The sequence below is a fragment of the Oceanobacillus sojae genome, from assembly GCF_007991515.1.
In the GTDB taxonomy this organism is placed as follows: domain Bacteria; phylum Bacillota; class Bacilli; order Bacillales; family Amphibacillaceae; genus Oceanobacillus; species Oceanobacillus sojae.
The window spans coordinates 1-114,024 of the sequence record NZ_BJYM01000003.1; the positions used below are offsets into that span (position 1 = coordinate 1).

Annotated in this window: 122 protein-coding genes, 3 tRNA genes, 3 pseudogenes and 2 riboswitches (1 of these 130 only partly in view); of the genes and pseudogenes, 91 read left to right on the top strand and 37 right to left on the bottom strand. The window is 37.3% G+C overall.

Annotated features, from left to right (window positions below):
- Nucleotides 1–95 precede the first annotated feature (95 nt).
- From OSO01_RS03610 to OSO01_RS03630, 5 genes are all read left to right on the top strand, one after another.
- Nucleotides 96–171: transfer RNA gene (locus tag OSO01_RS03610), tRNA-Phe, on the top strand.
- 10 nt (nucleotides 172–181) lie between these two features.
- A tRNA-Gly gene (locus OSO01_RS03615) sits at nucleotides 182–255 on the top strand.
- Between the two features lie 10 nt (nucleotides 256–265).
- Nucleotides 266–339 (top strand) — tRNA-Ile (locus OSO01_RS03620).
- 388 nt (nucleotides 340–727) lie between these two features.
- Complete coding sequence (locus OSO01_RS03625; RefSeq protein ID WP_147208821.1) at nucleotides 728–961, top strand: hypothetical protein; 234 nt, start codon at nucleotides 728–730, stop codon at nucleotides 959–961.
- Between the two features lie 228 nt (nucleotides 962–1,189).
- Complete coding sequence (locus tag OSO01_RS03630; RefSeq protein WP_147208823.1) at nucleotides 1,190–1,780, top strand: helix-hairpin-helix domain-containing protein; 591 nt, start codon at nucleotides 1,190–1,192, stop codon at nucleotides 1,778–1,780.
- 193 nt (nucleotides 1,781–1,973) lie between these two features.
- On the opposite strand, the gene OSO01_RS03635 is transcribed toward OSO01_RS03630, so the two are convergent.
- Entirely contained in the window at nucleotides 1,974–2,909 is a 936-nt protein-coding gene (locus OSO01_RS03635; protein WP_147208824.1) for an aminoglycoside phosphotransferase family protein, read from the bottom strand.
- Nucleotides 2,906–3,793 (bottom strand): nucleoside hydrolase, encoded by an 888-nt coding sequence (locus OSO01_RS03640; RefSeq protein WP_147208826.1) that lies wholly within the window; start codon nucleotides 3,791–3,793, stop codon nucleotides 2,906–2,908. The genes OSO01_RS03635 and OSO01_RS03640 overlap by 4 nt, the downstream gene beginning before the upstream one ends.
- 632 nt (nucleotides 3,794–4,425) lie before the next feature.
- Here OSO01_RS03640 and OSO01_RS03645 point away from each other — a divergent pair.
- The 3 genes and pseudogenes from OSO01_RS03645 (at nucleotide 4,426) to OSO01_RS03655 (ending at nucleotide 6,627) form a co-directional block, all read left to right on the top strand.
- Nucleotides 4,426–5,318, top strand: a pseudogene (locus OSO01_RS03645) (Vgb family protein).
- Nucleotides 5,319–5,333: 15 nt separating this feature from the next.
- Nucleotides 5,334–5,984, top strand: coding sequence for a Vat family streptogramin A O-acetyltransferase (locus OSO01_RS03650; protein ID WP_147208828.1), 651 nt, complete (start codon nucleotides 5,334–5,336; stop codon nucleotides 5,982–5,984).
- A gap of 370 nt (nucleotides 5,985–6,354) precedes the next feature.
- Nucleotides 6,355–6,627: a CD3324 family protein gene (locus OSO01_RS03655; protein WP_147208830.1), complete on the top strand. Its 273-nt coding sequence runs from the start codon at nucleotides 6,355–6,357 to the stop codon at nucleotides 6,625–6,627.
- Between the two features lie 99 nt (nucleotides 6,628–6,726).
- Here OSO01_RS03655 and OSO01_RS03660 read toward each other — a convergent pair whose 3' ends face one another.
- Nucleotides 6,727–8,130, bottom strand: a complete 1,404-nt coding sequence (locus OSO01_RS03660) for an MFS transporter (RefSeq protein WP_147208831.1) — start codon at nucleotides 8,128–8,130, stop codon at nucleotides 6,727–6,729.
- 442 nt (nucleotides 8,131–8,572) lie between these two features.
- Here OSO01_RS03660 and OSO01_RS03670 point away from each other — a divergent pair, with 442 nt between their 5' ends.
- From OSO01_RS03670 to OSO01_RS03690, 5 genes are all read left to right on the top strand, one after another.
- On the top strand, nucleotides 8,573–9,484 hold the full coding sequence (locus tag OSO01_RS03670) for a PhzF family isomerase (RefSeq protein ID WP_147208835.1): 912 nt from the start codon (nucleotides 8,573–8,575) through the stop codon (nucleotides 9,482–9,484).
- 111 nt (nucleotides 9,485–9,595) lie between these two features.
- Nucleotides 9,596–9,964 carry a hypothetical protein gene (locus tag OSO01_RS03675; protein ID WP_147208837.1) on the top strand — a complete coding sequence of 123 codons (369 nt, stop codon included), beginning with the start codon at nucleotides 9,596–9,598 and terminating at the stop codon, nucleotides 9,962–9,964.
- Between the two features lie 254 nt (nucleotides 9,965–10,218).
- Entirely contained in the window at nucleotides 10,219–11,463 is a 1,245-nt protein-coding gene (locus OSO01_RS03680; protein ID WP_246145023.1) for an MFS transporter, read from the top strand.
- A gap of 150 nt (nucleotides 11,464–11,613) precedes the next feature.
- Nucleotides 11,614–11,856 carry a Uma2 family endonuclease gene (locus tag OSO01_RS03685; RefSeq protein ID WP_246145025.1) on the top strand — a complete coding sequence of 81 codons (243 nt, stop codon included), beginning with the start codon at nucleotides 11,614–11,616 and terminating at the stop codon, nucleotides 11,854–11,856.
- Between the two features lie 32 nt (nucleotides 11,857–11,888).
- Complete coding sequence (locus OSO01_RS03690) at nucleotides 11,889–12,326, top strand: VOC family protein (RefSeq protein WP_147208839.1); 438 nt, start codon at nucleotides 11,889–11,891, stop codon at nucleotides 12,324–12,326.
- A 165-nt stretch (nucleotides 12,327–12,491) separates the two neighbouring features.
- On the opposite strand, the gene OSO01_RS03695 is transcribed toward OSO01_RS03690, so the two are convergent.
- From OSO01_RS03695 to OSO01_RS03705, 3 genes are all read right to left on the bottom strand, one after another.
- Nucleotides 12,492–12,962: a DinB family protein gene (locus OSO01_RS03695; protein ID WP_147208841.1), complete on the bottom strand. Its 471-nt coding sequence runs from the start codon at nucleotides 12,960–12,962 to the stop codon at nucleotides 12,492–12,494.
- A gap of 96 nt (nucleotides 12,963–13,058) precedes the next feature.
- Nucleotides 13,059–13,733, bottom strand: a complete 675-nt coding sequence (locus OSO01_RS03700) for a DUF899 domain-containing protein (protein WP_147208843.1) — start codon at nucleotides 13,731–13,733, stop codon at nucleotides 13,059–13,061.
- A 363-nt stretch (nucleotides 13,734–14,096) separates the two neighbouring features.
- Nucleotides 14,097–15,824 (bottom strand): ABC transporter ATP-binding protein, encoded by a 1,728-nt coding sequence (locus tag OSO01_RS03705; RefSeq protein WP_147208845.1) that lies wholly within the window; start codon nucleotides 15,822–15,824, stop codon nucleotides 14,097–14,099.
- Nucleotides 15,825–16,132: 308 nt separating this feature from the next.
- On the opposite strand from OSO01_RS03705, the gene OSO01_RS03710 reads away from it, so the two are divergent.
- The 13 genes from OSO01_RS03710 (at nucleotide 16,133) to OSO01_RS03765 (ending at nucleotide 25,997) form a co-directional block, all read left to right on the top strand.
- Nucleotides 16,133–16,738, top strand: coding sequence for a class I SAM-dependent methyltransferase (locus OSO01_RS03710; RefSeq protein WP_147208847.1), 606 nt, complete (start codon nucleotides 16,133–16,135; stop codon nucleotides 16,736–16,738).
- A 252-nt stretch (nucleotides 16,739–16,990) separates the two neighbouring features.
- Nucleotides 16,991–17,890: an ABC transporter ATP-binding protein gene (locus OSO01_RS03715; protein WP_147208849.1), complete on the top strand. Its 900-nt coding sequence runs from the start codon at nucleotides 16,991–16,993 to the stop codon at nucleotides 17,888–17,890.
- Nucleotides 17,891–17,906: 16 nt separating this feature from the next.
- Nucleotides 17,907–18,653 carry an ABC transporter permease gene (locus tag OSO01_RS03720; protein ID WP_147208851.1) on the top strand — a complete coding sequence of 249 codons (747 nt, stop codon included), beginning with the start codon at nucleotides 17,907–17,909 and terminating at the stop codon, nucleotides 18,651–18,653.
- A 22-nt stretch (nucleotides 18,654–18,675) separates the two neighbouring features.
- Nucleotides 18,676–19,125, top strand: coding sequence for a LytTR family DNA-binding domain-containing protein (locus tag OSO01_RS03725; protein ID WP_147208853.1), 450 nt, complete (start codon nucleotides 18,676–18,678; stop codon nucleotides 19,123–19,125).
- 1 nt (nucleotide 19,126) lies between these two features.
- Nucleotides 19,127–19,537 carry a DUF3021 family protein gene (locus OSO01_RS03730; RefSeq protein WP_147208855.1) on the top strand — a complete coding sequence of 137 codons (411 nt, stop codon included), beginning with the start codon at nucleotides 19,127–19,129 and terminating at the stop codon, nucleotides 19,535–19,537.
- A gap of 135 nt (nucleotides 19,538–19,672) precedes the next feature.
- Nucleotides 19,673–19,942 (top strand): hypothetical protein, encoded by a 270-nt coding sequence (locus OSO01_RS23635; RefSeq protein ID WP_246145027.1) that lies wholly within the window; start codon nucleotides 19,673–19,675, stop codon nucleotides 19,940–19,942.
- Nucleotides 19,943–19,975: 33 nt separating this feature from the next.
- A complete protein-coding gene (locus tag OSO01_RS03735; protein WP_246145030.1) occupies nucleotides 19,976–21,466 on the top strand; it encodes a M3 family oligoendopeptidase in 1,491 nt (496 codons plus the stop codon).
- Between the two features lie 89 nt (nucleotides 21,467–21,555).
- On the top strand, nucleotides 21,556–22,035 hold the full coding sequence (locus OSO01_RS03740) for a DinB family protein (RefSeq protein ID WP_147208857.1): 480 nt from the start codon (nucleotides 21,556–21,558) through the stop codon (nucleotides 22,033–22,035).
- 73 nt (nucleotides 22,036–22,108) lie between these two features.
- The gene (locus OSO01_RS03745; protein WP_147208859.1) at nucleotides 22,109–22,570 is read left to right on the top strand and encodes a DinB family protein; all 462 of its coding nucleotides are present in this window, start codon (nucleotides 22,109–22,111) and stop codon (nucleotides 22,568–22,570) included.
- Between the two features lie 87 nt (nucleotides 22,571–22,657).
- Nucleotides 22,658–23,077 (top strand): VOC family protein, encoded by a 420-nt coding sequence (locus tag OSO01_RS03750; protein WP_147208861.1) that lies wholly within the window; start codon nucleotides 22,658–22,660, stop codon nucleotides 23,075–23,077.
- Between the two features lie 241 nt (nucleotides 23,078–23,318).
- A complete protein-coding gene (locus tag OSO01_RS03755) occupies nucleotides 23,319–24,302 on the top strand; it encodes a tRNA dihydrouridine synthase (protein ID WP_147208863.1) in 984 nt (327 codons plus the stop codon).
- A gap of 14 nt (nucleotides 24,303–24,316) precedes the next feature.
- Nucleotides 24,317–24,667, top strand: a complete 351-nt coding sequence (locus OSO01_RS03760; protein ID WP_147208865.1) for a DUF2200 domain-containing protein — start codon at nucleotides 24,317–24,319, stop codon at nucleotides 24,665–24,667.
- Nucleotides 24,668–24,854: 187 nt separating this feature from the next.
- Nucleotides 24,855–25,997 carry a 5-methyltetrahydropteroyltriglutamate--homocysteine S-methyltransferase gene (locus OSO01_RS03765; RefSeq protein WP_147208867.1) on the top strand — a complete coding sequence of 381 codons (1,143 nt, stop codon included), beginning with the start codon at nucleotides 24,855–24,857 and terminating at the stop codon, nucleotides 25,995–25,997.
- Between the two features lie 327 nt (nucleotides 25,998–26,324).
- Here OSO01_RS03765 and OSO01_RS03770 read toward each other — a convergent pair whose 3' ends face one another.
- The 5 genes from OSO01_RS03770 to OSO01_RS03790 form a co-directional block, all read right to left on the bottom strand.
- The gene (locus OSO01_RS03770) at nucleotides 26,325–27,305 is read right to left on the bottom strand and encodes an NAD-dependent epimerase/dehydratase family protein (RefSeq protein WP_147208869.1); all 981 of its coding nucleotides are present in this window, start codon (nucleotides 27,303–27,305) and stop codon (nucleotides 26,325–26,327) included.
- Nucleotides 27,306–27,504: 199 nt separating this feature from the next.
- A complete protein-coding gene (locus OSO01_RS03775; RefSeq protein ID WP_147208871.1) occupies nucleotides 27,505–28,188 on the bottom strand; it encodes a DUF4956 domain-containing protein in 684 nt (227 codons plus the stop codon).
- Nucleotide 28,189: 1 nt separating this feature from the next.
- Nucleotides 28,190–28,951 carry a polyphosphate polymerase domain-containing protein gene (locus OSO01_RS03780; protein ID WP_147208873.1) on the bottom strand — a complete coding sequence of 254 codons (762 nt, stop codon included), beginning with the start codon at nucleotides 28,949–28,951 and terminating at the stop codon, nucleotides 28,190–28,192.
- 497 nt (nucleotides 28,952–29,448) lie between these two features.
- The gene (locus OSO01_RS03785; RefSeq protein WP_147208875.1) at nucleotides 29,449–30,447 is read right to left on the bottom strand and encodes an HAAS signaling domain-containing protein; all 999 of its coding nucleotides are present in this window, start codon (nucleotides 30,445–30,447) and stop codon (nucleotides 29,449–29,451) included.
- Nucleotides 30,434–30,796, bottom strand: coding sequence for a PadR family transcriptional regulator (locus OSO01_RS03790; RefSeq protein WP_147208877.1), 363 nt, complete (start codon nucleotides 30,794–30,796; stop codon nucleotides 30,434–30,436). The genes OSO01_RS03785 and OSO01_RS03790 overlap by 14 nt, the downstream gene beginning before the upstream one ends.
- 197 nt (nucleotides 30,797–30,993) lie before the next feature.
- On the opposite strand from OSO01_RS03790, the pseudogene OSO01_RS03795 reads away from it, so the two are divergent.
- The 5 genes and pseudogenes from OSO01_RS03795 to OSO01_RS03815 all read left to right on the top strand — a co-directional run bounded on the left by OSO01_RS03795 (nucleotide 30,994) and on the right by OSO01_RS03815 (nucleotide 35,621).
- Nucleotides 30,994–31,518: pseudogene (locus OSO01_RS03795) on the top strand (GNAT family N-acetyltransferase).
- Nucleotides 31,519–31,554: 36 nt separating this feature from the next.
- Nucleotides 31,555–32,009 (top strand): annotated as a pseudogene (locus OSO01_RS03800) (GNAT family N-acetyltransferase).
- Between the two features lie 635 nt (nucleotides 32,010–32,644).
- Nucleotides 32,645–34,135 carry a C69 family dipeptidase gene (locus OSO01_RS03805; RefSeq protein WP_147208879.1) on the top strand — a complete coding sequence of 497 codons (1,491 nt, stop codon included), beginning with the start codon at nucleotides 32,645–32,647 and terminating at the stop codon, nucleotides 34,133–34,135.
- Between the two features lie 220 nt (nucleotides 34,136–34,355).
- Nucleotides 34,356–34,709: a VOC family protein gene (locus OSO01_RS03810; RefSeq protein ID WP_147208881.1), complete on the top strand. Its 354-nt coding sequence runs from the start codon at nucleotides 34,356–34,358 to the stop codon at nucleotides 34,707–34,709.
- A 33-nt stretch (nucleotides 34,710–34,742) separates the two neighbouring features.
- Complete coding sequence (locus OSO01_RS03815) at nucleotides 34,743–35,621, top strand: YxiH-YxzG fusion protein (protein ID WP_246145032.1); 879 nt, start codon at nucleotides 34,743–34,745, stop codon at nucleotides 35,619–35,621.
- A gap of 114 nt (nucleotides 35,622–35,735) precedes the next feature.
- Here OSO01_RS03815 and OSO01_RS03820 read toward each other — a convergent pair whose 3' ends face one another.
- Entirely contained in the window at nucleotides 35,736–36,422 is a 687-nt protein-coding gene (locus OSO01_RS03820) for a Dph6-related ATP pyrophosphatase (protein ID WP_147208883.1), read from the bottom strand.
- A gap of 99 nt (nucleotides 36,423–36,521) precedes the next feature.
- Nucleotides 36,522–36,977, bottom strand: a complete 456-nt coding sequence (locus tag OSO01_RS03825; RefSeq protein WP_246145033.1) for a hypothetical protein — start codon at nucleotides 36,975–36,977, stop codon at nucleotides 36,522–36,524.
- 249 nt (nucleotides 36,978–37,226) lie between these two features.
- On the opposite strand from OSO01_RS03825, the gene OSO01_RS23230 reads away from it, so the two are divergent.
- Nucleotides 37,227–37,376, top strand: a complete 150-nt coding sequence (locus OSO01_RS23230) for a hypothetical protein (RefSeq protein WP_156985918.1) — start codon at nucleotides 37,227–37,229, stop codon at nucleotides 37,374–37,376.
- A 268-nt stretch (nucleotides 37,377–37,644) separates the two neighbouring features.
- On the top strand, nucleotides 37,645–38,844 hold the full coding sequence (locus tag OSO01_RS03830; RefSeq protein WP_371863281.1) for a DUF418 domain-containing protein: 1,200 nt from the start codon (nucleotides 37,645–37,647) through the stop codon (nucleotides 38,842–38,844).
- Between the two features lie 49 nt (nucleotides 38,845–38,893).
- On the opposite strand, the gene OSO01_RS03835 is transcribed toward OSO01_RS03830, so the two are convergent.
- Nucleotides 38,894–39,640, bottom strand: coding sequence for an SDR family NAD(P)-dependent oxidoreductase (locus tag OSO01_RS03835; RefSeq protein WP_147208885.1), 747 nt, complete (start codon nucleotides 39,638–39,640; stop codon nucleotides 38,894–38,896).
- Nucleotides 39,641–39,877: 237 nt separating this feature from the next.
- Here OSO01_RS03835 and OSO01_RS03840 point away from each other — a divergent pair, with 237 nt between their 5' ends.
- Nucleotides 39,878–40,435: a TetR/AcrR family transcriptional regulator gene (locus OSO01_RS03840; protein ID WP_147208887.1), complete on the top strand. Its 558-nt coding sequence runs from the start codon at nucleotides 39,878–39,880 to the stop codon at nucleotides 40,433–40,435.
- Between the two features lie 184 nt (nucleotides 40,436–40,619).
- Here OSO01_RS03840 and OSO01_RS03845 read toward each other — a convergent pair whose 3' ends face one another.
- Nucleotides 40,620–41,288: an RluA family pseudouridine synthase gene (locus OSO01_RS03845; protein ID WP_147208889.1), complete on the bottom strand. Its 669-nt coding sequence runs from the start codon at nucleotides 41,286–41,288 to the stop codon at nucleotides 40,620–40,622.
- Between the two features lie 268 nt (nucleotides 41,289–41,556).
- Here OSO01_RS03845 and OSO01_RS03850 point away from each other — a divergent pair, with 268 nt between their 5' ends.
- Nucleotides 41,557–42,156, top strand: a complete 600-nt coding sequence (locus OSO01_RS03850; protein ID WP_147208891.1) for a class I SAM-dependent methyltransferase — start codon at nucleotides 41,557–41,559, stop codon at nucleotides 42,154–42,156.
- A gap of 40 nt (nucleotides 42,157–42,196) precedes the next feature.
- Here the strand turns inward: OSO01_RS03850 and csaA are convergent, their stop codons facing one another.
- From csaA to OSO01_RS03865, 3 genes are all read right to left on the bottom strand, one after another.
- Nucleotides 42,197–42,529 (bottom strand): chaperone CsaA, encoded by a 333-nt coding sequence (csaA, locus tag OSO01_RS03855; RefSeq protein WP_147208893.1) that lies wholly within the window; start codon nucleotides 42,527–42,529, stop codon nucleotides 42,197–42,199.
- A gap of 29 nt (nucleotides 42,530–42,558) precedes the next feature.
- Nucleotides 42,559–43,458, bottom strand: coding sequence for an EamA family transporter (locus OSO01_RS03860; RefSeq protein WP_147208895.1), 900 nt, complete (start codon nucleotides 43,456–43,458; stop codon nucleotides 42,559–42,561).
- An 88-nt stretch (nucleotides 43,459–43,546) separates the two neighbouring features.
- The gene (locus OSO01_RS03865) at nucleotides 43,547–44,239 is read right to left on the bottom strand and encodes a helix-turn-helix transcriptional regulator (protein ID WP_147208897.1); all 693 of its coding nucleotides are present in this window, start codon (nucleotides 44,237–44,239) and stop codon (nucleotides 43,547–43,549) included.
- 309 nt (nucleotides 44,240–44,548) lie between these two features.
- Here OSO01_RS03865 and OSO01_RS03870 point away from each other — a divergent pair, with 309 nt between their 5' ends.
- From OSO01_RS03870 to OSO01_RS03880, 3 genes are read left to right on the top strand one after another with little or no spacing between them, the layout of a single operon-like run.
- The gene (locus OSO01_RS03870; RefSeq protein WP_147208899.1) at nucleotides 44,549–44,986 is read left to right on the top strand and encodes a VOC family protein; all 438 of its coding nucleotides are present in this window, start codon (nucleotides 44,549–44,551) and stop codon (nucleotides 44,984–44,986) included.
- Nucleotides 44,983–45,783, top strand: coding sequence for a DNA alkylation repair protein (locus OSO01_RS03875; protein ID WP_147208901.1), 801 nt, complete (start codon nucleotides 44,983–44,985; stop codon nucleotides 45,781–45,783). The genes OSO01_RS03870 and OSO01_RS03875 overlap by 4 nt, the downstream gene beginning before the upstream one ends.
- A complete protein-coding gene (locus OSO01_RS03880; protein ID WP_147208903.1) occupies nucleotides 45,780–46,379 on the top strand; it encodes a TetR/AcrR family transcriptional regulator in 600 nt (199 codons plus the stop codon). The genes OSO01_RS03875 and OSO01_RS03880 overlap by 4 nt, the downstream gene beginning before the upstream one ends.
- 254 nt (nucleotides 46,380–46,633) lie before the next feature.
- Here the strand turns inward: OSO01_RS03880 and OSO01_RS03885 are convergent, their stop codons facing one another.
- Both OSO01_RS03885 and OSO01_RS03890 read right to left on the bottom strand, forming a co-directional pair.
- Entirely contained in the window at nucleotides 46,634–47,032 is a 399-nt protein-coding gene (locus tag OSO01_RS03885) for an anti-sigma regulatory factor (RefSeq protein WP_147208905.1), read from the bottom strand.
- Nucleotides 47,033–47,285: 253 nt separating this feature from the next.
- A complete protein-coding gene (locus OSO01_RS03890; RefSeq protein ID WP_246145034.1) occupies nucleotides 47,286–47,999 on the bottom strand; it encodes a Na-translocating system protein MpsC family protein in 714 nt (237 codons plus the stop codon).
- Between the two features lie 773 nt (nucleotides 48,000–48,772).
- Between OSO01_RS03890 and OSO01_RS03895 the strand changes: the two genes are divergently transcribed.
- From OSO01_RS03895 to OSO01_RS03905, 3 genes are all read left to right on the top strand, one after another.
- Complete coding sequence (locus OSO01_RS03895) at nucleotides 48,773–50,254, top strand: peptide MFS transporter (RefSeq protein ID WP_147208909.1); 1,482 nt, start codon at nucleotides 48,773–48,775, stop codon at nucleotides 50,252–50,254.
- 317 nt (nucleotides 50,255–50,571) lie between these two features.
- Nucleotides 50,572–51,723 carry a VanZ family protein gene (locus tag OSO01_RS03900; RefSeq protein ID WP_147208911.1) on the top strand — a complete coding sequence of 384 codons (1,152 nt, stop codon included), beginning with the start codon at nucleotides 50,572–50,574 and terminating at the stop codon, nucleotides 51,721–51,723.
- A gap of 500 nt (nucleotides 51,724–52,223) precedes the next feature.
- Nucleotides 52,224–53,507 carry a histidine--tRNA ligase gene (locus OSO01_RS03905; protein WP_147208913.1) on the top strand — a complete coding sequence of 428 codons (1,284 nt, stop codon included), beginning with the start codon at nucleotides 52,224–52,226 and terminating at the stop codon, nucleotides 53,505–53,507.
- 126 nt (nucleotides 53,508–53,633) lie between these two features.
- Here OSO01_RS03905 and OSO01_RS03910 read toward each other — a convergent pair whose 3' ends face one another.
- Nucleotides 53,634–54,410 (bottom strand): class I SAM-dependent methyltransferase, encoded by a 777-nt coding sequence (locus OSO01_RS03910; RefSeq protein ID WP_147208915.1) that lies wholly within the window; start codon nucleotides 54,408–54,410, stop codon nucleotides 53,634–53,636.
- A 145-nt stretch (nucleotides 54,411–54,555) separates the two neighbouring features.
- Here OSO01_RS03910 and OSO01_RS03915 point away from each other — a divergent pair, with 145 nt between their 5' ends.
- From OSO01_RS03915 to OSO01_RS03930, 4 genes are all read left to right on the top strand, one after another.
- Nucleotides 54,556–55,422, top strand: coding sequence for a LysR family transcriptional regulator (locus OSO01_RS03915; RefSeq protein ID WP_147208917.1), 867 nt, complete (start codon nucleotides 54,556–54,558; stop codon nucleotides 55,420–55,422).
- A 157-nt stretch (nucleotides 55,423–55,579) separates the two neighbouring features.
- Complete coding sequence (locus OSO01_RS03920) at nucleotides 55,580–55,999, top strand: SRPBCC family protein (RefSeq protein ID WP_147208919.1); 420 nt, start codon at nucleotides 55,580–55,582, stop codon at nucleotides 55,997–55,999.
- Complete coding sequence (locus OSO01_RS03925; protein ID WP_147208921.1) at nucleotides 56,000–56,332, top strand: ArsR/SmtB family transcription factor; 333 nt, start codon at nucleotides 56,000–56,002, stop codon at nucleotides 56,330–56,332.
- A gap of 142 nt (nucleotides 56,333–56,474) precedes the next feature.
- The gene (locus OSO01_RS03930) at nucleotides 56,475–56,789 is read left to right on the top strand and encodes a nuclear transport factor 2 family protein (RefSeq protein WP_147208923.1); all 315 of its coding nucleotides are present in this window, start codon (nucleotides 56,475–56,477) and stop codon (nucleotides 56,787–56,789) included.
- A 29-nt stretch (nucleotides 56,790–56,818) separates the two neighbouring features.
- Here OSO01_RS03930 and OSO01_RS03935 read toward each other — a convergent pair whose 3' ends face one another.
- Nucleotides 56,819–57,244, bottom strand: coding sequence for an SRPBCC family protein (locus OSO01_RS03935; protein WP_147208925.1), 426 nt, complete (start codon nucleotides 57,242–57,244; stop codon nucleotides 56,819–56,821).
- Nucleotides 57,245–57,452: 208 nt separating this feature from the next.
- Here OSO01_RS03935 and OSO01_RS03940 point away from each other — a divergent pair, with 208 nt between their 5' ends.
- The 7 genes from OSO01_RS03940 to OSO01_RS03970 all read left to right on the top strand — a co-directional run bounded on the left by OSO01_RS03940 (nucleotide 57,453) and on the right by OSO01_RS03970 (nucleotide 61,831).
- On the top strand, nucleotides 57,453–57,965 hold the full coding sequence (locus OSO01_RS03940) for a GNAT family N-acetyltransferase (protein WP_147208927.1): 513 nt from the start codon (nucleotides 57,453–57,455) through the stop codon (nucleotides 57,963–57,965).
- A 63-nt stretch (nucleotides 57,966–58,028) separates the two neighbouring features.
- Entirely contained in the window at nucleotides 58,029–58,562 is a 534-nt protein-coding gene (locus tag OSO01_RS03945) for a GNAT family N-acetyltransferase (protein WP_147208929.1), read from the top strand.
- 193 nt (nucleotides 58,563–58,755) lie between these two features.
- Nucleotides 58,756–59,556, top strand: a complete 801-nt coding sequence (locus OSO01_RS03950; protein WP_246145035.1) for a nucleotidyltransferase domain-containing protein — start codon at nucleotides 58,756–58,758, stop codon at nucleotides 59,554–59,556.
- Between the two features lie 116 nt (nucleotides 59,557–59,672).
- Nucleotides 59,673–59,888 carry a hypothetical protein gene (locus tag OSO01_RS03955; protein ID WP_186813546.1) on the top strand — a complete coding sequence of 72 codons (216 nt, stop codon included), beginning with the start codon at nucleotides 59,673–59,675 and terminating at the stop codon, nucleotides 59,886–59,888.
- A gap of 65 nt (nucleotides 59,889–59,953) precedes the next feature.
- A complete protein-coding gene (locus OSO01_RS03960) occupies nucleotides 59,954–60,472 on the top strand; it encodes a TetR/AcrR family transcriptional regulator (protein ID WP_147208933.1) in 519 nt (172 codons plus the stop codon).
- Nucleotides 60,473–60,577: 105 nt separating this feature from the next.
- Nucleotides 60,578–60,763: a hypothetical protein gene (locus OSO01_RS03965; protein WP_147208935.1), complete on the top strand. Its 186-nt coding sequence runs from the start codon at nucleotides 60,578–60,580 to the stop codon at nucleotides 60,761–60,763.
- 114 nt (nucleotides 60,764–60,877) lie between these two features.
- Entirely contained in the window at nucleotides 60,878–61,831 is a 954-nt protein-coding gene (locus tag OSO01_RS03970; RefSeq protein WP_147208937.1) for an SDR family oxidoreductase, read from the top strand.
- A 77-nt stretch (nucleotides 61,832–61,908) separates the two neighbouring features.
- On the opposite strand, the gene OSO01_RS03975 is transcribed toward OSO01_RS03970, so the two are convergent.
- Nucleotides 61,909–62,061 (bottom strand): small acid-soluble spore protein P, encoded by a 153-nt coding sequence (locus OSO01_RS03975; protein WP_147208939.1) that lies wholly within the window; start codon nucleotides 62,059–62,061, stop codon nucleotides 61,909–61,911.
- A gap of 25 nt (nucleotides 62,062–62,086) precedes the next feature.
- Complete coding sequence (locus tag OSO01_RS03980; RefSeq protein WP_147208941.1) at nucleotides 62,087–62,326, bottom strand: DNA alkylation repair protein; 240 nt, start codon at nucleotides 62,324–62,326, stop codon at nucleotides 62,087–62,089.
- Nucleotides 62,327–62,845: 519 nt separating this feature from the next.
- On the opposite strand from OSO01_RS03980, the gene wrbA reads away from it, so the two are divergent.
- From wrbA to OSO01_RS04040, 12 genes are all read left to right on the top strand, one after another.
- Entirely contained in the window at nucleotides 62,846–63,457 is a 612-nt protein-coding gene (gene wrbA / locus OSO01_RS03985; RefSeq protein WP_147209387.1) for an NAD(P)H:quinone oxidoreductase type IV, read from the top strand.
- 167 nt (nucleotides 63,458–63,624) lie between these two features.
- Nucleotides 63,625–65,334 carry a cation:proton antiporter family protein gene (locus OSO01_RS03990; RefSeq protein WP_147208943.1) on the top strand — a complete coding sequence of 570 codons (1,710 nt, stop codon included), beginning with the start codon at nucleotides 63,625–63,627 and terminating at the stop codon, nucleotides 65,332–65,334.
- 202 nt (nucleotides 65,335–65,536) lie between these two features.
- On the top strand, nucleotides 65,537–66,277 hold the full coding sequence (locus OSO01_RS03995; RefSeq protein ID WP_147208945.1) for a MerR family transcriptional regulator: 741 nt from the start codon (nucleotides 65,537–65,539) through the stop codon (nucleotides 66,275–66,277).
- 97 nt (nucleotides 66,278–66,374) lie between these two features.
- Nucleotides 66,375–66,470: riboswitch (TPP riboswitch) on the top strand.
- Between the two features lie 115 nt (nucleotides 66,471–66,585).
- Nucleotides 66,586–67,197, top strand: coding sequence for a thiamine phosphate synthase (locus tag OSO01_RS04000; protein ID WP_147208947.1), 612 nt, complete (start codon nucleotides 66,586–66,588; stop codon nucleotides 67,195–67,197).
- A 2-nt stretch (nucleotides 67,198–67,199) separates the two neighbouring features.
- Nucleotides 67,200–68,336 carry a glycine oxidase ThiO gene (gene thiO, locus OSO01_RS04005; RefSeq protein WP_186813547.1) on the top strand — a complete coding sequence of 379 codons (1,137 nt, stop codon included), beginning with the start codon at nucleotides 67,200–67,202 and terminating at the stop codon, nucleotides 68,334–68,336.
- Nucleotides 68,333–68,536, top strand: a complete 204-nt coding sequence (gene thiS / locus OSO01_RS04010) for a sulfur carrier protein ThiS (protein WP_147208951.1) — start codon at nucleotides 68,333–68,335, stop codon at nucleotides 68,534–68,536. Before thiO ends, thiS begins: the two co-directional genes overlap by 4 nt.
- Nucleotides 68,537–68,539: 3 nt before the next feature.
- Nucleotides 68,540–69,310, top strand: a complete 771-nt coding sequence (locus OSO01_RS04015; protein WP_147208953.1) for a thiazole synthase — start codon at nucleotides 68,540–68,542, stop codon at nucleotides 69,308–69,310.
- Nucleotides 69,300–70,322 (top strand): ThiF family adenylyltransferase, encoded by a 1,023-nt coding sequence (locus OSO01_RS04020; protein ID WP_147208955.1) that lies wholly within the window; start codon nucleotides 69,300–69,302, stop codon nucleotides 70,320–70,322. Before OSO01_RS04015 ends, OSO01_RS04020 begins: the two co-directional genes overlap by 11 nt.
- A gap of 241 nt (nucleotides 70,323–70,563) precedes the next feature.
- Complete coding sequence (locus OSO01_RS04025) at nucleotides 70,564–71,133, top strand: DUF4256 domain-containing protein (protein ID WP_147208957.1); 570 nt, start codon at nucleotides 70,564–70,566, stop codon at nucleotides 71,131–71,133.
- 271 nt (nucleotides 71,134–71,404) lie between these two features.
- Entirely contained in the window at nucleotides 71,405–71,995 is a 591-nt protein-coding gene (locus tag OSO01_RS04030; RefSeq protein ID WP_147209389.1) for an NUDIX hydrolase, read from the top strand.
- A gap of 22 nt (nucleotides 71,996–72,017) precedes the next feature.
- Nucleotides 72,018–72,476 (top strand): DUF3995 domain-containing protein, encoded by a 459-nt coding sequence (locus OSO01_RS04035; protein WP_246145036.1) that lies wholly within the window; start codon nucleotides 72,018–72,020, stop codon nucleotides 72,474–72,476.
- A gap of 78 nt (nucleotides 72,477–72,554) precedes the next feature.
- A complete protein-coding gene (locus OSO01_RS04040; protein WP_147208959.1) occupies nucleotides 72,555–72,896 on the top strand; it encodes a VOC family protein in 342 nt (113 codons plus the stop codon).
- 136 nt (nucleotides 72,897–73,032) lie between these two features.
- On the opposite strand, the gene OSO01_RS04045 is transcribed toward OSO01_RS04040, so the two are convergent.
- Together OSO01_RS04045 and OSO01_RS04050 are read right to left on the bottom strand one after the other, a co-directional pair.
- Nucleotides 73,033–74,541, bottom strand: a complete 1,509-nt coding sequence (locus OSO01_RS04045) for an alkaline phosphatase (protein WP_147208961.1) — start codon at nucleotides 74,539–74,541, stop codon at nucleotides 73,033–73,035.
- Between the two features lie 133 nt (nucleotides 74,542–74,674).
- Entirely contained in the window at nucleotides 74,675–75,229 is a 555-nt protein-coding gene (locus OSO01_RS04050; protein WP_147208963.1) for a nucleotidyltransferase family protein, read from the bottom strand.
- Nucleotides 75,230–75,384: 155 nt separating this feature from the next.
- Here OSO01_RS04050 and OSO01_RS04055 point away from each other — a divergent pair, with 155 nt between their 5' ends.
- From OSO01_RS04055 to OSO01_RS04075, 5 genes are all read left to right on the top strand, one after another.
- Nucleotides 75,385–76,035, top strand: a complete 651-nt coding sequence (locus OSO01_RS04055; protein ID WP_147208965.1) for an HAD family hydrolase — start codon at nucleotides 75,385–75,387, stop codon at nucleotides 76,033–76,035.
- Nucleotides 76,036–76,086: 51 nt separating this feature from the next.
- The gene (locus tag OSO01_RS04060; RefSeq protein ID WP_147208967.1) at nucleotides 76,087–77,031 is read left to right on the top strand and encodes a helix-turn-helix transcriptional regulator; all 945 of its coding nucleotides are present in this window, start codon (nucleotides 76,087–76,089) and stop codon (nucleotides 77,029–77,031) included.
- Between the two features lie 88 nt (nucleotides 77,032–77,119).
- Nucleotides 77,120–77,608, top strand: a complete 489-nt coding sequence (locus OSO01_RS04065) for a DinB family protein (RefSeq protein WP_147208969.1) — start codon at nucleotides 77,120–77,122, stop codon at nucleotides 77,606–77,608.
- A gap of 34 nt (nucleotides 77,609–77,642) precedes the next feature.
- A complete protein-coding gene (locus OSO01_RS04070) occupies nucleotides 77,643–78,695 on the top strand; it encodes a DNA glycosylase AlkZ-like family protein (RefSeq protein ID WP_186813548.1) in 1,053 nt (350 codons plus the stop codon).
- A 21-nt stretch (nucleotides 78,696–78,716) separates the two neighbouring features.
- On the top strand, nucleotides 78,717–79,433 hold the full coding sequence (locus tag OSO01_RS04075; protein ID WP_222595714.1) for a hypothetical protein: 717 nt from the start codon (nucleotides 78,717–78,719) through the stop codon (nucleotides 79,431–79,433).
- A gap of 364 nt (nucleotides 79,434–79,797) precedes the next feature.
- On the opposite strand, the gene OSO01_RS04080 is transcribed toward OSO01_RS04075, so the two are convergent.
- Nucleotides 79,798–80,424 (bottom strand): histidine phosphatase family protein, encoded by a 627-nt coding sequence (locus OSO01_RS04080; protein ID WP_147208973.1) that lies wholly within the window; start codon nucleotides 80,422–80,424, stop codon nucleotides 79,798–79,800.
- A 152-nt stretch (nucleotides 80,425–80,576) separates the two neighbouring features.
- Between OSO01_RS04080 and OSO01_RS04085 the strand changes: the two genes are divergently transcribed.
- A complete protein-coding gene (locus tag OSO01_RS04085; RefSeq protein ID WP_147208975.1) occupies nucleotides 80,577–81,416 on the top strand; it encodes a DUF4037 domain-containing protein in 840 nt (279 codons plus the stop codon).
- Nucleotides 81,417–81,472: 56 nt separating this feature from the next.
- Nucleotides 81,473–81,904: an NUDIX hydrolase gene (locus OSO01_RS04090; protein WP_147208977.1), complete on the top strand. Its 432-nt coding sequence runs from the start codon at nucleotides 81,473–81,475 to the stop codon at nucleotides 81,902–81,904.
- A gap of 86 nt (nucleotides 81,905–81,990) precedes the next feature.
- On the opposite strand, the gene OSO01_RS04095 is transcribed toward OSO01_RS04090, so the two are convergent.
- Nucleotides 81,991–82,866: a LysR family transcriptional regulator gene (locus tag OSO01_RS04095; protein WP_246145037.1), complete on the bottom strand. Its 876-nt coding sequence runs from the start codon at nucleotides 82,864–82,866 to the stop codon at nucleotides 81,991–81,993.
- A gap of 106 nt (nucleotides 82,867–82,972) precedes the next feature.
- On the opposite strand from OSO01_RS04095, the gene aroA reads away from it, so the two are divergent.
- On the top strand, nucleotides 82,973–84,316 hold the full coding sequence (gene aroA / locus OSO01_RS04100; RefSeq protein WP_147208979.1) for a 3-phosphoshikimate 1-carboxyvinyltransferase: 1,344 nt from the start codon (nucleotides 82,973–82,975) through the stop codon (nucleotides 84,314–84,316).
- A gap of 56 nt (nucleotides 84,317–84,372) precedes the next feature.
- Nucleotides 84,373–84,912 carry a helicase gene (locus OSO01_RS04105; RefSeq protein ID WP_246145038.1) on the top strand — a complete coding sequence of 180 codons (540 nt, stop codon included), beginning with the start codon at nucleotides 84,373–84,375 and terminating at the stop codon, nucleotides 84,910–84,912.
- A 66-nt stretch (nucleotides 84,913–84,978) separates the two neighbouring features.
- Here OSO01_RS04105 and OSO01_RS04110 read toward each other — a convergent pair whose 3' ends face one another.
- Entirely contained in the window at nucleotides 84,979–86,514 is a 1,536-nt protein-coding gene (locus OSO01_RS04110) for a BCCT family transporter (protein ID WP_147208981.1), read from the bottom strand.
- A 650-nt stretch (nucleotides 86,515–87,164) separates the two neighbouring features.
- Nucleotides 87,165–87,302, top strand: a riboswitch (FMN riboswitch).
- Between the two features lie 141 nt (nucleotides 87,303–87,443).
- Between OSO01_RS04110 and ribD the strand changes: the two genes are divergently transcribed.
- The 7 genes from ribD to OSO01_RS04145 all read left to right on the top strand — a co-directional run bounded on the left by ribD (nucleotide 87,444) and on the right by OSO01_RS04145 (nucleotide 93,442).
- On the top strand, nucleotides 87,444–88,571 hold the full coding sequence (gene ribD, locus OSO01_RS04115) for a bifunctional diaminohydroxyphosphoribosylaminopyrimidine deaminase/5-amino-6-(5-phosphoribosylamino)uracil reductase RibD (protein ID WP_147208983.1): 1,128 nt from the start codon (nucleotides 87,444–87,446) through the stop codon (nucleotides 88,569–88,571).
- Nucleotides 88,504–89,130 carry a riboflavin synthase gene (locus tag OSO01_RS04120; RefSeq protein WP_147208985.1) on the top strand — a complete coding sequence of 209 codons (627 nt, stop codon included), beginning with the start codon at nucleotides 88,504–88,506 and terminating at the stop codon, nucleotides 89,128–89,130. Before ribD ends, OSO01_RS04120 begins: the two co-directional genes overlap by 68 nt.
- Nucleotides 89,131–89,140: 10 nt before the next feature.
- Nucleotides 89,141–90,340, top strand: coding sequence for a GTP cyclohydrolase II (ribA, locus tag OSO01_RS04125; RefSeq protein WP_147208987.1), 1,200 nt, complete (start codon nucleotides 89,141–89,143; stop codon nucleotides 90,338–90,340).
- A 2-nt stretch (nucleotides 90,341–90,342) separates the two neighbouring features.
- Nucleotides 90,343–90,810, top strand: coding sequence for a 6,7-dimethyl-8-ribityllumazine synthase (gene ribH / locus OSO01_RS04130; protein ID WP_147208989.1), 468 nt, complete (start codon nucleotides 90,343–90,345; stop codon nucleotides 90,808–90,810).
- A 180-nt stretch (nucleotides 90,811–90,990) separates the two neighbouring features.
- Complete coding sequence (locus tag OSO01_RS04135; protein WP_147208991.1) at nucleotides 90,991–91,428, top strand: MarR family winged helix-turn-helix transcriptional regulator; 438 nt, start codon at nucleotides 90,991–90,993, stop codon at nucleotides 91,426–91,428.
- A gap of 60 nt (nucleotides 91,429–91,488) precedes the next feature.
- The gene (locus OSO01_RS04140) at nucleotides 91,489–92,427 is read left to right on the top strand and encodes a ring-cleaving dioxygenase (protein ID WP_147208993.1); all 939 of its coding nucleotides are present in this window, start codon (nucleotides 91,489–91,491) and stop codon (nucleotides 92,425–92,427) included.
- Nucleotides 92,428–92,464: 37 nt separating this feature from the next.
- Nucleotides 92,465–93,442: a ring-cleaving dioxygenase gene (locus OSO01_RS04145; RefSeq protein ID WP_147208994.1), complete on the top strand. Its 978-nt coding sequence runs from the start codon at nucleotides 92,465–92,467 to the stop codon at nucleotides 93,440–93,442.
- Nucleotides 93,443–93,521: 79 nt separating this feature from the next.
- Here the strand turns inward: OSO01_RS04145 and OSO01_RS04150 are convergent, their stop codons facing one another.
- Nucleotides 93,522–94,205 carry a YjjG family noncanonical pyrimidine nucleotidase gene (locus OSO01_RS04150; protein ID WP_147208996.1) on the bottom strand — a complete coding sequence of 228 codons (684 nt, stop codon included), beginning with the start codon at nucleotides 94,203–94,205 and terminating at the stop codon, nucleotides 93,522–93,524.
- Between the two features lie 198 nt (nucleotides 94,206–94,403).
- On the opposite strand from OSO01_RS04150, the gene OSO01_RS23235 reads away from it, so the two are divergent.
- Complete coding sequence (locus tag OSO01_RS23235) at nucleotides 94,404–94,559, top strand: glycine zipper domain-containing protein (protein WP_186813571.1); 156 nt, start codon at nucleotides 94,404–94,406, stop codon at nucleotides 94,557–94,559.
- 31 nt (nucleotides 94,560–94,590) lie between these two features.
- The gene (gene ytxJ / locus OSO01_RS04155; RefSeq protein ID WP_147208998.1) at nucleotides 94,591–94,935 is read left to right on the top strand and encodes a bacillithiol system redox-active protein YtxJ; all 345 of its coding nucleotides are present in this window, start codon (nucleotides 94,591–94,593) and stop codon (nucleotides 94,933–94,935) included.
- Nucleotides 94,936–95,054: 119 nt separating this feature from the next.
- Here the strand turns inward: ytxJ and OSO01_RS04160 are convergent, their stop codons facing one another.
- The gene (locus OSO01_RS04160; RefSeq protein ID WP_147209000.1) at nucleotides 95,055–96,098 is read right to left on the bottom strand and encodes a beta-carotene 15,15'-monooxygenase; all 1,044 of its coding nucleotides are present in this window, start codon (nucleotides 96,096–96,098) and stop codon (nucleotides 95,055–95,057) included.
- 634 nt (nucleotides 96,099–96,732) lie between these two features.
- Here OSO01_RS04160 and OSO01_RS04165 point away from each other — a divergent pair.
- Both OSO01_RS04165 and OSO01_RS04170 read left to right on the top strand, forming a co-directional pair.
- Nucleotides 96,733–97,899, top strand: coding sequence for an alanine dehydrogenase (locus OSO01_RS04165; RefSeq protein WP_147209002.1), 1,167 nt, complete (start codon nucleotides 96,733–96,735; stop codon nucleotides 97,897–97,899).
- Nucleotides 97,900–97,924: 25 nt separating this feature from the next.
- Nucleotides 97,925–99,307: a sodium/glutamate symporter gene (locus OSO01_RS04170; protein WP_147209004.1), complete on the top strand. Its 1,383-nt coding sequence runs from the start codon at nucleotides 97,925–97,927 to the stop codon at nucleotides 99,305–99,307.
- 251 nt (nucleotides 99,308–99,558) lie between these two features.
- Here OSO01_RS04170 and OSO01_RS04175 read toward each other — a convergent pair whose 3' ends face one another.
- From OSO01_RS04175 to OSO01_RS04190, 4 genes are all read right to left on the bottom strand, one after another.
- A complete protein-coding gene (locus OSO01_RS04175) occupies nucleotides 99,559–100,905 on the bottom strand; it encodes a tetratricopeptide repeat protein (RefSeq protein ID WP_147209006.1) in 1,347 nt (448 codons plus the stop codon).
- 356 nt (nucleotides 100,906–101,261) lie between these two features.
- Nucleotides 101,262–101,720 carry a hypothetical protein gene (locus OSO01_RS04180; RefSeq protein WP_147209008.1) on the bottom strand — a complete coding sequence of 153 codons (459 nt, stop codon included), beginning with the start codon at nucleotides 101,718–101,720 and terminating at the stop codon, nucleotides 101,262–101,264.
- Between the two features lie 82 nt (nucleotides 101,721–101,802).
- On the bottom strand, nucleotides 101,803–103,407 hold the full coding sequence (locus OSO01_RS04185) for an alpha-glucoside-specific PTS transporter subunit IIBC (protein WP_147209010.1): 1,605 nt from the start codon (nucleotides 103,405–103,407) through the stop codon (nucleotides 101,803–101,805).
- A 206-nt stretch (nucleotides 103,408–103,613) separates the two neighbouring features.
- A complete protein-coding gene (locus OSO01_RS04190; protein ID WP_147209012.1) occupies nucleotides 103,614–104,948 on the bottom strand; it encodes a 6-phospho-alpha-glucosidase in 1,335 nt (444 codons plus the stop codon).
- A 274-nt stretch (nucleotides 104,949–105,222) separates the two neighbouring features.
- Here OSO01_RS04190 and OSO01_RS04195 point away from each other — a divergent pair, with 274 nt between their 5' ends.
- From OSO01_RS04195 to OSO01_RS04205, 3 genes are all read left to right on the top strand, one after another.
- Nucleotides 105,223–105,996 (top strand): MurR/RpiR family transcriptional regulator, encoded by a 774-nt coding sequence (locus OSO01_RS04195; protein ID WP_186813549.1) that lies wholly within the window; start codon nucleotides 105,223–105,225, stop codon nucleotides 105,994–105,996.
- A gap of 207 nt (nucleotides 105,997–106,203) precedes the next feature.
- Nucleotides 106,204–108,405, top strand: a complete 2,202-nt coding sequence (locus tag OSO01_RS04200) for a Z1 domain-containing protein (protein WP_147209016.1) — start codon at nucleotides 106,204–106,206, stop codon at nucleotides 108,403–108,405.
- Entirely contained in the window at nucleotides 108,402–108,929 is a 528-nt protein-coding gene (locus OSO01_RS04205; protein ID WP_246145040.1) for a tetratricopeptide repeat protein, read from the top strand. The genes OSO01_RS04200 and OSO01_RS04205 overlap by 4 nt, the downstream gene beginning before the upstream one ends.
- An 80-nt stretch (nucleotides 108,930–109,009) precedes the next feature.
- Here the strand turns inward: OSO01_RS04205 and OSO01_RS04210 are convergent, their stop codons facing one another.
- Nucleotides 109,010–109,810 (bottom strand): YwqG family protein, encoded by an 801-nt coding sequence (locus OSO01_RS04210; RefSeq protein WP_147209018.1) that lies wholly within the window; start codon nucleotides 109,808–109,810, stop codon nucleotides 109,010–109,012.
- A 159-nt stretch (nucleotides 109,811–109,969) separates the two neighbouring features.
- Between OSO01_RS04210 and OSO01_RS04215 the strand changes: the two genes are divergently transcribed.
- On the top strand, nucleotides 109,970–110,680 hold the full coding sequence (locus tag OSO01_RS04215) for a class I SAM-dependent methyltransferase (protein ID WP_147209020.1): 711 nt from the start codon (nucleotides 109,970–109,972) through the stop codon (nucleotides 110,678–110,680).
- Nucleotides 110,681–110,725: 45 nt separating this feature from the next.
- Here OSO01_RS04215 and OSO01_RS04220 read toward each other — a convergent pair whose 3' ends face one another.
- Nucleotides 110,726–111,391 (bottom strand): Crp/Fnr family transcriptional regulator, encoded by a 666-nt coding sequence (locus tag OSO01_RS04220; protein WP_147209022.1) that lies wholly within the window; start codon nucleotides 111,389–111,391, stop codon nucleotides 110,726–110,728.
- A 74-nt stretch (nucleotides 111,392–111,465) separates the two neighbouring features.
- On the opposite strand from OSO01_RS04220, the gene OSO01_RS04225 reads away from it, so the two are divergent.
- The 3 genes from OSO01_RS04225 to OSO01_RS04235 form a co-directional block, all read left to right on the top strand.
- On the top strand, nucleotides 111,466–112,218 hold the full coding sequence (locus OSO01_RS04225) for an HAD-IIB family hydrolase (protein WP_147209023.1): 753 nt from the start codon (nucleotides 111,466–111,468) through the stop codon (nucleotides 112,216–112,218).
- 26 nt (nucleotides 112,219–112,244) lie between these two features.
- Nucleotides 112,245–113,360 carry an aminotransferase class V-fold PLP-dependent enzyme gene (locus OSO01_RS04230; RefSeq protein ID WP_246145042.1) on the top strand — a complete coding sequence of 372 codons (1,116 nt, stop codon included), beginning with the start codon at nucleotides 112,245–112,247 and terminating at the stop codon, nucleotides 113,358–113,360.
- A 154-nt stretch (nucleotides 113,361–113,514) separates the two neighbouring features.
- Nucleotides 113,515–114,024, top strand: partial view of a CueP family metal-binding protein gene (locus OSO01_RS04235; protein ID WP_147209025.1) — the 5' portion only. The gene runs 33 nt beyond the window's last position; only the first 510 of its 543 coding nucleotides appear in the window; it begins with the start codon at nucleotides 113,515–113,517; its stop codon lies beyond the right edge, outside the window.

A 114,024-nucleotide genomic window follows, 5' to 3' on the forward strand; every position in this document is an offset into this window, starting at 1 on the left:
TATACCATCTTGGATCAACTGATAGAACCGCTGACTTGTAATTGGAGAGTCACAGGTTTGAATCCCTTTAATTCTTCCATACATAATAGTTAATTGGCTTGGTAGCTCAGTCGGTAGAGCAGAGGACTGAAAATCCTTGTGTCGGCGGTTCGATTCCGTCCCGAGCCACCATCTTAAATATGCGGGTGTAGTTTAGTGGTAAAACCTCAGCCTTCCAAGCTGATGATGAGGGTTCGATTCCCTTCACCCGCTCCATTATTAAAGTGGGCCTGTAGCTCAGCTGGTTAGAGCGCACGCCTGATAAGCGTGAGGTCGGTGGTTCGAGTCCACTCAGGCCCATTACTTATACATATATTTATGATGCAAATCTCATACATTCGTATGTTAATATAAGAACTATCATGATGACCTTAACTCATGCCCAACAGCCTTCTAAGCTGCGGGCCAATGATTTAAACCCTCTCTATGAGGTCTTTTTTTAGGAAAAATACTCGATGACTGGAAGCTACTCCCGTAAAGAAGACAAGTTGTGAGAGAGTTTTTTTCGCATACATATTTATAACTTCCCCTCTTTGTTTGCTCCATTTTTCTCTTCAAAATCCTTTTTGCCGTATATAGCACATTCAATCAAAATTTATTTCAAAATAAAATTAGCCCTCAGCTTCAAACTAAATTATGAGGATGCTATAATTGGTTTTTCAAACTATCTTTAAAGGGAGAAATATACATGCAATTATACGACAAACCAATGAGAGCGTATTTACATAATGATTTAGCAGCCTTTGAATCAGAGGAAAATGACAAACATCTTATTTATTTTTTTGAAAAGGGTTACGTAACAGTTCTTGGTGAGTTTGATTCTGATAAGCATGCTGGAGGAAAAGCCTGTATTATTTTTAATCAGGATGATGTGATATCTGTTGGAAAAGGAATGCTGCGTTTTATTGATGTTAAGAGTTAATGAAAATAATAATAGAGCTAATGTTGAAAAATGAGCTTATTTGTGCTGTTAAAACTGCATTGCAGCTAGATGGGATGATCAAGTAGCCATTAGAAGAAACATCTTTTAGTTCGGCATTCAAAAATGTGACAGATAAGTTTATCGTGCCCCTTTCAATAGTAACGGAAGACCAAAATAAATGTTAAACTGGAATAATATATTTATTTCCCGGAAGGAGTTTAGTTACCCATGAGTAGTCCACTTCCTAAAATCGGTAAGCCTGCAATGAATGCCCTTCATCATATAAATATTAAAACACTTGAAGATGCTGCTAGGCTTGATGAAACAACACTGCTTAAAATTCATGGTGTCGGACCAAAAGCAGTCAGCATATTAAGGGATACACTAACAGAAAAAGGATTAAAGTTTGCGGAGAGTAATCAGCTCTCATTCACTCCTGACTTTGCAGTTCTTGGTGATTTAAAATGTGACAATGCCCCCAAAAGAAGAATTATTCGTGATTTTATTATAGGGCGTGCCGCCGGCAAGGAAGAAATATTAAAAGATGTCTTAACGGAGGACGTTATATGGTGTGTGATTAATAGGGAGGAGATTCATGGATTTCTGAACTTTTCTCAAAAAGTATCTGAAACAGATTACCCTGTCAGCAGCGTGGAAATAGCTATGAATCTTACCCATGGTAAAGAAGGAGCTTCACATACAACCATGACGTTAAATGATGGCAGACAGATTTATATTGCAGATTTTTTTGGGTTTGCCAGCAATAAAAAAGACGCTAAGATTAAAATGATTACAACTTATTTTGCGGGCCAATATTAATTCGGTTTCATGATCGACAATGCTTTTTGGATTAATTTGTGTGGAAGTCAAGAAAACCGGTGTTTCGTATAAAAATCCGGTTTTCTTGACTATTAAAAAGTTATTTGTATCGTTTAATTGACAAAGAGCATCTAAAGTTTTTTAAGATAGACTCTTGCCCTAATTTGTAATAGTAATCTAAAAGAATAAACAGCTACCTTTTATCTGACCAAGCCTCTGCAACTGCTAACAAATCTTTACCGGATTTATTGTCAATTGCCAGCAATAATAATCCAGTGGAGACACACTGAAGGAAGCCCCATTCCCAAATGGCTTGTTTGTCCACACCTGTTAGCATACTCAAATGGGCACACCGTTCCATACCTTTTTCTACAGGATGGTGCTTGTATTCTTCAGTCCATTCTCTCATCAAAACACCTAAATCATAAGCTTTTTCGTAGATTATGCCATCTGGATCAATCAATTTAAACTGGTTTTCTTTGGATGTATCTTGTAAAATATTCGTGTTATGGGCATCCCCGTGAACGAGTACATGATTTTTCGGATTCTCTTCCTTATGTCTTGAGTGGAGAAAACGATAGGCAAATGCAATCGTCCCCTCTGAGCATGGGTAATTTAACGATTTCCAGGTGCTTTCAATAAACCCGCTAAACCAAGAAAAAACCTCTTTGTTGCTTTGCAATGTGGAATGCTGGAAAGGAACAGTCCATGTTTTTTGTAAGGTTGAGCAAATAATGTTAATCTGCTCAAGAACTGGTTTGCCAGTCTCTTTTAAAGGTTTCCCGAGGCGTCCTAATAAAGAAGCCTTTTTATCGTAATCATAGGCAAATAATTTTACATATCCATTGCCGTTTGCCAGCTCTAAAGCTTTTATCGCATTAGAAAAATCAACTTGCCCGACACTATCAGGCATTTCCATTTTTATTACATACTCGTTTCCTTGCCCGTTTACTGCATTTGCTACAAAAGCAGTTGAACCGCCAAATAAGGTTTGTCCAACTTTAATTTTCCATTGGTTTTCAAGTTCTAAAATAACATCGTTCAGTTTCTCCAGCCATTTTTTCCCGGCTTCACCATTGGCAGTGGCTCTGCTGATTACAAGTGGTGGAATTTCTCTTTCATACTTCATATAACTTTATTTAATGTAGATAATAAGATGTGGTAGAAAGCTTCTTTATCTACCGTTCTTGCAATGTCTACATTTCCATTTTTATTTGTTGTAAAGAATGTGGAACCCATCGATGATTCCTCATTTGTTTCAACGGCGACAAAGCCTTTTTCAAATTGGCATATTTCCGGGTGGAAAATGGAAACGGCCACTAAAGGATCATGTAACGTTAATTGATTGGAGCTTTCTAACCAGGCATTCCCAAAGTCGAGAACTGCTTTGGTTAAACTTGAATTTGTGTGAAACAATTCATTTGCCCGTGCTGCTTCAATAGTAAGCCTCCCCGTAACCTCAAGTGGAATAGCTTTATGGGCTTTTACGTTGGAAGCAAACACGATTTTTGATGCCAGTGGATCTGCCCAGGAGTTCCAATTATACCAAGGCTCAGGCAATGGTTCTTTTGCAAAATATCCATTCATCACATATAGACCTTTTAATAGACCGGGAGCGTCCGGATAGTCACGAAATAGAGCAGCAATATTCGTCATATTGCCAATACCGATTAGAGTAATGTCATGTGGATGGTCTTTAATCTGTTGATACATGAACGCTGGAGCATCCGCTTTTTTATAGGTATTATGCTTCCAATTAGATAATGCCGAAGCACCGTCCGGCGTTGGATATACCGGTACAGGTTGCAGTGTTGTATCCAGGCCTGCAACAATTGAGATTTCCCGGCCAGCTGCTTTGCAGATCGCATCAGCAACAGCGGCTCTTTTTTCTGGTTCACCGCATACGGTTGTAATCCCCATTAAACTGCATTGAGGTTCATTTAATAAGTATGCCAGGCACACTGCATCGTCAATATCGCCGCCAATATCTGTATCAAGTAATATTTTTTTCATAATAAATACCTCCTGTAATAATAGAAATTCTTAATACAAGAGTTCTTTGCAAATCCCCATGCTGCACCTCCTTTTTCATGATTGTATCATACGTAACAAATGATGTTTAGAGCCAGTGAGGTTAATTTTAGGCATTCTTTGGGATACAAAATTCATAAACGTTCAGTTGGTGGAGGTATTTTTATATGAAAACTTATATTATTTGCTAACAGATGTAATAATAGCTTGATTTTTATAAACCACTATGTTTAAACTTAAAGCAGATAAACGTTGAAAGGGTGAAAAGAGTACATGATTTATTAATCCTATTTATAAGAAAAACATTCGTTATAGGTCACGAAACGTTTTCTGGATAGGATAAGTCTGTGCTTTTTTACTCCAATAATACGAAACAGAAAAATATTGGTACATCATCCTCCTATTCAGAAACCTGACATTTATAACATTGCATTTTCCGAATAGGATTCATCATGTACTTCATAATAATCAAAAGGTATTTTCTTTTTGTTATTTATGATTACCTCCTGTTCAGAATATGAATTGGGGGTTTTTAATATGTCTATCTCTATAATAGCTGGATAATACGTTTAAGAAGCTCGTTAAAAAATCTAATGGTTAAATGGAGGAATAGGATGAAAATGAATATAACAGAATTTACAATCGCTAAAGCTGATTCCGGTCCTTATGGTATTGCTGCAGCAAAAGACGGAAATATTTGGTTTACCCAATATAAAGCAAACCAAATAAGCTGCATCAATAAGAATGGGGAAATAAAAGAGTATGAAGTACCCACTCCAAACGCAAAGCTGATGTGCTTAACTGTCTCATCCAGCGGTGATATCTGGTTTACAGAAAATGCTGCCAATAAAATAGGGAAACTGACAACAGCAGGTAATTTTACAGAATACTTATTGCCGTATCCTGATTCAGAACCGTATGGAATAGCAGAGGGACTAAATGGTGATATATGGTTTACGCAAATGAAGGGAGCCCGTATAGGAAAGCTGAACGCTGATGGTATGATTCATGAATATGATTTGCCCAATAAGGAATCCTATCCTGCTTTCATTACTTTGGGTTCAGACAACGCACTTTGGTTCACTGAAAATTAAAATAATGTCATTGGAAGGATTACAGATGCAGGGGAGCTAACAGAGTATCCTATACCAACAGCATCATCAGGCCCGTTCGGTATTACTACTGGTTCAGATGATGCTGTCTGGTTTGTCGAAATCATTGGAAATAAAATAGGGCGAATCACGACAGATGGGAAAATTACAGAATTTGATATACCAGCTTCAAATGCACGTCCGCATACGATTGCTCCAGGAACAAATAATGATATATGGTTTACGGAGTGGGGACAAATAAAATTGGTCAGATTTCGCTTACAAATGGAAAGATAAATGAATATGACATTCCAACATCAACCTCAGAACCTCATGGCATCACATGCAATGAAGATGGAGAGATATGGTTTGCGTTAGAGTGTAATAAAATAGGCTGTATTAGAAAAAATTCATAAAAAGGGCGTGAATATATGACAGAAATAATAAAAGGGCCGGATCCAAATCAAATATATCCGATAGCTGGAAATAAAAATGTTCAGTTTATCAAACCATTGCTGACAAAAAAGAATATCGAAGCTGGTGAATACACGTATTATGAAAGTAAGAATGGAGAGTCTTTTGAAGATCAAGTTTTATATCTTTATGAATTAATAGGGGATAGATTGATTATCGGAAAGTTTTCTTCGATAGGGCCTGGAGTTACTTTTATCATGAATGGAGCGAATCATCGCATGGATGGTTCTACTTACCCTTTTAATATATTCGGAAATGGCTGGGAAAAGCATACACCCTCGCTGGATATGCTGCCTCTAAAGGGAGATACAATTATTGGTAATGATGTCTGGATCGGTATGGATGCTATGATTATGCCTGGTGTAACCATAGGGGATGGAGCGATTATTGGAGCCGGCTCAATCGTAGCAAAAGATGTTGAACCATATACCATTGTGGGAGGAAATTCTGCTAATCAAATCAAAAAAAGATTTTCTGAATCTAAAATAAAAGAGTTGTTACAGATAAGGTGGTGGGATTTAGATATTCAGGTTATTAACAATCATATGGATGCTATTCTTGGTTTAGATATGGAAGTGCTTAGGAAGGTTTCTAAGGGCGGTTATTAAATAAATTTATGTTCATTTTATAATTCCGAAAGATGTATATGATTTACAGGAGAGATCAACCCTCTAACGGCTTTGGAAACAATTCTGTTTTCAATACCATGTTAAAAGTATCTAAAGCGGTTTTTTAAAGTTAAACAATTATATATGGTAAGTGAAAAAAGGAGGTGATTCCAGTGAATTCGAGAGTTCCAATGATTGGGATGGTACTTGTTAAACTCCAAGCAAAGTCTATATTATGAACAATAGCGGTGCTTTGTGTGGAGTAAAATAATAACCGCTCTTTTTCATTCTAACGGGCCTGATAGGAACAGTTTATAGTATAGACTTTGCTGCCTTAAAATTAATTACATTTTTAAGGGGCGGAGTTAGAATGAAATATATAAAAGCTGATTATGTTTTCCCGGAAGAGTTACTTAAAGAAATACAGAAATATGTACAAGGCGAGTTAATTTATATTCCGAAACTGCCGGAGAAAAGAAAAAAATGGGGAGAAAAAACAGGGGCCAGAGAATATCTGGATCAAAGAAACGCTGAAATTAGCAGGAAATTCAGTGCTGGAATATCTATTGATAAACTCTCAGAAACTTTTTGTCTTTCCTATGATAGTATTAAAAAAATTGTTTACTCAAAAAATACAAAATAACAAAGGGCTTGAGGAGAAAATCATCCTCAGGTCTTTTTTGTGCATACTTGATTATAAATTATTTTATATATAGATGAAGTATAAAAGCTGTTATACAGTTCACCCCTCGCCCTTATTAGTATGGGAGCCAGTTATTTTATCATTGCATTTGAATGATCTTTCCTCCATTTTATGTGCCCAGACTAAGTACAGATAAGCTATAGACGAGGATAACATTGTCAACAGCAGGAAATACAAGATAGCTATTTTAGATTCGAAAAAATGTAACATGATAGAAACAATCATAATCCCGATAATACTGCCCATTTGACGAAGTAGATTAACCAAAGAAGAAATTTCATTGTGGTACATTTTGCTCGTCGTCAAAAATGCTGTATTCATTAGTACCGGTGCTATTGCCCCGGAGAAACCTAAAAGAATGAAACTAATTAAAATGAAACTGGGCACACCCGAAATTCCAAAATAAATGCACAATATGGAACTGCCGCAAATAATTGCAAATAAACACAGCTGTTGTGTAAATGTTTGCCCAATCCTGTTAACTAATATTAGTGATAAAAATGAGGATATCAACATGGCTGATACGGTTAAGGGCAGAAATTTAATACCTGTCTCCAGTGAAGATAGATATAGGTTATCTTGGAAATAAATAGACAGAAAATACATTATCCCATATATCGAAAAATTGTATGTGAATCCATTTAATAAACTGGAAATGTTTAGCCTTGAAAACATTTGTCGTTGTATAACATGCGTAAGGTTTTGTTGAAACTTCCTGCTATAAATACTTCCCAAAATCAGCAGCAAAAGAATTCCTGCTATCAATAAAAACGGGGTCTCATACATTCTTTTGTATTCATGAGTAATATATACAAATGTCAACATCAACAGAACAATCATTATCTGTTCCTTCATAAATAGCGATGTTTGTTCCTTTTTTACGTCTTTGATAGCTATAGATGCGGTTAAAATAACGATCAAAGAAAAAGGAATATTGATTAAAAAGACACTCTGCCATCCCCACAGCTCATTTAAAAATCCGCCGACCATTGGTGAAAATGCGAATGCCATACCTGAAGTACCTGACCATACGCCAAAAGCAATAGCTCGTTTTTTAGGCTCTGTTACGGTAGATGATAAAAGCTTTGTTGCGATAGGTGCGAACAAAGCAGCACCAATTCCTTGAATAATACGAGCAATGACTAGCTCTACATAGACATCTGATAAACCACATAATATGGAGCCAATCATAAAAATAGTAATTCCAAAAATAAATGCATTTTTTGCACCTATTCGCTTACTGATTCTGGCGAATAATAATATCAACGAAGCGAATGCCAGAACATAGCTATTGATGATCCATGATGTTTGGGAGATTGTTAAATCCATTTCTCTTCGTAATTCAGGAATAAGAATGTTTACAATGTTTGTATCCAAGATAATTAAAAAAGTGCCAATACAAATACTTACTAAACTAATCAGCTTTTGCTGTGAATATTTCATAGAAATCAACTCATTTCAAATATATTTGAAATGTCAAAAGAAAAAGATTATAATAAAGCTATGAATAATATTAAAGTAACAGACGTCTTTAAAGTACTTCAGGATCCAATACGTGTTCGAATAATTGAGATGTTGCGATTTGATCAGGAAAGGAGAGTTTTTTTACCGGATACACTCGAATCAAAAGATGGGTTTTGTCCAGAGGATATATTGAATATTTTACAAGCAGAGGAGGTCCAAATTTCAAATACTAAATTGTCTTATCATCTCAAAGAACTGAGAAAAAATGAAATAATTTTTTTAGCCAAGGAGGGAAAAAGGAATTTTTATCTTTTTAACCAAAATGGGTTAAGACCAATTCTAAATTGGATGAATCTTATCCATAAATAAATGTAAAATCAAAGTAATTAAATAATGATTTATCGCCTTATAGGAGGTTATTGTGAAAAGATATCAAATTTATCAAGTAGATGTTTTTACGCAAGAAAAGTTTCAGGGAAACCCTGCTGGAGTAGTTCTGGACGCAGAAGGTTTAGATGTTAATCAAATGCAAAATATCGCCCGGGAAATTAATTGTTCGGAGACGGCTTTTATTTTTCCTCCAGAATCATCTAATCATGATTTTAGGGTACGGTATTTTACGCCAACTACCGAAGTTCCTGTTTGTGGACATGCCACCATAGCTGCTCTCTATGTATGGGCGCATCACAATAATATGACTGATTTTTCAAGAATCAAAATTAAAACGGAAGCCGGAATATTACCTATAGAGATTACAGAAAAAAATAATGATTATCAAATCGTTATAACGCAAGAGAAAATTGAATTTGGACCGATCATTAAAGGAACTGATAAAGAACGACTGCTTTCTGCCTTTGATCTTACACCGGATGCACTTCATAATCAGTGTCCGATTCAAATCGTTTCGACTGGACACTCGAAAGTACTGATTGGTATTAAATCAAGAGATAAGCTTAATCAATTATCTCCTAATATGAATTTGCTTGTTAAGCTTAGTAAACATATCCAGTGTAATGGATACTTTGTTTTTACACTTGATTCAAAAGATACCAATATATTAACTTACGGAAGAATGTTTGCACCGGCTATCGGAATAAATGAAGATCCTGTTACCGGAAATGCCCATGGTCCTGCGGGTGCTTATCTAGTTCAACATCAGTTGATGCCATTAAAAGGGAGAATGTTTCATTTCTCAGGAGTACAAGGTGAAGCAATAAAACGTACAGGGATAGTGGATGTTACCGTTCATTGTAATAATCAAAAACCGGTACAAGTTCAAATTGGAGGTTATGCAGTTATCGTTTTTCAAGCAGAAATCACGATTGGAAATTAGTTCTGCAGCCAATTCATATGCACAATATATTATTGTGTAGAGGAGCAATCCAAAAGAAGTGGAGAGAACCAGCAAATGGTATAGTAAAGAAAAATAACGGAGGTATCCTGTATGAAAATGACAAAAGGAGAATTTGGTGGTGGAAATAACATAGCTTTAAAAATTCCTAAATTTAAATACAACGAGACAGTGCATTTTTATAAGGAGGTAATAAAACTGCCGTACTTGGGTTTCATGTCGGATTCACATGCCTTTCAGTTAGGCGAAGCTACATTGTGGCTGGATTGTATGGATAATTATTCTCAACAGGATGTATGGCTAGAGCTTCAGACAGACGATGTTAAGCACGCAGCAGAGTACTTACAGGAGAATCATGTTGATAGAAGAGATGAAGTGGAATTATACGAGAAATCAGATGGTTATTGGATTTCGGATCCTTGTGGAACAATCCTTAGAGTCAATTTACGAAAACAGAATTAAAATAATCCAGGTATGTAAGTTTATGCGGCCGCAATTGAGCTGATTGAATCGGGTGTTATAAGCTTAATTTTTTGATTTTTATAATAAAATTGCACTGTTTTGCCTCTTTGGTTATGATTTTACCTAAAGGGGGATGAAAAAATATCTAAAATTGATATGTTGGTTAAAGAAGGAAGAGCATCTGGAAGTAAGGTAGACGGTTATTTATGGCCGAGAATTCAAAATGTTTCCCAGCTTGAAAGGAGAAGCCTCTTATGATGAAACTCAGAGAACATAAAAGCTTTGTTCGTTTTTGGGTAGCTTCGGCCAGTTCGACCTTTGGTATGTTTATTTTGACTCTGGCTCTTCAGGTATTGGTAGTGGTTAATATGGGAGGAAGCGCTGTAGATGTTGGCTGGGTATCAGCATCCAGGTGGATTCCTTATATACTACTTGGATTACTGGCAGGGGTTTTGATTGACCGTTTCCATCGAAAGACTGTGCTGGTAGTCACTAATATTGGGCGTGGCATGCTGCTGGTTATGATTTGCCTGCTGGCAGTCACGGAGGTAATCAATATTGGCTGGTTAATGATCATGCTGATTCTATTTGGTGTCATGTCGCTATTTAATGATGCTGCGTACCAGTCCTTTGTGCCACAATTAGTTCCTCGTCCCTTGCTAATACGGGCTAATGCACGGCTGGAGCAAGTTTCAGCTGTTGCCGAAACGAGCGGGCCAGCAATTGCCGGTGGACTCGTCTCTTGGATTGGTGCTCCGTTTACTATTCTAGTAAACGCTGTTTCGTATTTATTTTCAGGAGTTCTAATGGCAACAATAAAGCATAAGCCTTTAGAAAAGTCTGCAACGGATGGCCGAATTGGCAAACAAATTAAAGAAGGTCTGCAATGGATGTACCGGCACCAATACCTTCGAACGCTTGCTTTAAATACGCATGCTTGGTTCTTATTTCATAGCATGATGATTACCATATTCGTGACATTTATTTTAATCGAACTGGGTTTTAAGGAATCCCTTCTTGGATTTTTACTTGCAGCAGGAGGAGTTGGTGCTGTAATTGGTACCTCCTTATCCAATCGAGCTGGCATGCGCTTCGGTGTTGGAAAGTCTATGGCTTTTTCCCGGATTCTTTATGGGCCGGCAGTGATTCTGATGGTACTTTCCCCGGCAGCGAATGACTCTGATACGCAGATTATTGCACTTATATTTGTGATCTTAGGTCAGCTTTTTTATGGTTTTGCTATGGGAATTGAAGGACCGCTTGAAATGGGATATCGCCAATCTGTTACTCCTTTGCACTTACAAGGCCGTATGAATGCCACTTTAAGATCGATCAATCGTAGTATGGTGGTAATTGGTGCACCATTAGGTGGTGCAATTGCTGACGGGATAGGTTTTCGACAGGCTTTGTGGATTTCGATTGTTGGACTTATATTATGTGGGCTATGGTTCGCGCTATCATCAATGCGGAAAGCTCAGTTTAAAGAAGATGATGAGTAATATTTTCGATTTATGATATGATATTTGTAAAGTATTCGTGGAAAGGAATGATTATAATGCCCATTCCAAATAAAAAAAATATTCGTATGCTGATTATCTGACCTGGGATGAAGGGGGAAGACTTGAATTAATTGATGGCGATATTTCAATATGTCACCTGCCCATTCACGCAGGCGTCAGCAGGTTCTCAGAGAGCTATCTACTGCTTTTTTTGTTTTCTTAAGAGAAAAGGAATGTGAAGTATTTTTTGCTCCTTTTGATGTGCGGTTATTAGTGGATAATAAGCAAGAAAATGATATAAATAATGTTGTTCAACCTGATTTATCTATTGTATGTGATCAAGAAAAACTGGATGACAAGAGGTGTAACGGATCACCAGATATTTTTATGTGATAAGCTTTAGAGAAAAAATAGGAGGAAAATATATGAAGGTTCAACGAATAGATCATATAGGTATCATTGTAAATGATCTTCCTGCTGCTAAAGCCTTTTTTCTTGAGCTTGGACTTAGAGAGCTTGGGGAGGCGGAAGTGGAAGGAGAATGGGTGGAACAGATTATTGGGCTTCCTGATGTGAAAGAAACGGTAGCTATGTTAGAGGCACCCGGTGGGGAAGCAAAGATAGAACTGGTTAAATTCCATTCACCATTAGACGAAAATGATGTTCAGCATCCACTGCCAAATACACTGGGACTCAGGCATATTGCTTTTGCTGTTGAGAATATAGAAGCTATTGTTGCCAAATTGGAAAAGGCAGGCGCAGAGATCTTTGGTGAGATACAAAACTATGAAAATGTTTATAAATTATGCTACATTCGCGGGCCGGAGGGAATTATATTAGAATTGGCGGAGAAAATTGGATAAAATAATGAAAGATAGTAGAACAACAGGTGACCAGCTGAGCAGGATATATTTCTGGAAATAAGGAAAAGCCTTTTTCACGAATATATCCTGCTTCTTTTTAGGAGTAAAGTGAATGAATTTTCATAGTTGCAAAATCCACAAATATGGATTTCTACCTTCATTAGGTTAGCTTTTAAATGCCTGAAATTCTATCACACGTTTCATTTCTTCTATTTTTCCGATATGAACGGCCTCATGAACATTTATAAAACCAGCTAACTCTCCAAAGGTTTCCAGTCCAAAGAAAGGTTTTTCAATTCTTTCCTGTAATTGTCCGGGAGGAATTTGTTTGAGACGCTGTAATTGATCCTTCAGCTGAGCAATCAGTGTATTTACATCCGGTATATCTCCATTCCAATCAGCGGGCTTTGTACCTGTTTCAAATAATGCAACATAATTGTCAGGAAGGTTGTTCGTTTTTTCGGGAAAGTCAAATATTAATTGTTCACAGGCCGTTAAAACATGACCTATATGCCAATGGATATTATTATTAAAAATATCTGGCTGTATATTGGCTATTTCTTGAGGAATGGATTCTGCAACCTTAATAAACCAGCCTCTGGTCATTTCAAATTGTTTAAAAACTAATTCAGTCATATGATTATCTCCTCTTTAAAAAATATCGACCTTATCGCAATCTTCCCGAAGATATCAGGTAATAAAAATCATATAATCCATTTTGGAGTATGCCTATTAATTATCATATTTATGATGAAGGCGCCACCACTGATATGGCTTTGTTTTCGGCCATCCATCCGGTGAGTTTTCCCAGGTTTCCTGGCGTCCAAAAGGTGTCAGATCCAGGAATGTCCAGTTACTGCCGAGCGTCTCGATACCGCGCCAGGATGTAAAGTAGGTTTGGTAAATACTGCTGCCGGCACGAAGGAAAACACTCAGACCGAAGCCTGATCCAGCACCGCTATCTGTGTTAAAATCCTTATGACCAAACGTGGAGTACCATGGAATTGTCCACTCCATTTGCTTCTTTACCTGGCCAATTTCAGCATATGGTGCGCGAGATATAAGCGCGAAGGAAGTGTCACGGGCATGCAGGTGGGCAAGGTGGCCAATATTGTCTACAAACATCGAGCATCCAGAACAGGGTGCTTCATCTCCTGGTTCCAACATAAAGTGATAGGTGAGAAGCTGACGACGTCCTGCAAATAGATCTAATAAACGGATTGTACCGTTCGGACCTTCAAGCATGTATTCTTTCTCCAAAGGGACCATTGGCAGCCTGCGGCGTTCTGCAGCCAACACATCTCGAGCACGAGTGGCTTCCTTTTCTTTTTTTAGCAATTTCTTGCGTGCAGTATGCCATTCATCACGGGAGACAATCTCGGGCAATGCTGTGTTCTTTTCTGGCATGACGAATCTCTCCTTTCATAAGTAAATGATATGTTGCTTTGTATAGATATGGACTGTTTTGATGCTTCTTCTTTATCTTAGCATTCTTCGTTTTTATATAATTCTTCTCAATTGCTATGTTCCTGCTTGTTTTGGATCAAATCATTGTTATTCAGTGCGGTGACTGCTAAGACGATGTCCCATTTAATTTTTTCCACATACATAATGAATGGAAGATGGAATGCGTTTGCCAAAAAAATTCTAAAACAAAAAAATCGCTATTAATTTCCTGTTAATAGCGATTTTTTTATTTCAAAATAAGTTATATTCATAAAACTTACTAAAAAACACATGTAGCATTTTTTCTGACCATTTAAAAAAATATTAATCTGTACTGGATGTTTCCAAATACATCCTCCTGTAATATCCATGGTTTTTCATCAATTGTTCATGCGTGCCAATTTCCTCAATCCCTTTATTAGAAAAAACGTATATCCTATCCGCATTTCTAATCGTTGAAAGGCGATGAGCAATGACAATCGTCGTGCGGTTCTCAGACAATCGTTCTAATGAATTTTGTACGATTCTCTCACTCCTATTATCCAATGAACTCGTAGCCTCATCAAAGATGACTATTTTTGGGTTCTTTAAAAAGACTCTAGCAATACTAAGTCTTTGCTTTTGCCCACCGGATAATTTAGCTCCTTTTTCACCAATTAATGTTTGATAGCCATGGGGCAGCTGCATTATAAAATCATGTGCATTGGCTTGTTTTGCTGCCTCTATAACACTTTTCTCATCTGCATTTGGTTTCCCGTATTTTATATTATCTATTATTGTACCGGAATACATATAAACATCTTGCTGAACGATACCAACCTGCTTCCTTAATGCAGTTAATTCCAAATCTTTGATATCCATACCATCTATTTGTATCTGCCCATATTGTATATCATAAAATCTTGGTATTAACGAGGCTATCGTCGATTTCCCTATTCCGGACGGTCCAACGAAAGCAATGTACTCACCCGCATTGATTTTGAGATTTAAATGATTAATTATATTTTTCTCGTTATAACGGAAGGTAACATTTTTAAATTCTATATTGCCACGTATATTGTCTAATTGTTGTGGTTTCGCTGAGTTTTTAATAGCTGGATCGATTTTTAAAATCTCATAAAATCGATTAAAACCGGATATTCCTTCTCTATATTGAACAGTCAGCTTAACAAACACTTGAATTGGTGTTGTGATATAAGTTATATATAAAATAAACGTTAATAAGTCAGTAATTGTAATGTCGTCCTGTAAAATTAATAAGGAACCGGTTACGATTATGATGATCGGAAGTGCTTGTGTGAGCGAATTTATTGATTCACTATAAAATGCTTCATTTTTGTGAACCAGCTTTTTAATTTCAATAAGCTGTTTATTATAATCTTTATACTGTTCCAATTCACTTTTTTCATTTGTGAATGCCTTTGTAACCTTGCTTCCGTTTAATGAATTCTCCAGAAAACCGCTAATTTCTCCTGTCATTTCTTTGTCAGACTTATAAACATGGAAAAGCTTTCTTTGGAAATACCATGTGATGCCCAAAAAAATGGGGACGAAGAGAAGCAGTACGAGTGTCAGCTTCATACTTATAAAGGAAAGTATGATAATAGCCCCGAAAAATCTTAATATATACATTAACAAATCTTCCGGACCATGATGATATAATTCGGATAAATTATATAAGTCATGCGTTAATCTGGATAATAAATTACCTGTACTGTTAGTATCAAAAAACGAATGTGGCTGCCGGTGTATATGGTGAAACAGTTCCTCACTCATATCCTTTTCCATTCTGTTCCCCATAACATGCCCATAATAATCAACAAAAATATGAGCAAGAAATTGGATCAGGATTAGCGCAATCATGGATGCCCCTAACAAATAGATAAAAGATACATTTTCCTGAGAAAAGTTATTTATCAGGTTATCCGTCATATATTTTATGATTAGCGGAATCGAGAGCGTAATAATTGTGACTAATAATGATGCAAACAAAGTACCAGCAAAAATCTTCTTATATGGCCTGTAATAAGATATAAATTTTTTAATTTTCATTAATGTCTCCTTAATATGTTTGGTAATGATTTACCAATAAATTAAGGATGTTTATTTTATTGGTAAATCAACATCGTAAACATTCCAAAAAAGTTCCGTATATGCGATCAATCACTGTGTTTGTTTTATTTAGCCTCATTTTATTTCCTCCCAACTCTTATTAATTGCATTTATTATAACAGGGTAAAAATAATAGTCAATTCCGTAAATTCTTATAATTATTATGACTAGGTACTGTGAAAAGGATTGAACTATCAGGTGAATTGCAATAAGTTTAACCTAATAGATAAAAAGAATCGAGGGATGATATGGATCGCAAGTCACTAATTAAAAAGTTTGACAAGCAGGCAGAAAAATATGATAAAAGACGAAAAAATGATCAATTGTACAGGTTTCGCGAACGGATTTTTCAAGAAGCAGAGGGAAAGGTTTTGGAGGTCGCTATTGGTTCGGGTCTTAATTTTCCCTTCTACAGTAGAGATATTGAATTGACTGGGGTGGACTTTAGTCACGAAATGTTGAAAAAAGCAGAGCGTGCGGCACAGGATTATCCATTTCAAACTACACTAATCCAAAAAGATGTTGAAAGACTTGATTTTAATGAGAACAGCTTTGATACAATCATATCCTCTACCAGCTTTTGCGCCTACCAACAGCCTGTCGAGGTCCTGAATCAGTTTCAAAAGTGGTGTAAGCCAGAAGGGAAAATACTTATGCTGGAGCATGGTATTAGTACAAATAAGCTCCTGGCAGGAATGCAAAAAATAGTGGATCCATTGGCATTAAGAGCTGTGGGATGTCATCAGAACAGGAATATTTCTGCTATTGTAGAAAAGTCTGATGTAAAGCTTATCAGGGAAGAACGTTACTTAGCAGGTTCCTTATATTTGATTTGGGCGAAACCAGTTAATTAATGTATGCAAAAAAATGTTCCGAAAAAGAGATATGTTGTTTTGCCCTCTGGATTGGTTTATCTAAAGGGCTTTTTACGTCAAATAATTAACATGTTATACACGCCTATTCCAGTAATCAGAACTATTCTCCAACCTCAATATATGTTATACAAAGTTTTCAGCATTTCATACATATTCCCCCGCATGTTATACCATTCCTTCCCGCAGCCTTCCCTTCCTTTGCCATAATAGAAGTGAAAGGAGATGGTGACCATGCTGACAATTAATAACGTAACAAAGCATTACGATAAAACAGAGGCTTTAAAACATGTTTCCATTACCATTCCTGGAGGAGCCTGCTATGGGCTGGTCGGCCCCAACGGTGCAGGTAAATCCACATTAATTAAAATGATTACATCTATTATTCGCGACTACAAAGGAAAAATCGAATTTAATGAAAAACGAATCACTGACAAAACAAAGCAGAAATTAGGCTATGTTCCACAGGATATTATTTTAGAAGAGGACATCTCAGCATTCAGTAATTTACAGCTGTTTGGCAGGTTATACAATTTAAAAGGAAACAGTCTGAATCAGCGGATAAAAGAAGTGCTGGCACTAATTGGCCTCAGTGAGAGGGGGAAAGATAAAGTATTTGCGTTTTCAGGAGGGATGAAGCGCAGGCTAAATATTGGGTGTGCACTGATGCATAACCCAGATCTGATTATCATGGATGAACCGACTGTCGGCATAGATCCTCAATCAAGAAAATATATTTTTAAAATGATTGAAGATCTGAAAACAGCTGGAAAGACAGTAATCTATGCCAGTCATTATATGGAAGAGGTTGAAAAGCTCTGTGATTACGTAGCATTTCTTGATCGCGGAGAAATGATTGAAAACGGCGCAATAAGTGAATTACTCCAGCAATATGCTGTTCCCTCCATTTATGTAAAAGGAAGCGGCATTCCTCAGGACAAATTAGAACAATATGGAACCGTATCGCAGGAAGATGGAGCATTTATACTTTATACAGAAAAAGCCCTGGAGGCAATGGAGCATATTATTTCCTACTGCAGGGAGAATCGTCTGGATGTAGAAAGAATGGAGCTTGTTCATCCCCGGCTGGAAGATGTTTTTTTCAGATTAACTGGAAGTAACTTGAGAGACTAAATAAGGAGGTGTTACAATGAATGCAATTATGATCGTTGAATTAAAGAAGCATTTGCAGGATAAAGGGCTTGCTTTTTGGATGCTGATTCTGCCTATTTTATTTACTGTTTTATTTATTTCTGTATTTACAACAGGTGATAATGAAGTAGTCAATCAGGAAATTATTCAGTCCATTGTGCCGGGATATATCGTGATGTTTGTATTTTTTATTATGATTTCGATGGTGCAGGTGTTTATTAAAGATAGGAATAGAGGGATGACAGCCAGGCTTGCAAGCACACCGCTCAAAAGCTATTATTATCTGCTTGGAAAATGGCTTCCATTTACTTTTATTGTGATTATTCAGATTGTTGTGTTATTTTTATTCGGAAAAGTAGTTTATGATGTTTCATTGGGGCAGCCAATCATTTTGTTGATTTTGTCCTTGTTCATTACGTTTACAGTGACAGCAATTGGGCTCGCAATGGCGCTTACTGTAAATACAGAAAATATGGGAATTGCACTCACACAAATCATTGCTCTGGGTGGAGCGATGCTGAGCGGATTATGGATGCCGCTTGAAATGATGCCGGACTTTATGCAGACAATCGCTCACTTTCTGCCTCAGTACTGGGCACACCAGTCTTTTCAGGATGCTATGGCAGGAACGACTCAGGTACCGGAGCTTCTCCAAACTTTGGTTGTATTATTTGCAATCGGGGCAGCAGCATTTATTATTGCCATCATCCGCTATCCCTATTTTCTGAAAAGAGCCGTAAAATAGCGGGAGATATGGGGGAGATGGAATGAAAATAAACATCGATATCGATGATAGCCATGAAGAGACGCGGATAACCATTCAAGCGAAGGAATGGACACAGGAGCTGCAGGAGCTCGTAAATATGATCAATAAGAAAAAACAGCAGCGTTTACCAGGTGTAAATCAGGAACAAACGGTGCTTTTGGAGCCAAAGGAAATTGATTACATTTATGCCGAGAAAAGAAAAATATATGCTGTGTCCAAGAGTTCGCATATTGAAGTGAAAATGAAGCTCTATGAAGTGGAGGAATTCCTGATTTCCTATGATTTTATGCGCTTTTCAAAGTCTGTTATCGGAAATATTCATCGTATTGAAAAATTTGAAGCCTCCTTTAACGGAAATTTATGTGTTTATTTTCAGTCCGGAAGCAAGGAATATATTACACGGAAATATGTAAATGCCATTAAAGAAAAATTAATTCAAGGAGGGCAGTAAAATGATACTCGAAGCTTTAAAGCGGTCTGTTGTTGGAATAGCTTTTGGAGGTATATTAACGTTTATTGCCCTCACTATTATGAAATTTAATGAATACGAAGCCAACGTTTCAGAAATTTGGATGCATATGGGAGCCAGTATGCTATTAGGAGTATACTTTGGTGTCTCCTCGCTTATTTTTGGAGACAGCGGCAGCAATCTCGTTAAAAAGTCCATTATTCATTTTATTCTCTCTTATAGTGTCTGGCTTATTATTGCCAGTATGGTTGGCTGGATACCTCTTAATGCACCAGTTATCTTAGGAAGCAGTCTGTCATTTAGCTTATTATATCTGCTAAACTGGTTTGGATGGTTCCTTTACTTTAAGAAAGTGGAAACAACTTTAAATAATTATCTGACAAAAAATAAATAAACAGAGTTACACTTCTTATGAAAGAACTCATCCTGAAAAAACATTTTCAGAAAGGGTTCTTTTTATTTTCTGGTGTGTTAATATAAGAATATACGTTCTGATTAGCCGGTTATTTAAATATGAGGGAGGATAAGTATGACTGAAACAAAGTATAAAAAAGTGTGGAATCTGGATAATTTGTTTCCAGGTGGAAGTGAGTCGCCATCATTTAATAACTATGTAAAACAATTAGAATTGGAAATCACTAAAATGGAAGAAAAATTAAGTCTCTTTGATAATCTCTTAGAGATAAATCAATCACTAGGAATTGAATCAGTCATAAAGAACATAGGAGATATTCAGGAAAAGTTATCTCAAGCTAATTCTTTTATAACCTGTCTTACCGCGCAAAATACAAAAGACTAGGGTGCTGTAGTACTTAGAGGGGTTACCTCTGCGATGAATGCCCGTTTTGAATCAGTTATCAAAAAATTTCAACATATTATTCTGGAAACAAATGAAGATCTGTGGATCGAAATAATAGAAACAAAAGCTTTAAATGAATATAAATTTATTCTTACAATGTGGCGGGAAAAAGCAAAGATGTTACTTTCCGAGAAGGAGGAAAGACTGGTTTCAGACCTGATGATGGATGGGTACCATGCTTGGCGGCAGTTTTACAATTCACTGATAGGAAAAATAAAGATTAACGTGCCATTCGGAGAAGAATCCAGGGAGCTATCTATCGGTCAAACCTTTAATTTACGGTCTCATCCCGACGAGGATATCCGTAAAGCAGCTCATATTGCTTTAGAGGATGCTTTGCAGGAAAAAGAAGAGCTGTTTGCACAAATATTAAATAACATAGCAGGTTTCCGGCTACAGGTGTATAAAAACAGAAAACTCCCTCATATATTAACAGAGCCTTTAATAGAAAATCGTTTGAAAGCGGAAACATTAAATGCGATGTGGTCGGCTATAAATAAATATAAAAAACCATTTACCAATTATTTAGAGGGAAAGGCAAAAATGTTCGGTGATACAAAAATGCAATCGTATAACTTTTGGGCACCGGTTGGAGAGAGTAAGCAAAGGATGAGCTATGGTGCAGCAGTGAGTTTTATTTTGGAAAGCTTCAGCCATTTTGGAAATGAATTGGGGGACTTTGCCCGGCAAGCCTTTGAAAAGGAGTGGGTAGAGGCCGAAAACCGTGCAAATAAATCGACTGCAGGATTTTGCGCGAGCTTTCCACGTACTGGTGAATCAAGGGTTTTTTTGACATATGAAGAAGGGATTACAATTGTACTAACTTTGGCACATGAATTGGGTCATGCTTTCCATAACGATGCGATGAAAACAGTGGATGGAAGCAATAGACAATATCCATTAAGTATTGCGGAAACGGCTTCCTTTTTTGCAGAACAGGTCATACTAGATGCCGTATTAGAAAAGGCAGAATCGAAGGAAGAAAAATTGTTTTTACTTGATGAAAAATTAAAACGAAGCGTGATGAATTTTATGAATATCCATTCCCGCTTTCTGTTTGAAAAGAATTTTTATGAAGAGCGCAAAAAAGGAAGGCTTTCGGTCGAGCGTTTAAATGAACTTATGAAGGAAGCCTTTAATATGGCTTATGACAGGTCATTTGATAATCCTTCATTGCGCTCTTGGATATGGACACCGCATTATTATATTACAACATCGCCGTTTTACAATTTCCCCTATACATTTGGATATTTATTCGCACTCAGTCTCTATGCAAAATCGAAAGAAATAGGAAAGTCATTTGAAAAGGAGTATATCGCATTACTTCGGGATTCGGGAAGTATGTCATTAGAAAATTTAGCTATGAAGCATTTGGGAGAGGATATTACTACTGAGGATTTTTGGGAAAAGGGGATAAAGTTATGTGTGAAGGATGTTGAGGAGTTTATGAGCCTTATATCCTGATGAACGATATCGTGTGATTGGTTAATGAAAGTTCAGGTTTAAAAGCAAATATTATAATACAAAATGATTCTGAAATGGAGGACTTTATCATGTTAAAACTGTTTCAATATAACTGGCAGGTTCGTGACGATTGGTTTAAGTGGTGTGAGAGTGTCTCTGAAGAAGAATTATTAAAGGAGCGGGCGGGAGGAGTGGGAAGTATCCTCTACACGTTGTTTCATATTATAGACGTGGAATACAGCTGGATTTTAGAATTAAAAGGTGAGCCCTGTCCTGAGGAGCCGCCGTTTGAATCTTATGCAAGTCTAGCAAAAGTGAAGGAATTTTCAAGGATGTGTCATCAGGAGATTGAACCTTTTGTTATTTCCTGGACCAGCGAAATGGAGCATCAAATCCTTTCAGAAACGGATTCCAGCGGGAAGACAATTTGTTTTAAGTATGGAGAAATTATGCGTCATGTCATTGCACATGAAATACATCATATTGGTCAGCTGTCTGTATGGTCACGTGAACTGGGGAGATCACCGGTAACAGCGAATTTGATAAGAAGAGGGTTATTTGATGAGTAGGATTCCTTTATATTAAATATCCGGCATGAATCATTACCCAGAATAATATGTTTTTGACAGGAGAGAAAATGCGATGAAGGAAGAACAATTATTTCAACAAATGAAATTATGGCGTAACTGGACTGTGGAGTTTCTTCTTACCATTCCTGAAAAATTAGCTGATCAGGTGCCGGAGGGGCATAATAATAGTATTCGATGGAATGCCGGCCATATTTTAACAGGATGGGATAATACAATGTTTCCAGGCGTTAATAAGGAGAGACAGCTCCACCTGTCTTATCATTTGCTGTTTCCGAGAGGCAGTAAACCAGCGCATTGGACAGAACAGCCTCCGTCAATGAAGGAGATAATAATGCAGCTTGAAAAGCAGCCGGCTGTTATTGAACAGGCATGTAAAGGGCACCTGAATGATCCATTGAAAGAGCCTTTTCTGGGCATGGAAACATTAGGTGAGATGTTTGTTTTTCATATGAATCACGAAAATCTGCACATGGGTATTATAAAAAGTATGAAGCAATTACTTTTAGAAGGATAACTATCTGCCGGATCCAGTGTTAATACCTTATTTGATATTAAAAAAAGTAAATGAAATAAATATCAGGAGTGAGAAAGGGGATTTTAAATGAGCGAACAATTATTAAGAGTTGGAACTGCTTATATTCCGGTAACAAATGTAGAGAAATCATCTGAATGGTATGTGGATAAATTAGGTGCAGATGTATCATATAAAGATGAGGATAAAGCTATATTAAACCTGGCAAATCAAAGTATTTTTCTGGTGAAATCAGCCAAAGATCAAACCTCGAATTTTACTGATATTTATGGTGAAGAACGCTTTTTCTTAACATTTGAAGTAGACGGGTTGGAATCTTTGCAAGCATTGCATGAAGAGTTGACAGCCAGTGAGGTTAGAATTGGAGAGGTTGAAAACAGAGGACATGCAGGAAGGAATTTTGTTTTCTATGATTTAGATGGTAATAAATTTGATGTGTGGAGCGAGCTTAGTCCGCAGTTCAAGGAAAAATATTTAGAAGAAAGATAGCAATGATTTAACGGGAACGCGTAGAAAAGAGTATTCAAAAAGATTGGCTTTAAAGCTCCAAAGCTCTTTTTTGATTGAATGCGTGCAAATCGTAATCAAGTCTTTTTGTACACACCAACCCTCTTGTGATAATATAATCATGGACAAAATAAAAAAGAAGCAGAGTCTATTTCTGCTTTACCACATTGGATAAGTGCATAATTTATTATCCAATGATAAATGAGAGGATTGAAATTAAGAAATGGCAAATAATTTTTGGCGTGATTTACCACGACCGTTTTTTATATTGGCGCCGATGGAAGATGTAACAGATGTTGTTTTCCGTCATGTTGTAGCTGAAGCAGGCCGCCCAGATGTATTTTTTACAGAGTTTACGAATACGGAGAGTTATTGTCACCCTGAAGGAATTTATAGTGTGCGGGGACGTTTGACCTTTACGGAGGATGAACAGCCGATCGTAGCCCATATTTGGGGAGACAAACCAGATAATTTTCGGGAAATGAGTATTGGTATGGCGGAAATGGGGTACAAAGGGATAGATCTTAATATGGGATGTCCTGTTCCTAATGTTGCTTCCAAAGGAAAGGGAAGTGGCCTGATCCTTCGTCCGGAAGTGGCAGCAGAAATTATTCAGGCCGCAAAAGCCGGCGGAATTCCTGTCAGTGTTAAGACAAGGCTGGGTTATTCGAATATAGACGAATGGCGTGACTGGCTGCAGCATGTATTTAAGCAGGACATAGCGAATCTTTCCATTCATTTGCGTACGAGAAGAGAAATGAGTAAAGTCGATGCGCATTGGGAACTAATCGGAGAGATTAAGAAGCTCCGTGATGAGATTGCTCCTGATACGATGTTAACGATCAATGGAGATATTCCGGATCGGGAAACAGGACTGAAGCTTGTAGAAGAGTTTGGTGTAGATGGTGTGATGATTGGACGCGGGATTTTTAAGAATCCATTCGCATTTGAAAAAGAGCCGCGGGAGCACAGCAGTGAGGAGCTGTTAGACCTGTTAAGATTACAGCTAGATCTCCATGATAAGTATTCAGAGCTGGAGCCTCGTGCTTTCAAGCCATTACGGCGATTCTTTAAAATTTATGTCCGCGGGTTCCGAGGAGCTAGTGAATTAAGACATCAATTGATGAGTACAGAAACTACGGATGAAGTTCGTGAGTTATTGGATACATTTCATTTGGAAACAGAAGATGTAGTAACTGAACCGTAAAAGGAGGCTATGCCATGGTAAAACATCGTATATACACAATGACTTTCGCTAGCGTTTATCCTCATTATGTGAACAAAGCGGAGAGGAAAGACCGTACAAAAGAAGAAGTCGATGAAATCATCACTTGGCTGACAGGTTATAGTCAGGAAGAACTGGAAACTCAAATTGAAAATGAAGTAACCTTTGAGTCATTTTTTGATGAGGCTCCCCAGATGAATGATTCACGTTCCTTGGTTAAAGGTGTGGTTTGCGGGGTGCGGGTAGAAGATATTGAAGACCCGCTGATGAGGGAGATTCGTTATTTGGATAAGCTGATTGATGAGTTGGCGAAGGGTAAGGCGATGGAGAAGATATTAAGGAAATAATTATGAACGTAAAGAGATACTGATTCGGTATAAAAGAATCAGTGTCTCTTTATTCATAGAATCAAAAATCATTTGATATAGCTTGAAGCTATGGCAACAGATAGATTTTCAGTGTTAGGATATATCAAAGCATCCTTGTATACTTACTTATAATTAAGAAAACGAATTTGAAGGAGGAGCGTATATTATGACAAGTAAATTACCTTTAAAAGCAGATCATGTGGGGAGTTTTTTAAGAACTGATCCTGTCAAACAGGCGAGAGCAAGCTATGCGAACGGAGAAATTAATCGAGCGGCGTTAAGAGAGGTAGAGGATCAGGAGATTGAAAAGCTTGTTAAGAAGCAGATTGATGTAGGGTTAAAAGCAATTACAGATGGAGATTTTAGACGAAGCTTTTGGCACTTGGATTTCTTTGTCAGTTTAAAAGGAATAGAAAAGGTAGAAATAGATAGTGGCTTACAGTTTGCTGATGGTGTTGAAGTTCGCAGAGTGAGCTATGAAATTAAGGACAAAATTGAATTTGATGAAAATAATGCCCTTATTAATGATTTCTTATATCTTAATGACCTAGTGAAGAAATATGGAGATGGAACACAAGTTGCTAAAGTCGCTATTCCGGCTCCGGGTGTTATATTTTACCGGAATGTAACTGAAGATGAGAAGAAAGTATATGCTGATGCACGTGCATTATTCCGTGACTTAGGGAAAGCATATCGTGAGGTTATTCGGCAATTATATAATGCTGGCTGCAGATACATTCAATTCGATGAAACAACATTGACTACTTTTGCTGATGAGAACTTTGTATCTTTGATGACAGGAATTACTGATTTATCAAAAGAAGAAGTACTTCAGCTGATTATTGATGCAACTAATTATGCTTTAGAGGATAAACCGGCAGACCTTCTTGTTTCCGTTCATATGTGCCGGGGCAACTTTAAATCAAAGCATATTCACGCTGATGGCGGCTATGATTATGTTGCACCATCCTTTGATAAACTGAAGTATGATGCATTTTTCTTAGAGTATGATAATGAGCGGAGTGGTGATTTTAAACCATTGGAGAATATTCAACGCCGTGATGCTGAAGTAGTGCTGGGCGTGTTTACATCTAAGTTTCCAGAGCTGGAGGATGAGGATGTAATTAATAGAAGAATTAAAGAAGCTAGTCAATATATTCCTTTAGAAAATATAGCAGTAAGCCCGCAATGTGGATTTGCCAGTACGGAGGAAGGGAATATTTTAACGGAAGAAGAGCAGTGGAACAAGATGAAGCATATTATTCAAATAGCTGAGAATGTTTGGGATAAAGCATCTATTGATAAATGAACGCAAGCTTAACACGTTGTCCTTATAGTTATTGTTTGCAGGTTACCTCTTTAAAATTAAAATAAAACTGCACTTTTTAACCCTTTGGATAGGATGAGTCCAAAGGGTATTTTTATGGAAAAGAATAATATAATTCCAGTTTCTTTGTAGTTAGGTGAAGAATTTGTGGGATAAATGTTGAAGTGGGGAATTAGATGTTCAGTTTATCAGTATAAAAGAAAAGTGAGCGAAGGAAGCATTATGAGGAACCTCGTAAAAAATCCGAACGAGTCCAGATTTTGATGGAACGTTCGGATGTGAAGAAGAGAGATAAATCATGTTTACATATTAATTTTTCGTATCCTCAAGACAACGCTCAATTGTCTCGACAATTGCCTGGCGGATATCTGCTTTATTATATTTTAAGAGCGGCATTGTATCATTTGGATCGATATACGCATCACGATTTTGAATTTCCGCAGCAACAGCTTGATGAATTCCGTGTTCTTTTCCTTCAGCAGCTGTTTTTTCATCATATTGTGCCATAGCAGGCTTCATTTGTTCGAGTGGAACGACTTGGATTACGGTGTCGTGTTGTCCGAGTTCATCAGCAATCATTTGGAAGAAATCTTTATGTTTCATATTTGTATCTGAGATGGCATAGTGTTCGCCGTGCCTGCCGTATTCTAAAGCTCCGATAGTTGCTTCAGCCACCTGCTGTACAGTAACCATAGCTGTTCCTCCGCCAAGTACCGGTACAACTTCTTTTCCTTGAATTTGCGGGAGAAACATTGCCCACAGTGGAGTGCGTCCCGGCATTGTTCCAAAGATATATGGAAGGCGCAGAGACATAACATCCATTTGGCCTTCTCCTTCCATGAAGGCTATTTCTTCCTGCAATAGTCTTGTTCTTGGATAGGCCTGTTTTTTCAGATTAAGCTCTGGCCATTCTTCCGCAAAATGCGCAAAGTAAGAACCGTAAATGACGAATTTTTTTACTCCGGCAGTTCTTGCGAGACGAGCTAAACGCTGTGTTGGAAGCACGTTTGCTTCGTAGAAAAAATGAGTCGCTGGTATTTCAGGAACCATTCGTTCATCTGCTCCTGCAGCGTAAATAAACATATCCTTACCAGCTAATATATCTAAAATTTGTTCATCGGTCATTTCGTTGATATCTCCAAGATGACACTCAACTTCCGGCGGTAACAATTCTGGCGCCGGCATTGGAGGCAGTGCGACCGTAGATACTTTGTACTCCCGTTTCAGTAATTCCCGGACGGTATGGTACCCGAGTAATCCTGTACCTCCTAAAATAAAAACGTTTTTCATATGTGAACTCCTCCTTATTTGTGAATGTTTGATCAATGTTTCTATCTTTAGTATAGCAGGTATAAATGGGTGTGAATGTGCAGGTTGTGGCATATTTGTGAAAATATTCACAAATACATGTAGGAATATAATTTAGAAGTGAAACCTCAACTGAATGAGGTTTCACTTTACGTAAAGTATTTTGCTATATCTAACTTACCTATCCATCTGTATTTTCTATATAAGTAATGGACACTTTTAAATTAGCATTTTTTTCGCGAATATGATCCAGCAATTCTTTATCAGCGACTTCATTTTTCATGCGGATAGCATAAGTGTACAAAATCATTGTTCCAAGGTTAGTAGTTTCTACCTGGCGCAAAGAAGAACTTAGTGTATATTCAGCAAGCACGTCATGCATCAAATTTTCATAATTCAAGTTTTCTGGTACAGTTACCTTCAAAATTTGTGTATCTTTCCCTTTTCCATATTCAAATTTATAAAGCAAATAAAGAACTAAACAAGCAAATAAAGTGAGTATGATTGCTAAATCGAATCGAAAAAGTCCGCATGTCATGCCGGCACAAAGACCAAAGAAAATATACGCAATATCTTTAACATTGGTGACAGCACTTCTGAACCGAATCAGTGAAAAAATAGCAAATAAGCCAAATGCAACGCCGGCATTGTCACTAACCACATTCATAATCACAGAGACAATAATACTCAAAATAATAATGGTGTGTACGAATGATTGTGCATAACGTTCGCCTGTAAATGTGATTATGTATATCTTCGTAATAATCAAACTCAATAAGGTTGCCATGACTAATGCAAGTAATATCATATAAACGCTAGATGGCTCACTAGCTTGTAAACCGAATATTTTATTAATAAAATCCATTTTATATACCTCCTATTGATACGTATTCTCTTTCAACATCACCCGGGAGCTGATTTCTCTGTAACAATTCCATGCTGGTACAGTATTTAGAGGCACTTCGCTGTTCGCATTGAAGCGCCTGCAAAATGCGGGTTAACCATAATGGAACACTATCATTTACTTTTACTTCCAATACAATTAGATTGCGATTAATAAAATACTCTCCTTCAGAACCATGCTCCAGAAGCAGATCATCGTTGCGGCAGCGCAGGTCAAAATCAAATGTAATACGCAGATTAGGATCATCTATTCCGTGAAGTGCATGTCGGTCATAACTAACAATCATTTCTGGTTTTAATTCGTATAATGTTCGAAAATGATCGATTTCACGAAGTACTTGTAAATTAGATGTATGAAAGCTGTTTAAATGCTGCTCATCCCTTTTTTCCATATAGAGGTATGCTTCTTGTAATGGAAGTAACATCCTGCGTTTGTTGACTACTTTGTTATGTTTTTGTTTCACCTCAAAAAAAGCTGTTCCATCAATGCCTGTTTCATTATAGGTGCGCAGACGCAGTTTTTGCCTGAAAGCCAATTTATTCTTTGTTTCAAAATAAATTTTGTAATCATTGCTATCAAAATATAAGCTGCTAACAATATATTTTCCATCTGTTCCAAATGTATCTGATCGCATATAAGGCATTATTTGTTCCAGTAAGAGAGAATATTGTTCTAACGTAATCAGATATTTTTGCTCTTTCCTTTTGAAAATTTCTATTGCCAATTTTTTCACCTCCCTTTTATATAACAGCTTAAGTGAACTGGGTAAGAAGGCGATTAAAATTTGGTTAGAACTCTATGAGAAAATAAATGTAGCTCATTCGTTACTGGGCAGCCTAATATACTCAAGCGGTGTTCTCCGGTTTTTAAAAGATTGAAATTTAGAGCTTTTGATCCAAATGCCTTCAGTGTAAAAATGAACGTTATTATTTAAAAATTAATTAATGAAGAGAATTGTTCGAAAAGACAATATGAGTGGATAAATAAGTGGGCGGAAATGGCGAGGGAAAGAGCGAATAAATGCCCAAACAAACCATCCATTGTTTATAAAAAATGGGTGGTTTGTAAAACCGTATATAAACAGGAAAAAATGTTTTTTTAAACAAAAGGAAGATATGAATGAATCAACAATCTCCTATTTTACCAACATTGAAAGCCTGCGAAAATAATAAACGCACGATTGAATTATCTTTCATTCAACCATGCGTCATCAGCGAGCATTTATTTTTTTCGTGACTTTATAAATCCATCCACAGCATCCCACACTAAACCGACAATAAATAGAATAAGAATCCAAAATGTAGATTGATTCCAAATCGTGGTTATTGTATCAAATGCTTCAGAACCGGCCGTAACCACACCAGCTTCTACTAATTGGTTCATAAATTCAGGGTTCCAAAAATCAGGTCCGCTAATCATAAACAGTATTGCTGCCATCGATATGACATTTACAATTGTTGTATAAGCAGCTAACCTGTACGTCCATTTCCCGGCAACGAGCTTAAGGCATTCTTTGATAATTCCAGCTCCAAATATGAGAAAAATAAACAATAAGTAGGAGCCATAGGTTTGTTCATTTAAAAATGGAACAACACCATTAAATTCATCCTGAAACACCCAAATTCCAAAGTACTCATTCGAAAAGGCAAGAAATACAATGATAATCGTGTAGAAAATAATTCCGACAATCGACTCGCTGCGTTTGATTTGTCTCTTTTCATCTGGAATGGGCGATAAGTCAGCGGGTTTCCATTCCTTTCCGATTAAATCTTTTTGCTTTGTTCCACCGTACAGCTCACCGATAGCAAACCAGAATGTCGCCCAGCCGAAAGCCTGTGGAAGTTCTGTAACGGCAGAAACAATCATATCAATAAAATGATCTAAAATAGACATTGGCTCTAAAATAGTTTGGATGATAAATCCAATACCTATTAGAGAACTCATAACAATGAGAACAATCTTCACCACTAAAATATAGGTGTCAAAAAGCTCTGGGCCAATGATATATTTCTTTTTCCCCCGATATTTATCAGCTAATGACCTTGGGCTGCCCAGTTCCAGCAGGACCTCTTCTACATCATTTTCTTTACCGTTCCCTTGCCCTGCCCGTTCCTCCAGCATATCTTCAATTAACCCGCGCAGTTCAATTGCAATATCCTCCCGCTGCGATTGGGGCAGCTTTTGAGTAACCGCATAAATATACCGATTAATCATCTCCATTTTCGTCACCTCTCTTATTTTCTATGATCTGATCCAGACTTGCAGCAATACTTTTCCATTCTGTAACCAGTAAATCAAAAACTTCTTTTCCAGTTTTACTCAGTAAATAATATTTCCTCGGCCTTGATTCGTTTGTATCCCATTTACTTTCCAGTAGTCCCTGTTTTTCCAATCTTCTCAGCAAGGGATATAATGTTCCAGGCTCAACATGTATCCCTTTATCACTGAGCATCGTTACGAGGGAATACCCGTATTGCGGCTCTGAAAGCTGGCTTAGTGCGCCAATTGTAATGGTTCCTCTACGCAATTCCTGCATGATTTTATCTAAATGTTCCTTTGCCTCAGTCATGTAATCAACTCCTATATTCATTATAGTGTATGACAAACACTATTGTAAAGTGCATATTAAAGTTTGTTGTAAAATATTTTATCAAATAAGCATCCTTTTTCATAAAAGTCGGTCATTTAGCAAATAATTTGATACAATTATGGAGACTGATTTAGATTGCAATTATGGAAAGCGGAGTATTCTAAGGAGGGATTTCTTTGGAATTTAAAACGGAAAGATTATTAATCAGACCATTCAATGAAGAAGATTTAGAGGATGTATTTCATATTTATAATAACGATGCTACCTGTAAATATCTCTTGAATGATAAGTGAACGCATGAAAATAAACAGAAGGAGTTTCAGAGAAAACTGGAGAATAATGTACTGACTAAAGAAACCCCTTTAAGCCTGGCGGTACTAAGCGGTACAAAAGTAATTGGTGATTTGGCTGTATGGTATACAGAGATGAAAGATACAGTTGAAATTGGTTACACCTTCTCTTCAGAAGCTTCGGGAAAAGGCTATGCGACAGAAGCTGTGAGTGTTTTAGTGAATAATCTGTTTAGTGAATTTAAGGTACATCGTATACAGGCTAATCTGGATGCAAGAAACGAAGCATCGCAAAAATTATGTGAGCGTATAGGTATGCGAAAGGAAGCACATTTTATACAGGATTACTGGAGTAAAGGGGAATGGACAGACAGCTTAGTGTATGGAATGCTATCCTCGGATTTGAAATAAGGTTACGTATTTATTATTTTTTAAGGAGAACTAATCATGGAATTAGAAACGGAAAGACTTAAGGTTATACCATGTACGGAAGAAACGGTTGAAATCGCTATTAATCAAAAATATGATAGAGGACCGCAGATCTCAACTCACTTGAAAAAGTTAAATGAAGACCCCTCTTTACTGTATTGGGGCCGTGGTTTGTTGTCCGGAAATCAGACGGGTCTATCCTTGGTGATATAGGATTTAAAGGGAAGCCGGATAAGAACAGAGTAGTAGAAGCAGGGTATGGGTTTCTGGAAAGGTATTGGGGAAATGGTTATGCAACCGAAGCTATGGAAGTGCTGATTCAGTGAGCTTTCAAAACATCAAAAGTAGACAGAGTAATAGCTGAAACACTTCAGGATAACTACGGTTCTATTCGTGTGCTGCAAAAATTAGGTATGAAAAAAATAAGTTCAACAGAAACAATGATTCATTGGGAAATAGGAAATTCTGAGTGATTTTCAAACGGTTTTATAGCTTCCATATAACATACTCAAATTAAATGAATTACAGAAATGCTGCTTTTAGTTTTTTCTATTGGTAGCATGTTTATTTAGGTATCAAAAATTTATTGTTTCCAATTAGGTGTTGATTAAAAATGAAATTATCTTATGAATGATAAATTTATGACTCTGTTGGGATTTCATTAATTTTATCATTCATCTATTCCTCTTTTATTTAATTTTCTCAGTACATCATTTACAGATTCCTAAACATAAAAGGATTCTTCCAAAACCTTACCGTCAATTTTTTATTTTTACATTTTTTATAAACTTCGCACCAAAGTATTCATAGAAATGACGTGTACTGTTTTCTTTTAGAACACTATTTTAAATCTCACTTTATAATGGTTGTAATTTGTTTCATCAAAAATAATAAAATATGTTTGTATCAAATGAAAGTTTTTATTTAAAAGGTCGAGGGGCGTTAAGTTTTCATACAAATTAAGGTAATTTATCTTCAAATTTCCCGTCTAAATTACTATCTGTATAATAACAGTATGATAGAATTTGAATGTAAGGGCATACAATTATAAGGAGGTAATGCTGTTTTTTTGTTGATACCAGTTTAAATTAGGAAAGGAAGGATAGACATGAGAGATTTAATTGCAAAGCAAAATTTTACGGATGAGGAATTAAAGACATTTAAAAATAACTCCTCATGGAGCTGTGATACCTTTGTTATTATGCCAGATGTTTCAGAAGAAGAGGCTACAATTCTTTCAAAAAATAGTGATAGAGTTGAGTATGATGCGCAACCATTAATGTATTATCCGAAAAAGACATATGGCCCTAATGAAAAATTAAAATTAGGAAATGTCACGATTGGTCAAGTAGAAGAAACTTATGAACATATAGGCTCTTCCCCTTATTGGTGCTGGGGTTATGAGGAAGGTATAAATGTCCATGGTGTAGCGATTGGAAATGAAGCTATTTTTACAAAAGATGTCGCTGAGAAAATGCAAGCAGTTAAAGATGGAGAGAATGTAGAATATGGAATTATTGGGATGGAATTTATCCGCTTAGGACTGGAAAGAGCTAAAAGTGCTCGTGAAGCAGTAAACGTAATCACTAGTTTGCTTGCAGAATATGGTCAATTTTCTTCTGGAAATCCGGCCGTCCAGCCGGAAGATGGAGCTTACGATAACTCTTTTATTATCGCTGATAAAGACGAGTCCTATGTTTTAGAAACTGTTGGTAAGCACTTTATGGCTAAAAGGATCTCTAAGGGAACTAAAGCAATTTCTAATGAACCTAGTATTCGGACAGAATGGGATCTAGCATCTGATGGCATTATTGATTATGCGATTGAAAAGAGATGGTGGAAAGAAGAACGTCGGTCGGAATTCGATTTTGCGAAGGCTTTTCTAGATTTTGAAAAACCATTACAACTGTCTCATATCCGTGTGCAACGAATGAAGCAGCTATTGAAAGAAGGCTTAGATAATAATCAGGGCCGAATCGGTTTACCTTGGTCAAGACGGATTATGCGTGACCATTATGAAGATACTTTTTTAGAAGGGCCATATATGAATGCTGCGTTACCCGATTTTTTAACTGTCTGTATGCACCATTCACCAGCAGAATTTACTTGGGGGAATACAGCGTCATCATCCCAATTTATTTTACCTAAGGAAAAGGATCGTTTTCCTGTAATGTGGTGGTTGGCAGGAGTGCCATGTACTGGTGTTTATATCCCGTTTTATCCTGAAGCAGGTCCAATAAATCCAATATTATCTAAAGCTGGTGCTTATGGTAAACATGCTATGGCGCCTCAAGATGCTGAAATAGACACTTATAAGGATGATTCTTTCTGGTGGATTATGCGTGATTTACTAGAGACTGCTAAAGGTGATGCCTATGGCGGGAAATTCAATATACGCCAGCCAATTATTCGAGAAGTATATAATGATTTGGAAAGAAAATGGCTCTTAGAAGCTAAAATTATAGAAGAAAAAGCGATGAACTTAAAGCGGGAAAATGGTGAAGGCTATAAACAGGTTTTGAGTGAGTTTACAAATAAATGTGTTACAGAAGCACTTAAGACAACAAAAAAACTAAAGACTATTATCCAAGAAGTGTAAATTTTTAGATGGGAAAATATAATAACAAACAACTAATAACCATAAATTTTGCAGTTATCAGCTGTTTGACCATGAGCATATTAGGTATCTTGTCTATATTCATGGGGGTAATCTGTATTATTATTTTCCTTATTAAAAAAACTGATGCGGACATTTAGTAGCAATGGGAATAAGCGAACCGTAACAATTCATTTAAAAATTATAGAAGAGAGGTACTTTAATGAGCAATCCTATTTTAAACCAAATTGGAACAGTTTTTATCCCGGTCAGCGATATTGAAAAAGCAAGAGATTGGTATTGTGATATTTTAGGATTAAAATCAGATGGGGAAATACTTTTCGACCATTTATATGTTATCCCTATGGAAGGCACAGGAATTGTATTGGATAGTAAGATTTACGCAAAGGATAAAATTTTTAAAGCACCGGCATTTCACCTGAATACCAAAAACATTGAAGAAGCATTTCAATATATGAAAAATAAAGGCGTTCATTTGATGACAGAGATTGAACATAATCATTATTTTAATTTTCAAGATCCGGACGGGAATATGTTAATGATTAGTGAATGTTAGCTTCAAAAGGTAAAAAAACGAAGCAGGAATGGAGTGGTGAAAATAGAAAAATTAACATTGCAAAAACACATCAATTACTCCTCAGAACTCCATTTTACAGGCGGTCAAATAACGAGAGATGGAGATTTATTACTGATTGAAAGAAATGTAAATGAGGAGGAGCTGGATCCATTTGACCGTCCAGTACTAAAACGGGATTGGACAATCCGGATTATTAAGAACGAAAAAATAAAAACCGTTCAATTAACAAACGTACCGCTGATTCCTGAGCACATTGATTTATTTTCAGATGGAACTCTATTAATTGTCCAGGCCCGTTGTTTAAAAGATGGTGAATATGCAGAGCGGAATGCCAGAAGATACAATATGAATGGTCAATTGATTGAGGCTTTTACACTTGGCGATGGAATAGAAAATATGCAAATTGATGGAAAGGATACTATTTGGGTAAATTATTTTGATGAAGGGATATTTGGAAATTTTGGCTGGGAACAGACGATGGGGAGAGACGGCCTTGTTGCATATACCATAAATGGAGATAAATTATGGGGAGCAAGGGAGTATGACATTATTGATGGCTGCGCTTTAAATGTTGTCGATTCCAGTGAAATTTATTTTTATTACTATGATGATTACTTCCTGGTTCAACTGGATAATATGAAAGAAAAAAATCGATACAGGATGGAAGGACATCATTGGCTTAATCAATTTTTGTTTGCGCAAGGTAATTTAATTGCACAGATGGATATGAACAAGTTGACACGCTTTAAGATAAGAAATCAGACGATAACAAAAGGGGAAGGGCTGGAACTTGTTGATGAACATGGAAAGCATATAGCCGGTCCGGTATTTTTGAGAGGGAAATTCCTTTATGTATATGGAAGGAAAGGAATTTATAAGAGGGAATTTTAATTATTTTTTAAGATTGATTATATTGAAAAGCCGGGTTTAGTTGTTAAAAATCGGAACGAGCTAAAATCTCATTCCGATTTTTAGTCTTAAGACTGTTGTATAAATCTTCATTATTTAATTCAGCTCTAAAGATAAAAAAGCATAATCTCCATCTCTAAGAATCGCTCCTTTACGAACAGAAACAGGATATTTAAAGATAGGGCCGTCTAATACAGTTGTATGGAACTCTCCACCTTCTCCGCAGGGATCAATACCGCGATTTTGAAGCTCTCTCACGTATTCATGGTCTAATGTTCTTCCTAAATCTTCTTCCTGCATACCAAGTGATAGATTAACAGTTACAACTATCGCAATAAATCCCAGGTCAATGAATTCTCTGACAGCTTGGCGGTGATCCATTTCCCATAGAGGCATGGCCAGCTTTAATTCAGCTTTTTTTGTGACCTCATCGTGCCAGCAGCCATTTGCAGGCATATCCAAGTCGCCGGTAACCAGCACTTCTGCATGCTGCTTTTTCGCTTTTTTTAAAAGATTAATAAATACCTTTTCATATTCTGCCCAGCTTGCAGCGGCAGTGTATACCGGCAATCCAATCGAGTCAGCCTGGGCTTGTATAATCGCTGGAGGCATGCCATGAGACCGGGAGCGATTTCCTTCTTCCTCCATCATGACAATGAGCCCAAGAGCTTCTCCAGCCTTCATTGATTTATAAAGAGCCAGAGAGCCGTCCTTTCCTCCGCTGAAGGAAGCGATAAATTTATGACCATGAGCATTATTTTTCCAGTTTCCTAAGTCCGTCATTTATATCCTTCTCCTTTATATGAGCAACATTTACAAGCCTTCTATCTTCATTTTATCAGCTCTGCTTATTTTTCGTCATTTTTGTTCTTAATCACCTGTTTATCTCGATGTAAAACTATTCTTAATAAAATTCACAAGAGAACCGGCTGCTCCTGTAATTGCACCTATTACGATACCGGTTGTTACGCTGCTGAGAAACGCAAATATACGGGCAATGAGGTTTACTGCGGTTTGTGGCAGATTACTTAAGTTGCCCCCAAATTGAATAGGCGTATCTAAGGCAGTGCTCCATAAAATTTGATGAACGGCTGCTAAAAATATCCCGTAGAAAAAACCGATTAATAGCAGTGATAAAAAGGTTTTCTTTATATTTTTCAAATTGGTATACATAATCCATATAATAATTGGGGCAAAGACCAATATGCTGTTTACCAGGCTGCCCTCCTCAATAATAGATAGATCATGGGCAATGACACGAGGAACACCTAGCAGGGAAAGCATGATTAAAGTAAATAAAGGCACACCTAAATAATTATTTATCCTTTGAATAGACAATAAGAAAACTCCTCTCTTTTTTTGAATATAACTATTATTTCTAGTGCTGCTTCATATAATAGGATGAAGAGCTTAAAGAAATCTAAAGGATTTATTAAATATTTATTAAATTGTGTTTGTGATTAATAAATGGACTTCAACTATTTTTAAGTTAGAATATACAGATATTTTCAAAAAAAGATGAATACAGTATTGATTCAGGTTACAATAATGATATATACTCCATTATTTTAATAGGGGAGGGATGGTATGGTTATCGGTGGTTTTATGTGCTTGGGAATAGGTATCGGTTTTTATACAGGGAATATTCCGGCGGGGACAATGATAGGAATAGGGATAGGTCTGGTTGGAGAAGCAATATATCAAAAAATGGGAAAGCACTCTCCGGAAGAGGAATAAGGTTTGGGTGAGCGTTTTTCAAAAGCTGTGAGGTTGAAATAAAGTATTGAAAGCAGTTAAATAAAAAGAATAATTCACGTTTCTTAAAAGGAATAAGATAAACGTATTGGATGGATTGAGGTTAAACTTGATTCCATTCAATGCGTTTTTTTATGGTGAAGAAATAAATTTTGGGGCAGACAGTTTAAAAACAGTATGTTAAAATTAAATTGATTAACCGATCAAAAAATTATATATTTAATCAATTTCGTGTGAAGGAGATCATAAATTGGACATACAAAGAGAAACTCAAACTTCTAAAAAAAGAGCAATTTCCTTAGATTTACCCAGAGGATGGATGCTGTTATTAATTGTTCTTGCTCATGCTCCCTTATTTTTATATAATGCTGAGCCTGGTGTGATGAGCCGTCCGGAAAACATTACTTTTATCGATACAATCGTCAATACGTTTGGAGAATTATTTATAGACAATCGTGCGCGTCCTCTGTTTGCGGTTTTGTTTGGCTATGGACTGATGATGATTTTTGAGAAACAGATTTTAAGAGGGAATTCCCAAAAAGCAGCGCTTAAAACAATCCGGCGAAGATGTTGGTATTTAATATTATTCGGAATTATATTTGCCGTAGTAATCGGCGGGCAGGATATATTGATGGCTTATGGGATTGCTGGTCTTTTAACAGCTTGGCTGCTGCCACGGAATAACAAGGCCTTAATCAAAGTTACCATTTTTATCACTTTGATTATTTTGCTCTATCTTCCTTTATTATGGGGCGTTTTTTTGAAAGAAATGGGCAGTTATGGATTCGGAGTGGAAGTTACACCGGATATTGGGTATCTGCAATTCTTTATAGAAGCCGCTCTTTCTTTTCCAATCATCCCGATATTTATTCACTTTCTTTTTCCCGTTCTTCCTTCTGTTCTTATAGGCATGTGGGCCGGCAAAAAACATTTGCTGGTTAATTCCCAGCAGCATCATAAGACATTAAAGAAAATTGCTGTGATAGGAATAATGACATCCATTATCGGAGCATTCCCCTTATTGATGATCGATAAAGTATGGTGGCCAAGCCTTCAAACAGCAGGGATTATATGGGGGCTTCATATCATAACAGGGATGGCTGCTGGAATAGGCTATGCAGCTCTGTTTGGAGTAATAGCTAACTATATTAAAAATCCTGGCTGGCTAACCTATTCATTGGCTGCTCTAGGGAAGCGTTCACTCACTTTTTTCATTTTTAACGAAGCCTTGCTAGTTATCCTGTTATCTCCGGTATTTTTTGATTTAGGCGGGACATTAGACAATATTGGAGTCACGATTATTGCTATAGCCATATGGATAGTAGCTGTGGTTTTGGCAGCCGTTTTAGAAAAGCTTTGTATGAATGGACCTTTGGAAAGCGCTATGCGTTATTTAGCTTATCAAAAGTATAAAGAAAATCCGGAAAAACAAAAAGGAGTCAAATACTAGAAGATATTTGGCTCCTTTCCACATTTTACAGCCTTCTGCAGTTTCAAAATTAATTATAGATTTGGCCTCCTGCGCAATTGACAGTAGATCCGTTTAAAGTCTTAGCTCTGTTCATAGCAAAAATAACAACATCGGCAATTTCTTCCGCAGTTGCCGGAATATTAGGCCCTGTAGAGGCAGCGATTCCCGCACCAATTACTTCTGTATAAGTAGTTGATGCGGCAGCGGAAATATTCGTCTGCATCGTATTAGGTGCAACCCCCACTGCGAAAATATTCAAGTCCTGATAGTCTTGGCCGATAGATTTAGTTAATCCGGCAAGTGCATGCTTGGAAGCAGCATAGACACCGTTAAAGGCTGTCGGTTTAAAGGAATTGGATGAAACAGTATTGATGATGGTACCGCCGTTATTTTCTATCATTACAGGAATAACATATTTGATTCCTAAGAATGCCCCTTTTACATTAATATTCATTAAGCGGTCATACTCTTCACTTGAGTACTCATGAAGCAGACGGAATGGAATCATAATTCCGGCGTTATTATGGAAATAATCTATGGTTCCGAAAGCCTTAACCGTTTGTGCTACATAATTTTTAACGTCTTCTTCATTGGAAACGTCAGCCTTTACAAAAATAACTTCGGCACCCAGCTTTTTAGCGCCTTCAGCAGTAGCCTGTCCGTCCTTTTCGTTATAATCCACCAGGCTTAAACGATGCCCCTGTTCTGCCAATTTTAATGCAACAGCCCGCCCGAGACCGGTTGCTGCCCCGGTGATTAAGTAAACCTTGCTCATAAGAGCTCCCCCTTTTAATAGCTTACAATGTTCAACAGCTGTCCATGTATTCTCTCTCTATTCACCTTAAATAAAACGCTTACAAACTTTAGTATAAACTAAAAATATTGTTTTAATGTACAACTGTCTATTATGATAGTAGCATAGGATAAAATTCTAATTCAATAACCAAAAAAATGGAGAATGTTGCTTAATGAACGATTTTTGTGAAAAATGTCTATTAAGAGGTGAAGCAGCTTGAATTTAAATGATTTAAGAGTTATTAAAACGAAGAAGACATTTCATGAGGCATTAGTGAAGCTTTTGATGGATAAACCGATGGAGTCTATTTCTGTCTCTGAAATTTGTAAACTGGCAAAAGTAAACAGAGGAACATTTTATTTGCATTATGATCAGAAAGAGTGCTTATTTGAAGAATATTTTAAGGTAGTTATGGAAGATTTGGAGGACTCCTATCAGGGGGCTTATCGTGATTTGCAGGTCCAGCCGCATGAAGTAGATCCATCTTCTTTACGTATCTTTCATCATGTAAAGAAATACGGTGATTTTTATAAAATTGTTTTTACAAATAAGGCATCGCTTTCCTATTACTATTTATTTTATGAAAAGATAAAGCTGCTGCTTGGTGAGGTTTTAAAGCTGTATAAGAATGAGGATATTGATATTCAGCTTTACACTGCCTATCAGGCAAATGCACTTGTTGGTATGATTATGTACTGGGTTGCTGATGATTTTTCTTACAGTTTGGATTATATGAATGAGCAATATGCGCTGTTTTATAGAATGAGTATTTAAATATATATAAGGGAGAAATATTTTATTAATAAATCAGATTATTAAACTCTAGGAAAAAGCAGGTGTGGGAATAATCTTGTGAAAAAAACTATAGGCAGGAAAGATGTTATAAAAGAAGCAAAGGAAGCCGCAATCAAAGCTCCTTTACTTTTTTTATTAACAAACACTTATCTGATATACGAGTCTACCAAAGATTCCATGGGTATTTATCCGGCGGCTGAGACTTAACCTTAATCTCTTCTTTTTTCGTTGGATGCTCTATTACGAGCGTTTCTGACCATAATGCAATCTGTTCTCCGGTTTGATTAACCTTTTCTCCGTATTTTTGATCTCCATAAAGCGGTAAATCACGGGAGGAGAGCTGAACACGAATTTGATGCGGCCGACCGGTATGCAGTTTGATAGAGAGCAGGCTCAAATTTTCTTTACTGCCGATAACTTCATATTCTAGCTTGGCTTCTTTAGCATTCTTATTCTCCGGATGTGCTGTATACACTTTGTTTTCACGTTTATCCTTTACCAGGTAATCTTTTAATAACCCATACTTTTTCTTAGGCTCTCCTCTTACCACAGCTAAATATTTCTTTTCTACTGCCTGTCTTCGAATTGCGTCAGATAAGCGGGAAGCAGCTTTGGATGTTTTTGAAAAGACCATTGCTCCTCCTACAGGGCGGTCCAGGCGGTGAACCATTCCCAAATATACATTTCCCGGTTTTTGATAGCGGATTTTTAAATCTTCCTTCAAAAGATTAAGTAAATCCTGGTCCTTTGATCTATCCTCCTGTACGGGAATGTTGACAGGCTTTTCTACAAAAAGTAAATGATTGTCCTCATAAAGTATTGGAACATTCACGGGTAAAACTCCTTTATTTCATACTGAGGCAATGATAACATAGCAGATTTTTTAATCAAGGGAGCATCTTCTTAATAGCATCTCAGCAGTAAATCAATCGTTTGTTTGAATTATAAAATGAAGTCTACGTAAAACTGCTTCTGCGATGATATTTAATTAGAAGGTTATGCTTTCTTGCTTATTTCTTGTTTATATATGGAATTATGGTATATTAAAAAACCAATGAAATTCTATAAAAAGGCGAAAGACATTTAGTTGGAGGGGAAAGATGGAAGAGAATGTATTCAATCAAATGGCAAAAAAATATGATACAGAAGATCGAATAAAGCTGGCAAATATTATTGCCGGAGAGATAAAGAAAGTCTTTGCCGGCAAGCAATATCATTCCATCCTGGATTATGGCGGAGGGACAGGTTTGGTGACATTTCAGCTTGCTGATCAATTTGAAAAGGGATGGCTGATAGATGCTTCTCAGGAAATGATTCAGGTTGCCCAAGGTAAAATAGAGAAGCAGCAATTAACTCATTTTGAAGCAGTAGAATTTAATTTAGTGGAAGATGACGGTTTGGACTTGAATGCAGATGTCATTATCTTATCGCTTGTTCTGCTGCATGTTCCAGATATAGGGCCGCTTCTGCAAAAATTAAGTACAATGCTAAATCCAAACGGCATGCTTATTATCGTCGATTTTGATAAAAATGAAAGAATCCAGCATCCAAAAGTGCATAATGGTTTTACTAAAGAGGAAATAAGCAATGTATTAAACGATGCTGGTTTCCAAAATATTGAAATGAATACTTTTCATCATGGGAATCATATCTTCATGAAGCAAGATGCCTCTCTGTTTATAGCGACAAGTACAAAATAGTTAAAAGGCAAGGAGATGTTCCCCTTGCCTTTTAACTATTTTAAGAGACTCGTGTGCCATTTGGAACGTGTTCATCTGGACTCAGAAGAACGACATCTCCATCTTTTGGAGTACCGCCGATAACAAGAACCTCTGATTTGAACCCCGCAATACGCATTGGCGGGAAATTAACGACTGCTGCAACCTGACGCCCATTGAGCTGTTCGGGAGTATATCTGCGTGTGATTTGAGCAGAAGAATACTTTGTTCCAATCTCTTCTCCAAAATCGATTTCTAATTGGATTGCCGGCTTTTTTGCTTCCGGAAAAGGTGCAGCGTATCGAATGGTGCCAATTCGAATATCCAGTTTTAAAAAATCCTCTATCGTTGCCATTTTTATGTTGTCTCCTTTAATCAATTTATTTAGGCTGAGGTCATCGTTGTAGATTTATTTTTACGATTCATCGCGTTGGATGATCCAATTAATAATACAATCCCGATAATTAAAAGTGAGATACCTAGCCAGGCGGTTGTATTTAAGCTTTCTCCTAATAGGAGCACTCCTAATAATGCCGCTGTTAAAGGCTCTGCCAAGGCAAGCGTTACCGCAGTTGAGGAAGAAACTTTAGTCAGCCCTTTGGCAAAAAGAAAGTAGGCTATCCCAGTAGCTATAACTCCAAGCTGAATACTTACACCAATCCCCTGCAAGCTCTTCACCCAAGATATATCGAAGATAAATAAAAACGGAGCTAAGAAAATCGCACTGAGCGTAAAAATAACCGCAACAACATTTAAGGATGGGAATTTTTGAACCATATCTCTGCTGGCAAGTGTGTAAATGGCAAAGGAAAGTCCTGCTCCCAAAGACATGATGACACCGACAGGATCTACATAGGCTGCCTCTCTGTTTACAAACAAAAGAATACAGCCGGAAATGGAAAGAACAGTGGAGCACCACCAGATTTTTGATGGGCGGGATTTAAAAAATATCCATTCCAGCAGCCTTGATAAAATCGGTGCACTTCCTATTGCTGCTACTGTTCCGATAGCCACTCCGGTGATAGTAACGGCAGAGAAAAACAATGGCTGGTATAGAGCCATGCTCAAAGCTGCCAAAATAGTTGCTTTCTTTGGCCAATTTTTTAACTCTAATTTGCCAAACAAAAGAACCAGAGATAATAAAAAGAACCCTCCGATAGCTAAGCGGATTGTTCCAATCGCTATAGGATGCGCACTTTCAGGTGCAAAAGCCTGCGTGGTGCCTGTTGTTCCCCAGAGGACAGCTGCCAGCAGGATTAGCAAAGCGGAAAGTTTTCCTTGCATTTGACCCACTCCAAAAAAGAATATTAAATTTATCATAAAAAATTGTTGATGCATTTTCTATACCTGATTTAACATTCTTTTATCTGTTTTAAAGAAATCTGTATTTTTTTGGAGCTGTTCCCTTGTGCCTGACAAACCATCTTGTAAAGGAAGAAGCATTCTCAAAGCCCAATTCTTCACTGATCCGCGACATGGACCATCCGGTTGAAAGCACTAAATGCTCTGCTTCTTGTAAACGAAGCTCTAAAATATAAGCTTTTGGACTTTTACCGGTTCTTTTCTTAAACCATTCCGAATAATAAACTGGATGATAATGTTCTATTTTTGCCAGAGTTTCTATTCGAATCGGCTCCTTGAAATGCCTGTGAATATAATCAATAGAAGGGGGATTGGAAGTCTGCAGTTTTTTTGCAATGTACCTGGTTAAATCTGACAAGGGAGATAAATCATTTTTCGAAGCTGCCTCTTCCAGCAATAAATAACGGATAGAAGTCCAGTGTTCATCTAATCGGATATGCATGCTTTCAGAGCTATCTGGTGAATAGTGTAAGGGAATATCCAATATTAAAAATTCATTTCTGTCTATAGAGCGGTAGTTGTGTTGAAAGTTTGGAGGAAGATAGAAACAGTAATCTGGTCCGAGGTTTATTTTCTGCTGCTGTGTCCGGATATCCAAAGAACCGTGCAGCGGGAAGAGAAACTGTCCAAATTCATGCTGGTGTGAATGGAATTCTCTAGAGTAGGACCTTTTTTCACAAACAATTTGCTGGCTTCTTTCCATTATGTTTTCTCCCTTCAAGGTTAAATTTAAAATATCGTATCATTAATTTGCAGTAAGGTAAATGAATTGAAAGAAATTTTTATTAACTCCTTGCTTATTCTATTGCTGGAAATTCGGTATCAAACCAGTTAATTTTCTTTAACAATTGATCCGCGTCATTTTGCTTGTTTAGAAACACGATACATGGAATCGTTTTAGCAATAAAGTATAAGGTTTTAAAAATTAAATATGATTCTATAATTAATCATATTTACATACATACTGTATGTATGTTAAAATAAATCTAAATTACAATAAGGAGTGAAGAAAATGAAGCTTAGCGGTTTTTATCCAGTATTAATGACGAAAAATGTAAGCGAAACGAGTGAATTTTATTTACAACATTTTGGATTCTCCATCGTTTTCGAAGCGGATTGGTATATAAGTTTGAAGCAGGAAGAGACAGGAGGGGAGTTAGCAATCCTTCAGGCAGATCATGAAACAGTACCTTCTTCCTTTGGAAACACTGTCCAGGGTTTAATCATTAATTTTGAGGTAGAAAATGTCGATGAAGTCTATGAGCGATTAGTTAAAAAACATAAGTTGCCTTTGCATCTCGATTTACGTGATGAGGCATTTGGTCAAAGGCATTTTATTACAAGTGACCCGAGTGGTGTATTGATTGATGTGATTACAGTTATTCCTCCTGATAAATCCTTTCAAGATTATTATAAAGAAACGGAAACAGGAGAACAGGGATTATCATGAGCGAGTATATAGCTTTAAAATATTATTTTGATAAAGAACTGGCTCTCAGGCTGGCTGATTTAATTGAGCCGCATTATCCTCCTTTTTCTAAATATGATTTTGTAGATGCGGTGAGGGCAGAAGTAGAGGATAAAGAGTTGAAGGCACGTGTAGAAGTAATAACGGACAATTTAAAGCAATATCTTCCTGCAGATTACGAAGAAGCTTTAGCTATCTTATTAAACATTCTGGGACCAGAGAATGAAACAGAAGAAGGGATGTTTACCAAAGGTTATTTCCTGATGCCTGTTGCCCTTTTTGTAGAAAAATATGGATTAGATTATTTTGATTTATCCTTTCAAGCCATGTATGAAATTACGAAACGCCATACATCGGAGTTTGCTGTCAGAGCCTATTTAATGGCAGATGTTGATCGTTGCATGAATTATTTTCAAAATTGGATAGGAGATTCTAACCCGCATATTAGACGCTTAGTAAGCGAAGGAACCCGGCCGCGTCTTCCATGGGCTAAAAAGATGCCTCCATTAAAAAACGATATACGAAATAATTTATATCTGTTAGAAAAATTAATGTGTGACAGGTCTCGTTATGTTCAAAAATCTGTGGCCAATCACATAAATGATTTAACAAAAGAGAATCCTGCAGCAGTTCTCGAATGGATGGAGCAATATGTATCAAATAAGGAGAATATAAATTCTAAAATAATTAAAAATGGATTCAGAACATTAATAAAATCAAAGAATGAACATGCAGTGGAATTATTGCATCAAGCTGAGCAGAAAGGAGAGCCAACATGAAGAAAAATAAAGCAGAAACAGAGCAAACGATACAGAATTTAATAAACATAGCACGGCACCACTTTACAGCATATGGATATGCGAATGCTTCTTTAGAAAAAATCGTCAAAGAAGCAGGCTTAACAAGAGGTGCTTTATATCATCATTTTAAGAATAAAAAAGGACTTTTTCTTGCCGTATTTGAAGCAGTTCAAGAAGAAGTAGGAGGCTATGTAGAGGCAGCTGCAGCGCAAAGTAAGGATAGCTGGGAGCAATTAGTCAATGGATGTCAGGCTTTTCTGGAAGGAGCCGTAGAATCACATAACCAGCGTATCCTCTTAATTGATGGACCAGCAGTATTAGGCTGGGATACATTTCGGAAAATGGACGAAAAATATTCAATGAATTCTTTAAAAGAACAATTACAATCAATGCAGGAGCAAAACCAAATAAAGTCTCTTTCTGTAGAAGCGATGACACATTGTCTTTCCGGAGCAATGAATGAAGCGGTATTATGGATTGCTAACCATCTTGACCGGAAAATGGATGTAATAGAAGAAGCGATGATTGTTTTACGGCATTTGTTAGAAGGATTAAGAGAAGAACAAAACAAATGAAAACCTGACAATTAGAAGTGGAAAATGTATAATAACCTTGCAAAATAGCGAAGGGGACAGTTATGGCATGACTAACAAATTTAAAGAGCTTTAAAGCCCTTTAAAGCTTGTATCCTCTTTTTTATGTAAAAGATTAATAAAAATGAAGTATAGTAAATATTAAATGAACGGTTAATAAATCAAAGCCGTAAGAAAATGAATAGACTTCTGTTTGCTATAAAATAACACAAATTTTTAACTTTATATGTTAATTTTCAGACCCATTTAATAGCCTTAACTGTTGTACCTTTTCCACTTCCTGATTGGATTTCAAATTCATCCATCAATCGCTTAACACCTGGAAGTCCTGCCCCGAGACCTCCCGAAGTAGTATAGCCATCCTGCAATACTAACTTGATATCGCTGATCCCCGGGCCAGAGTCAGCAGCGATCATAATTATGCCTTTTTGATTAAACGCGTCAATGACTTCAAAGGAAATCTGTCCTTTACCTGCATATAGATAAATGTTGCGGGCCAATTCAGATATTGCCGTGGTAATACGTGCCTGATTAACCGTACTGAAGCCAATCTGTTTTGCTATATTCCTGCCTACCTGTCTGGCCTGAACAATATCTAATTCCTTATTGATGTTCACAGTTGATTGAGTTTTCATAGTCTAGTCCTCCAGTTCTTGATAAAGTTTTATATTCCTTGCTTCAGATTAAGAACGATTGGAAATCGCTGGAGATGTATACCTGAATCAATCAGTATTATTGCGAATGAAAGCCAAATACCAGTTTGCCCCTTTTAATGAATAGTGTATCTATAATCATTGTTCTCACTGTCTGAATTCCTTTTTATTATTTAATTTAATTTTAAAAAAAGCCGAAAAGGATACGATACCCTTTTCGGCTTATGTCTTAGCTCTATTGTCTAGACATTTCCACCATATTATTTTTTGGTTTAAGTATAAAGATAACAAAGCCTGTATCATTTTCAAAATCCCAGTCTACGAATACATCTTGTATTTCCTGATGAAGTACAGACTCTAAGAATTTTTTATCAATTAAACTCTTTTCCAGCTTCCGTTTTGACAGCCTGAGCTGATTTTCAAAGCCGGAACGGATAAGCTCCTGTTCAATCAGGACAAAAATGTCCTCCCGTCTGGAGACTAATGTGCGAGAGTTGAGCATACATGATGTAAGCTTTCTTGGAGACTTTTGCGCTTTTTGTGTAAAACGGCTAATCTCCGCGTGAACCTGTTCTTTTGCTGGATAACTAAGATAGTTCCCGGTTGTTTCATCTAAGTTGGAATTAAGTTCTGCAAAGAGAATTCCGTTTCTATTTTCTGTTGACCAGTCATAGTAGATTTTGTCTACTTGTACTCCTGCCTGTGAGGAAATAATAGATTGTATTTCCGGCGTCAGTTCCTTCATTAACAGGTCACGGGTTTCCTGAAATTTTAATTCGTTTTCCTGCTTCAGCAGAATTCTTTCCATTGGAGCTAAAAAGTTTCGTAAATAAATAGTGATGTATGGTTTTGCTATAGATACAAAAATTGCCTCCGGTCCTTTTCCGAAATTATCTCGAAATAGTTTACCGATTGCACTGGATATTCCAGATTCTACTGTTTTTTCCACTTGTTTTCTCCTTTTGGGTATAATCAATTTATATCTATATTCGCCGCGAAAATAGGAGTATGCTTCGATTTCTATTAGTATGATTGATAGAGCATGAAAAAACATTTTAAGGACCGTACATTATTTTACAATCCCTGTGATAACTATACCATTAATTTTGTGTGTTGGAAAATTATTTTGATTCAAAAAATATAGCGGTATCTTTTATGTGATAGAAATTTTGGTGCATTATTCCCTTGGGAAAATTCCTTTTTTTGGTACCATATGAATATATGATGAAAAAATTGAAAAAATAACCACTTGTCAATTAATTTACATTAAACTTTCATAGTGTTATCATATTCAGTATTCGACTTTTACGCATGGAAATAAACGGGAGAAGCAGTACCACCTGACGAGCCAAAAGCAAGTATGCGAAAAAGGTTTTATTTTCAAAGCAGGGAGTAGAAATCCATTTGAAAATAGAAGCAGTGCAATTAAAGAAAAACAATGTCATTGCTGCATGACATAAATATTTATATATGTTTATTTTTTAAAGTTGATTTTATTTCATTTTAGCATTTGCTTATATGGTCATCAATCAAGGGTACCTCTTCTATTTGGCAGTTTTACGATTTCAGTAAACGAAAACCAGACGGTGAGGTATTTTTAAATTGTTAGAATATTTATTTAAGAGTATCAATTTCTCTAATTTGATGCTGGAGTAATATTTGAGGCTATATTATGAATTGCGAAGGGTGAATCAATTTAAATAGAAAGGGACAGGAAATATTATGACAACAAAAAATTCAGAAGATATCCTTAAGAGTATTCCGCAAAAAGGTTTTTTCGGACATCCTAAAGGTTTATTTACATTATTCTTCACAGAGTTTTGGGAGAGATTTTCATACTATGGTATGAGAGCAATCTTACTTTACTATATGTATTATGCAATAAAAGATGGCGGGCTGAATCTGGATAAAGGAACAGCTGCTTCCATTATGGCTATTTATGGCTCACTTGTATATATGTCAGGAATTATTGGCGGTTGGATTGCTGACCGCTTGCTTGGTACAAAGAGAACTGTCTTCTATGGCGGAATATTGATTATGGCAGGTCATATTGCCTTATCTTTCCCAGGAGGAGTCACAGCTCTGTTTGTATCCATGGGCTTAATTGTTATTGGTACAGGACTGTTAAAACCGAATGTATCTAATATCGTCGGAGATTTATATGATAAAGAAGATCCACGTACCGATGCCGGTTTTAGTATATTCTATATGGGTATTAACCTTGGCGGTTTAATTGCACCATTTATTGTCGGAACACTCGGGCAAAAATATAATTTCCATCTTGGATTTGGGGTAGCAGCCCTGGGTATGCTTGTTGGGCTTATTATTTTCTTGGCTACCAGAAAGAAATATTTAGGGATTGCTGGTTCTTATGTGCCTAACCCATTATCACCTGAAGAAAAGAAATCTGTATTTCTGAAATTTGGAATCAGTGCCATCGTAATTGTTATTGTTGGTGCTATTCTGATTTCTAACGGTATTTTAACCATTGATGGATTTATCATGTTAGTAAGTATACTAGGGATAATTATTCCTATTATTTACTTTTTAGTGATGTATTTCAGCAAAAAAACAACAAGTCAGGAACAAAAGAGTTTACTTGCTTATATTCCATTATTCCTTGCAGCAATGGTGTTCTGGGCAATCCAGGAGCAAGGGGCAGTTATCCTGGCACAATACGCTGATGAACGGACAAGGTTATCATTTGCCGGTTTTTCCTTGCAATCATCTTGGTTCCAATCATTCAACCCATTATTTATTGTATTGTTAGCACCAGTATTTGCAGCGCTATGGATGAAGCTTGGCAAAAGACAGCCATCCACACACAAAAAATTCTCATTAGGTTTGATTTTTGCTGGTCTTTCTTTCTTGATTATGATCATTCCTGCAATTTATGCAGGGCCTGATGCGCTTGTCAGCCCAATATGGTTAGTGCTCAGCTTTTTAATTGTTGTCTTTGGTGAATTATGCTTATCACCAGTTGGTTTAGCAGCCACAACGAGGATGGCTCCTGCGGCATTTTCCGCACAGACAATGAGTCTATGGTTCTTATCTAATGCTTCAGCACAGGCAATTAACGCACAAATCGTTAAATTATATAGCCCTGAAACAGAGATTATGTACTTTGGAATCATTGGCGGAATTGCTGTATTGCTTGGTGTTGTTCTATTCTTATCCTCCTCTTTCTATAAAAAGAGAGCGTAGCATGATTGAATCGAGCATATCCAAAAAATAGTCACATCACGGCTTACCAGACAGTTATATGACAACTCTTAAAAAGGGGCAGGTCATTATATATTTCTTAAAAAACCGCTTCTGCTTATCAAGTATGGAGCGGTTTTTTGGGGTTAACGAATAGTACTGTAATAATTGAATGATGGAGAAAATGAAATTCTCTGTATTACTATATTTGACAGAGCTTCTTTTTTAACGTAAAACAAAGAAGAGCTTGGACATTATTGCTTAAACTTTATTTAAAAGTAATATTTGATTTGTTTATGATTTCAGAAAGAGGTGTACATATGTCGGTGTATATCATGCCAATCCAAACAGCGGCTATCATATTTCTCCTATTGTCCGTATTTCTAACAATCCCTTGGCTGATCTATGTTTATAGAAAATATGGTTACTTAAGTATTTGGGCTTCTATCGTAGCTTTTTCTTTTATTTTTTACCTGTTATCCGCTTTATTTTTAGTGCTGCTGCCTTTACCGGATACTCGAAATACCTGTGCTTTGCAGCCGCCCGACACAGTACATTATTCGCTTATACCATTTTCTTTTATAACAGATACAATAAATAGCAGCAAAATTATTTGGACACAACCTGCAACCTATATGCAGATATTTAAACAGGGTGCATTTTTGCAGGCAGCCTTTAATATTCTGTTACTATTGCCGTTGGGAGTCTATTTAAGATACTTTCTCCAGAATAAACATTATTGGAAGCGTGCGTTAGGGTTGGGGTTTGGTTTGTCTCTTTTCTTTGAGATTACACAGGTAACAGGAATTTACGGAATATATAATTGTCCTTACCGTATATTCGATGTGGATGATCTGATTTTAAATAGTACAGGGGCATTATTTGGGTTTCTTATTGCTCCAATGATACTTGCTTTATTCCCGTCTAAAAAAAATCTTCTTGTCAAGAGGGATAAAATACAGGAGAGCCAAGTAGTCCGCCCATTAGCTCAGCTGCTAGCAGTTTTCATCGATTTTATGCTTGTTTATATCAGCTGGAGTCTGACATTAGGGCTATTTATATCGAATGAGATGGTTGAATTTATTTATAAAACAGCCGGCTTTCTTGTTGTTTATTTTATTGTGCCTCTTTTATGGGATGGGAAAACAGCAGGGACAGGTATTCTGAGATTTGAACTTACTGACTCAGAAGGCGATGTACCTAAATGGCAGGCTATGTTTAAAAGGATGTTTGCCCTTTTTGTACCTTGGGTATTATCCGCATTTTTAAATATATTGACGGCAATTGAACTGGATATGAATTCGGAGATGTATGTTTATCATGTATGGCTTACAGTGGCTGTGTTCGGTTTTCTCGTTATAATGTGGATGGTTTTAGTTATTCATGCTATTTACATCATTTCTAAAAAAGGGAAGCGTACCTTTTATTACGACTACGCCTCTGGTATAACACCGAGAAAAGACTTGGATTAAGGACTCACATAGCAGGCTGAGAAAATGAAATTATCCAGATTGGTTGCAAAGCTTTCCATGCAAAATCAATACAGATTAGGACTAAACTCTCTCGGGGTTTAGTCTTTTTGTGTGAAAAAAACAGAGCAGCAGTACAAAGCCTGAGGCAAAAGAGATTCCATTATAGTACAGGACAAATAAATTTATTCTGATATAATAGTAAAAAAGTAAGCCGTTAAATAAGCTGATTTTCCATTAACAGCCCAGATATTCTCAAAGAAAATGATTGAAAACGATAAATCAATATGATATAGTAATCCAAAATCAGGGGTGGACATTATGGATTTCGTCAACACACTATATTCATTCTCACTATTACATCATATCAGATAGCCTTGCTAACGATTTTAATTTTGAAAAAAATCGAATTAGGAAGGCTATTATTCATGAAATCGCATTTGAATTAAGTTTAATACTTAACTCAAATGCGATTTTTGTCTATAAAACAGGAGGCCGGGAAAATGAAGAAAATGAATTATCAAAATGTAAAAGGAACACAGGATTATTTACCAGAGTCGGAAAGCATACGGAGAAATATCAGGAGGACATTAGAGGATGTATTCGTCCAATATGGCTGTCAGCCGTTGGAAACACCTATCTTAAATTACACGGAATTACTTGCTTCTAAATATGGCGGCGGAGCGGAAATATTAGAGGAGATGTATACCTTAACGGACAGAGGAGAAAGAGATTTAGCATTACGGTATGACCTCACTATCCCATTTGCAAAAGTCGCAGCAATGAACCCGACATTGAAGATGCCCTTCAAGCGGTATGAAATTGGCAAGGTATTTCGGGATGGCCCAATAAAAACAGGAAGGTTTCGGGAATTTACACAGTGTGATGTTGATATTGTCGGGGTAGATTCACAAATAGCAGAAGCGGAATTAATGACGATGGCACTGGATGCTTTTGATAAACTTGGACTAAAAGTGAAAATCCAATTCAATAACAGGAAACTATTAACCGGGGTGCTTGAACTGTTTGGTGTGGAAGCGGCAAAAATAAACAAAGTAGTACTGATATTGGATAAGCTTGAAAAAGTAGGAGTAGATGCTGTTATAGGTGAGCTTGATAAGCAGGGACTGTCAGGTGCATCCATCCGCTCGATTAAACAGTTTTTGACAGATGGAAATAATACTAGTTTCGGCTATTTTGAAACCCTCTTTGCCCCAAATGAACAGATTAAACAGGGGCTCCAGGAGCTGAAAGAGCTAAAGTCGTATGTGGATTATCTTGATATCAATGAGCAATGTGAGTTTAATCCATTTTTAGCAAGGGGATTAGATATATATACAGGTACCGTTTATGAAGTATTCTTAGCCGATCAATCTATTACATCCAGCATAGGAAGCGGTGGAAGATATGATAATGCAATCGGCGGACTGATGGGGGCGGATGAAACCTTCTCTACCGTTGGAATCTCTTTTGGGCTGGACGTGATTTATACAGCTATGTCAGCATCTGGTGCAAGCCGAAAGCCTGGCAAAGAGATAGATTATTATATTATCCCGTTAGGCACACAAAAAGAAGCTTTATTAGTGGCCAAACACTTAAGAAATAAAGGGTATAAAGCAGAGGTGGAGATGGGAAATAAAAAGATAAGCAAAGCGTTGGAAAGAGCGAATAAGGAAAAAATCCGCAATGTTATCATTATTGGAGAAAACGAAGTGAAAAATAACCAGTTTAAGGTGAAGAATATGCTGTTGGGAGAAGAAATTATAGAGCCATTTCCGTTTCTTTGAATAAGCTGCCAGCTGTAATATATTTAAATTTATGAAGGCAGGAAACCATTTTGAGGATTTCTTTAAAATAGATTCCTGCCAACTGTTTTGAATCAAATCTTATTTCATTCTGTTCTAACAGATTTTTTACCCATTCTTTATACCAACGACACGGAGTCTCTTATAATCCGCAATCCATTGGCCATCTTGGTATAGAGTTTCCTTTAGGTTATTTTCTACGTGTATCATTACATGCTCTTGTATAGCTTCCGGCTGGTTTTCGAAGATATTTCCACAGAACATTTTCATCCAATTCCGCAATCCCGTCTCGCCTTCTAAAGGTGTCGGCCGGTCGAAATGTTGGGCAAATGTCACATGGAATCCGGTTTTCTCCATCAAGGTTGTGTACTTGCCGATGCTTGGGAAGTACCAGGGGAATTGGTCTGGTGTATAGGGAATTCCTGCTTTTTTTATCTGAAGGATAATTTCATTTGTAATGATTTGAACATTATCTTTACCTCCAAATTCTGCAACAAACCTCCCGCCGGATTTCAGGCTGTTATAGATGTGTTGAAGTGCCTCCTCAGGCTGTTTTACCCAATGAAGTGTTGCATTTGAGAAAACGGCATCAAAAGAATTATTGTATTCAAGCTCTAGAACATCTTTCGCTATAAACGTTACATCAGGATATTTAATGTTTGCCTGATGAACCATGTTCTCTGATTTATCAACCCCTGTTACATGGGCACCATGCTGATAGATTTTATGGGCCAGGTCTCCTGTACCGCACCCTATATCGAGAATCTGCTCTTCTTCTACAGGGGATAAAAGCTCTAATAAATGACTGCCAAACTTTGATACAAACGAATGATTCCCGTCGTACAAATCTGCATTCCAAATATCTTTTACATGATGATGTTCCATAACCGCTCCTCCTTAAATTGTAACCATGGACTAAATTTGCAAGTATTAATTGTATTATAGTGAATTTAGCTTATAATGAAAAATGAAATAATTTATATATTTTAATAACGGATTGTTATAAGTGTTCGGGAGGAGAAGTATTAAAGTGGATATTAAATGGCTAAAGACCTTCGTTGTTGCAGCGGGATTTGAGAATTTTAGAAAAGCCTCTGAGGAATTATATCTGACCCAGCCTGCCATTTCAAAGCATATAAAACGTCTGGAAGAGCATCTTCAAATCGATTTATTTGAACGAAGCGGGAAAAAAGTGATACTGACAGATGCAGGACACCACTTTCTCCCATTTGCCGAAGAGCTGATTTTAAGCTATGAAGAGGGAATGGAGCGTTTTGATTCATGGAAGCAAGGCTATCATCGTAAATTAACCATTGCAGCTGCTCCGCAAATCGCATCCTCCTTTTTACCTCCGCTATTACGGACATTTATGGATGAAAATGATGATATAGAAGTACTGATAAATGTTGTAAATTCCTTTGAAATAGGTGATGAAGTGAATACAGGAAGAGCTGAGCTCGGTTTAACCAGAGTAATTCCAATCCAAACGAATTTAAATGCTGAAGCAGTGCATAATGAACCTGTTATTCTAGTAGGGACTAACGTAGAAGGAAAAATAAACAGCATAAAGGAAAGCCAAGTTTTATCCGATTATCGGCTGATCACCAATAATCATCCGGATTACTGGGATACTTTGTTAAAAGATGTTAAGAAACATTATCCAAACGTCCGGACGATGGCAGTCAATCAGATAGAAGTAACAAAAAAATTTATCGAAAATGGTCTTGGTGTTTCCTACTTACCGGTTTCTATGGTGAAGGATGAAATAGAAGCGAATAATTTAATAGAAATAAAACCGGAAAAAATAGCTGCGCCCAATTCAGAAACGTACGTTTTAACAAAGATAGAGACAGAGGAAGCCAGAAGTTTTATTGCTTTTTTAAAGGAATCATTATAAAAGATTTAAAGCCGCTAATGGTATTCTGGTTAATATCATAACAGTAACAACAGCATTTTAGTTAACAGAAAATATTGTTGACATAACACCTTTTAGTGTTATATCATAAAATGAAACCAAAAGGTGTTACATTAAATGTGAAGTGAGGAATATAAGCATGGAGAAACTTAGAGATATAAAACAAACAACTATTTTTAATGCTCCTATCGAGAGGGTTTGGGATAAAGTATCCACATCAGAAGGGATGGCTGCCGGGTTTATGCCAAATGATTTTAAAGCGGTAGTGGGGCATGAATTTACTATTCAATCACCATTTGGCCCATCCCCCTGCAAAGTGTTGGAGGTAGATAAGCCTAACAAAATATCTTTTGCATGGGATATAGATGGATGGGTTGTTTCGTTTATCTTAAAGGATTTAGGTGATAACACAGAATTTACGGTTATTCACGGTGGCTGGAAAGAAGCAGAGACAGTGATCACCAAACCAAATGAGAAGAGCGGTGTTATCAGAGAGAGAATGAACAATGGATGGGAAAGCATTGTTGCTGAAAGACTGAAAAAGGTGGTTGAGGCCTAAATGTCAGCTTTAAAAAAACATGATGTGTTCCAAGCTGTTGCTGATCCGACTAGAAGAGAAATTCTGCATTTGCTTTCCAAGCAGAACTTAGCTATTTCAGAGATTACATCTCATTTTTCAATTACCCGGACAGCAGTAGTAAAGCATCTTACTATATTATCTGAGGCAAATCTTGTTTCCGGGAAAAAGAGCGGCAGAGAAAAAATTTATCATCTACATCCAGAGCCTTTAATGGACATAAAAGACTGGGTTTCTTATTTTGAACAGTTCTGGGATAATAAGTTGTCCATGCTGAAGTATTTAGTAGAGAACGAGGAAGATAAGAAAGAATAGCAAATTCTAAAGGATGTGCTGGTACCGATGGAACAATAGCTCATACTTTTATAAATAAGTCCCTGAAAAGCAGGAATTATTGCATGTAACCGCGAATGGATGATTAAGCCCTAAAAAATATAACTCCTGGGAGGATTATAAAATGGACTTTCATCAAGCCTTGGAACAGCATATGCAGGCCATGAAACAAAAAGATATGGAGAGCTTCACGGCCACGATTCATCAGAAAGATATTACCCTTATTCTGCCGAACGGGAAGCTTATTCAAAATCGGAAAGAATTCATCCAGTTTAATCAGGACTGGTTTTCAGATCCAGATTGGAAAATGACATATGATGTCATTAAAACAAAAGAAAAAAAGAGTATAGGTTATGCGTTACTGTTTATTCATTACGACGATTTAGATGAAGATGGGAATCCTTATCATCAGGATTATTATCTCCATCTCGTGTTTTAAAAGGAAAACGATGATTGGCTGCTGACTTATTAAACTTGCTCACTATATGTTTTAAAATTATCTAATATCGCCTGCCAGCCACTTTTTTGCATCTCTATCGGGTTTTCAGGTTCCGCTTCAAAAACTTCAGTAATCTTTGTCACGTTTCCTTGCCTGGTAAAAGTAATGCTGACTTTCCGGCCATCCCCGAGTGTATAAGAAATAAATTCATTTGTACTTACCTCATCATATACGCCACTAAAGTCAAATCCAAAACTTCCATCCTTTGCTTCCATTCTTGTGGTGAATTTTCCATCAGCCCTGAGATCATTTTCAGCACTTGGTGCATGCCATTCATCTGAAGCAAAAGACCACTTAGTTATATGCTTTGGTTCAGTCCAATGAATCCATACTTTCTCAACAGGTGTAAGGACTGTTACTTCAATGGTTATCATTTCTGGTTTATCAGCTTCCATTACATAACCTCCGTTTTTAAAATTTATTTATATCTATAATAATAACACTCTGTTCTTAGATAGGTTCTCTTAAATGCTATTTTAATCAGGAAGATATGTGATAATATAATTATTTATAAAAGCTTCGTCGAATACTGGCTGGAACTATCAAAATCCCGCCGCACTCTATATTTTGAAGTACAATAATGTTAGGAGAGGAAGAAAAAATATGATACGAGAAGCAACGGCGAAAGATTTAACGGATATTTTAGATATATATAATGATGCCACCCTTCATACTGCTGCTGTATATACTTATAAACCGCAGACACTTGTAAACAGGCAAGTTTGGTATAAACAAAAAATGGATGCGGGCTATCCAATCCTCGTAAGTGAACAAGATGGCAAAGTAGCAGGATTTGCAACATTTGGTCCTTTTAGAGACTGGCCAGCTTATAAATATTCTATTGAGCATTCTGTTTATGTAGATAAAGGGTATCGCAAAAAAGGAATTGCAAGTTCTTTAATGAAAGAAATTATTGCTGTTGCGAGAGAAAGGGAATACAAAATGATGGTTGCCGGGATTGATGCAGAAAATGAGAAAAGTATTGCCATGCATGAAAAATTCGGCTTCGTGCATGCAGGGACTATAAAAAATATCGGCTTTAAATTTAATCAATGGAGAGATCTAGCTTTTTATCAATTAGAATTAAATGGTCCGGAGAAACCTACGGAAGAATAATGTTATTTGCTATTTGTTAAAGGTTTGGGTTTGTCAGGAAAATCAGGAAAAGGAGTTTTTATCTTGGTACGATTAGAATACTTTTCAAAAAAAGATTTTCAGCAATTAATCGATTGGATGCCAGATGCTTCATTTGTTTTACAGTGGAGCGGGCCGACATTCAGCTATCCTTTGACAAACGGGCAGCTGGAAAAATATATGGAAGGTGCAAATAAACCAGATGCTACTACATATATATTTAAGGTGATGGATGATACAATTAATGAGGTTATTGGGCATGTTTCTCTGGGGAAAGTGGATAGAAATAATTCTTCAGCAAGGATTGGCAAAGTATTAGTTGGTGCTGCTGATAGCAGAGGAAAAAGCTACGGAAGTCAGATAATACATGCAGCGTTAGCATTTGCGTTTGAAGAATTAAAATTGTATAAAGTAAATCTGGGTGTGTTTGATTTTAATATGTTAGCTATAAAGTGTTATGAAGCAGCCGGGTTTCGAAGAGAAAGGTCTATAAAAGATGCTGCAAAAATAGGAGACGAGTATTGGACTTTGATTGAGATGGGAATTTTATATAATGATTGGGAAAATAGAATATCTTAGAAAAAGCAAAATAGATAAAAAAGCTCCGTCCATAAAGAATGAAGCTTTTTTACCTTGTCAGTTATGTAATGGGGGTCAAATACCTTTTACAGCGCTTGCCTATTTTATTGATTATCAATGTTATATACCTGCTGCAGAATAATATAATGTGTTACCCTAAGCAAAACCAGTAATGAAAAAGGAGCTGGAAGTATTGGAATTAAAATCCGGATATGGCCTGGATCCTGATGGGTATATTATAAGTGACGTCAGTATGGACAAAATTGACTTAAGATATCTGCCTTGTATAGAAGAAACTGTGGATTGGCTTAAAAATTTATACCAACAGCAATTGCATAGTGTCTATCTTTACGGCAGCGTGCCAAGAGGAGACGCTGTTCTTATAAAATCAGATTTAGATATTATAGCTATGTTTCGCACTAAATTGACCGCTTCTCAATTGGATGAATTAAAGAAATTGGCCGGTAAACTAACAAAAAAATATCAATCTTTGGTTCGTGAGGTTGGGATAGCTATTGCTGATTATGACTATACCTTTGATACCTCCAACTACTATGAAAATGCTTTTTTGAAGGAAATCTGTGTTTGTGTATATGGAGAAGACGTAAGGGAATGTTTTGGTCCATACAAACTGACACCGGAGATACCAATTTCTTTCAACGGGGATATTTGTGAGGTCCGCAATCGGGTTTTAAAAAGGATGAAAGCAGCTTCTGATGAAGATTTTAAAATACTCCTACAAGGTTTTTGCCGTAAGCTTATCCGGACATATTATTCTATGACAATGGTACGATCTCAAATCTGGACGACACGCCTGTATGAACAATCCAAGGTGGTTGTGCAGTACTTCCCTGAAAAAGAGGATGTTATCCATACTTTGTTAAATTGGATAGAAGAACCTTCTGCAGACCGGAACCCTGCATATAAATTGCTTCACAAGGAAGGGGAGTGGACTTGCAGGAACTTTATAAAGGAAGCAGGTAAATTCTGTTAAATGCACGGAAGCGACATAACGCTAATCTGTTTTAAATGATGTGTGTAAATATACAGCAATCAAGAAGAAATACAGCATATTTTTACGTGATAAACTGGCATTAAGAAGGTTTTGCAATGAGCAAGGTGACTCTAAATATCTCTATGTCATTAGACAGGTTTATAGCAGGGGCCAATGATAATCCTAATCAACCTTTGGGAGATCAGGGTGATATTTTGCAGGCCTGGAGTTTTCCGGGGAAGAAACGAGCGAAACAAATTCCTTTTTCAAGCTTTCCGGCAGTTTATGCGCATCATTTTTCATTAAAAATTATATCAACATGCTTGCATTGAGTAAAAAAAAGAGTTAAGCTATTTTTGTAATTGATTAATCACTAAATTTGGGCAGGTGCACTGATATGGCAAAATCAACAAAGGAAAATCGTAAGGAAGAGATCCTGGAGGCAGGATTGGAAGTATTTGCAGAAAAAGGCTATTATAATGCAACTACCGCTCAGGTTGCGGAAAAAGCAGCTATCTCCCAGCCTTATGTGTTTAGATTCTTCAAAACAAAGGAAGAATTATTTATCGCTGCTTTAGATCGGGCATTTGAAAGAATCCTTCAAACATTTAAAAATGTGGAAGCAAAACCGTATCAGCTTGTTGCGAAAATGATTGAAGCTTACGAGGAGCTGTCTGAATTGCATCCTAATGAAATTGCTGTACAAGTAATAGGTGTTTCTGTAACAGAAAAGCCTATACAGGACATTGCCAAAAAAGGATTATCTCAAATTAGAAGATATACTTTGGAAAGATTCAAGGCTGCTGGAGTAAAGGATGCAGAAAGAGAAGCCAGTACGTTTTTAGCGAGAGGAATGCTCTGTAATATATCTTATTTCTTAGACCTTCCTGAGCTTATTGATGGGAAAGGAAAATAAATAATCAATAAAGTTGATTATTTATTTTTTATAATAGTTAGTAATTGATCAATCAATAAATATAATGATTTGGGGGTGGAAAAGTGAAATTAAGCAAGGTTGATTATGTTTTTATTGGAGTTATTGCCGTCTGTATTATCAGCTGGCTGGATTAATTATTTACTAATCAATGATGAAAAGGAGGCAGAGAAAACGTTGAAGAAGAATAAAATAGAAAACACAGTTTCCGGATTATCTGTAGGGTTAGGAATTACTGCTCTTGTCATTGTATTGTCCACATATTGGGATTAACCCCGGCATTTATCAGGAATAAGTTAAATCTGGCCTTACCATATAAATAACAAATATATTTTTTATCATTTAGTTATTGATTAATCAATAACTAAATAGAAGGGAGTTTTGAAGATGAAAAAAGCAATCGTATTAGGTGCCACTGGAGGAACTGGTCAAGTAATTGTTTCGGAACTATTAAACAGAGGAATAGAAGTCATTGCTTTCGGGCGTTCACAAAATAAATTGGAAGCATTGTTAGCTGAATACAATCATCATTTGAGTCTTACCTATAAGCTGGGAGATATATTTGATTACCAAACAATTGTAGACGCTGCTAAAGATGCAGATGTTATCTTTCAATGTGCGAATGTTAAATATCAGGAAATGGCAGAAAAACTGATGCCATTGGGAGAAAGTGTAATGAAAGCGGCAGACGCTTTGGGAAAAAGAATCGTGATTGTTGATGGGATTTATGTATATGGACATCAGGTAGCGAAAGGAGACGAAAATCATCCTCAAAATCCGCATACGAAAAAAGGTAAACTTAGAGTAGTATTCGAGCAGCTGATATTTAGCGAGAAATGGAAGAGAGCAGAGGCTTTAATTGTCAGATTACCGGATTATTATGGACCAACATCACAAAATTCTTATTTACAGCCTACACTCGATGGGGTGGCTGCAGGTAAAACATCCATTTTTATTGGGAATTTAAAAACACCCCGGGAATATGTTTATTTACCAGATGCGGCTAAAATGATTGTAAATATAGCAGAAAAAGATGATTCCTATGGTGAAAATTGGAATATACCAGGAGCTGGATTGATTTCAGGTAAAGAGATTATCCGAATCGCCCGGAAAGTAACAGGAAACCAAAAGGCTGTTATTCCTTTGACTAAAAATGTTATCCGTCTGGTTGGCTTGTTCGATGAATTCATGAGAGAAATAGTTGAAATCATGTATCTCACCAAAGAAGGATTCATTTTAAGTGGAGAAAAATATGAAAAGAGGATTGGTGCTATTCCGGCAACTCCTTTTCAAAAAGGTCTGGAAAAAACATTACAAGCTTTAATGGACAAAAATAATTAATGTTTCGCAGTTGATAGAAGCTGACGATGCTGAAGCAAGGCTATGAAGTAGAATTGTATATTATAACTGTTAATGCGTCACATATTATGTGACGCATTATTTTTTTGTCTGGAATGATTTTTATTTTTCACTTTATGAGATCCTGCTAATGGTTCGCCATAAGGCTGCTTTGGACTTTGGGGTAAATCAGGCTGTTCCTGCTGCTTTGGTCCTTTTCGATTTTTAGTCATCTATATCCATCCTCCATAGTTGTAATTATTGCGCATTTGTATTTGCAAAAGTATTTTCATCCTCAATTAAACCGCATGCTCCGCACTGTATCCTTTTATCCGGACCGTTGTAAGCAATATGAAAAACCTCTAATGGATCCTGCTCATAATCATTTAACACTGCACCGGTATTGGCATCCAATTTGACCGGCTTTGCTATTTGTTCAATGATATTAAATCGGGAACGGTTTGTTTTACATCTGGGGCATTGGTAAGGCTGGTTCATATATAACACCTCAATTTTTAATCATTTCACTCGAAGCTTAGCCTTATTTTCTCTGATTTACGCTAATTTATACGGGAATTTTAAATGGAGTCTGTGCTTTGCAGGTTTAATTTAGACTGATTCTTTATCTTGCATACAAAAGTTTAGTTAATAATTTGTTGACAAATAGAAATATAAAGCCTATAATTATATTTAATTCAATATAACTTAATTAAATAAGATTGAATTAAATGAAATTAAGGAAAAAATTATCTTTAAAACGAATTATTGCTTTAATTTGGTCCATGTTTTCTGAGAATCTTCGGCAAAGCTTATAAAACCTTATGATTAAACCCGGTACCTTTGTATGCTGATTTATTTAGCAAAATAAATTGTATTTGGTATAAAAATTAATGAATGAGGGATAAAAAGAATGATGTCAGATATCGGAGGACAGGGCTTGCGTTGAAAGAGGTGCAGCAAATGGGATTTTTAGATAAATTATTTGGAAAATCAAATGAATCGAAGGAGATGGAAAGTATGTCAAATACAAAAGTAGCAGTTATTTTTTACAGTATGGGTGGTACCAACTACCAAATGGCAAAATGGGCAGCAGAAGCGGCTGAAGCTAAAGGTGCTGAAGTAAGAGTATTAAAAGTACAGGAATTAGCTCCAGAATCAGTTATTGAAGGAAATCCGGTATGGAAAGCTACAGTGGAAGCAACAAAAGATGTTCCGGTTGCAGCTTCAGAAGATCTTGAGTGGGCAGATGCAATTATTTTCAGCACACCAACACGTTTCGGAAACATGCCTTCGCAAATGAAACAGTTTTTAGATATCCAAGGCGGGCTTTGGGCAAGCGGAAAAACCGTTAACAAAGTGGTCAGTGCGATGTCTTCTGCACAGAACCCGCATGGCGGTCAGGAAGCAACTATTCTGTCACTATATACCAGCATGATGCACTGGGGAGCAATCATCGTTCCTCCAGGTTACTCTGATGAATCTGTATTTGCAGCTGGTGGAAATCCATATGGAACTAGTGTTACTGTCGATCAGGATGGAAAAATGGTTGAAGATGTACAAGCTGCTGTGAAACATCAGGCAGAGCGCACAGTTACAGCTGCTGAATGGGTTAAAAAAGGAAATCAGTAATTAATGACATTAAAAAAGATGGTACCTCTTTCTATTAGGGGTATTGTCTTTTTTATTAGTATCAACATAGCTTGGTGAGTGTCGGTAATTACTTACATAAAAAATGAATCCTTTCTTGGTGCTTTATCGTAAATATAGATGCAGCAATAAGAGAGGAAGAGCAGAAGATGGGAATTTTATTAGCAACTTTAATAAGTATGATTTTATACGTGATTGTAGCAGTTGTAGTAGCTTTTGCTTCATCGGTACAAACAGGGCGGGTGCTGAAATTTGCTTTTGGATTATTTGTTTTTGGTTTTATTGTTTTAGCCGTCATTAACTATTTTATGATGCCGGCAATTACTATTCCGAATATGCTATTGATTAATTTAATTACTGCTATTGTCCTTGCACCGGCTTTGACGGCAATATTAAAGCCGAATAATTTTATGGAGAAAAAGCTGTTTATACCATTGTTCAGCATTTTTGGATTAGGACTGTTATTATTTATCGCTGTAATCATTACCGGTTTTACAGTATTGGACAATGCACATAATACGATCACAGTAAATGAAGAGTCCGAGGCAAAGCCGTTATCTAAGGATGAAACACCGATTACTGTGGCCCCTGAATTTGCACGTAACAAGATTCAAAAGGCAATGAGTGTTGTGCCAAACGCCCAATTCTATGACTTAGGCAAGCTACAGGTACAGCAGGTGGGAGATGAAATTGTTTACGTTGCTCCTGTTGAATTCGCTGACTTTTGGAAGTTTGTCCGTGGAAAAGAAACAGCTGGGTACTTTACGATTTCTGCAACAGATGTAAACGCACAGCCAACGTTTGAAGAGGAGCCTATGGAATATACAAATTCCAGCTATTTTCATAAATATGTGCAGCGTGTAATTTATAATAAGTTTCCGCAATATATACAAGGTGGAGAAGCACAAATAGAAGTGGATGATGATGGAAAGCCATGGTATGTTCAAACCATTTATAAGCCGATGAATATTACAAATAAACCAAATCTGGATAAGCTTCAGGTAGTGGTGATTGATCCGGTCACTGGTGAAATGAATGCTTATCAAACAGACGAGGCTCCAGACTTTATTGAAGGATCTGTAAGCTCAGAAATGGCTACGTTAACGAATGATTATTATGGGAAATATGTTCATGGCTGGTTAAACAGCGTCTTTGGCAAGAGAGATGTGAAGCTGCCTAACCAATCTGGCACGGAATCTGGGGTTACACCAATGTTTGATGAGAATGGAGATATGTTTTATTTTACCGATATGACCTCCCCGAAGGAAAATATTGATTCTGCATTAGGTTATACATTAGTGAATGCACGAACCGGAGAGCTGACCTATTATGGCGGTGAGAAGAACAACGGTATTATGGACAGTGAAGGAGCAAAGCAAATCGTTAATAAGGAATTCCCGGAGAAGAAATGGGAAGGATCTATGCCTGTTCTATACAATGTTGACGGAAATCCAACCTGGGTTGTCAATGTACTGGATCCGAATGGATTGCATAAACAGTATGCCTACATTAAAGCGAATGATTCAGACTTTGTCGTGTTTGGCGATACTGCAAATGCTGCTTTGGATGCCTATCGGATGGCTCTGTTACAGGACCCTGGAAATACGGGAGCTACTGGTGATACTGTCACTGAGACTGTTCTAGGAACCGTCAGTCGTGTAGTTGTGAACTCGACAGAGCAGGGGCAGATTATCCAATTTTTACTTGAAAACGATACAACGATCTATACTGTAAATGCCAGCAAGGCTCCATTAGCAATCTTTCTGGAACAGGGAGATAATATTGAGGCAGAAGCACAGCTGATGGATAATGGTACTGCAACCATTGAAGTGATGGAGATTGATGGTTTAACAAAATAGCAGCTAGATATACGCGTACCAATCCCTTATTGTTAAAAACAGCAATAGGGGATTTTTTTGATTTGTTGAAAGATGACTTTTCCATGTAGTTTAAGTATTGAGATTAGAATAATAAGAAATATTTTTTTAGAATATCAAAATGGTTGTTGACTCTTGCCTTAGGTAGGAGTCTATTGTTTATTTATGAGGAGGTGAGTTTCATATGCTGACGGTTAAGCAAGTAGCTGATTTAACCGGAATAACGATCAAAACACTTTATCATTATCATAAGATTGGACTGTTAGAGCCGGGAGAAATCACAGAAGCTGGATATCGTTTATATGCGAAAAAGGAATTAGAAAAATTACAGCATATTTTGTTTTATCGTGAATTAGATTTTTCATTAGAGTCTATTCAGAAAATATTGTATGAGAAAAAAAGCCGTTACGATATGTTAATGGAACAAAAGAGACTGATAGAAGACAAGAGAGAACGAATGAATCTGATATTAAATACTCTTAACGAAACTATATACTTTGAGGAGCGTGGAGAAGTGATGGATAATCAAAATATGTTTAAAGGGTTAAATCAAGAACAATGGCAGGAACAGTTAAAAGAACAAAATGAATATCTGCAGGAAACTTATCAATACGAAATCCCTGTAGATAATATTGAAGCGGAGGAATTAAATGAATCAGCCAGAGAATCGAAAGCGTTTATGGATAAAATGGCTTTTGCTTTAAAAAAGGGATGGACAGTAAATGATGAAAGGGTCAAGCAGCTTATCTCTGAGCATATTAAGTATATCAATGACAACATTATGAAGGTAGACTCACAAGGGTTTGTTGAATCAACATGGTTTTTTATTACTGATGAATTTCACAAAAATATGTTAGAGAATCAACAAACAGGATTAACTTATTATTTGTATGCTGCTTCTGTTAACTATGCAAAGCAAGGCTAGACAAATTATTCATAAGCAGAAAAAAGAGAGACTGTAAAAATAACTTTGAAAATAAAAAATTATATGTTATCCTTTAATTGTAATTCGAAAATTAAATAGTCAACACTAGGGGAGCCTTTGGCTGAGACGAATATTCGGACCCTTTGAACCTGATCTGGTTAGCACTAGCGTAGGGAAGTGGCAGGAACATGACGATATATAATTCGATCGCTGAATTTTTATATAATCAGGGCCACTTATCCAATGGATGAGTGGCCTTTTTCGTTTCTTCCGCTGATTCTCGGGAAATGAAAGAAAGGAGCGATGGCATGGGCAAACAATTACATCTTATCAGTGATGGAAATTTTACTAAACAGCATTTGCAAATAATTAAGCAGATTCATAGAGATATTGATTTTCTGCATATCCGGGAGAAAAAGAAGACAGCAAAGGAAATCATGGAAATAATTGAAGCATTAGAAAGCATCGAAATTCCATTAGCGAAAGTAATTGTAAATGACCGGGCTGATATCGCTGTGATGAAACAGTGTGCAGGTGTCCAGCTGGCATATCACAGTCCTTCCATGCCGCTTGTGAAAAAGTGCTTCTCTGCGCTCTTAACAGGGAAGTCTGTTCATTCCTTACTCGAAGCAGAACAGGCTCAACAGGAAGGGGCAGATTATGTGCTGTATGGTCATCTCTATCCCAGCAGGTCCAAGCCTGGCCAGCAGCCGAGAGGATTAGCTGACCTTCGGGAAATCACCAATGTATTATCTGTTCCGGTCTACGCTATTGGCGGGATTACTCCAGAACGAACGAAAGAAGTAATGAAGGCAGGGGCAGCCGGGGCAGCGGTAATGTCTGGTATTTGGAAGGTGGATAATCCGGTACAAACTGTCGAGGCTTACCGGGAAGTGTTGGATACTTGGGAAGGTGGGTGAAGGTGAAAAAACAGTTTGATCAAATCATTGTAGGCGGTGGGGTAATTAGCTGTTCTATTGCTTATCAGCTGGCTAAAAGAGGCTATCGGGTGCTGATAGTAGAAAGGGATCAAATCGGATGTGAGGCATCAAGTGCTGCAGCTGGAATGTTAGGAGCTCAAGGAGAATTTGCAGAGAAGAGTCCTCTTTTCCAATTTGCACAAGAGAGCAGAGCATTATTTAAAGATTTATCCAAAGAGTTGTATGAAAAATCAGGGATTGATATTCAGTATATTCATAAGGGGATTATGAAGCTTGCTTTTCATCAGCATCAGTGCAACAAGCTGAAAACAATCGCTGCATTTCAGAGAGAAGAGGATAATCCTGCTTATTTGCTGTCCGTAGAAGAAGCAAGGAAGATGGAACCAGGCTTAACAGAGAATCTTCATGCTGTTCTTTATCTGCCCAATGATGGTCAGGTTTCTGCCCGTCATCTTACGGAGGCGTTCACCCTGGCTGCCTATCATCATGGTGCAGCTTTGCGTGAACAGGAAAAAGTAATTGAGCTGTTGATAGAAAATGGAGCAGTTCATGGAGTCCGGACAACAAAGGGAGCTTATTATGCTGATCAAATCGTTATTGCAACAGGTGCCTTTGGAGATGAACTGCTGCCTGAAGATTATGGCACAATTCCGGTGAAGGGGGAATGTCTGCTGCTGGAATTAGAAGAGAATTTATTTCAAACTACGCTTTGGATGGATGGCTGTTATCTCGTTCCAAAGCAAGGGGAAAAAGTGATTGTTGGAGCATCTTCCATCCCCGATAAAACAGATAAGCATGTTCATGCTGCGAGCGTTCACAAGCTATTGTCACGAGCACAGAAAATGGTTCCGCGGCTGGGAGAAGCGAGGATAAGCAGTTTTTGGGCGGGAGTCAGACCTGCCACAGCTGATGAACTTCCATACTTGGGAGAGGTTCCAGATGTTGCTGGTTTATATACGGCAAAGGGACATTACCGGAATGGCATACTGCTATCGCCAATTACGGGAATCTATATGGCAGATTTAATAGAGAATAAACCGGTTAATCCATTTTATTACGATAGCTTTAGCTTGAATCGTCAAGGCAATAAACTGGAAAAGGCAGGTGAGTCACAATGAAAATAACAGTGAACGGCAATGGATTAGAAATTCAGGATGAGGTAAAGCACATCAAAGGTCTAATTGATTTTCTGGAATTGGAAGATAAACCTTTGATCATTGAGCATAATCAGCAGATATTGCAAAAGGAAGAGCATGAAAAAGCTGTACTGGAAAATGGAGATAAGGTTGAGATCGTTCATTTTGTTGGAGGGGGTTAAGAAATGCTTAAAGTTGGAAACTATCAATTTAAATCTCGTTTATTTTTAGGAACAGGAAAATATCCTGATTTCGATATTCAAAAGCAGGCGGTAGATAAATCAGGGACAGAGGTACTCACCTTTTCTGTAAGAAGGATGAATATTTACGATCCCTCACTGCCAAATTTTTTAGAAAAAATTGATGTGGATCGATATACGTTTTTACCAAATACGGCAGGTGCGAAGGACGCAAAAGAGGCCGTGCGCATTGCTAAACTAGCTGCTGCTTCGGGACGATGTGATATGGTGAAAGTGGAAATTATTGGATGTAATAAAACATTGCTCCCAGATCCTGTTGAGACATTAAAAGCTACAGAAGAGCTGGTGGCAGAAGGCTTTACCGTACTTCCATATACATCAGATGATGTTGTGCTGGCCAAAAAACTGGAGGAAGCAGGTGCGCATGCAGTGATGCCCGGAGCTTCACCAATTGGAAGTGGTCAAGGGATTATCAATCCTTTAAATCTCTCTTTTATTATCGAGCAGTCATCAGTACCTGTTATTGTTGACGCAGGTATCGGATCGCCGGCTGATACAGCTTATGCCATGGAACTGGGAGCAGATGGCGTTTTATTGAATACAGCAGTTTCTGGAGCGGATAATCCTGTGAAAATGGCTGAAGCGATGAAATACGCAGTGGAGGCAGGACGGCTGGGATATGAAGCAGGAAGAATTCCAAAGAAAGACTATGCTGTAGCCAGCAGCCCTGAGGAAGGGATCAGCGTTGGAAACTAATCGTTATCACCGCCAAATATTATTTGCTCCAATTGGTGAAGCCGGTCAGGAAAAACTGATCCGGAGTCATGTGCTGATTGTCGGTGCAGGCGCACTGGGATCAAGCAGTGCAGAAGCGTTGACACGTGCCGGTGTTGGTCAACTAACAATAATTGACCGGGATTATGTAGAAGAAAGTAACCTGCAGCGGCAACAGCTGTTCAGTGAAGCGGATATGAAGCAGAAGATGCCAAAAGCGGTTGCCGCCAAACAAAGGCTTTCTGAAGTGAATAGCCACGTTAAAATAGACGCAATTGTTGGAGATGCCGAGATAGATATACTAAGGGAAATCGTACCTGAGACAGATTTGATCATCGATGCTACGGATAATTTTGAGACGAGGCTTTTACTGAATGATATCGCGCAAAAGTATCAAAAGCCCTGGATTTACGGAGCAGTTGTAGCCAGCTATGGAGTTACCTTTACTGTTCTACCTGATAAAACGCCTTGTTTACAATGTCTGCAGGAATATATTCCTGCTAACGGTGCTACCTGTGACAGTGTCGGAATTATTCAGCCTGTTGTGCAAAAAGTTGTTTCCCAGCAAATAACAGAGGCACTAAAGCTATTAACAGGTAACGAAGCAGCTTTATCAGGAAAGCTTATATCCTTTGACCTTTGGAAAAATGAGCATACGGAAATGGAGGCAGAAGCATTACGCAAACCAGATTGCCCATCATGCTCATCGAAAAGAAGCTATCCCAACTTAGCCTATGATTCCCGGCTGAAAACAGCTGTGTTATGCGGAAGAAATACAGTCCAGCTACGCCCGCAGCGTAAACAGACGGATTTGGATGAAGTGGCAAAAGAGCTGAAGAAAAATAAACAAATTAAATTGTTTGAAAATCCTTATCTGCTTTCGTTTGAAGTTGATTCTTTCCGGATTGTTCTTTTTCAGGACGGAAGAACATTGGTTCATGGGACAATGGATTCGATAGAAGCAAAAAATATTTATCACCGCTATTTGGGGTGAGAGTACTAAAATAAGAAGATGCTGGTGTTTCTTAGAAAAAAAGCCATATTTTATTCCGTCCTTATTATCATCGCCTCTTGTCTTTACAGGGGCGATTTTTTCTCGTCAATAATAATGAAAACTGTATGTGGATTAAACAAAAAATCTATTTATAAGAATGAAATTATTATTCGATATGGATATAATGGATAATACATAAACAGGGTGCAATTGTCTTAATAAAAATTGAAGGAGAATAGATATGACAAAAGAAAATAAAAAAGTACTTTTTCAAGAGGAACAGGAAGAACTACTGAACAAATTAAAGACACGCTTTGAGAAAAATATGAATCGTCATGAAGGTCTTGACTGGAAGCAAATCCAAACAAAGCTGGAAGGCAATCCAGAGAAATTAGCTTCTCTATATAAAATGGAGAAAACGGAAGGGGAGCCTGATGTAGTCGGCTATGATAAGGAACAGGATGAATATATCTTTGTTGACTGCTCCAAAGAAAGCCCTAAAGGACGAAGAAGCATCTGTTACGACCGTGCGGCACTGGAATCGAGAAAAAAGCATAAGCCGGAAAATAATGCGATAGATATGGCGGCAGAAATAGGTATTGAGATTTTAACAGAAGAGCAATATCGGGAGCTTCAAAAGCTAGGAAAATTTGATACAAAAACATCGACCTGGGTCAAGACACCTGATGATATTCGAAAACTCGGCGGAGCAGTCTTTTGCGATTTTCGATTTGGACGTGTTTTCTTATATCATAACGGTGCGGATTCTTATTATGGTTCCAGAGGATTCCGGGGCATGTTAAGAGTGTAGTTGTAAGCAGGAGAAGAATATGGAGAATCAGGAATGTATAGAGATTATAAATTCTTGGTTCTTTTTTATTTGATAGTAACTCAACTTTCGCACTTTAAAAAATAACTTTCTTTCCATAGAAACAGATGTTGAACGTTTCTTCCATATATTTGTTGACAAAGATTAGAAAGTAAAGTGTAAGGTGACCGCTGCGGCGGGCCGTTTTGCTTTCCTAGGTGCGAAAGTTGAGATAGTAAGTTTGAAAATTCAGACGGAAACAGGTGATGGTATGATGGACACTATTATGGAAAATGTAAGAACAGCAGGAGCTTACGTTTTATATAATGATCTGTTTGTTTTTCAGGTCGGCCCGACGAAAAAAGGAAATAACCTCGGTATAGTGCGGTTAGGAGGACATAGAGAAGCAGGAGAAAGGCCTTTGGAGACAGCTGAAAGAGAAGTGATAGAGGAAGCGGCAATAAAAATCAATCCAATAGATTCTCCCATCACATACCTTTTAAAGAATTGGGATGAAAAGGGAAGTACGATCCAGCCAGAAGAGGAAATCAATCCATTTCTGATTAAAGGAAATCAAAAAGCAGGATTTACTGTTATGTATATGTCTTTTGCGGAGCATAAGCCTAAACCGTCTTCTGAGTCAAAAGGGATTTTAATGCTGTCTCCAAAAGAGATTGAATTTATTTGTAATCACAAAGTTACGTTAAATGAACTGGTACAGCAAAAAGGGAAGGCAATATTAACAGAAGGATTTAACAAAGATTTAGTTTTGGAACCTTTTCCGCAGCTATTATTCTTATCAAAAATATTAAAGCAGAAGCTTAGCTATATGAATACGTTCTTTCAAAATTTAAGGAAAGAATAACTATATAGGGAGGAGCATTTATTTGCGAGTTCACAAATGGTGGCTTACCTTAGGTGTTGTTTGGTCGATTACTTTTGCAGGTATGAGCTTTTATTGGGCAATGGGCGGATTGTTTGGTGTCAGGTCTCTGGGGGGAGCAATTTATGAAATGTCACTTAATCCTGAGCCTTCCTTTATTCTGATTGTATGGCTGACGGGCTTTGCAAAATTATTAGGAGCAGTGTTATTATTGCTTCTACTTGTTCCATGGAGAAACGCCGCAGTCTCCAAAGTGCTTTACTACATTTCAAAAATTGCAGGAGTATTCTTATTTGTATATGGTTTCTTAAATTTTATTACTATTTCGATGAGTGCCTTTGCTATTTTAGATATGGATTTAGAAGCTCACGCAATCTTTTGGAGATTAGTATTCTGGGAGCCATTTTGGATGGCTGGTGGCATTTGTTATTTTTTCTCAGTCAAAAAACAACGTTCTATTTAGGTTTTTAATTTTGCATCAGGTATACTTTGATAAAGTTATTAGAAAAACGAAAACTATATTATATAAAGAGGTGATTCTATGCAACTAAATCATTTAAATTTAACGGTAAATGATGTGGAAGCTTCACGGGAGTTTCTGGAGAAATATTTCGATATGAAATGTGTGAACAGTCGTGGAAAAGGGTTTGCAGCTATGTTTGACGATAATCAATTTGTTTTGACGCTTATGAAAGGAAAAGATGTTCAATACCCGAAGACCTTTCATATTGGTTTTCCTCAAGTAAACAGAGAGAAGGTGGATCAAATAAATAAACAGTTGAAGGAGGATGGCTATGAAGTAGATCCCCCTATTGAATCTCATGGATATACATTCTATGTAAAAGCACCTGGTGGATTTACTGTGGAGGTTTTGTCTGATTAGAATAAAAATTGAATTTTATCCTCATAGATTTAAACTATCCAAAAATCCCTGTGAATGCGAGTTTTATAACACACTCAGCTATTCACAGGGATTTTTTTAAGAGTATAAGAATTGTAGCAATTCTTATACTGAATCCTTACTTGAAATATACTTTGTCCCCGGGATAAATCAAATGCGGATTTGGAAATTGATTGATTTCCTGCAGCGTAGTCCATAAATAATTGTATTTCAGGCCAATTTCAAACAATGTATCCCCAGACTTTATCGTATACTTCATATCGTCCGGCTGATTTTGGCTGATTTCTCCGCCCAGTTCAATTTCTGCAGCTTCAGCGATGATTTTTGGTAAATCTGTATTATCAAGAGAACCTGAAAATTGGTCAGATCCTGGACCATATGCGTAGACTGGGATATCGACTCCTGTGTGGTTCGTGCTTGTCCATCCGACATTGGCCTTCGCGCTGATTACTGCATTGATTGCCGATTTTGGGTCCTCAGCTTCCTGAATGGATTGAATTTCTTCTTCTGAGAATTCCATATCTGTATATTCACTTACTACTTCGCTTGTGTTGGAACGGTCATCATTCAACTCTGCAGCGATGTTCTCACCAGTTGCTGTTACACTATGAAGCAGCTCCGGGTTTGCAGTTCCTGAACCATTGGCACCTGCAGTCATACCGCCTGTTTCATGGTCTCCACCAACAACGACTAGTGTATTACCATCTTCTTTAGCAAAATTAATTGCTTCCTGGACCGCTGCTTCAAAGGCACCAACATCTGTCATCGCCCATGCCGCATCATTATCGTGACCTGCCCAGTCAATTTGGCTTCCTTCTACCATAAGGAAAAAGCCGTCTTCATCATTTTTTAGTGTATCAATAGCAGTTTGTGTCATTTCTGCAAGACTTGGTTCTTCCTCTGTGTTACGGTGCATTTCTGGTGCCAAAGCATCATCTGCGAATAAGCCTAATAAATTTTCGCTGTCTAAATCAATATCAGCTTCCAACAATTGATTGCGATTTTCTATGAGCTGGTACCCTTGCTCTTCTGCTTGCTGGAGGACATTGACTTCTGTCTGATTTCCGCCTTCTGATTCTGGAAGAAAGTTATTTTTACCGCCGCCAAGTAAAACATCAATCTCGTTGTCTATTAATTGTCGGGCAATTTCTGTTTCGTTGTTGCGGTCTTCTACATGTGCACCAAAAGCAGCTGGAGTTGCATGTGTGATAGTGGAAGTAGCAACAAGTCCTGTTGACATGTCCTTATCTTGTGAGGCTTCTAAAATAGTCTGCTTTGGATTACCATCTGAATCCAATCCAATGGTGCCATTATTCGTTTTTACTCCTGTTGACATAGCTGTACCTGCCGCCGCGGAGTCTGTAATATTGGAATCAGCGGAATATGTAGAATACATGCCCTTCAAATGATTATCCCACACTGCGTCTTCTCCCTTAAAATGCCGATAATTCGTTGCGTAATCCGCATTAAAACCGTCTGGAATCATATAAATGATATTTTTCGTTTTGTCCCCATTGTTACTGCTGTTATTCATCTGATTATTTCCATCTGCACTTGCCGCTGTAACACTAATTCCTGAAAAAATAAGTCCCGCACTTAACGCAGCCACTCCGAGCTTTTTTATCATTCCATCATCCTCCTAAATTTAACCTAATCTCATTGTAGGTGAGAATCATTAATTGAGAATGAATAGAATGTAAATAGTTTGTAATTTTCTGTTTTTACTAAGTTGCATTTTAATATATGAGAGAAGGATAAAACTAATATTTAATGACTAAATTTGTCCAAATTGTATCCCATTTTTTATGTTGTCTTCTCTCAGTATAAATAGTATGGAGCTCAGTGTCTTTTAAATAATACGGTGTCGGTTTGACAATCCCATTAAATAAATCCTCCAAACCATAGGGAGCCATTATTTTTATCTCCTGTTGACATAGCTGTGCAGCAACAGCAGTAGTTGTTTCAGGAAAGTGAGAAACACCATCGAAAAAAGATGTGTAAGGGAGATTATTATTTTTTAAATGCATTCTCGCCTGATTTTTTACAGACCATGGTTGTTCAGGCATCCACTTTTCTAATTTTGATTCTAGTTTTTTCTCTGTATCTTTAGAAAGGTCTGTTTGATCAAAATAAATGACATCAATATCGTTTATTTTTGTATGGCAGTTTTGTAAAGTATCCCAAACTTTATTTCTGATTAATCCGGCAGCAACCCAGCAATCGTTTAGCTCCAATTTCTCCACTGTTTGTAAAACTGATAAAATGTAGCTATCTTCTTTGAGAAAATTTATTAATCTTTCTTCGTGTGCTGTCATATATGTATCATCTCCCTCTATCTAGTTTTATTGTATAGCAAAATCTGGTTGAATGAAATTCTGCATAAACGGTTTTGGAGGGAATTTTAACATCAAATAAATGATAGAATAGAGAAGTATCGAAAGTTAACTTATGAAATAGAAAGGAAGCACCTATGAGTAAATATAAAGTAATTTTATTCGATTTAGACGGGACACTCTCTGATCCAAAAGAAGGTATAACAAAATCGGTTCAATATGCATCAGATAAAATGGGAAGTGTAGAACCTGATTTGGATAAGCTGGAATGCTTTATTGGTCCTCCTTTACAAGTATCATTTACTGAATATTACCATTTTAATGAACAAGAAACGCAAAAAGCTATCCAGTTTTACAGAGAAAGATTTAAAGAAAAAGGGATGTATGAAAATACGTTATATCCTGATACACCTTGGTTATTACAATCACTGCAGGGGCAAGGATTTATTTTAGCAGTCGCAACGTCAAAGCCGACTGTTTTTGCAGAGCAAATACTGGAGTATTTCCAAATCAGCAATTACTTTGAAATGATAACAGGGAGCAATCTGGATGGGACAAGATCGGCAAAAGCAGAAATTATCCAATATATTATAGATAACTATCCCAAATATAAATTGGAAGAATTTATCATGATTGGTGAAAGAAAACATGATTTGATTGGAGCCAATAAAACTGGAATAGATTCCATCGGGGTGACATACGGATATGGTTCAGTGGAAGAGCTGAACGATGAAAAGCCTGCATATATTGCAGATAGTCTTAATCAAGTAAATATGATTCTGATGTAGAAAACTTTCTCTTAATCAATCTCTATCTTTCAGGCAAATGGAGGCAGCACTATGTCCAAAACAAAACGTTTAATCGAAATAATGATAACAGTGAACGCAAAACGCAAATTTACAGCACGAGAACTGGCAGAAGAATTTAATGTCTCCTATCGTACAATTCTTAGAGACTTGGATGAATTAAGTGAGCTGGGGGTTCCGCTTTATTCAGAAGTCGGTGCGGACGGCGGTTACTATGTATTGAATGGGCGGATGCTGCCTCCGGTTTTATTAAAAGAGTCTGAGGCGATTGCGCTTTATTTTGCTTTTCATTCCCTGCAATTTCTAGGAGCTCTCCCATTTGAAACGGAAGTGGGCTATGTTTTAAAGAAACTATATAACTATCTGCCTGGAGACGCTAAGCTGCGTATTAATACAATGAAAGACCGGATTGTTTTTTGGAATCCCAGCCGTGTTCAGACAGCAAATGAGCTGGATATAATATTAAATGCAGCGGTAGACCAATTCATCGTGACTATCCAATACGACAGTCACAAGGGAATAAAAGAGAGAATGATTCAGCCAATCGGTTTGTATAGTCATAATGGTTTCTGGTATTGTCCGGCTTATTGTTTTCTGCGCGAGGAAATTCGTTTGTTTCGTGCGGATCGAATAAAAAAAGCAGTACATACAGATAAAAAGAGGCGTAAATTGCCTTATCAATCTATTATGGAATGGATTGAGCTGTCAGAATCCGAAGTTTCTAATCCGGTTACTTTTTTGGTAGATTTGACAAGAGAAGGAGTACGGCGTGCAATGTCAGAGTTAGATTTGGAGAGGCATGTTCAAAGACGTGAGGATGGGACAGGCTGGATAGAAATGAGTATACCTGAGTCAGAGTTAACATATTTTGTTGATTTGGTCTGGAATTTTGGCAGTGAAGCACATGTGTTGGGACCAAAAGAAGCGATAGCCTCTATGAAAAGAAAGCTGGAAACCTTGCTGGAGAAGTACAAATAAATTTTAAAATATCTTTATTAATGATGACATCATCTGTCATGATTCCATGGTACGTTAAGGTAGAAAAAAGAATGAAAGGGTGAATGTAATGCATGCTGTATCTGTGTTAAGAAACGAGTTATTAGCTGAGCTGGAGCTTGGTATCAGGTCCATGGAAGGGTTATTGAAGAAGGTGGAGAACAAGGATTGGAGCTACCGCCCGGCAGAAAATATGCGTAATCTCGGGGAGCTTGCCAGACATACTGTTTCTATACCGGAAGTAGACTTGAACCTTTGGCAGGAGAAGGATGAGAGGACGATTCGGGATCTGGAGTCAAAGTATGAGAAGCTGGAATCTGCTGAGGAATTGATTGAAGCAATGAACCAAGGCTTTCAATTGTTTAAAACGTATATGCTGTCTTTATCGGATGAGGATTTTTTAACTAAAAAGACAAAGCCGTTTTATTTAGAAGAGGGTGAAACACAGGCACATTGGCTTGTAGAGGAGGTTTCTCATCTGTTCCATCACCGGGCACAGTTCTTTAATTATTTAAAACAGCTTGGTTACGATATAAATATGTTTGATCTTTATGCTTAACAGAGAAGAAAGAGAACTAGGAGGTGAATCATATTTGAATAAAGAAAAAATAATTTGTGAACGTTTGCATAGACAGGGATTAATGGCGCAGCTTGAGAATATCCATGATATAAAATCTTATAAACAGTTATTTCAGAGATTACAGCCGGTAGCTCCAGTTTTTAACAGTCGTCCAGGTGAGGCCCCAAAGCTGGTGCATAGGACAGTTTTTAATGACACACTCCTGGCAGAAGAATTACGAAAAAAACATCAGCTGGTAAAAGGGCGTTTTCAGGGTGGACGCATCGGATATGTTCTGGAAGAAGATCTGGGGCTATACAGCACTATTTTTCGAAAGCCTGTTCAAAAAATAACAGAGCTTCATGAAGAGATTTTATCCATGATTCAATCGTCAGGCGGTATATCCAAAGAGCAGTTAAAAGAGGAGCTGCCTTTTAAAGCAAAAGAAATCACTGCTGCTTTAAAAAGACTCCAGGAAGCTTTTTTAGTATATGAATCACAGATTGATACGGATTGGAATACAGGCTGGTTTGACTTTAAAACTGAATGGTCGGAAATCAAATGGGCAGAGGATCCGGTTTCTGCTGTAGCAGAAATGCTGCTGCGTTTTTTGGATGCTGCTGTATTTGCCACTTTAGATCAAATTAAAAGCTGGTCGCAGTTAAAGCGTACAACAATACAAAGTGCTTTAAATGCATTAATGGAAAGAGAAGCAATTGTAAAAATAAAAGTGGATGGACTTGGCGAAGGGTTTATGCAGAAAAAAGATTTATATTTAACCAATGAAGAAATTACTCCATCTGTGTTTATGCTGGATAGCTCAGATTTTCTGGTCAGAGCAGAAATTGTTGAATTGAAAGAGAAATTTAAAGGGAAAGAAGTTCTTCAGTATCTCTTAATAGATGGCGAATTTAAAGGAGCGGTGCTTGGACATTGGAGAATTGGTCCGCACGATATTGAAGATATTGCGCTGTGTCTTGGAGAAGAAGAAATAGAAACTAGGAAAGAAGAAATCATTTCTGCCGTCAAATCTGGATACTCAGTGAAGACAACCCATATTTTGCGTTTCAATGGAGAGAATCTCTGATGAGAAGGGGAGGATGATAGAGTGGGGCTGATAAGAAATAACATTGTGGTGGAATACAATGATAAAGGATATTTAATGTACGCTGAAAGTTTTCCGGGAGCATATACAAGGGGCAGAGAGCGTGAAGAAGCGCTCTCTAAGTTTCCTGCTGAGATTAAAAGGTATTGCAGGTGGACTGGGATAGATTATGCTGAAACAGATGTTGTTGAATCTGTCGTTGTTCAATCAAAAGAAAGCAATCTGGAAATACACGAAGCAGATTCTGACATCATCTTTTTATCGGAGCAGGATCCATTATTGGTGGAGGAATATGAGCTGATAAAAAAGCTGGTATTAAAATCTGCACATGATTTTCAGCTTCTTTACGACTCTATTCCAGTTAAGACATATACTTCTTTACCGAAAAGAAAATCTTTTTATGGTGCTGTGCCGATTACTCCTGAAGAGATGTATGAGCATACAAATGGTGTTACGAATTATTATGCAGGAGAAATTGGTGTGAAGATAGATAATATAGATCTAATCTACCAAAACAGAATGCAAGCATTAAAAGCGATAGAAGAAGCTGATGACTTTTTACAAAATAAAACGCTCCATGGCAATTATGGAGAACAGTGGTCGCTGCGGAAGGTATTAAGAAGATTTATTTGGCATGACCATATTCATGCGAAAGGTATGTACCGTATGGCTGTGAAAAGATGGGGAGATAGTGAAATTGAAAATCCGTATTATTTTTGATGATGAAGGATAGGCAAATGAAATCATAAGTCAATAGAGTATAAAAATAATAATTACACCTTCTAAAAAATTAGTCTAAAGGCTTATCGGGAGTGAAAAAGAAAATGAGGGCAGATGGATGGGAAAGCATTTTATAGAAATTATTAATGAGTACCCAATACAAGAAGTTATACAAACAGAAGCTTTAGATAAGGGAAATACTTCTGAAGCAGATATAGTAACAGGCACAGAAAGTAAATACATATTAAGAAAATTAAAAAGTAATCAGCAAGCAAAAACAGAATACTTTGTATCTAACATCTTATCGGATGGCCTTGCACCGAACAAAAAATCATTTTGTATTTGCGTTGACCCTCTCATTTATCTAATCAGGAAAATGAGAGGTGTCATTAAACTTATGTATAACTCTTTGATGATAATGATTTTGACCAAGAACAGTAATACCGCCAGCTGATGAAGAGAAGTAGGCATTTATAATCATTTCGGGGGTGAATTTCATCCACCAGGCTGTGATATATCCCAGTGTACCACCATGTGTGACGATAAAGATATTTTTCTTTTTTTCTCGATCATAGATATTATTCATACAGTGACAAACACGGGCATAAAATTCTCTCTTTGTTTCTCCGTTTTGAAATGCCCGATAATCCAAATCAATACCGCTATTTTTTCGTGGCTGTCTGTGAGCATTTGCCCAATCCTTTGTTTTTCCAGCCGCTACGCCAGTATTTATTTCACGGAGCTCTTTATCTTGAATGACTTCAAGATTGAGCTTCTTGCTAATGATTTCTGCTGTTTGTGCTGCTCTTAGTAAATCCGATGAATAAAGAACATATTCTGCATCATCAGCTGCTGCTTTTTGTAATTTGTCGCCTATCGATTTTGCTTGTTTTCTTCCTAAATCTGTTAAAGGGGTATTTGTCCATCCGCCTGACATGTTATTTACATGATGCTCCGATTGACAATGCTGTATTAAGATAATATTGCTCATGCATTTTTCCTCCTAATTAGTGAATAGAATCTATTTTATTATAAACTTTATTCCCATTAGAAGGAATTATCATTATATTTGTGGAAGAATGATAGAAGATAATAATAAATGGAGCGTGAATATATTTTTAAGTAATGTATGGAGGTGACAGCATGGATTTGAATATATTGGCAGCCAAAGCTGCAAAAGTTTATCAATTAAACCCAAAAGTAGAAGCGGTTGTATTAGGTGGCTCCGTGTCCAGAAAATGGCATGATTCTTATTCAGATGTTGAGCTATTTATTTTTTGGAACGAACCCCCGACGGATGAGGATAGAAAATTTCCTATTACCAAGCTGGCAGGGGAAGTCATTGATTTTTACCCTTACGAAGAAGAGGAATGGTCAGAAAGCTATATTGCTGAGGGAATAAAATTAGAAATAAGTAATTTTCTAACAGCCAGCATAGAAGGCATCATAGATGACGTTGTTATATCTTTTAATCCGGATGTATATAAGCAATGCCTTGCAGCGGCTGTATATGAGGGAGCGCCATTAAGCGGCAAAGCACTTATTAAACAGCTGAAGGAAAAGATAGAACAATATCCGGATGAATTAAGTATTGCAATGATAAAAGAATATATGTATTTAGGTAATAGCTGGACGAATCGGGAAGCCTTACTAAATCGTGAAGACTGGCTGATGCTGTATAAGGTAATAACAGATGTACAAACAAATATCATGGGAATGCTGTCCGGATTAAATAAACAATATGTGTATCATCCTGCTTTTAAATGGCAGAAGCAGACTTTGGAATCAATGATGATAACTCCTGAAAATATACATAATCGGCTGGAGTCTGTTTTTCTGGGGGAGCCAGCAGCTTCTCTGAGCGAATTAGAAGGTATCGTGCAGGATGTTTATCGACTTATACAATGTGAATACCCACAAATAGATATTTCATCAGTTATTGACAAATCCCTATTTTTGCGGCCTGAGCAAGGAAAAGAATAAGGTGTGCTGTATAAATAGGAGAATGTTTAAGAAATATTGGATGAGGAGGGAGATTATTGGGACAAAATAAATCAGAAGCCTTCGCACCCCCGAAGCATATTGTATCTGCAGCAACGATTGTACTTAATGATAATAATGAGCTTTTGTTAATTAAAGGACCCTGGAGAGGATGGGAAATGCCCGGCGGCCAAGTAGAAGAAGGCGAATCCCTGAAAGAAGCTGCTATTAGAGAAACAAAGGAAGAATCAGGAATTGATGTAGAATTTTTAAAGTTCTGTGGAATATTTCAAAATGTGGATCGATCCATTTGTAATACATTATTCTTAGCTAAACCAATTGGAGGAGAATTTACAACCTCATCAGAAAGCTTAGACGTTGGATTCTTTCCCGTTGAGCAGGCTTTGGAAATGGTGAAGAATGGAAACTTTAGAGAAAGGATTGAGCTTTGCCTGGATGAAAGCAAGCATCCAATCTATGTGGAATTTTAAAAAGGGGATAATAGAAAATAAAAAGGAGTCAAGCTATGTATGATAAAGAAAAGCTTGGCTCCTTAAGTTTATAGTATGCAGCCAAGTCATGCTAACAAATGGCTTAAAAACTTGTCAGCTGCCAATGATAAAGAAGTATCTTTTTTTGTTGCCAATCCAATCTTTCTCTTTTCAATAATTTCATCTATGTCCACTTCAAATAATTGTTGTTCAGCCAGTTCCTTTAACACAAGCTCTTTTGTCACAAATGCAATACCCATGCCAATTTTGGCGCATTCGATTAATAATTCCACGCTGCCAATTTCAATATCCGGTTTGATCTCCAGATTTTGCTTTAGAAAAAGCTGATTAAGGAACTTTCTGGAGCTGCTTGCTTCTGAAAAAGAAATAATCGGATATGCTTGTATGTCCGACAAAGAAAGTTGTTCTCCTGTCAGGTGCTGAAACCTTTTCCCGACAACAAATGTGCTGTTAATACTTAAAAAATCCGTTATGGAAGCATTGCTTTGATTAGCTGGCAAGTGAATGATCCCAATATCAATCAACCCAGCTTCCAATTTATCTAAAATCTGTGGTGTAGAGCCATGCTGTAACTTAATTTCGATTTCAGGATACAACTTCTGGAAGCTTTGGACATAGGGCAGCAAATAGTGTTTGCAGGTTGAATCACTTCCTCCGATTGTAACAGAGCCCCTCTGTAAGTTTTTCATTTCCATTATTTTCTGTTCTGCATTATCAATTAAATCAAACGCTTGTTTGAGATAATCAAATAGTACCTCACCCTCCTTTGTAAGCAAAACTCCCTTGGACGTTCTGGTGAAAAGCTGGATTCCGAGCTCATTCTCTAATTGCTTTATAGAATGACTGACACTCGGCTGTGTAATAAAAAGCCGTTTTGCTGCTTTACTAAAATTCTTTTCGATTGCTGTTATATAAAATACACGGTACAAGTCTGTATTCATGATATAGATACCACCTATAGCTACTGTTGGAAATATTAATTTCATTTATATCATAACCTTGATTATAATGAATAACAAACAGCATCAACTGAAGAGGGGGATAAAGATGAGAGAAGATTATAAATTTGATATCAAAGCCAGAAGCCCCTGGTCGTCTTTAAATGGGATAAATAAGATCACAATTTCACCTGCCAAGCAAGGAATAGAGGCTGCTATCACCATTCCAGGAAGCAAAAGTCTGACGAACAGAGCACTTATAATGAGTGCTTTGGCAGATGGGAATTCCAAAGTGAGCGATATTTTAAAAAGTGATGATTCGTACTGGTGTATCGAGGCTTTAAAACAATTAGGAGCGGAGATTGAGCTGCAGGATGATATAGTGTACATCAAGGGAAGCGGCGGTCATCTGAGGTCAAATGATTTATATATTGGTGCAGCAGGAACAATTGCAAGATTTCTGCCGGGAGTATTGGCGGCCTCCCGGGAAGGCGAGTGGAATCTGGAGGCAAGTGAAAGTATGAGCAAAAGACCAATTGCGCCGCTTATCCATGCCCTGAGACAGCTCGGTGCTGAAATCGACTATTTGGCAAAAAAGGATTATTATCCGTTACGTATCAAAGGGAAATATGTAAAAGGCGGAGAAGTAAGTCTTTCAGGCTCGATATCCAGTCAATTTATCAGTGGGGTGTTAATTGCAGCACCATATTTCAATGAAACAACAAGAGTAACTATCAAGGATGGAATTGTCCAACATGCTTACGTCTTTTTAACCCTTGATTTAATGAAAGAGTTTGGTGCAGATGTGCAGTATGACAATGCACTCCAGCAAATTGTTATAAATCCTTCTCCCTACAAAGCGAAAGATATTCTGCTGGAGTCAGATGCTTCTGCGGCCTGCTACTTTTTGGCACTGGCTGCGGTAACAAATGGGAGAATACGGATAAATGGCTTAGCAGAGAAGACAAAACAGCCAGATATTCAGATGCTGGATATTTTTGAAAAGATGGGATGTAAGGTTATAAAAGGTGCTTCCTTTATTGAACTGGAAGGCACTCCTCAATTAAAAGGCGGTTTTGAAATATCCATGAAGGAGATATCTGATCAGGCATTAACTTTAGCAGCAATTGCGCCATTCGCGGATGGCCCAATAACTATCAAGGACGTTGCCCATATCCGTTATCATGAATCTGACCGGATAAGTGTTATTTGTGAGGCTTTAAAGGAACTGGGAATTCGGACAGAGGAATTTGAGGAGGGGTTAAAAGTCTATCCGGGGGCTCCGAAACCAGCTTGTCTAAACACCTATGATGATCATCGGGTTGCGATGGCTTTGGCGCTGATCGGGTCAAAGGTTGAAGGAATTCAGTTAAATGACCCAGGCTGTGTGTCTAAAACATTTCCGGAATATTTTTCATTATTGGAGGAGCTTGGGTTGGAGGTAAAAAGGTAAGAAGCTATATAATAAAATCAATTATTATAAAATAACGATAGTAAAGAGGGGCTGCTGTGACTAAATGTGAAAATCATTATACTGGGAGCAATGCCAATATAACAATAATTAAAGCAGGTGGTTATACTAAACCGGAATTAATTCAAAAAATGAAAGAAAATAAGATATTGTTAAATGTGCTTGCTGAGAAGCTGATAGCCAGCGATTATTTTGAAGTGTCCAAGGAATGCTATCAAGCTAAAATTGTAGAGCTCGCTGTAAAGGATTTTGATTTTGTTAATGGAGCTACGACATCCCAACTTTTTAGCAAAGCTGCTAATCTTAAATTACAGCTCTGCCCGCTTGAGTTGGCTCCCTATATAAGACTGGCGTATTTTAATCAAGGAGAAGGATATGATGCACACCAGCTGAAAAATCAGGCTCCTAATGGTTCAATAACAGTAGCATCAGAAATTCTAAGTGAGGATCTGGATGTTCCAAAAGGCTTTTATCTTCGCCGAATCCAAGGGAATTTATGGCTGCGCGGGTATATTGCGGATGAAGAACATGTTTGGAATCCGAATGATCATTTTATATTTTGTATTGCTGAAAAATAATAGGATACCTATACGATAAAAACAGCCTTTCCCCAAAATACAGAGAAAGGCTGTTTGCAATTTGGTTTATAACGTTTCTTTTTTATGATTATTATATAAATCTTTAGCTGCTTTTGGTGCTGTCCAGAATGTCGTAATCAGCAGGAATACAACAGGTACAGCGGTCACCACAATAAAGGATTGCAGGGCGTCCACGCTTCCTTCACCGATGGTAACTAATACAATAGCAACAAGACCCATGACCAATGCATAAAAAGCTCTTAACCAGCTTGGAGGATTCCCTTCTCCGGTAATAGCCATTGAAATAGACAGGGCCATAGAGTCTGCCGTAGTTAATACGAAAATAACGGTAGCCAGCAAGAACAAGGCTCCGAAAATCATAGGAAATGGCAATTGCTCTGTAATGGCTATCATCGCAGCAGGAGGACCTGCTTCATTTAGGGCAGTTGATATCGAGCCAGAATCATTTAGTTCATAAAAGATTCCTGTTCCGCCAACGACAGTAAACCAAAAAGTTGTAATAATAGGCGCGATAACAGCAACTGCAATAATTAGCTCACGAATGGTTCTTCCGCGTGAAATTCGTGCTGTAAATAGCGCCATAATCGGGCCATAGCCAATAAACCAAGCAAAGAAAAATACAGTCCATAAGCTAAGCCATTCTTCATCACCGCGGAAGGTACTGGAAGAGATAAAATCATTTACGTAAAGACCAAAAGCTTCAAAATAATTGTTAAAGATAAAGAAACCTTGTCCGAGTAATAAGATTCCAATGATTAATCCAAGTGCCAAGAGAACATTAAAGCTGGTTAACAGCTGAATTCCCCGATGGATTCCTGTTACAGCGGAGATTGCTGCACCAATAACGATAACGATAATAATGATAATTTGAATAACTAAGGTATTTGGTAAACCAGTTAATGCATTTAATCCATAACCTGTCTGTAAACCCAAGAACCCAATCGGTCCAATCGTTCCAGCAGCAACAGCAAGAATAGAAAAAGAATCAACAAGTGTTCCTAATACACTTTTTTTCATGATTTTTTCGCCGAAAATTGGATATAGTAAAGATCTTGGCTTCAACGGCATGCCTTTATGATAATGGGCATACATTAATACGATAGTGCCTAATGTACCTAAAATTGCCCATGACAGAAAACCCCAGTCTACAAAACTGGATGCCAGAGCAGGTACAACTGCTTCCAGTGTGCCATTCTCAATCCCTGAGAAGCGGGGAGGTACGGATATAAAATGGGATAATGGTTCTGCAGCAGCCCAAAATATTCCTCCTCCTGCTAATAAAGTACACATAATAATACAAATCCATTTAAATGTACTCATTTCTGGTTTTTCCATATTACCTAAACGGATTTTTCCGTATTTAGAAAAAGCTAACCCTAACGCAATAAAAAATGTGATTAATACAGTCATTTGGTAAATTACACCAAAATAAGTAGCAGACCAGCCAAATAAGGTATCAACCATATCAGCGACAAAGTCAGCATTAATAAATGCGGCTATGACAAATAGTACGAGTGCGCCGCCACTTATAATAAATGTTGGCAGATCTAGTGAAGTCTTTTTTCTATTTGAACCTTTCATTATTTCTTTTCCTCCATCTTGTTAAGTTTAATCATAGTTGTTTGATTTCCTTTTAGTCTTTCTCTGAACCCCGTTTTTTATCTAATGGATAATACCTTTTAACCACATTAAAACACCTGTAAGTATCCTGACTGAAAAAAATTAGCCAGGGATAAGCGAACAAATTGTAACAATAGGATGCTTGCAAACAACAAACATTCCGAGGGGGGAAATGCGAAAAGCTCCTCGGAATGTTTGTCTTGTTTTATTATCATGCAAATACAAAACGGAAATGCAGTAAAAACAAAATAGTGGAATCATACTCCAGCAGTTGAAGTATAATTCCACCGTTCTATACCCTAAAACAATTTTAATACGTTGTCAATCATACGTACTTAATTAAAAATAATCTGTCTTTTCCAAAAAAAGTTAGCGGGTAATATAGTGGCCAAACACGACTAATTATTAAAACATTATAAAAATGATGACTTGCATTTTATTTTTTAAACTGATATTATCAATTTTAACATATTAGCATATGTAACCAGATTTTTTGGCAGGATTTATGAGGATGATACAACAGATTACTGAGAAGTAGTTGATTTGTTGTAGGTCTTTATAGCATGCAGGGTTAAAGTATGTAAAGCAAAAAGTAATATCAAAATTTCATATCATTTCTTCGGGGCAGGGTGTAATTCCCGACCGGCGGTGACAAACATTTAAGGTTTGAAGTCCGTGACCCGCGTATCGCGGTGGATCCAGTGAGATTCTGGAGCCGACAGTTAAAGTCTGGATGGGAGAAGAAAACTTAAGTCAGCACATGAACAGGTGAAGTGTATTCTTTTAGGGTACATTAAAATCTGTTTCAGTGTATAGACATGGTTTATTTAAGTATGCCCCGTGAAGAGTTTTCATGGGGCTTTTTTATGGTTTAAGAAAGGTGGAAGCATATGGACACACTGTATATGGAGCAAGCGATAGAGCTCGCAAAACTGGGGCAGGGGAACACATATACCAATCCTTTAGTCGGTGCAGTAATTGTGAAAGATGACGCTGTTTTAGCTACTGGGTTTCATAAGAGATACGGTGAAAAACATGCAGAAAAGATGGCTGTCGACCAATGTGAAACTCCGGAAGATTTAATTGGTTCAACGATGTATGTGACAATGGAACCATGTAATCACACTGGAAAACAGCCCCCTTGTACCCAACTGATTATAAATAGTGGTATTTCCAAGGTTGTTATTGCACAACTAGATCCTAATCCTGTTGTAGCAGGCAAAGGGAAGGCGTATTTAGAAGCACTAGGCATACAAGTGGTTTCCGATATATTGCAGGAGAAGGCAGAAGCATTGAATAAGCATTATAACTATTTTCATAGGAGACAGCAGCCGTATATTGTATTAAAGCAAGCTGTCAGTCTGGATGGGAAGATTTCTGTCCATCCGAAGCAACGGACGTATCTTACTGGGGAAGAGACGTATAAAAGAGTACATGAGGAACGGCAATATTTTCAGGCTGTTATGGCAGGAAGCGGGACAATTTTAGCGGATAATCCAAAACTATTACCGAATGTAATCACTGATTTCCCGCCAATCCGCATTATTTTGGATCGGAAAGGGCAAACATTGGATTTTGAAAAATATCAAATTTATAGAGAAGCTGTTCCTGTATGGGTGTTTACAAAATCAAATGCTATAGATGATCTACCTGAACATGTCCGATTGATACCAGACAATCATTGGACAATCTCAAAAGTAGTCAATTATTTGCAGAAGGAGGGGATTCAATCCGTTTATGTAGAAGGAGGGAGCAGAATTCATGATGCTTTCCTGGCAGAAAATTTGTTTGAAGAGGTAATTACGTATATCTCTCCCAAGCTGATTGGCGGTAATGGAGTATCTGCCTTTTCCAGTGATAGAAATGTTTTATCTGCAGTACCTTTAACATTACAAAGCGCGGAAGCAGTTGGTGAGGATATACGAATAGTCAGCGGGAGGGGAAAGAAGGATGTTTACAGGATTGATTCAGGAAACAGGAACAGTCAAACGAATCAAAAAAGTGAGTCAGCATATTGAGTTAACATGCTCTGCCTCCAGAGAGCTCTTGCAGGATTATAACATTGGCGACAGTATGGCAATCAACGGTGTCTGTTTAACTGCTATAGAAGTAACTGATTCAGATTTTACAGTGGACATTATGCCGGAAACATTTCAAAAATCGATATTCTCTGATTTGCGGATACATGCAGTGGTGAATCTGGAACGGGCAATGTCTGCAAAAGGACGCTTGGAAGGGCATATTGTATCAGGTCATGTAGATACAACGACGCGGTTAATTAAAAAGGTGAAAAAAGAGAATTCCATTATTCTCACATTCTATTATCCGCCACAAGTACAAGGAGAGATTGTAGCCCAAGGATCTGTGGCGATTAATGGAACAAGCTTGACCGTATCAGCTGTTACGGCAGGATCATTTAGTGTGTCACTCATTCCTTATTCCATGAATCATACAAATCTGGGTCAATTAAAACAAGGTGAATTTGTAAATATAGAAACCGATATACTCGGAAAATATATTAAAGCTATAATGGGCACGGAAAAGACTCAGATTTTAAGCAAATACACAGGAGAATAGAGGGGAAAATATGACTGTACAAAATATAGAAGCAGCTGTTACAGCTTTGAAGCAAGGACGATTGATTATTGTTGCTGATGACGAGAACCGGGAGGCAGAAGGTGATTTAGTCGGTCTTTCCAGTAAAGCTGCGGCAGAAACAATAAATTTTATGACAAAACATGCCCGGGGTTTGATTTGCGCTCCTGTCTCCGAACAGATTGCTAAAAATCTAAACTTGTGGGAAATGACCAAAGAAAACACAGACGAATATCAAACAGCTTTCACCATCAGTGTCGACCATAAAGAGACAACCACAGGGATTTCCGCATTTGAACGGGCAAAGACAATTCAAGAGCTGGCAAATATTCATAGTCAAGCAGCTGATTTCAATAGGCCGGGGCATATTTTCCCGTTAATAGCGAAGAACGGAGGGGTGTTGGAGAGAAGAGGTCATACAGAGGCAGCGGTAGATTTAGCAAAGCTGGCAGGAGATACTGAAACAGCCTATATTTGCGAAATTTTAAAGGAAGACGGAACGATGGCCCGGTTCCAGGATTTAAAACAGATTGCGGCAGAATGGAATATGCCTTTGGTTACTATAGAAGAGCTTGCTGATTATTTGGCTTATTCCAGTATCAAGGTAAATGCAAAAGTGAAGCTGCCCACGAAGCACGGAGACTTCGATTTGTCCCTTTATCAGGATAAAGAAGGAAAGGATCAGCTCGTATTATCTATGGGACAAATCAGAGATAATGAAGAGCCTGTCTTAGTTCGAGTACATTCGGAATGCCTGACTGGAGATATTTTTGGTTCCCATCGCTGTGATTGCGGTGAGCAGCTGGAGAAAGCAATGCAAATGATTGCAGCTGAAGGTCGAGGCGCCATTCTGTATTTGAGACAGGAAGGAAGAGGGATAGGACTGCTCAATAAATTAAAAACGTATGAACTGCAGGAACAAGGTGCAGACACCTATGAAGCTAATGTTTCTCTTGGTTTTTTACCTGATGAACGCCGCTATGATATCGCTGCATGGTTGCTGAAAAAGGAAGGAATATCGAAAGTCCGTTTACTGACGAATAATCCAGATAAAGTAAAGGATTTACAGCAATATGGTATTGAGGTAGCTGAACGAATTTCGATAGAAACAACCATTTATCATGAAAATAAACATTATTTAAAAGTAAAGAAAGATAAGTTTCATCATTTATTATCTATAGAAGGAGAATGATTATGACTGTATATGAAGGAATGTTTCAAGGAGAACAGTTAAAAGTAGCAATAACCGTTTCACGATTTAATGAGCTGATCACTTCTAAATTACTGGAAGGAGCCAAGGATATTTTAAAAAGACATGGAGTAAAAGAAGAGGATATTGATGTTTATTGGGTACCAGGGGCTTTCGAGCTTCCATATATCACAAAGCAGGTAGAAAAAACAAAAAAATATGATGGCATTATTACACTCGGAGCGGTTATTCGCGGGGCAACCACACATTATGAGCTGGTCAGTAATGAAGCAGCTAAGGGTATTGCACAAATTGGTCTGCATGCAGAAGTTCCAATTATTTTTGGTGTGCTGACAACAGAAACAATTGAACAGGCATTGGAGAGAGCTGGTACAAAGGCGGGTAATAAAGGCGGAGAAGCAGCTCTTGGTTTATTAGAAATGATGTCATTAAAGAAGTTGATTTATTCTTAAATGTAGACGAATAAATATCATGGAAAGAAGGTTATCTGTAAAAAGACAGCCTTCTTTTTTATAGATATGAAATTAATAAATATGTACTCCGGGAAAAAAATATATTTAATTAAAGATAAAGAGGGTTGCATTTTTATCACTTGAGATGTAAAATGATATTGATAAAGGGAGATGAGACAGATGAAAAAAAATACACTTGGTTCATTAATTTGGCTTCGTATTGCCCGTTTTATGCATCAAAGCAATCTGCTGTCCAATGATTTTCTAAAGCAATTTGATATTACAGTTGCCCAATTTGATGTATTAAACCAGATCTGGTCTTATCAGCCTCTCACACAAAGTGAGCTTGCTGCCCGGGTAACAGTGTCAGAGGGCGGCATTTCACGTATGCTTAGCAGACTGGAACAGGAAGGATATATCCAGCGTAAGCAGGATTGGAAAACAAAATGGATCAGCCTGACGTCAAAAGGAGAAGCTAAGATAGAGGAAGTTTTTGAACATCAGCTGGCTTTTCAAACTTCTGTTGTCGATGATTGTTTAACTGAAGAAGAACAAAGAACATTATATATGCTTATGTCGAAGCTGCAGAAGAATACAGAAAGCAAATTAAAAAAATAATAGCTCTATTATTTTTTTAATCATAACTTGACTAGTAAACTGATAAAGGAGGAATGGTTTATGTATACTATTCCAGGACATCATCATATTTCGATGGTTACAAAAAATGCAAATGAAAATAATAGATTTTATCGTGAGGTACTTGGTTTACGTCGTGTGAAAATGACGGTGAATCAGGACGATCCTTCCATGTACCATCTATTTTACGGTGATAAAACAGGAAGTCCCGGTACAGAGTTAACCTTTTTCGAGATTCCGATGGTTGGCCATACGCATAGAGGCACAAATGCAATTACCCGAATTGGATTATTGGTTCCATCAGAAGAGAGTCTGCATTATTGGGAAGAGCGATTTGATAAGAACAATGTGCTGCATAGCGGAATAACAACCTATGCCAATCGCACTGCGATGAAATTTGAAGATCCAGAAGGACTGCAAATGGTATTGCTCGTGGCTGATGGAGAAAAAATAGATCACTGGGAAACATGGGAAAAGTCAGATGTTCCAGCTAAACACCAGATTCAAGGGATGGGTTCAGTGGAAATAACAGTAAGGAGACTGGATAAGCTGGCGTCTACATTAACAGATATGCTTGACTATACAGAAGTGAGTCGGAACGAGCGAGAAGCGATTTTCCAATCAGTCCCGGGGCAGGTTTTTGGAGAAATCGTTGTGAAGTATTTAGAAGGTCCATCCGAAAGACCGGGGCGTGGCAGTATCCATCACTTAGCTATTCGTGTGAAAAATGAGGAAGAGCTAAGATTTTGGGACGAACAAGTAAAAGAACGTGGTTTCCATTCGTCTGGTATCGTCGACCGCTTCTATTTTAAAAGTTTATATTTCCGTGAATCCAATGGTATTTTATTCGAAATTGCAACAGACGGACCAGGATTTACCGTTGATGGGGATGTGGAGCATTTAGGAGAAAAACTAGATTTACCGCCATTTTTAGAAGAGCGCCGGACAGAAATTAAAGCAAAATTAACTCCAATAGAATAAAGAAAATATAAAAACGATTTCCAGGAGGCAAAATAATATGAATCATTTAAAAGGAATCCACCACGTAACAGCAATTACAAGCAGTGCAGAAAAGAACTATGAATTTTTCACTTATGTTTTAGGCATGCGTTTAGTGAAAAAAACAGTAAATCAAGACGATATTCAAACGTACCATCTATTCTTTGCAGATGATAAAGGCAGCGCCGGTACAGATATGACTTTCTTTGATTTTCCGGGTATCCCAAAAGGAGTACATGGTACAAATGAAATTTCTAAAACTTCCTTCCGCGTACCAAGTGATGCCGCATTAGATTATTGGGTGAAACGCTTTGACCGTTTGGAAGTTAAGCATAAAGGAATCCAAGAGCAATTTGGCAAGAAAACACTTTCCTTTGTTGATTTTGATGATCAGCAATATCAATTGATTTCAGATGAATTAGATGAAGGTGTAGAAGCAGGAACACCTTGGCAAAAAGGCCCGGTTCCATTGGAATATGCAATTACCGGGCTGGGTCCTGTCTTCGTTCGAATTGCAAATTTTGATTACTTTAAAGAAATGATGGAAAAAGTATTAATGTTTAAAGAAAAGGCGAAAGAAGGTTCCTTCCATCTGTTTGAAGTTGGAGAAGGAGGAAACGGGGCCTCTGTGATTGCAGAGTATAATAATATCCTTCCTCAAGCCCGCCAAGGGTATGGAACAGTGCATCACACTGCTTTTCGTGTAGAAGATCGTTCTGTATTGGATGAGTGGATTAACCGGATGAATGATTTTGGGTTCAATACATCCGGCTATGTGAATCGTCATTTCTTCGAGTCTTTATACGCAAGAGTAGCTCCACAAATTTTATTTGAATTTGCAACAGACGGTCCCGGATTTATGGGAGACGAACCTTATGAAACACTTGGAGAAAAGTTGTCTCTTCCTCCATTTCTGGAAGCCAAACGTGAACAAATTGAAAAAGCAGTACGGCCAATTGATACCGTGAGAAGTACAAAAGAATTTGTTAAAGAATAAAGCAGCTTACTAAATAGTATTGAAAATTACTTTATTCAATGAAGAAGCAAGGATAAAAAAATCTATCCCTGCTTCTTTTTTATTTTGCAATTGTAATAAGCTCCGTTAAATGATTAATTTCGTACGTTGGCTGGATACCAATCACGTTTTCTTTATGTTCAGGGTTAAACCAGCATGTATCCATTCCGAAATTTATTCCGCCCTGTATATCGGACGTCAAAGAATCACCAACCATTAATGCATTAGCATCTTCTGTAAGTCCGAGCTTGGAAAAAGCATAATCAAAAATTCGGCTGTCAGGCTTCTGAAAACCCGTTTCCTCTGAAATAATGATTGCTTCAAAAACATTCTGAAGTGGAGAATTTTCCAGCTTAGATAATTGTACATGCTTAAAACCGTTTGTGATAATTGCTGAGCGCTGTTCGGAAAGAGAATCAAATAATGTCACAGCACCGTCTACTAAATAGATTTCTTTTCCTAAATTTTCAAGATATGCATGATTAAAATCTGCTCCATCCATTTGTAGATCATATGCTGCAAATAACCTTCTAAAACGCTCTACACCCAATTTCGTTATTGGCAGTTTTCCCTGCTCTAATTCTCTCCATAGCACATTACTGATTTCGCGGTAGCTTGCCTGGTAATCTGCAAGCCCATCAGGTAATCCAAATGCTTCAAATGTTTTATGTAAAGCAGCTTTTTCTGATTTACCAAAGTCAAATAACGTATCATCTATATCAAAAAAGATCACATCATATTTCATTTTTATATACTTCCTTTCATCTCATCGTTGAAAACGTTGCTTATCCATTATAGCAATAATGAGAAAAAGTTACGATTGTAGGAGATGGATAATGATGATGATTAGTTTCAAATAATTTAAATGGGAACTTTATCTTAATTAAAACCGTATATAAGATAATTCAAATGGTACTATACTAAAATGGAGAGGAGCTTGAACATGGGGAAATCAAGGTTTCGCACCTTAGGAATTGTTCTGGGGATTGCAATTGGTGCGAGTATAGGAACTGCTGTTGAACAGATTGCAATCGGCGTTGCTGTTGGCGTTGTCTGTGGTTTTATTCTTGGTTTCATTGTGGATAATAGACGGTCATAATAAGGTTAAAGTGAATGAGAAAGGAGTATATATGGAGCAGATGAATGAATTGACAACATTGGAGCAGTGGAATAAGATCTGGGAGCGTTCAATGAACATGCCAATATTTGTCTTTAAGCATAGTACTTCTTGTCTGATCAGTGCAAGAGCATTTAAGCAAGTCAAAGCTTTACCAGAGCGTGGTAAAGTAGATTGTTATCTGGTGAAAGTCATTGAAAGCAGAGAGGTGTCTAATCAGATAGCTGAAGATACAAGTATTACGCATAAATCTCCGCAAATTTTTCTTATCTACAAAAAGAAAGTGCTATGGAATACATCCCATTGGAAAATAACGAAGTCTAATATGGAGAAAGAAGTCAGCAGGGTATTCGAATAGAGCATACAGCCAAAAATTATCAAATGTTCGATAAATATTTATAATCGTAAAATAAAAAAGCTATATAAAAATAACTCCTGTAGAAGTATACAACTTCCTGCAGGAGTTATTTTAACAGTCTATATTTTAGTTTCGTTACTGATTTTATTTAAAACGACAGCTTTCAATTTATCTGGATCATCCGATTTAATGGCTACCTTAGAGTATTCCTTTTGGATGCCCATAAATATAGTTGCTTGTACAGGCTTTTTCATTTTTAAAATCATATCCGGATAAACCTGCTCAAAGTCCTTTGCAATAAAATCAATTGTGTCCTTTGAAATTTTACTTTTCAAAGCGGTGTCATCCTCTATCATCCTCTCAATATCCTGGAAATCTATTTTTACCCGCTTTAGTATTCCAAATGAAACATATATAGCTTTCTCATCCGTATATATTGGATTTAAGCGGATGGATTGAATACAGGCTATCAAGAAAATCACCGAGTAAATATTAAGTATCAATAGAACAATGGAAATAACAATCGATTTGCTATGGAGCCACCAGTGAATGGCAAATGTTTCAACGATAATTGCATGAATCATCATTATTTGAAAGGCGATAAAGTTAGATTTTTTATGCAGAGTTATTCCATCGGGAGGTGTTTTCTTCCAGCTGCAAAGTGCATAATAAAGCGCTAAAGACTCCGAACAAATCACATGAATAATCGGGTTGTTCTTTACATATTTGTCCACTGCGCTTGGAAAAGAAAAAATAACAGGCAATGTGCTTGCTTTCACTTTTTGTATAATCCTGGGCAGATACCGGAAAAAAGCAATAACAAATAAAAGCTCAAAGATAATCAAGACAGCTTCTGCGGCTATTCCGGCCCAAGTGATGGTGGCAAAATGTCCTAACAAATGAGTGGGGATAAAAAACCTTGCTAATATACATCCAGCTGCAGCTAGCAGAATAGCGGTTTTAATGGAGAATTTCTTTCTGTACAGCATAAAAAATACTGGCCCCATAATAACCAAATCAATTAGCGAGCCTAATACGACAAGGTTTGCCTCAGGCGGCAGAATAGTTGCACCTATTGATGTCTGATACAGCATATAATTACTGCTTAAAATAAGAACGATCATCAGCAGCCAAAAGTACTTTCCTTGCTGAATTATGTACATTTGATGAACCTCCTTTATTAAAATAAATTCTTAATATTTGGATATTTCAATTATAAAATGAATTTTAATAGAAGTATATTAGGAATAGGTTGTTTTACTTTATTTCTTATAAGATGTTACAAATTTCTGAATTTACGGCTTTTTTTGATTAGAAAGTTGATTTATTTCTATGGTTCTTTACCATATCAATATCCTTATTGTGAGTTCTCTCTTTATCCTTTAGATTGCTTATGGCAGTTATCTGCTTTTCTCGAAAGATAAAGAAATCTGAAAGGATAAGGAATGGATTTAGTAGGGGAGAAATAATTTTGCAGGTGTGGGTAAAGCAGGTTATATCTTAAAAAATAGAAAAACCCAATTCATCCTGCAGAAAGATGAATTGGGTTTTAAATTGACTGTTCCCAACAATTAATTCTATTTTCCTTTCTTCTATCTGAAAAGAAAAAATAATTAGAAACTGACTAAAATAATTGGTATAATAATTAAATCGACATTTAGGCAAAAGGATATAAATAACTTTTATAAAACGTATATTGCAGGACAAGTTTAACGATTAAAATTGCATGGCTTAGGCAATTGGCAGAATAAAATCTGCCATGTAAACAGTCTTTACAAAGATATTGGAGGAATACAAATGATTTTTGGTGTATTAAAGGATAAGAAAATAGGAGAATATCGTGTGGTATTAACTCCTGTCGAGGCAGCAACTATTAAAGAAGATGGACATACTGTTTTGGTTCAAAAAGATGCAGGGTTGGCAGCTGGTTTTACCAATGAACAATATGAACAGGAAGGTGCGGAAATAGTAGAGTCCACTGAGGAAATGTACAAACGATGTGATTTTCTTGCCAAGGTGAAAGAAATTGAAGAAAGTGAATATGGATTATTAAGAGAAAACCAAATTGTATATACGTGTATCCATCCAGCAGCGCATCCGGAGCAAGTACAGGCTATTCTTGATAGCAAGAGTATAGCCTTCACAGCAGAGGATTCGCATCGTTTTGGCTCCGTTAACTGTGAAGCGGCAGGAAAACAGGGGGCATTAATGGGATTAAATGCCATGTTGACCATTAATGGCGGAAAAGGAAAGTTTGTGAGCGGGCTTGCTGGTGCTCCTGGTATGAAAGTATTAATTCTGGGTGGCGGATTGGTAGGACGCTCTGCATTGCAGGTGCTGCAATCCTTAGGTGCCTGGTGCACAGTAATGGACGTTAACTACGGTGTACTTAGAGATATCGGCAAGACTTATAATGAAAAAGTAAACACTCAGCTGTCTACAAAGCAAAATATAAGAAAACTGCTGCCAGAAATTGATATGGTCATTAACTGTGTGAAATGGCCAAAGGAAAATAAAGATTTCTTAATTGATCGTGATATGCTTCATTTAATGGAAAAGGGCTCTGTACTTGTCGATATCAGTAATGATGCAGATGGTGCGATCGAGTCCTTCCGTGAAACAACACATGAGGACCCGACCTATATTGAAAATGGTGTTGTTCATTATTGTGTAAGTAATATCCCGGGAGCAATTGCTAATTCTACATCTGTTGCTTATGCGGCTTCGATATTGCCTCATTTACGTTCTATTTTAAATAATGGTGTTAAAGAGGCTTGTATCCGTGATGGCTTTTTAAGAAGAAGCTTAACGGCTTATAGAGGATATCTCACACACGAGGAAACTAGTGCGATTCAAGATCGTCCTTGGGCTCGACCTGAAGATGTATTGCATATACAAGAGGAAAAACTTGACTTTGCACCGCCGGCAACTCCAACAAGATCGACAAATTTTTTAGAGCTTTAATGCAACCAGGAAAAGGGGAAACTAGATGACGATAAACACATTATTAGTAGATTTTGCCTGTGCAAGTATTCTTATTCTAATAGGAATGTTTCTCAGAGCAAAATTTAAATTTATCCAAAGAAGCTTTATTCCGGCGAGTCTGCTGGCAGGGTTTCTGGGGCTGGCCCTGGGGCCCGGCTTTTTAGATGTTTTGCCACTTTCTGAAAATATTGGTTCTTATGCGGGTGTTATTACCATATTAGTATTTGCGGCGGTAGGGATTAACGGTTTTTCCTTTTCTCCGGGCAACATGAAGAAAGATCTTAACCGGATGGGTGCATACGCGATTTATAAGATTCTCGGTATCGCACTTCAGATGTCTATTCCAATTATTTTTGCAATAATTGTTATTTCAAAATTTATCCCGGAGATTAATTATGGGTTTGGATTACTGCTGGCTGCCGGGTTCTATGGAGGGCATGGAACGGCAGCAGCAATAGGGACAACATTTGAAAACTTAGGCTGGGAAAATGCAACTGATTTAGGTATGACAGCAGCAACCGGTGGTATGCTTATTGGTATTTTTGGAGGGCTTATTTTTATTAAATGGGCGACAAGGAAAGGCTATACGCAGTATGTAAAGGATTTCTCAGAGATATCAGAGGATTTGAAAACCGGCTTAGTAAAGCCTGAAAATCGAACATCTATGGGGGATGATACAGTATCGCCTATTGCACTTGATCCGCTGGCTTTTCATGTAGCATTATTAGTGGTTCCTGCCGGCTTAGGTTATTTATTAAATAATTACATTGCAGAGACCTGGAATTTAGAATTTCCGACATTCACAATTGCATTTATTATTGCATTGCTGATGTATGTTGTCCTGGGAAGAGGGAAAAAAGGTATCTATAAATATGTGGACAGTAAAATAGTAGATCGGATCGGCAGCTCTGCAACTGACTATCTTGTATTCTTCGGGGTGGCGTCAATTCAACTTCCAGTTGTTAGAGAATACTGGCTTCCATTAACGTTATTAATGATTTCAGGTCTTGTTGTCGTTGTCCTGACACTTGTGTTTATTGGACCTGGTATGAATTATGAAAGCTGGTTTGAACGTTCTATCTTTGTATATGGCTACTCCACAGGTGTTTTTGCAATTGGACTTACATTATTAAGAGTTATTGACCCGAATAATAAATCAAAAACACTGACAGATACAGCGATTGTTGGTCCGTTAAACACTCCCTTGGAGCTATTTGCGTGGTCAGCAGGGCCAATTATGCTGATGACAGGTCAGCATTGGGCATTTGTTGGAATCTATTTAGCAATTTCGATTGCCTGTATTATCATAGCAAGAATATTTAAATGGTGGTATTGGAAGATACCGCTGGGAGATCGGCCGCCGGTTCCTTTGGATAAGGATGAGTAATGTATTTGAAAATAGAATAGTAGAAAAGAAAAGGCCGGGGTGACACTTTCTAAGGAGATCCTCAGCTTTTTTGTAAATTGATGGAGATATCAATAGAAATTTAAGAAGTGCTTATAAGGATTTTTAGAATTTAAAGGAGAATGTTCGACAAATTAAATGAGAGGATATAACCGGTTATTCTACTTATAATTTAATAGATATAAAAAAACTAGCATATCACCATTTGGTTGCGTGCTAGTTTTTCATATCTGCTATTTCTTCTTCCGTAAATTTCTTTTCTCCTGTCGGCTAAGTCCGGCAGTCAACTGTTCAAATAAGCTATCCCATTGGTTCTGATAAGATTTATAAATGAACGGATATTTTTTCTTTAATTGCAGGATACCTGCAGCATAGCTCTCTTTGTCACTCTCAAGCTGTTGTCTGACATAGGCAGGTAATTCATTCATAACTGCAATTACTTTTGCTGCCGCCATTTTCCCAGTATAAAACCATTCATATGCTCTATAGTAAAGCAGCTGATAGGCATTTTCATCATGGGACAGCTTGCTGATTTCTTTTTGTAGACGAGCTTGTTTTTTTGTTTCGTTATGAGCTTTTCTTATGTCATTATTATTCTTCTGTGTGATAACGTCAGCTAAGCTGATGTAAATCTCTGCTTCCTGAAATAATGCTCCTTTATGAAAATACATATATTGTTCCATTAGCTCATCCTGCAATCTTTTAAAATCTTGTTCATCCGAGATAGTTTTTATATGCTTTTTAAATTTTGATAGTACTTTGGATAATACAGACCATTTTTCTGTAGTAATGATAATATTAATCCAGGATAGATAGAATGCTGTAGCAGTTTTTGCATTGTCCGCTTCTGTCGGCTGGGATTGCTCCATTAAATTGGTAACTTTATCTGAATATGCTGTATTTATATAAAGATGTGCTAAACCAGGGGCGAACATTGCTTTTTGTTCAGGAAATTTCTCCAATAAATCTTCATATGTTTCGATAGCTTTGTCGGGATAGCCGTTATTCTGATAAATATCAGCTTTTAAAGTATAAATAATTTGCAGCTCTTCATCACTTGCAGTAAGAGGGATGATTTCTGAAAAAATCTTTTCCATCTCATCAACATCGCCATTCAGACTCGCCAGCTTTAATAGCTTGAACTTAATTTCGCCGCTGTCGGGTACGAGTTGGTTTAATTTTTTATAGACTTCAAAGGCTTTTTGATTATCTCCACGATCTATTAATTTCTTCGCATCAATGATTAATTGTTCCGCCTCATCAAATTGTTTAACTTCATTTGCTATTGAGTCTGCTTCAGATGTATTATTTTGCTCAGCTTTTACAGACATTGCTTTATCGGCTTTTTTTTGTTGCTTGTCTGCCTTCTTGCCATGTTTACGGGCATCGTCATAAGCAGCTCTTTTCTCTGGATCATTCAAAACTTCATAAGCTTCCTGTACTTTGGCATAACCTTCTGGATCTGTTTCCTGCGGATGCTTCTCTAGAGCCTCCAGATATTTTTCCTCGATTCTTGCCTGGCCAATATTTGCTGTTGTACCAAGAATCTTATAATAGCTTTCGTTCTTTACTTTACTCATATTGATAACTCCTCATTATTTACGGTCAAAAAAGGATAAAGTTAGTACTGTATCCTTGTCGGTATTTGAACATATAAGTTCAACTTATATAGATTATTAAAAAAAGCAGCTTTACTTGTAAAATGATAACTTCACTAACCAGAACCTTGCATAACTCCGCTTCTCATTGTAGCTTTTCTTTTCGAATCTCGCAAGAACATGATTGAAATAAGTAGAAGGAATAAATAGGTATATTGGCTAATAAAAGTTAACTTGTATAGAATGAGATCCGATAAAAATGATTTAATTAAATGGGAGTATCAATAGGATTTTAAACTAGTAGAATGGAGATACGTTATAGAACACACTCCGCATTATTAGAAATTTAATCTTATAAAAGCTGCAAGCACAATAACGGTTAAAATAATATTTAATATTGTAAGCAGCCTGCACTGGAGTGCTCCGTTTTGAGAACTTTGATCCGATTGAAGTGCTTTTGTTTTGAATCTGGTAATAACTGTAAAGATTACTCCAACAATATTTCCGATAAATAATTGTGAAATTGCCATATATGTTAGATAAGAGGGGAGAGTATGAAACTGATTTAATTCTTTTAGCTTCCAAAGTATATAAGCCCAAATTAAACATACCATGGAAGACAATAGTAAGACGGAATTGATTGAATCACTGTTAAAAAAAGCATAGTAGCTGCTATTGGTCTGATTCATTGAAAACGTAACATACCCGAGATAAGCGAAAGGGACAAGAAGATAGAAAATGATTAACGTGTTTATATATTTTCGTGGATGCCGGTAAGTGCTTTTTTGTCTTAACATGCTGATGCCTCCTGTTATTTTAAAGTAAAGGGAAGAAGGAACAGACGGATCCTTCTTCCTTTATATTGTGAAACTCATATAATTAAGTTGATTGTTCTTCATCAATCAATTGTTCAAATTCTTCTCTGACGTTGGGAACAGAGAGGCCGACAATGACTTGGATAGCATTCTTGTTTTTCACCAGACCCATGCCTCCAGCCTTTTTAAAGAAAGTATCTTCTGCTACAAGTGAGCCATCCTTTACATGTACTCTTAATCGGGTGGCACAATTGGTAACTGATTCAATATTTGCAGCACCGCCCAGCCCTTGCAGGAATAAGGCTGCCTTATCTTTATTCTCATTTCCTGAAGAGGCGGGCTGAGGATCTGTCTCTTCTCCTTTTTTCTTTTGATAGTCTCGTTTCGTGTATAATTTAATATTTCCAGTGTCTTCGCGTCCGGGAGTCTTCAAGTTCATCTTTAAGATAAGTATTTTAAAGACGTAGTAATAGATAAAGACAAAAGCAATTCCAATTATAATTTGGATAGCATAAGTTCCCCAGTGGTTACTAAATAGCGGAATCCAGTTCCTTGCTGCGCTGTTGATGAGCCCGCTGCTAAAGTCTCCGCTGACACCAAATTGGTACATGACTACAGCCATAACTGCCCCCAAGAAGGAATAAACAACAAAGAGAATTGGAGCTATGAAAAGAAAAGTAAATTCTATTGGCTCTGTTATACCGGCGACAACAGCTGTTATTGCTGCTGGAATTACTAAGGCTAATACTTTTTTTCTGTTTTCCGGCTTGGCTGTTTTATAAAATGCAGCGGCAATTCCGGGAGGAGCGAATATTTTTACACATCCATATAGGGAAAAACCGCCGGCAGGGAACAACGCTTTTAATGATTCTTTTGACTGGGCAAATTCAGAAAGATGATTTAACCAATTGACCTGAATACCTTCTTTTACAATTGCCGGTCCTAACATAAAAGGCGCATAAACAAAATGATGCAGTCCTGTCGGGATTAGTATTCTGACAAGGAAGCTGTACACAAAAATACCAACTGAGCCAGAACTGATGAAAAATGCCTGTAAAGAAGTTATTCCATCCTGGACCAGCGGCCATATCCAGCATGTTAGAAAAGCCAAAGGCAAAGTACAAATAAATCCAAGGATTACTACATAAGCTGAGCCTTGGAAAATCCCCAGCCACTCCGGAAGCTTTTTATCAAAATATTTATTATGAAGCCATACCACCAAAGCGGCTATAGCTATAGATCCAATGATATTCGTATCTAATGTTTTAATTCCTGCTATTAATTTGAGACCTGTTGTTTTACTTGTCTCTAGGTCTGCAAAGAAATCAACCCCGAATGAACCTCCAAAGTATTTTAAAATAGAAGATATAAAGTAATTAAAGGTTAAGTAGATTACCAGAGATTCCATGACCGCTCTGGCATGTGCTTTCTTTGCTAAACCAATGGGAAGACCAATGACAAATAATAGCTCCATTTGTCTGAAGACTGTCCAGGCGCCTGATGCGACAATGTCCCATAATTTAAACCATAATGTATCTTCATTGGCCAATGAACCCATAATCAGTGGATTCTGAAAGACGGAAGCTAATGCAACCATGATACCGGCAAATGCAAATAACAGAACAGGAGTAAACATGGCACCTCCGAACCGTTGTATTTTTTGTAACATTTATAACTCCTCCTTATTATGTTTTAAGCGTTTTCAAAGCTGTTAAAGGAAAGGTGATTAATCCGATTCGTTTTTTTATTAGTCCTTCCTTTGACGGGAATATAAACAACGATTCTGTATGATAAATCAAAGGAGGCTCCAAACCTTGGTTATTCAAAGTAATGTTTGGAGCCTGCTGATTAATAAAGAGTGAACTCCGATAATTTTTAATGCAATGTCGGCCAATAATCTTTATTTGCTTCAATCAGTTCATCTAATAGTTTTTTGGCAATGTCTGCTCCCGGGATGGTCTTACTTAAAGCAAATGCCTGATACAGTTTTTGCTTAGAACCTTCCGTATAGGCTTCCACTGCTAATTTTTCAACAGCTACCTGCTGCTCCATTAACCCTTTTTGGAATGTCGGTATTGGTCCAATTGATAACGGCTCTGCTCCTTTTGAACCTACCAGACAAGGGATTTCAACCATAGCAGTAGCATCAAAGTTGCTGATCGCTCCATTATTTTCGACCATAATAAGCATTCTTTCATGCGTATTGTAGCTTAAAGCACAAGCCAGGTCGACGATATACGTAGCGTGGGCTCCAATTTCTAATGTTGTTCCTTTAGATGTACCTTTTTCAATAATATTACGGCATTCTCCAAATACACGTTTTTCTCTGCCATCTATTACTTCATTTGCCCGTGTATAATTTGCGTCCGCAATCTCTACTTCTTTATTTGGGAACAAATAATATTTTAAATATGTGTTCGGTATTGTGTCTGGATCAAGCTCATAAACAAATTTTGCCATATCATACGTATGAATCCAGCTGGGATCTGAATTTCTTGATTCTTTTCCAATTGCATTAAGATTAAACCCGTTTTCCCCAATATATGATTTTATTTGTGGCATCAGGTCGTTTCCATTTTTGTCCTGAACATCTGTATACCAGCCAAAGTGATTCAGGCCATAATAACGGATTGATAGATCTTTTCTGGATTCTAAACCGACTATTTTAGCCATGCGGTCCTCTAATCCGATAGGATGATCACAAATATTCAATACTTTGGAGTCCGGTCTTAATTTTCTGCAAGCTTCTGCAACGATAGAAGCTGGATTTGAATAGTTTAACATCCAGGCATTTGGTGAATACATTTCCATATAATCAATGATTTCAACAACACCTTTAATAGACCGTAACCCATATGCCATTCCGCCGGGGCCACAAGTTTCCTGACCGATGACATTATATTTTAATGGAACCTTTTCATCTTTTTCCCGCATTTCATATTTACCCACGCGAATATGTGCCATTACAAAATCCACATCTGTAAATCCTGCCTCAGGGCTATCTGTTGCGACAAACTCAATATGAGGAGCTTGTTCCTTAATAATAATTTCACAGGCTTTCGCAATTATGCTTTGTCTCTCTGGATCATTATCATACAGCTTTAACTGTCTAATTGGAAATTTATCCAGATTGTCCAAGAGCATTAATACGATTTCCGGTGTATATGTGCTTCCTCCACCAGCAATTACAATTGAATGTTGTTTACCCATTATTACCATCTCCAAGTTTTGTATTTGATGCTTGAGTAATTTATAACACAGAGATTTTGGGTAAAACAATGGAATCCAGAGGTTTAGGTTTTTGTTTAACAGCCTGATTAAAATTTCATTTCATGAAAAAAATTTACTCTGGACTAAGAAATGAAAATGGTTTCTAAGAAGTAATTCATTTTGTTATAATAAATCAATGTACAATTTTTCAGGTAAGGTTTTTTATCCGGAAAGTTCAGCATGTATAAGCTTGTTTATTATGGAGGGGATTCAGATGGCTGATAATTTGAGTAAACAAATTAATCAAAATTTTAATCAATTAAGTGAAAATGATAAATTCATTTTAAATTATATACTTCAAAATAAAGAAATTTGCCAATATATGAATGTCTCTGAGTTAGCGCAAAGAAGTACGTCTTCGCCAGCTTCTATTGTCCGGCTGTCAAAGAAATTAGGTTATTCCGGTTTTAGTGAACTGAAGTATCAACTAAAAAGCGAGATAGATGAGGAGAGTCAAATTAACTTTGATACATCTACTTATTTAGATGAATTACAAAATGACATCAATATAACAGTAAAATTATTTAAACAGACAGACCTGTCTGAGCAATTCGCTCTTATCCATAAATCGAATAATGTATATGCCTATGCAACAGGTACAGCACAAAAGAATATGTTAAATGAATTAAATAGATATATGCTGTCTATTAATAAGAATTTAATTATCATTCCGAGCTATAGTGAACTGGAAATGGTATCTAGTCTTTCGTCGGATGTCGATTTACTAATCATCGTATCCTTAAGCGGAGATACAAATGATTTAGAGCACCCACTTCGAATGCTTAAAATGAAAAATATACCAATTTTATCGATTACAGATATTAAAAATAATAAATTAGCTAATTATTCACCTAATAATTTGTATTATCATCCAACAGGTATAGCGAAGAAAGGGAATATCTCAAAATTATCCTTTGTCACGTTAAATGTGTTAATAGATCTCTTTTTCCAGGAGTATGTCTCCTATGTATCCAAAAAAGAATCATAGATTTTTCAATGTATGGTAAAATTTTATAAGGAGCCTGAATTTGTCAGGCTATTACGCAAGCACGTTTTAAACGTGTTTTTTTCTTTCTTGTTCATTTATTCAGTATTAGGCTGCTGTTTTTAGCCCTTCTCGTACAATGAACAAGGCCGGATAGAACGATTAAATATTTAAAAGTATCATGGATAGAGCAAGGAGCCACTTCACTTTATGGAAACAGTTAAACACGAACTAAAAACAAATGGGACATTCTTCTCCCTGGTTTGCAAGAAAAATAATTATAAAACAGAAGAAATAAATGTGATGCAGAATACAGTCAATCAGTTATTAAAAATCTCTACAACATCCAAAAAGCCAGGAATGCTGCTGGGGCATATTCAATCGGGGAAAACGCGTTCTTTTCTTGGTTCTGTGGGATTAGGATTTGATAATGGTTTTGATGCTGCGATTATTTTAACAAAGAATTCGAATGCACTTGTTAAGCAGACCTTTGAAAGGATAGAGGGAGAGTTTTCAGAATGCATAGAAGAGGATAAATTAGCTGTCTATAACATTATGAAAATGCCGGTAAAGCTCCGCAAATTTGAGTTAAAGAAAAAGCTCGTTATTGTTCTAAAAAAAGAAAAGAAAAATATGCAGCGCTTAGAAAGTCTCTTATTTGAAATGTATCCAGATCTGGCCACACAAAAAATCTTATTTATTGATGATGAAGCGGATTTCGCTTCGGTTGCGTATGACAATGTGAAAGATAAAAATATTATTGATCTGAAGGTAATTGCCGGGCAGATTGATGGTATTCGTGCCAGGTTAAGTGATGCTGCTTATCTGCAGGTAACAGCCACACCATATTCCTTATATCTTCAGCCGGATGATATGACGGTTCATGAGCATAAAGCATTTCAGCCGAAGCGGCCGGCTTTTACAGAATTAGTGCCGGTGCATGACAAGTATGTTGGCGGGGAGATGTATTTTGATAAAGCCAAAGAGGATGGACATATGGCAAGTTACCTCTATCATGAAATTCAGGAAGAGGAGCTTGAAATTTTAAGGAAAAGTGATAAGCGCAAGGTAAAAGTGAATTATTTGCTTACCGGTGAACGTTATGACGGCATCCGCAGTGCTTTGATTCACTTTATTGTTGGGAGTAAAATCCGCAATATTCAACAGGAGAAGACGAATCAGCGTCTTGAAAAATATGCGTTTATTATGCATACCATCACCACTAAGGCTTCTCATCAATGGCAGGAAGAGGTGATGCTCCATATGGAGGAGCAGCTCCGCGAAGCAATAGAGAAGGAGGATCCCGTCTTTGACCAGTTAGTTCGTGCAGCTTATCAGGATTTTGTACGATCACAAATGAAGGGTATATATTTTCCAGCCTTTGATGAAGTTCTTTCTAACGTTCGTGAAGCTTTGATAGAGGAAGAGCTGTTAATTGAAATTGTAAACTCTGAGCAAGATGTAGATAATTTATTAGACAAATCGGGAGAGCTGAAATTACGGACCCCGCTTAATTTCTTTATTGGCGGACAAATTCTTGACCGCGGTATTACGATAAAAAATTTAATTGGCTTTTACTATGGAAGAAACCCGCAAAAGTTCCAGCAGGACACGGTATTACAGCATTCCCGGATGTATGGAGCCCGCCCGTTTGCAGATATTGCAGTTACCCGTTTTTATACAACAAAACGTATCTATGATGTGATGGAGCAGATGCATGAATTTGATGCAGAGCTGCGCAGAGCCTTTGAATCCGGGGCAAACAGCGGAGAAGTGACCTTTATTCAAAAGGATATCGATAATACGATTTTGCCATGTAATCCAAATAAAATTTTATTATCAAGCGTGCAAATGTTGAAGCCGGGAAAACGAATGCTGCCAACAGGTTTTCAAACAATTGCGAAGAGCTATCTGGAGCGGCAAATGAAGAAAATAGATAAGTATATGGAAGTGATGAAGCATACGGCAAAAGCAGTACATCCAAAAGACGCCCGCTGTTTCCTGATTAAAAAAGAAAAAATTCAAGAGCTGTTGGCAATGATTTATCAGACCTATGAATTCGAAGATGGATACGAATGGGACCTGAAAACATATTGTGCTGTGATGAATTATTTGTCAGAGGAAACGGACACGAATCGAAAGGGATACGTCTGGATAATTTTACGCCAGAATCGTAATATGGCGCGTATTCGAAAAAGTACGGATAGGTTTGAAGATGCTCCCGATACAAAACAGGATGAATTAAAAATAGCACGAAACTTAGCAAGAGTTGTTCCAGCTCTAATTTTAATAAGACAGAATGGAGCAGAGGAGCAGGGCTGGCGCGGCGGTGCTTTTTATTGGCCGGTGCTGGTTACGCCTGAGGAGACGAAAACGACAGTGTTTGCCGGAAAAGGAGTTAAAGAGAGGTGAAACAGGTGAATAATTATTTTCACAAAGATGATGCCCAGTTAAACCAACAATTACAGCAGGCTATTGAATTAAGAGAAAAAGGCGATGCGAACCAATCCAGAATTATTATATTAAAGCTGTTAGAACAAAATCCGGACCATGCCTTTCTCAACTATCAATGTGCCTGGAGCCATGACGTTTTAGGAGAAGAAAGAACTGCTGTGCCATACTATGAAAAAGCAATTCAGCTGGGCTTAGAAGAAAGAAATTTAGAAGATGCTTTATTAGGGCTTGGAAGTACTTATCGGACATTGGGAGAGTATGAAAAATCGAAGAGCACATTTTTAAAGGGAATAGAACTATTTCCAGATAATAAAGCAATTCAAGTGTTTTATGCGATGACATTATATAATTTAAAAGAGCACCATCAAGCAATGGAGATATTGTTAAAAAATCTTGCTGAGACGACGAATGATACCGACATCCAAAAATTCTCCAGGGCAATTACTTATTATGCAGATAAATTGGATACAAGCTGGGAGTAATTAGTGAGAAATACAAATTTATAATCGCTTCATAAGTAAATGCCAGTGCTGTTCGATGCGTGAACAGCACTGGCATTATTTTAATAACAATCCCAATTATAAAGCACCTTACTAAAATCTCTATTTTTCAAATCCTCTTCGGAGATAAAGAAATTTCCAACACCGGAATCTCCCCACATAATGTTATCACCGGCACTATCAATTTGCAGCAGCAGTATATCTTTTTCTTGATAATCTCCATAAGCCCGCGGATCTTCCTGGGTAAAGAAAGGATAGCCGCCCAATTTATGGCCTGTACCACTAAACAGCTGGAAAAATTCTTCTTCCAAATCTTCATCATTTCTTATTTTATCAAATATATCTGCGTAAACCTCTTCACGGCGGTAATCACTTACTGTGAGAGCTTCGGAACCTATTTCAAAGGATAATCCCATCTCCTGTTCAACAGGGAAAAATAACTCATCATCCGGCAGGGTTACAAAAGAAAAATCCTGCACTAATTGTGATTCATCCTGAATAATATCTTTATGATAGATAACGCGAAAACCAGCTTGATTCTGACCATCATCAAAATCCATTCCGATAACATCATCATAGCCATCAATGTAAAATTGCAAAATCCCTTTATGCGGAAAATGCGGCAAATGAACAGGAACCTCATTAAAATTAATCTGTGCGAGCAGTTTTAAAGGGTTACTCTCTTCATTTTTAGGATACTCCATGGAAACAGGGAAGTACGGATTTCCTGCAAATTTACTTTCGAATAAAGATGTTTCCCGCTCTGTAGCAGAAACCTTTACAACAGGAATCAGTGTATCTTGAATGATAGAGCGGTATTGCTCAAAAGCCTCTGGTAATTGTAATGATGTTTTATCTGGCATAAGAAACCTCCTGAAATTCAGTTTATTCTGTATAATGATTACTATAGCAAATATTAAGATGAGGAGAAAATGAGAGAGCAGATAATTTACAAAAGATAAGAAAGGCTGCTTTATCAGTGGAGATGTTTACAGACTATTACATAATCTGGAGGGATTTCGTTGCACAGAGTAGAGTATATAAGAAATAAAGAAAAAGAATACCATGATGCCTGTTATGATAATTATAAGCTGTTCGAGAAAGGCTCTTGGCTGTACAAGCCTGTTAAAACAGTAATGGAGCAATTGCCATATTTTAAAGAAAAAACGAATATTCGTGTTCTGGATTTAGGTTCCGGGGTCGGCCGGAACAGTATTCCCATAGCAAAAGAAATAAAAGGCAGAGGAAAGATTGTCTGCGTAGATTTGCTGCCCTCAGCAACGGAAAATTTAAGACAGTACAGTAAAGAATATAATGTGGAGGAAGTCCTTAAGCTGGAAACCAGGGATATAGAGGATTATCCAATCGTAAAAGAGGGATTTGACTATATTATTGCAGTCTCTGCTTTAGAGCATGTTGCTTCTGAAGATGTTTTTGAAAGAGTAATAGAAAATATGGCAAAGGGAACTCGAAAGAATGGCATCAACTGTATTATTGTTAATTCTGAGGTGGAAGAAATAGATATTGCAGAAAATAAAAAGTTAGATGTCATGATGGAAGTAAATATTAAAACAGAAGAAATGCTCCATAAATTAGACAGGCTGTATGAGAGCTGGGAAGTACTGAAACGGCTCGTGAAACCATTAAAGTATACAATAACACGTGATAAAAGAGACGTTTTGCTGCAAACAAATGCAATAACTTATGTGGCGAGGAAATGCGATAATTATTGATAGAGGATGCCCGAAACAGAAGGTGATTTCTAAGAATGAATACCGTTACTCAAACCGCACATCCTCAGAAATCTCTTTCAATTTATCCCGTTGCAAAACTCGTATTTGATCATTTTCCCGCTCTACAATCTCTTGAGCTATCCATTGTTTTAAAATTCGATTGACATGCCTTTTTGTAGTCCCTATTAAAGCAGCTGTTTCCTCCATATTTTTGGTTGTAATATAAGATGCCTTCGAATTAGAACCAGAAGCAATGGTACATAAAAAAGCAGCAAGCCGGACATTGGCAGGAGACAGTGCATTCACTCTGGATGAGATGGTACATGTCCGAAGCTTATATGCTAATTCTTTTAATAATATTTGCGTGAATGCTGCATCGTATTTCAGCTCCTTTTCATACGCCTGTTTGGGAATAAAGACGAATGAACATGGTTCTGCCGCAACGCAATTAGATTGAATCACACAGTCTTCCAGAATTTCAATGTCTCCCATAACAGCAGGAGCCTGACAGTAACGCAGCAACAGCTCCTTGCCTGTGATTTCCTGACTGGAAACAAAGTATTTTCCACTTATTAAAAAATAAAATCCATCAATTTCTTCTCCGGCAGTTAATATGTATTCATTGGATATGTATGTGCGGATGGTGACTTCTTTTTCCACTGTATTTGGAATCAAATAATTGTAAATGGCAGCGAATTGGCTTAGCTCCATGTTATTTCCTCCTTGGGACATCTGTCCTTTCGTATATTTTTAATCATAGTATACTTGAAAAAGAGGTGATTCACATGAATTTTGTTTTTGATATAGATGGCACAATTTGCTTTGATGGAAAAACAATAGATGCGTCCATTATACAGGCACTGGATGAAATAAAAGCGGCAGGGCATCAGGTGATTTTTGCATCCGCAAGACCAATCCGGGATTTACTGCCGGTTCTGCCTGAGGCTTTTCAACAAGGGAAGCTGGTTGGTGGAAATGGATCATATACTTCAAATGGCGGAAAGGTTGACGTTATTCATTTTCAAGATAGTTTACTTACAAAGCTTCAAACACTGGTAGAAGATAATCAGTTAACCTACTTAGGAGATAGTGATTGGGATTATGCTTTTACTGGAGAGAAGACACATCCTATCTATAAGAATATTAATCAGGCTTCAGCAAAGAATCGAGAGCTGAGAAGCCTGCATAAGCTGTGTAAGCTGGTCCTGTTTCAGCCTTCACGGCACGTAATAGATGAGCTATCCACTCTGCCTGTAAGTATAACCTGTTACAAGGATGAAAATGCAATAGATATCAGTCCGGTTGGAATCAATAAAGTAAGAGGGCTGCATGCTTTACAGGTACAGGATTTTATTGCATTTGGTAATGACAGTAATGATCAGTGCCTGTTTGAAAATGCTTTGTACAGTGTCTGTATTGGCGGGCATAAGGTTAAACAATATGCCTCTGTATCGATAGAGAAGAAAAATGTTCCGGCGATGATAAGCGAGGTATTGCGTGCGTATGAAAATCAAGAAATACAAAGCGTCTATATTTAAGTCTTTATTATAAAAGGAGAGATAACATGAACGAAGAGATTATCTCGCAGTTCCCTACACTGACAAATCGGAATTATCTTGCCGGCTGTTCTCAAGGACTGCTGCCAGCAAGTACTTCCAACGCAATTACAGCGTATCACGAAGAATTACTGGCTGACGGAGCAAATTGGAATACAGCAATGGGGATGCTGGAAAGAGCCCGGGAATCCTTTGCTGCACTTATTGGGGCTGAACCAGATGAAATAGCGGTTGTTTCTTCGGTATCTCATGCTATTTCTGCAATAGCGACAGCTTTTCCAGATGCTTTAACAAGAGATGAAATTATTTTCACAGATCTAGATTTCCCCACTGTTGCAGATATATGGACTGCCCAGACAAAATTTCAGGAGAAGCTTCATATGATTTCTTCCGAGCATGGGGTGATTCCTTTAGCATCCTTTGAGGAACGTATCAATGAAAAAACGCTGCTAACATCTATTCCACACGTTCATTATAAAAGCGGGATGAAGCTGGATATTAAAGAAATTGCAGAAATTGCGCGTCGAAAAGGTTCGCTCTTATTTGTTGATGCTTATCAATCGGCAGGACATTGTCCTATTGATGTAAAGGAGATGGGGATTGATTTTCTAGCAACGGGAACAAGAAAGTATTTATTAGGAATTCCCGGTATTGCTTTTTTGTATATTAATAAAGGAATTGCCGATAATCTTTATCCAGGCGTGACGGGATGGCTGGGGAAAGAGAAGGAAGGAGCGAGAAAATTTGATTCGGGTACACCTTCCTTTATCAGTGCGTATGCTGCCAAAGCGTCTTTGGATTTTATTCAATCTATTGGAGTTCCTCATATTGCAGCTTATCTTGAAGGGTTGGGAGCATTCACAGTGCAGTATGGAAGTGAAAAAGGATTAAGGATATATGGAACTGAGGAGCCGAAAAACAGAACAAGTTTAGTTGCATTTGTTCATCCACAGGCTGCTGAGGTCGTTAATAAGCTTCAAGAAAAGGGAATTGTATTAACTGCAAAGGAAAATATCATCCGAATCTCACCGCATGTTTATAATACCAGGCAGGATATTAAAAGAGCGATTGATGAAATTGTACTATTAACGGAACGACGAGACTATGAAAATCTGCATTTTTAAAATCACTTGCATCTATTTTTGAACGCCCTGCTCATTATTGCTCTTTTTCCTCATAAAGTTAACTATATTGTGTCAGTTACCTGGACTATATAGGAAATATCACTGCATTCCCGTATAATACAAGACAAGAAATCCTATTTGGAGTGTGAATTTCATGACGAAGACGAAAAAATTGAGCCTGATCTTGTTCGGGCTGTTAGTTTTATTAGCTGCCTGCGGTGGAGAGAATAATAATCAGCAAGAAGATGCGCTGGAAGAAACGGGCGATATCAAAGAATTAGTTCATCACTATAGTACCGAAGATATTGTTGATGAGAATGCATCCATTACTTCTGAACAGCTGATTGTTACGGATAATGAGGGAAATGAAGAAGCTGTCTATGATTTACCGGAGGATGAATTTTTTGTTTCAATTGCACCCTTTGTTCAACAGACACATCCTTGTGAAATTCATAGTTTAACAGGCTGTCAGGGAGAAATGGTTCAAGAAGAATTTGATGTATATATTGAAACAGCAGAAGGCGATGTTGTCATAGATGAGACAATGCAGACGGAGGAAAATGGCTTTATTGACCTGTGGCTTCCAAAAGATGAGACATATACCGTCGAAATCAAGCATGACGGAAAAGAAGTAACCTCGGAGATCAGCACGTTTGAGGATGAT

Bases quoted from the DNA above. Each gene is read 5' to 3' on its own strand.
- OSO01_RS03995 (WP_147208945.1), top strand. From the start codon at position 65,537: ATGCTGACGGTTAAGCAAGTAGCTGATTTAACCGGAATAACGATCAAA.
- OSO01_RS04040 (WP_147208959.1), top strand. From the start codon at position 72,555: ATGCAACTAAATCATTTAAATTTAACGGTAAATGATGTGGAAGCTTCA.
- OSO01_RS03905 (WP_147208913.1), top strand. From the start codon at position 52,224: ATGAAGAAAATGAATTATCAAAATGTAAAAGGAACACAGGATTATTTA.
- OSO01_RS03785 (WP_147208875.1), bottom strand. From the start codon at position 30,447: ATGGAGATGATTAATCGGTATATTTATGCGGTTACTCAAAAGCTGCCC.
- OSO01_RS03970 (WP_147208937.1), top strand. From the start codon at position 60,878: ATGAAAAAAGCAATCGTATTAGGTGCCACTGGAGGAACTGGTCAAGTA.
- OSO01_RS23235 (WP_186813571.1), top strand. From the start codon at position 94,404: ATGGGGAAATCAAGGTTTCGCACCTTAGGAATTGTTCTGGGGATTGCA.
- OSO01_RS04170 (WP_147209004.1), top strand. From the start codon at position 97,925: ATGACGATAAACACATTATTAGTAGATTTTGCCTGTGCAAGTATTCTT.
- OSO01_RS04210 (WP_147209018.1), bottom strand. From the start codon at position 109,810: ATGCCAGATAAAACATCATTACAATTACCAGAGGCTTTTGAGCAATAC.
- OSO01_RS03860 (WP_147208895.1), bottom strand. From the start codon at position 43,458: ATGCAAGGAAAACTTTCCGCTTTGCTAATCCTGCTGGCAGCTGTCCTC.
- OSO01_RS03685 (WP_246145025.1), top strand. From the start codon at position 11,614: ATGTCACCTGCCCATTCACGCAGGCGTCAGCAGGTTCTCAGAGAGCTA.
- OSO01_RS04220 (WP_147209022.1), bottom strand. From the start codon at position 111,391: ATGGAGCTAAGCCAATTCGCTGCCATTTACAATTATTTGATTCCAAAT.
- OSO01_RS04080 (WP_147208973.1), bottom strand. From the start codon at position 80,424: ATGAGCAATATTATCTTAATACAGCATTGTCAATCGGAGCATCATGTA.
- OSO01_RS04135 (WP_147208991.1), top strand. From the start codon at position 90,991: ATGAAAAAAAATACACTTGGTTCATTAATTTGGCTTCGTATTGCCCGT.
- ribD (WP_147208983.1), top strand. From the start codon at position 87,444: ATGGACACACTGTATATGGAGCAAGCGATAGAGCTCGCAAAACTGGGG.
- OSO01_RS03700 (WP_147208843.1), bottom strand. From the start codon at position 13,733: ATGCCAGAAAAGAACACAGCATTGCCCGAGATTGTCTCCCGTGATGAA.
- OSO01_RS03630 (WP_147208823.1), top strand. From the start codon at position 1,190: ATGAGTAGTCCACTTCCTAAAATCGGTAAGCCTGCAATGAATGCCCTT.
- OSO01_RS04095 (WP_246145037.1), bottom strand. From the start codon at position 82,866: ATGAATACAGACTTGTACCGTGTATTTTATATAACAGCAATCGAAAAG.
- OSO01_RS04110 (WP_147208981.1), bottom strand. From the start codon at position 86,514: ATGAAAGGTTCAAATAGAAAAAAGACTTCACTAGATCTGCCAACATTT.
- OSO01_RS03960 (WP_147208933.1), top strand. From the start codon at position 59,954: ATGGCAAAATCAACAAAGGAAAATCGTAAGGAAGAGATCCTGGAGGCA.
- OSO01_RS04140 (WP_147208993.1), top strand. From the start codon at position 91,489: ATGTATACTATTCCAGGACATCATCATATTTCGATGGTTACAAAAAAT.
- OSO01_RS03930 (WP_147208923.1), top strand. From the start codon at position 56,475: ATGGACTTTCATCAAGCCTTGGAACAGCATATGCAGGCCATGAAACAA.
- OSO01_RS03810 (WP_147208881.1), top strand. From the start codon at position 34,356: ATGAGCAATCCTATTTTAAACCAAATTGGAACAGTTTTTATCCCGGTC.
- OSO01_RS03965 (WP_147208935.1), top strand. From the start codon at position 60,578: ATGTTTTTATTGGAGTTATTGCCGTCTGTATTATCAGCTGGCTGGATT.
- OSO01_RS03775 (WP_147208871.1), bottom strand. From the start codon at position 28,188: ATGGATTTTATTAATAAAATATTCGGTTTACAAGCTAGTGAGCCATCT.
- OSO01_RS04065 (WP_147208969.1), top strand. From the start codon at position 77,120: ATGCATGCTGTATCTGTGTTAAGAAACGAGTTATTAGCTGAGCTGGAG.
- OSO01_RS04200 (WP_147209016.1), top strand. From the start codon at position 106,204: ATGGAAACAGTTAAACACGAACTAAAAACAAATGGGACATTCTTCTCC.
- OSO01_RS03760 (WP_147208865.1), top strand. From the start codon at position 24,317: ATGGTAAAACATCGTATATACACAATGACTTTCGCTAGCGTTTATCCT.
- OSO01_RS03690 (WP_147208839.1), top strand. From the start codon at position 11,889: ATGAAGGTTCAACGAATAGATCATATAGGTATCATTGTAAATGATCTT.
- OSO01_RS03935 (WP_147208925.1), bottom strand. From the start codon at position 57,244: ATGGAAGCTGATAAACCAGAAATGATAACCATTGAAGTAACAGTCCTT.
- OSO01_RS03790 (WP_147208877.1), bottom strand. From the start codon at position 30,796: ATGACTGAGGCAAAGGAACATTTAGATAAAATCATGCAGGAATTGCGT.
- OSO01_RS03925 (WP_147208921.1), top strand. From the start codon at position 56,000: ATGTCAGCTTTAAAAAAACATGATGTGTTCCAAGCTGTTGCTGATCCG.
- OSO01_RS03725 (WP_147208853.1), top strand. From the start codon at position 18,676: ATGAAAATAAACATCGATATCGATGATAGCCATGAAGAGACGCGGATA.
- OSO01_RS04195 (WP_186813549.1), top strand. From the start codon at position 105,223: ATGGCTGATAATTTGAGTAAACAAATTAATCAAAATTTTAATCAATTA.
- OSO01_RS03660 (WP_147208831.1), bottom strand. From the start codon at position 8,130: ATGAAATATTCACAGCAAAAGCTGATTAGTTTAGTAAGTATTTGTATT.
- OSO01_RS04045 (WP_147208961.1), bottom strand. From the start codon at position 74,541: ATGATAAAAAAGCTCGGAGTGGCTGCGTTAAGTGCGGGACTTATTTTT.
- OSO01_RS03710 (WP_147208847.1), top strand. From the start codon at position 16,133: ATGGATCGCAAGTCACTAATTAAAAAGTTTGACAAGCAGGCAGAAAAA.
- OSO01_RS04145 (WP_147208994.1), top strand. From the start codon at position 92,465: ATGAATCATTTAAAAGGAATCCACCACGTAACAGCAATTACAAGCAGT.
- OSO01_RS03895 (WP_147208909.1), top strand. From the start codon at position 48,773: ATGACAACAAAAAATTCAGAAGATATCCTTAAGAGTATTCCGCAAAAA.
- OSO01_RS03635 (WP_147208824.1), bottom strand. From the start codon at position 2,909: ATGAAGTATGAAAGAGAAATTCCACCACTTGTAATCAGCAGAGCCACT.
- OSO01_RS03870 (WP_147208899.1), top strand. From the start codon at position 44,549: ATGAAGCTTAGCGGTTTTTATCCAGTATTAATGACGAAAAATGTAAGC.
- OSO01_RS03820 (WP_147208883.1), bottom strand. From the start codon at position 36,422: ATGACGGACTTAGGAAACTGGAAAAATAATGCTCATGGTCATAAATTT.
- OSO01_RS04060 (WP_147208967.1), top strand. From the start codon at position 76,087: ATGTCCAAAACAAAACGTTTAATCGAAATAATGATAACAGTGAACGCA.
- OSO01_RS04050 (WP_147208963.1), bottom strand. From the start codon at position 75,229: ATGACAGCACACGAAGAAAGATTAATAAATTTTCTCAAAGAAGATAGC.
- OSO01_RS03625 (WP_147208821.1), top strand. From the start codon at position 728: ATGCAATTATACGACAAACCAATGAGAGCGTATTTACATAATGATTTA.
- wrbA (WP_147209387.1), top strand. From the start codon at position 62,846: ATGTCAAATACAAAAGTAGCAGTTATTTTTTACAGTATGGGTGGTACC.
- OSO01_RS03980 (WP_147208941.1), bottom strand. From the start codon at position 62,326: ATGAACCAGCCTTACCAATGCCCCAGATGTAAAACAAACCGTTCCCGA.
- OSO01_RS04225 (WP_147209023.1), top strand. From the start codon at position 111,466: ATGAATTTTGTTTTTGATATAGATGGCACAATTTGCTTTGATGGAAAA.
- OSO01_RS04175 (WP_147209006.1), bottom strand. From the start codon at position 100,905: ATGAGTAAAGTAAAGAACGAAAGCTATTATAAGATTCTTGGTACAACA.
- OSO01_RS03805 (WP_147208879.1), top strand. From the start codon at position 32,645: ATGAGAGATTTAATTGCAAAGCAAAATTTTACGGATGAGGAATTAAAG.
- ribH (WP_147208989.1), top strand. From the start codon at position 90,343: ATGACTGTATATGAAGGAATGTTTCAAGGAGAACAGTTAAAAGTAGCA.
- ribA (WP_147208987.1), top strand. From the start codon at position 89,141: ATGACTGTACAAAATATAGAAGCAGCTGTTACAGCTTTGAAGCAAGGA.
- OSO01_RS03910 (WP_147208915.1), bottom strand. From the start codon at position 54,410: ATGGAACATCATCATGTAAAAGATATTTGGAATGCAGATTTGTACGAC.
- OSO01_RS03750 (WP_147208861.1), top strand. From the start codon at position 22,658: ATGAGCGAACAATTATTAAGAGTTGGAACTGCTTATATTCCGGTAACA.
- OSO01_RS03765 (WP_147208867.1), top strand. From the start codon at position 24,855: ATGACAAGTAAATTACCTTTAAAAGCAGATCATGTGGGGAGTTTTTTA.
- OSO01_RS04190 (WP_147209012.1), bottom strand. From the start codon at position 104,948: ATGGGTAAACAACATTCAATTGTAATTGCTGGTGGAGGAAGCACATAT.
- OSO01_RS03680 (WP_246145023.1), top strand. From the start codon at position 10,219: ATGATGAAACTCAGAGAACATAAAAGCTTTGTTCGTTTTTGGGTAGCT.
- OSO01_RS03745 (WP_147208859.1), top strand. From the start codon at position 22,109: ATGAAGGAAGAACAATTATTTCAACAAATGAAATTATGGCGTAACTGG.
- OSO01_RS03885 (WP_147208905.1), bottom strand. From the start codon at position 47,032: ATGAAAACTCAATCAACTGTGAACATCAATAAGGAATTAGATATTGTT.
- OSO01_RS03755 (WP_147208863.1), top strand. From the start codon at position 23,319: ATGGCAAATAATTTTTGGCGTGATTTACCACGACCGTTTTTTATATTG.
- OSO01_RS03875 (WP_147208901.1), top strand. From the start codon at position 44,983: ATGAGCGAGTATATAGCTTTAAAATATTATTTTGATAAAGAACTGGCT.
- OSO01_RS03655 (WP_147208830.1), top strand. From the start codon at position 6,355: ATGAAATATATAAAAGCTGATTATGTTTTCCCGGAAGAGTTACTTAAA.
- OSO01_RS03735 (WP_246145030.1), top strand. From the start codon at position 19,976: ATGAATGCCCGTTTTGAATCAGTTATCAAAAAATTTCAACATATTATT.
- OSO01_RS03900 (WP_147208911.1), top strand. From the start codon at position 50,572: ATGTCGGTGTATATCATGCCAATCCAAACAGCGGCTATCATATTTCTC.
- OSO01_RS04085 (WP_147208975.1), top strand. From the start codon at position 80,577: ATGGATTTGAATATATTGGCAGCCAAAGCTGCAAAAGTTTATCAATTA.
- OSO01_RS23230 (WP_156985918.1), top strand. From the start codon at position 37,227: ATGGTTATCGGTGGTTTTATGTGCTTGGGAATAGGTATCGGTTTTTAT.
- OSO01_RS03835 (WP_147208885.1), bottom strand. From the start codon at position 39,640: ATGAGCAAGGTTTACTTAATCACCGGGGCAGCAACCGGTCTCGGGCGG.
- OSO01_RS03940 (WP_147208927.1), top strand. From the start codon at position 57,453: ATGATACGAGAAGCAACGGCGAAAGATTTAACGGATATTTTAGATATA.
- OSO01_RS03880 (WP_147208903.1), top strand. From the start codon at position 45,780: ATGAAGAAAAATAAAGCAGAAACAGAGCAAACGATACAGAATTTAATA.
- OSO01_RS04025 (WP_147208957.1), top strand. From the start codon at position 70,564: ATGACAAAAGAAAATAAAAAAGTACTTTTTCAAGAGGAACAGGAAGAA.
- OSO01_RS03650 (WP_147208828.1), top strand. From the start codon at position 5,334: ATGACAGAAATAATAAAAGGGCCGGATCCAAATCAAATATATCCGATA.
- OSO01_RS03770 (WP_147208869.1), bottom strand. From the start codon at position 27,305: ATGAAAAACGTTTTTATTTTAGGAGGTACAGGATTACTCGGGTACCAT.
- OSO01_RS04160 (WP_147209000.1), bottom strand. From the start codon at position 96,098: ATGTACATAATTCAGCAAGGAAAGTACTTTTGGCTGCTGATGATCGTT.
- OSO01_RS03720 (WP_147208851.1), top strand. From the start codon at position 17,907: ATGAATGCAATTATGATCGTTGAATTAAAGAAGCATTTGCAGGATAAA.
- OSO01_RS04055 (WP_147208965.1), top strand. From the start codon at position 75,385: ATGAGTAAATATAAAGTAATTTTATTCGATTTAGACGGGACACTCTCT.
- thiS (WP_147208951.1), top strand. From the start codon at position 68,333: ATGAAAATAACAGTGAACGGCAATGGATTAGAAATTCAGGATGAGGTA.
- OSO01_RS04120 (WP_147208985.1), top strand. From the start codon at position 88,504: ATGTTTACAGGATTGATTCAGGAAACAGGAACAGTCAAACGAATCAAA.
- OSO01_RS03740 (WP_147208857.1), top strand. From the start codon at position 21,556: ATGTTAAAACTGTTTCAATATAACTGGCAGGTTCGTGACGATTGGTTT.
- OSO01_RS03715 (WP_147208849.1), top strand. From the start codon at position 16,991: ATGCTGACAATTAATAACGTAACAAAGCATTACGATAAAACAGAGGCT.
- OSO01_RS03920 (WP_147208919.1), top strand. From the start codon at position 55,580: ATGGAGAAACTTAGAGATATAAAACAAACAACTATTTTTAATGCTCCT.
- OSO01_RS04015 (WP_147208953.1), top strand. From the start codon at position 68,540: ATGCTTAAAGTTGGAAACTATCAATTTAAATCTCGTTTATTTTTAGGA.
- OSO01_RS23635 (WP_246145027.1), top strand. From the start codon at position 19,673: ATGACTGAAACAAAGTATAAAAAAGTGTGGAATCTGGATAATTTGTTT.
- OSO01_RS03850 (WP_147208891.1), top strand. From the start codon at position 41,557: ATGGAAGAGAATGTATTCAATCAAATGGCAAAAAAATATGATACAGAA.
- OSO01_RS04230 (WP_246145042.1), top strand. From the start codon at position 112,245: ATGAACGAAGAGATTATCTCGCAGTTCCCTACACTGACAAATCGGAAT.
- OSO01_RS04030 (WP_147209389.1), top strand. From the start codon at position 71,405: ATGGACACTATTATGGAAAATGTAAGAACAGCAGGAGCTTACGTTTTA.
- csaA (WP_147208893.1), bottom strand. From the start codon at position 42,529: ATGGCAACGATAGAGGATTTTTTAAAACTGGATATTCGAATTGGCACC.
- OSO01_RS03955 (WP_186813546.1), top strand. From the start codon at position 59,673: ATGAGCAAGGTGACTCTAAATATCTCTATGTCATTAGACAGGTTTATA.
- OSO01_RS03730 (WP_147208855.1), top strand. From the start codon at position 19,127: ATGATACTCGAAGCTTTAAAGCGGTCTGTTGTTGGAATAGCTTTTGGA.
- OSO01_RS04165 (WP_147209002.1), top strand. From the start codon at position 96,733: ATGATTTTTGGTGTATTAAAGGATAAGAAAATAGGAGAATATCGTGTG.
- aroA (WP_147208979.1), top strand. From the start codon at position 82,973: ATGAGAGAAGATTATAAATTTGATATCAAAGCCAGAAGCCCCTGGTCG.
- OSO01_RS03675 (WP_147208837.1), top strand. From the start codon at position 9,596: ATGAAAATGACAAAAGGAGAATTTGGTGGTGGAAATAACATAGCTTTA.
- ytxJ (WP_147208998.1), top strand. From the start codon at position 94,591: ATGGAGCAGATGAATGAATTGACAACATTGGAGCAGTGGAATAAGATC.
- OSO01_RS03865 (WP_147208897.1), bottom strand. From the start codon at position 44,239: ATGGAAAGAAGCCAGCAAATTGTTTGTGAAAAAAGGTCCTACTCTAGA.
- OSO01_RS03640 (WP_147208826.1), bottom strand. From the start codon at position 3,793: ATGAAAAAAATATTACTTGATACAGATATTGGCGGCGATATTGACGAT.
- OSO01_RS03705 (WP_147208845.1), bottom strand. From the start codon at position 15,824: ATGAAAATTAAAAAATTTATATCTTATTACAGGCCATATAAGAAGATT.
- OSO01_RS03975 (WP_147208939.1), bottom strand. From the start codon at position 62,061: ATGACTAAAAATCGAAAAGGACCAAAGCAGCAGGAACAGCCTGATTTA.
- OSO01_RS04180 (WP_147209008.1), bottom strand. From the start codon at position 101,720: ATGTTAAGACAAAAAAGCACTTACCGGCATCCACGAAAATATATAAAC.
- OSO01_RS03695 (WP_147208841.1), bottom strand. From the start codon at position 12,962: ATGACTGAATTAGTTTTTAAACAATTTGAAATGACCAGAGGCTGGTTT.
- OSO01_RS04185 (WP_147209010.1), bottom strand. From the start codon at position 103,407: ATGTTACAAAAAATACAACGGTTCGGAGGTGCCATGTTTACTCCTGTT.
- OSO01_RS04150 (WP_147208996.1), bottom strand. From the start codon at position 94,205: ATGAAATATGATGTGATCTTTTTTGATATAGATGATACGTTATTTGAC.
- OSO01_RS03990 (WP_147208943.1), top strand. From the start codon at position 63,625: ATGGGAATTTTATTAGCAACTTTAATAAGTATGATTTTATACGTGATT.
- OSO01_RS04000 (WP_147208947.1), top strand. From the start codon at position 66,586: ATGGGCAAACAATTACATCTTATCAGTGATGGAAATTTTACTAAACAG.